Here is a 115,343-nt window from a genome sequence, read left to right as displayed (position 1 = left end):
TTCTCTTTAATTGCAGCGATTTCAGGAGCCAAAATCCGCGTTTTAGCCATAGAAACATACGATTTATATGTCAAAGGCAATAAGGCGGTTTTGATGATTAATACTAAGAGTATAATTAGTAATCCGTAATTAGATACGATACTCTCCAAAAAGTCAAATAAAGGAACGAATATGTATTTGGTGATTGGTAATAAAAAGTCATAACTCAACTTAACATTTTTCCCAAACGATGGGGCAACGGTTTTAATGATTGAATAATCATTAGGTCCAAAATAAAACTTGAAGGCTGATTTACCTTGAATCAAATCTTGCGTTGACGCGGTTAATTGGGCATCTAACGTTTTAATGTGTAAAGAATCGGTTAAGTTAGGTGTACTTGTTAGGTTAGCCTTTTTAATTTCAAATCCTTGTGGGATTAAACCTGTTAGGAAATACTTCTTTTTGAATGCAACCCATTGCGTTGATTTTGTCAAATTCTCTGCTTCAATGGAACCTGGATTTTCAGATAAATTATCAAATTCCTCATCTTCAGTGAGCAAGTAATTAATCGTAGCCTTGCGCTCTTCATTGATATCTTTCTCGTTTTGAACTAGGTTTTCCTTCCAATGAATTGAATATTCAGCGCCAGTGATTAGGCTAGCTGCGTCCTTAGCGTCTATTGTATATCCAAGTTCGAAGGTGTCATCCGCCAATGTATATGTTTGAGAGATTTTTTTGCCTGTCGGTAAAGTACTTGTGAAAATTACGTTCCCTTTGTTCTGTTGGACTTCATAGGCTAAAGCTGCCAATTTGATCTTCGAAGTACCAGTTGGGATTTCAATATCAAATTGATCTTTAGATGCATTAAACATGTAAAGGCCGTCAGTCTTGCCTGCATTATATACAGCGTAACTACGGTAATTCTTTAACTGTACGGATACAATTTTACCACCATAATTAGAAAGTGTTACGATCAGATTTTTATTTTCAAGTTTAACCAATTGCTCTTTTACTTGAATACTTGAATCGGATGTTACTGTTGCTTTAGTTTGAATAGCTGGTGATACTTTTGCTTTGGCAGGTTCCTCCTTTTTAGCAACAGTTTCTGTTTTTACAGGCTCGACTGGTGCAAAGAAATATTGATAGCCAAGTAACATGGCCATAATTAAGACGATACCTGATATTGAATTCTTATCCATAATCTATTTTGAATTTTTAATGAATGGAACTGCATGTTGGTACGCAGCCTTAATAAACTGCACAAAAATAGGAGAGGGAGCCTCTACCGTAGATTTGTACTCAGGGTGAAATTGAACACCCACAAAAAATGGATGATTCGGCAATTCCACAATTTCAACTAAATCAGCTTCTGGATTAATTCCGGATGTCACCATTCCTGCTTGGTGAAATTGAGCTAAATAGTCATTGTTAAACTCGTATCTATGGCGATGTCTCTCTTGAATGGATGTTTTACCATATATTTTATAAGCCATCGTGCCCTTTTCGATTTTACAAGAATAGGCACCTAAGCGCATGGTCCCACCTTTTTCCGACACGTCTTTTTGTGACTTCATTAAATCAATGACCGGATAAGGTGTTTCTGAATTCATTTCAAACGAATGTGCATCTGTTAATCCTACGACGTTACGCGCAAATTCAATGACGGCACATTGCATTCCTAAACAAATACCTAAGAATGGAATGTTATTCTCGCGTGCATATTTAACAGCATTAATTTTACCTAAAATACCTCTTTCTCCAAAGCCAGGAGCAACAAGAATTCCATCTAATCCAGTTAATGCTTCTGCTACGTCAACATCCTCCATCGTTTCAGACGATATCCATTTGACATTTACCTTAATTTCATTCGCTACGCCGGCATGTATAAATGCTTCAGCAATTGATTTATACGAATCTTTTAATTCAACGTATTTACCAATTAGGCCAACGGTAATTTCAAACTTTGGATTTTTCAACTTGTCTAAGAACTTAGTCCAAGCTGATAAATTACTGTCTTTATCGTTGTATATATCTAGTTTATAAAGTACACGACTGTCTAGGCGTTCTTGTTTCATCAACATAGGAACATCATAGATTGTTTCCGCATCTCTAGCCTCAATGACATCTTGCTCACTCACGTTACAAAAAAGGCCTATTTTCCTTTTCATTTCTTGTGGAAGTGGATGTTCTGTACGGCAAACAAGTATATCAGGTTGAATACCTGATTCAGATAATTGTTTTACGGAGTGTTGTGTTGGTTTTGTTTTTAATTCCCCAGCTGATGCTAAATAGGGAACTAATGTCAGGTGTATAAATAGTGTGTTTTTCTCTCCTAAATCCCATTTTAACTGACGTGCAGCTTCAATAAATGGTAAAGATTCAATATCACCCACGCAACCGCCAATTTCTGTAATGACTACATCGAATTTTCCTGTTTCACCTAAAATCAAAATATTACGCTTGATTTCATCCGTGATGTGTGGAACCACTTGAACGGTTTTGCCTAAATAATCGCCTCTGCGTTCTTTAGTGATCACATTGTGATAGACACGTCCTGTCGTAATGTTATTCGCCTGACTTGTTGGAGTATTTAAGAAACGTTCGTAATGCCCTAAATCTAGATCAGTTTCTGCTCCATCATTCGTTACATAACATTCCCCATGTTCATAAGGATTTAACGTTCCTGGATCAATGTTGATATATGGGTCGAATTTCTGAATGGTACAGGTTAATCCGCGAGCTTGTAGGAGTTTGGCAAGTGAAGAGGCGATGATGCCTTTTCCGAGTGAACTGGTTACGCCACCCGTAACGAAAATATACTTTGATTTTTTAATAGATCCCTTGCCAGACATTCGAATAATTCATTATTTGGTTACGGGAAACAAAGATAGGAATAATTACCACACCGAATTAATCCTATTTTTATTTTATCTTGCATTCGTCTCGAATTTTTGATTAATCTATGTCCATAAAACTCTTTTCTGCATCAGCGGGCTCTGGGAAAACATTCACACTAACCTTAGAGTATATTAAATTAGCGTTGAGAGAAGAGGATCGTCGCGGATATTTTCGCCGCATTTTAGCCGTTACGTTTACAATTAAAGCTGCTGAAGAAATGCGTTCCCGCATTATTGAGTTTTTACATGGTATTTCAAATCCGCAAACGCACAGTGATCAAGAGATTTTAGATTTAGTTTTTGCTGATTTTCAAAAAGAAGGAATGAATCTAACTCAGGCAGAAATTTCCAAGCGTGCGTTCGTTGCTCTTCAACAGATTTTACAAGACTACGGTTTATTTTCTGTGATGACGATCGATAGTTTTGTTCAACGACTGAGCTCAACCTTTATTGAGGAACTTAATTTACCAAGCCAATTTGAAGTTATCCTGGATTCTAATGGTTTGGTGGATCAGTTGATCGATCAATTGTTGGATAAAGTAAACCGACTAGGAGACCCAATTCTCACCGACTTATTAATTGATTTTGCGAAAGCAGAGGTTTCCGAAGGCCGGTCGTGGAATTTGTTGCGTAGTAATTTACATCAGTTTTTGCGTATCTGTTTAGATGAGTCATATCATCAAATTAAACCGCACATGGATGTGTTTTCCATGGATGATTTTAGGCAGATTGAAAGCCAAATTCGAAATCAAATTCGGTCGATCGAAGATCAATTAGTAGAAATTGCTCAAGAGTTTATTCGTTACATAGATCCACTTCAATTTCCAGATGATTATTTTAGTGGGGGACGTTATAGTTCAGTTCATTATTTTAGAAAATTTCTGTCGTCTAAAAAACCGAGTGATTTTGTATTCACTTCATTGAAAAAATCGTTAGAGTCTAATCAATGGGCTGCCAGTAAAATAGATAAAAAGTCTGCATCAGAAATTAATGATTTGGCTGATTCGTTGCAGTCAATTGGACTTTCATTTGTCGATATCTATGAGGCTAACTATAGAAGAAACTTACTCCTTGGTTGGATTGCACGTGATATTAAGAAAATAGCTTTGTTGGCCTCTATTTCAGAGGAACTAATTGAATATCAAAATGAAAATTCCGCTGTTTCCATTTCTGAGTTTTCAAAAAGATTGTATCAAGTGATTGCTAATGATCCGGTTCCATTTATTTATGAAAAATTGGGGGATCGATATACGCATATTTTGATTGATGAATTCCAAGATACCTCCATGCTACAGTGGCAAAATTTCATGCCTTTATTGGAGAATTCGGTATCATTAGGTCATCAGAACTTGTTAGTTGGCGACGCCAAACAATCCATCTATAAATTCAGAGGGGGTGAAGTTGGCCTTATTGCTTCCCTCGCCCAATCGGATAAATCTATTGTGCAATCTAAGCTTAACCAAGGCTCTTTTGATGAGGAGCGTTATGATTATTTGTTGGATGCTATCGATACAGAGAATTTAGCCTATAATTACCGAAGCGCTGCTGAAATTGTAAACTTCAATAATACATTTTTTAACTGGATTGCTGAACAAGAATATTATACGGTGCAATCAGATTTGATTAAACCAATTTATGGGGAATTGCTGACGCAAATTCCTCGCGTTAATGCCGACAAGTTTACGGGTTCAGTTGACTTAACCGTCATGCGAAAACCCAAATTAGATGCTGAGTCAAAAGATCTGGAGCAAATTTGGATGTTAGCGCAGGTTGTAAATCAGATTGAAGAGAATATGCGTTTAGGTTTTTCGTTTGCAGATATAGCTATTCTGACGCGAAAGAATAAACACGCTAGGTTCTTAGCTATTCAACTGAAGGAAAAGGGATATCCGGTAATTTCTTCCGATTCCTTATTAATTCATTATTCAAATCTGGTCAGTATTATCATTGCTTTTCTTAAGCTGAAAGCGAATCCCCAAAATGAATTTTTAGCGCTTGAATTATTATTTCAAACGCTAGCTTTAAAGAATGAAATAATCACGCCGGAACAGGTGGCCGATATTAAATTTGAAATGAAGCGTTCAGACTCAAACTTGGAGCAAGTATTCAAATTTGTGGATTGGCCAATTACCGTAGATGAATTTAATGAGTTTACCTTGATTCAAACAGTATATGCAGTTATTGATCATTTTGAACTCTTTAATCAGCAAGAAGGGGCAGAGTATTTGCTGAAATTACTAGATGTCATACAGGAATTTTTGATGACTAAATCGGAAGATTTGCATGAATTTCTAAATTATTATGAGGCAAATAAAGGGACAATGACCATTTCTAGTCCTGAAGGTTTTAATGCGATTACAATCACTAGTATTCATAAATCAAAGGGTTTAGAATATTCAGTTGTCATCGTACCTTTTGCTAATTGGACGCATCAAGCTAATCATGAGCGTATTTGGTATAACCTAGCTGATTCGAGCATTCCAGAATTGGAGTTGAATGATCATAAACTTTTATATACATACGGTAAGGTAGCGGCTAAAGAAATTGCAGATGTGAGTGAATTGAAAAGTCAAAGTGTAGAGGAGCAGCATAGTATTTTCTTGGATTCGCTCAACATGATGTATGTAGCTTTTACGCGTACCAAACAACGTCTACATATTTTGACCACATTGCCCGATGAAGATACTCCGCATCAAACGCAGCAAATGTATCGGGATTCGCTCGCAGAAATATTGGTTCAATTTGCTTTAAATACATCAGAAAAAGCCGATTCATTGCCTACTTATCTGGAAGGATTGTATAGTGAGCTAACAGATTATTATAAACTGACTGAGGCTGAACAGATTAAATATGTTTCCAAGTCTTTTGTACATCAGATTGACCGGAATGTGAATTTACAAGTTGAATTAGTTGCAGCACCCGAATTTAGATTGCAAGCTAAATCCGCAGATCTATATACGCAAAGTAAAGCGAAGCGGTCACAAGGTGAATATTTACATCATATTCTTGCTCAAATACGTGGGGTTCAATATTGGTCTGATAACCAAACAACCATTTTTCAATATTTGGATGATGATATAAGGATATTGGTCGATCAAGTTATGAACGATGCTTCGCTCGGGCAGTTATTTATAGATCATGAATTATTTTTTGTTGAACGAGATATCCTCAGTCCTGATGGTTCTATTTTTAGACCGGACCGTGTCATACGTAGAGAAGGCAAAAGTATCATTGTAGATTTTAAGACTGGTAAGCGTAAAGAGGAGCATCAAGAACAGATTGGTCGCTATAAAACTTTACTAGCCCAACTAGGACAAGAAGTAGGTCCTGCTGTTTTACTTTACTTAGATGATTTTACGACGGTTTATGTATAGGTTCATTGCCCTGGTTATAGTTGGTTTTTTGTTCGTGGGTTGTCAATCCATTCGTAATGTTCGTTCTTTCTTTGAATCTAATAGCTCGCTTGCAGGTCAATTTAATACCGATGAAATTGATGAATTAATTAAATCGGCCAAACGTTATCAAGGCGTTCCTTATGCAGGAGGTGGTTCAAATGAAAATGGAATGGATTGTTCTGGTTTGTTATTTCGTGTGTATGTAGATAACAACTACAGTATACCACGATCATCCGTTCAGCAAGCTCTTTTTGGTTTATCAATTCCTATGAACAAGATTCAGAAAGGAGATTGGTTATTTTTTCGCACCAATGGTTCTTCTAGTATTAATCATATTGGATTAGTGATTCAAGTAAATGGGGATCAAGATGTCCAATTCATGCATTCAAGTACGAGTAAAGGGGTACGCTCGGATCAATTATATGCGAATTATTGGTTCAAGGCATTCGATAAAGCGATTCGTCCCTTTAAAAATAATTCAAATTGATTGTTTGATTCTAGCGCTTGTTGGGTTATTTTTGCATTCTTTTTTAAATAAATCATGGGAAAAAAAGTAATAATTATTGGAGCTGGTGGCGTAGGAAATGTAGTGGCAAAGAAATGTGCCATGAATCCAGCATTTTTTTCTGAAGTAATTTTAGCTTCACGTACATTAAAAAAATGTGATGCGATTGCCGCCGAAGCAAAGCAGATTGGTTTGCCTACTGCCATCCAAACGCGACAAGTTGATGCTGATGACGTACCAGCTTTAGTTGACTTATTTACAAAAGAGAAGCCATTTATGGTTATCAATGTGGCTCTCCCATATCAGGATTTGACCATTATGGATGCTTGTTTAGCTACAGGTGTTCATTATATGGATACGGCTAATTATGAGCCGAAAGATGAAGCTAAATTTGAATATTCATGGCAATGGGCATATCAAGATCGCTTTAAAGAAGCTGGTTTGATGGCGTTGTTGGGTTGCGGTTTTGATCCAGGGGTGACGGGTGTTTATACGGCGTATGCCAACAAACATTATTTTGATGAAATGCATTACCTCGATATCATCGATTGTAACGCAGGGGATCATGGAAAGGCTTTTGCTACGAATTTTAATCCTGAAATTAATATTCGTGAAATTACTCAGAAAGGTAAGTATTGGGAAAATGGTGAATGGGTTGAAATTGAGGCGATGTCCATTCATAAGCCGATTTCTTATCCTAACATAGGCCCGAAGGAATCGTATTTGTTATATCACGAGGAGTTAGAATCATTGACCAAAAATTTCCCAACGCTTAAGCGGGCTCGTTTTTGGATGACTTTTGGGCAAGCTTATTTGACACATTTGGAAGTTTTACAAAATGTCGGAATGACATCCATTAAGCCAATTAAGTTTAACGGGATGGATATTGTGCCTTTAGAGTTCTTAAAGGCAGTGTTACCGGAGCCGGGTACCTTAGGAGAGAATTATTCAGGACAAACATCCATTGGTTGTCAGATCAAGGGTGTTAAAGATGGAAAGGATAGGACGTATTACGTCTATAATAATTGCCATCATGCGGATTGTTACCAGGAGGTTCAAGCTCAGGGAGTATCTTACACCACGGGTGTTCCAGCGATGATTGGTGCTTCATTAATGTGTGAGGGAACTTGGTTTAAACCGGGTGTATACAATGTGGAAGAGTTCAATCCTGATCCGTTTATGGAACTTTTAAATGTGCATGGTTTGCCATGGAATGAGGAGGTTAATGGTGAATTGCCTCATACATACTAATGATGGCTGTTCAATATCCTGCTATTCATTCTCCTGCCTATGTGCTTGAAGAATCTTTACTCATAAATAATTTGACATTGCTTCAGCGCGTACAGCAAGAAGCTAATGTGGATATAATTTGCGCCTTAAAAGGATTTTCATTCTATCATGTATTTCCTTTAATCCGACAATATTTAGCTGGAGCTACTGCGAGTTCATTAAACGAAGCTCGTTTAGCTTTCGAAGAAATGGGGGAGAAGTGTCATGCATACACTCCAGCTTATTTACCGAACGAGTTTGACGAATTTATGCAGTATGCCAGTCATATGACATTTAATTCGCTTAATCAAGTTGGCCAATTTGCCCTTAAAGCCAAGTCGAATGGCATTTCGTGTGGTATTCGTATTAATCCCGAATATGCGGAAGTAGAAACTGATATGTATAATCCATGTATCGCAGGATCCCGCTTAGGTATTCGTCGGGGTGATTTAGGCGATACGTTACCTGAGGGAATTGAAGGACTACATTCGCATACTTTGTGTGAGAATGATTCATTTGTACTTTCTAGAACACTAGATGTAATTGATGCCAAATTTGGCGATTTGTTGAATCAAGTAAAGTGGTTGAATTTAGGTGGTGGACATTTAATTACACGAGCTGATTACGATGTCGATCATTTAATTGAAACGTTAAAGAAGTTCAAAGCTAAGTATCCAAATTTAGATATTATTCTAGAACCAGGTTCAGCTGTGGGCTGGCAAACTGGTTTTCTTAAGTCCACTGTTCTCGATATAGTACATTCTGCTGGTATTGATGTAGCTATATTGGATGTTTCATTTGCGGCGCACATGCCAGACACGTTGGAAATGCCATATAAACCGCGTATTCGCTCGGCTTCGATGGAGCCTGTGGCGGGTAAACCTACGTACCGATTTGGTGGGATGACGTGTTTAGCTGGTGATTATTACGGCGATTATTCTTTTGAAGAGCCACTAAAAATTGGAGATGAAATCATTTTAGAAGATATGATTCATTATACCATGGTAAAAACGACTACATTTAATGGGGTTAATTTACCTGATATTGGTATGATTGATCGAACTGGAGAATATGTTCGATTCAAACATTTTGGATATGAATCTTTTAAGGATAGACTATAAAAAAAGGACTTCGAAATGAAGTCCTTTTTTGTGGAGAAGATCGGGCTCGAACCGACGACCTCTTGCATGCCATGCAAGCGCTCTAGCCAACTGAGCTACATCCCCATTTAAAAATTTACACGAACACCAATTCCACCTTGTAAATGAAAAAAGAATGGATTAGGGGCTATTTCCGTATAAAAACCAATTTCAGAAAAGAAAGATAAATTGGGTGCATCGATGGGGAAGTACTCGATTCCACCTACTGCTGTCGCGCCCATTGCCGAAGCTCTTTTGCTCGCAGCTAAATTATTACTCACACTATTAGCATACCAATCTCTAGAATTCAATTGTGGTCCGAAACCGTAGTACGTGTGTAGATCAGAATTTATAATCGTTGGGTGATGCCACAGATACAGCACATTGATAGAATAACCAATATTATTAAACGTTCCATCTTGGTACTTACGATCTGTACCCCACAAACCGCCATATGTACCAATATTCACCTCTAACGCATTAATTCCATTATCAGAATAACGTCTAGCCATAAAACCTCCTGGTTCCCCGATTCGGAATCCCGCCGCCCATTCTTGAAGTTGGCTATACGCAGGTGCCGTACAGCTAACAAAGAAGAATATGAAAGCTAGTTTTATGTGTTTGAATTTCATGCGTAAAAGCGCTTAATCTTATCTAATAATAGGTTATTCTCTTCGGTTGTACCAATTGTAATTCGAATTGAATCTTCACATAAAGTGACCGTGGACCTATTGCGTGTTATAATTTTTTGTTCTATTAAGTAATCAAATAATTCTTGAGCTTGCTCAAATTTCACCAGAATAAAGTTGGCGTTAGATTGGTAAATATGTTTAGTACCCGGCAAACTATTAAGTCCTGAAATTAAGTCTTTCTTAGCATTATTTAATGTTTCAATAGAGCTTTTTACAAATTCTTTGTTGGCCAAAGCTAGCTCAACTAGTTCTTGAGTCGCTCCGCTTATATTATAAGGTGGTTTGATTTTATTTAATAGTTGAATGATTTTTGGATTAGCATAGGCCATTCCAAGTCGTAATGATGCCAAACCATATGCTTTTGATAAGGTTTGCATGACTATTAAATTTGGGAATTTGGCTAATTCGGCAATGAAACTAGGTTCATCTGAAAAATCTATATAGGCTTCATCAACAATCACAAAGCCTGATGTGAACTTATCCAAAATAGTATAAATAGAATCTCTGTTCAATTTATTGCCTGTTGGGTTATTCGGAGAACAAATAAATATCAGTTTTGATTGTTCATTGATACGTGCACAAATTTCATCCACATTCAGTTGGTAATCAGCAGTTAAATTAACACGGATTATTGGTACGTTATTAACTGAAGCACTCACTTCGTACATGCCATACGTAGGAGGGCAAATAATAACATGATCTTTAGCTGGATTACATGTCATTCGGATCAATAAGTCAATAGCTTCATCGGATCCGTTCCCCAGAAATATTTGATCTAATGAACATTGTTTAATTTCAGTCAATTGTTCTTTGATATTCCATTGCATGGGATCTGGATATCTATTCCATGGAGCGATGTTTCCAGAACCTAACGCATTTTCGTTGGCATCTAAAAATACACCTTCCTTCCCTTTAAATTCATCTCGAGCGGAAGAATAAGGCTTTAAATTCCAAATATGAGGGAGTATAAATTTTTGATAATCCATCAGTCCATTCTAAATTTTACGGCATTTGCGTGAGCTTGTAGCGATTCAGCTTCTGCCATGATCACAATGCTTTTTCCTAATTTTTTAAGCCCTTCTTTGGTGATGGATTGTAATGTTATTTTTTTAACAAAACTATCCAAATTCACACCCGAGTAGGCATGTGCAAATCCGTTTGTGGGCAAGGTATGATTCGTTCCAGAAGCATAATCACCAGCTGCTTCAGGCGTATAATGACCTAGGAAGATGGAACCCGCATGTTGTATAGCATCTGCAAATTGCTCTGGGTTTTCACAAGCTAAGATAAGGTGTTCTGCTGCGTAGGTATTCAATATATCGATTGCTTCTTTTTCTTGATTGACTAAAATAAATTTAGAATAGTCAAGTGATTTTAGCGCATAGTCTTTACGCGGAAGTGTTTCCAATTGATTTTTAATCTCAGTAATAGTCTGAAGAATAATTTCTTCATCTGTGCTAATTAAAATGACTTGAGAGTCATTTCCATGTTCTGCTTGTGATAATAAATCGGCAGCTACATAAACAGGATTGGCACTAGAATCAGCAAAAATGGCTACTTCAGATGGTCCTGCAGGCATATCGATAGCGATTCCCATGCGATTAGCCTCCATTTTGGCAGCTGTTACATATTGATTGCCAGGGCCAAATATTTTATAAACAGGAGGGACAGAAGCTGTTCCGAGCGCTAAAGCTGCAATAGCTTGTGCTCCTCCTATTTTACACATTTTAGTAACACCACATAATTGAGCAGCAAAGAATAATGCTGGGTGCATACCTGGAGTACACAAAATTACTTCTTTGCAACCAACTATTTGAGCTGGTATGGCTAGCATAAGTATCGTCGAAAAAAGCGGTGCAGTTCCACCAGGAATGTAAATTCCAATTTTGTCGATGGGGGTAGATTTTTGCCAACAAACTACGCCTGGGCTCGTTTCGATGCGTTTTTCAACCAATACCTGCGACTTATGAAAAGCATAGATGTTAGCGTAAGCAACACGGATGGCTTCTTGTAATTCAGTATCAGTTTGTAGTGCGAGTTCACTTATTTCTGAATCGGAATAAGTGATTTCTGTAATATCTCGGTTTTCAAATTGTTTGGTATAGTCAATGAGCGCTTGATCACCATGTTGCTTAACCTGTGAATAAATAGCATCAATCAGAGAATCCATGGAGCGGGATTCAAGTGAAGGACGTTCACAAAGATCAGAATAAGTGGATGCAGCAGGAAACTTGATTATTTCAAACATATTATAAAATCATTTTTTCAATAGGTAACACAAGTATTCCCTCTGCACCTGCAGTACGAAGAGATTCTATGATTTCCCAAAAATCATTTTCTGAAATCACGGAGTGTAGTGAATACCATCCTTTTTCAGTTAACGGCATCACCGATGGTGATTTCATGCCGGGTAATAAGGCTGTTATCTTATCTAAATTATCTTCATGTGCGTTTAAGACAACATATTTTGCATTTTGTCCGCGTTGTACCGAGTCTATTCTAAACAATAATTTAGCTAAAATATCTTGTTTAGCTAAATCTAATGTATTGTTGGAAATTAATACTGCTTGGCTATTAAACACGGTTGCCACCTCCTTAAGTCCATTACTCAATAAAGTACCACCTGTAGACACGATATCACAAATGGCTTCTGCCAAACCAATACTTGGTGCTATTTCAACTGAACCTGAAATTTCATGGGTTGTTACTTGAATTCCTTGTTTGTCTAAAAATGCGTTGGTCAAGTTAGGGTAGGATGTAGCAATGTTTTTACCTTGAAAGTATTCTAACCCTGTATAAACTTCATTTCTGGGAATGGCTAAGGATAATCTACACTTAGAGAAGCCTAATTCTTTGACAATATCTACTTGACGTTTGTGCTCCATTAACACATTTTCGCCAATAACCCCTAAATCTGCAACGCCATCTTCCACATAGCCTGGAATATCGTCGTCTCTAAGAAATAAAAACTCAATAGGGAAATTGCTAGAAACAGTTTTTAATTTGGATCCGCCGGATTCAAATTTGATACCACATTCCTTAAATAACTTAAGCGATTCTTCACTTAAACGTCCAGATTTCTGAACAGCAATTCTTATTTTAGTTGGCTCCATGCGTACAATTTGCTTTAAATAATCAAGCCCCGAAATGATTCGAGGCTTGTCAATTTGAATGTTATAAGAACATTTTAATGGGATCCTCGAGATATTGTTTCAGTGTTAACAGGAACGCAGCTCCTGCAGCACCATCAGCAACACGATGATCACATGTTAAAGTTAACTTCATGATATTGGTTGCATAAAATTGTCCGTTTTTAACGCCAACGGTCTCTTTGATGCCACCTACTGCCAAAATACATGATTCAGGTGAGTTGATGATTGATGTAAACTGATCAATTCCGAACATGCCTAAGTTACTTACTGTGAAGGTATTACCTTCCCAATCCTTTGGCTGCAATTGCTTATTCTTCGCTTTTCCTCCTAATTCTTTTGCTTCTGCAGAAATCTGTGCGATAGATTTTTCATTTGCAAAGCGAATCACAGGAACCAATAATCCATCTTCAACTGCCACAGCCATACCGATATGTACATGCTTGTTGACACGAATGCGATCCTCCATCCAATACGAATTAATCTTAGGATGCTTTGTTAATGCTAGTGAGGTAGCTTTAATCACCATGTCATTAAATGAAATCTTAACTGGAAGTATCTCATTCATGCTGACACGCGCTTCAATAGCCTTATCCATATTGATTTCCATCGTCAGATAGAATTCTGGAGCGCTAAACTTCGATTCCGATAAGCGACGCGCAATAGTTTTGCGCATTTGGCTATTGGGAATATCTTCAAAACTTTCTACCCCTGATACAAATGTAGACATCGCTCCACCTGCACTTGGGTTATAATCTTCCACGTCATTTTTAGTAATGCGGCCACCTTCGCCAGTTCCTTTAAGCCAGGCTAAATTGTATCCTTTTTCTTTTGCTAAAGCGCGAGCTAAAGGAGAAGCTTTGATTGAATCTTCTGTGATTCTAGCTTGTGTTGTGTCTGGAGTAGTTGATTTAACCTCAGCAGTTTTAGTAGCCTCAGGTGCCTTTATAGCTACTGGAGCAGGAGCTGATGCTTGTACAACTTCAGGACCTGGAGCAGGTGCTGCTGATTCTGCAGCTAAAATTGGTCTAAAATCTGTCCCTGGCTCACCTACAATAGCAATAATACCATCTACGATAATTCCTTGGCCTTCTTTTGCACCAATATATAATAATGTACCGTCTTCGTAGTTTTCAAGTTCCATCGTTGCTTTGTCTGTTTCAACTTCAGCAATGATATCTCCACTTTTAACGACATCACCTTCTTTTTTTAACCATTTAGCAATCACACCCTCAATCATCGTATCGCTCATTTTAGGCATACGAACTGCTTTTGCTTTAATTCCACTAAGGTCAATGGCTGGTGCTGAAGCAACTGGTGCAGATGCTGCAGTAGGAGTGGCGGCTTGTGGTGCCTCAGCTACTGGAGCCGCTACGGTAGTAGAAGCTTGCAATAAAGATGAATAATCTTCACCTGGTGTACCCACAATGGCGATAATACCATCAACTGGTACTGCTTCGCCAGCTTTAATGCCTATATATAATAAAGTTCCGTCTTCGTAATTCTCTAATTCCATCGTTGCCTTATCAGTTTCAACTTCGGCAATGATGTCTCCGGACTTAATTACGTCACCTTCTTTTTTTAACCAATTTGCAATGACACCTTCTACCATGGTGTCACTCATCTTGGGCATTCTTATAACTTCAGCCATGCTTTTTATATTTCAGTTTCAAAAATACGCTTTAAACGCTTCTTTTTAAAACATTTTAGTAAAATATTTTACGTTAATCTAGTTTCAAAACGGCCATAAATGCTTCTTGTGGTATTTCAACATTACCTACTTGACGCATTCGTTTTTTACCTTTCTTTTGTTTTTCTAATAGTTTACGCTTACGCGAAATATCGCCACCATAACATTTAGCTAAGACATCCTTACGTAATGCCTTAACCGTTTCACGCGCTATAATTTTCTGGCCTATAGCCGCCTGTATAGCTATTTCAAATTGTTGGCGTGGTAATAACTCTCTTAATTTTTCACACAAACGCTTTCCCCAATCATACGCTTTGTCTCGATGAACAATGGCCGATAAAGCATCTACTTTTTCTCCATTCAACATGATATCAAGTTTGACCATGTAACCAGGTTCATAACCTTTGTATTCATAATCTAATGACGCATATCCTCTTGAAATTGTTTTCAAGCGATCGAAGAAATCAAATACAACCTCAGATAATGGCATGTCAAACGTCAATTCAACGCGATCTGTTGTCAAGTAAATTTGATTAATTAAGATTCCACGCTTATCCATACACAAGCTCATGATCACTCCAGTGTATTCAGATTTGGTAATGATTTGTGCTTTAATGTAAGGTTCTTCAATAACATTAATCAAATTGGGTTCAGGGAGTTCACTCGGAGCTGATACCCATTGTGTTTCACCAGCTGTTGTTTGTACCTTAAATTTAACCGAAGGCACGGTGGTAATAACAGTCATGTCAAATTCGCGTTCTAAACGCTCCTGCACAATTTCCATGTGCAACATGCCTAAAAAGCCGCAACGAAATCCAAAACCTAAGGCAGCTGATGTTTCTGGTTCCCAAACTAATGACGCATCATTGAGTTGGAGTTTTTCCATCGCATCACGTAAATCTTCAAATTCAGAAGTTTCTACCGGATAAATACCGGCAAATACCATGGGTTTTACCTCTTCGAATCCTTGAATAGCTGTGGTACATGGATTCGCGACTTGCGTAATGGTATCACCTACTTTTACTTCTTTGGCTTCTTTGATTCCTGAAATTAAATAACCCACATCTCCCGTTTTAATGATTGATTTTGGTTCTTGTTCCAAACCTAACGTGCCAATCTCATCAGCAAAATATTCCTTACCCGTATTAATGAACTTTACACGATCTCCTTTTTTAATTTCACCATTATATACACGGAAAATTACTTCAATTCCACGATAAGAATTAAAAGTTGAGTCAAAAATCAAGGCTTGTAATGGCTCGTTGGGTTCTCCTTTAGGAGCAGGAACTCTAGCGACAACGGCATCTAAGATTTCTTGTATACCAATACCTTCTTTTCCAGATGCATGTATAATATCTTCTTTTTTACATCCAATTAAGTCAATAATTTGGTCAGATACTTCATCTGGCATAGCTCCCGGTAAGTCGATTTTATTTAATACCGGGATGATTTCTAAATCATGATTGATAGCTAAATATAAATTTGATATGGTTTGTGCTTCAATGCCTTGAGATGCGTCAACGATCAAAAGGGCGCCTTCGCAAGCTGCAATTGACCGTGATACTTCATATGAAAAATCGACGTGACCTGGGGTATCAATTAGGTTGAATGTATAAATCTCGCCATCTTTTGGATATTGCATTTGAATGGCATGGGACTTAATGGTGATACCACGTTCACGCTCTAAATCCATGTCATCTAATAATTGGTTCATCATATCCCGTTTTTGAACGGTATTGGTAAACTCAATCAAACGATCAGCCAGGGTGCTTTTACCGTGATCAATGTGCGCAATGATGCAAAAATTCCGAATGTTTTTCATTTATGTATTTTACTACTAATTAGATTGGCTTTCACACGTTACGTATAGCCATATGTTATTCTCAAAAGGTATATTAATCGTATACCAACAAAGAATAAACTGTTTTTGAGGCTTGTGTAGATCTATTTGCTTAGAAACACTAACTTCATTTTACAAATATAGTTAAGCAGTGATTGCATATCTATATAAATGATGCAAATAGTAGGAGAGAGGTTTAAATAATATTTCTAAATACAAACTAGCTCAAAAAATAATACAAGTTTACCGCGACATGAGTGTTTCTATTTCATCGATGTCTATTGGAATATTTGCCATTAGATTAATCGGTGCACCATCGGTAATTAATAGATTGTTCTCAAGTCTAATACCAATTCCTTCCTCGCGTATGTAAATGCCTGGTTCACAGGTTAGTACCATACCAGGTTCAAATGGTTTGTATTTGTCCCATATATCATGCACATCTAATCCCAAATGATGGGCTACCCCATGCATAAAGTATTTCTTGAATATCGGATTGTTGGGATCTTGATTGTCAACGTCATTTTGGCTGAATAAACCTAAATTGATGAGTTCACCTTCCATGAATTTTTCAACTTGTTTTTGGTAATCAACCCAGTAAATACCTGGTCGCATTAAATCTGTTGCAAAGTTTAATACGGCTTGTACGGCTAAATACACTTGTCGTTGACGAGCAGAGAATTTTCCATTAACAGGGATTGTTCTTGTCATATCGGCATTATAGTTACCATAACTTGCTCCCACATCTAATAATATTAATTCTCCGTCTTGACAGATTCGTTCGTTTTCAATGTAGTGAAGCACGCATGCATTTGCTCCAGAGGCTATAATGGGTGTATAAGCAAATCCTCCACTTCGCATTTTAATAAACTCGTGTATAAATTCTGCTTCGATTTCGTTTTCCCAAACACCAGGTTTTGTAAATGCTAAAATTCGTCTAAATCCACTTTCGGTGATATCAATAGCTTGTTGTAGTGCTTTTATCTCTGCTGGCTCTTTCTTCATACGTAACGTATTTAGTATGGGAGCCAGGCGCCCGAACGTATGTAGCGGATATTTTACTTTAATCTCTTTTACTAAACGAGCATTTTGAGTTTCAACTAATGAACTATTGCGCATATGTTCATTATCGATCATAAAAATTGTTTCAGCTGAATATATAAGCGTTTTTAAAACTGCTTCAAAATTACTTGACCATTGAATATTTTTAATTCCACTAATTGCTGTGGCTTCTTCTTTGGTGTATTTATGGCCTTCCCAGATTGCAATTAATTCTGATGTCTCTCGAATAAAGGCTATTTCCTTTAAATGTGGCTCAGGAGCATCTGGATAAATTAATAATAGTGTTTCTTCTTGATCAAGTCCTGACAAATAAAATAAGTCAGTCTGTTGTTTAAAACCCATACTGCCATCAGCGTTTGTTGGCATAATATCATTTGAACTAATCAGTGCAATTGATTTAGGTGGAAGCTCTGCCACTAATTTAGCACGGTTTTTAACAAACAGATCGGAAGGGAATGGTTGGTAGCGCATCTTATTTTTTACACTGGTAAATTATTTCTTCTAATGGTAGGGCCATTCGTTTACTTTCGTCTAGTCCTAGTTTATCGATTAAGTTGAAGGGTATAACGGTAAACCCTGATTTCTCTAATTGGGTACCAAAATCACGTCCATATATACGTAAATGATCATCCTGTAAGAAATGAATCTCCCTTTCTTTTGGATCAGTAATGCTTGCATCTTCATACGTGGTTTCGAGATCATATCGTTGTGGACTTTGGCACAAGGCAAAACCATCTGGTTTTAGTACACGCCGAATTTCCTGCATACATCGAACATCATCACGCACATGCTCTAACACATGATTACAGAAAACCACATCAAACGAATTATCTTCAAATGGAATATTATGTAAGTCCATTTTAATTTTTGCTAATGGGGATTCAATATCAGCCGTAATATAATTGTCACCTAAATAGGTCTCAAAACGATCAATAAAACAATATTCCGGAGCCACATGAAGTACACGTGGATGGCTGGTATAAAATGAAGTTTCGTTTTTTAAGAATAAATGCATCAATCGATGCCGCTCTAAACTTAAACAGGAAGGACAAAGCGCATTTTCTCTAGGTTGCAACCGGCCGTAAGGTAAAAATTTAGCGAATTTATGGTCGCAGACAGGGCAGTATACTTTATTTCCAGACAGAAATAAACTGTATAATTTTAATAATCTATGCGCAAATAATTGGATAATTTTTCTTGGAATGTGACGAAGTACCCAGCTGATAATATATTTCATAAAACAAAAAAAAGGAAGGTACTGTCAGGCAATACCTTCCTGTAAGAATTTAAATTACATTTCACGTAACCAAATGTTACGGAAACTAACAGGATTGCCATGATCTTGTAAACTGATCGGACCTGCACCATGTACTGGATTTTTTGGTTGGCCGATGTATTCGGTAGTTCCTTGAATCTTCGTATGGTTTTGTACAACTACTCCGTTGTGAATGACAGTTACATAAGCAGGCGTTTCAATGCCTCCATTTACTGTAAATACAGGAGCGGTGTAAATGATGTCATATACATTCCACTCACCCATAGGACTTGTAGCATTAACTAAAGGAGCGGACTGCTTATAAATACTTCCAGCTTGACCATTTCGATAGCTACGATTATTGTATGAATTTAGTACTTGAACTTCGTACATGCCTTGCATGAAAATACCACTATTGCCTTTTCCTTGGCTTTTCAAGGTTTCTGGTTCGATTGGAGATTGCCATTCAATATGTAGCTGGTAGTTGGTGAATTTTTGCTTAGTAGAAATATGTCCAGCTCCTTTTACTACAGTCATTTTGCCATCTTCTACTTTCCATGCGGCAGGACCACCATCTTTAATTGATTCCCAATTATCTAGATTTTTACCATCAAACAACACAATGGCATCAGATGGAATTTTGCCCGGTGTTACTACCCGTACTTCTGGATCCCAATATTCCGTGTTTCCAGGTTTTGTTGGATTTGTAATTACATGCCGATGGTCTTGAGCAAAAGATGTACTACTTATGGCAATTCCTGCCAATGTCGCAAGTATAATTTTGATTTTCATAAAGTAGGATAGATTTAATTTGAACAAAAAAAAACCGGTATTAAATACCGGTTCCAATTTCAAGAATTATTTATTATTTAGCAAATGAAGCTTTGATAGCCTCAACATCTACTAATTTAATAATTGGTCTTTGTTTTAAGATTTTGATAGCCTCCACTTTATTGTTAGCTACTGCTTTATTTCTTCTGTCTTTTCTTTTTAGTCTAGTTACGGCCATGTCGATAATAATTTTGGTCTGCAAAAATAGGAATTATTGCGTATATATCAAATAATCTGTCTTGATTAATTAAATTTGTTTTATGAAAATAATACAGAAGCCCAATAATGCGAGAGGTACTAGAGATTTTGGTCCGAAAGAAATGGCCTTGCGGAATTATGTTTTTTCAATAATTAAAGGACATTTTGAGGCATTCGGCTTTCAAACAATTGAGACTCCAGCCATGGAGAATTTATCAGTTTTAACTGGGAAATATGGGGATGAGGGTGATCAGTTGTTGTTTAAAATTCTTAATTCAGGAGATTATTTAAGTAAGGTATCAGGCGATCCAATGAATTTGGGATCAAAGGCTTTACTTCCTCAAATATCAGAAAAAGGCCTTCGCTATGATTTAACTGTACCATTTGCACGATTTGTAGCTATGAATCGTAATGAGATAGCTTTTCCATTCAGACGCTCACAAATTCAGCCTGTTTGGCGCGCTGATCGTCCACAAAAAGGTCGTTATAGAGAATTTTATCAATGTGATGCTGATATTATTGGATCAGAATCTTTGGTGAATGAAGCAGAGTTAATCGCTTTGTTCCAATCTATCTTTCTAGGTTTAGGCCTAAAAGCAAACCTGATAATTAATTCGCGCAAAATTCTCACTGGTATAGTTGAGGCAGTAGGTGCCGCTGATTTATTTACCCCTTTTGCAGTTGCGATAGATAAGTTAGATAAAATCGGTTGGGATGCCGTAGCTATTGAATTAGAATCAAATGGTTTTGCTCCCTCTCAGATTGAATCATTGAAAAGGCTATTTCATTTTGAAGGTACTAATGATGAAAAAGTTCAGCTTTTAACTGATTTCTTGGCTGGAAATGCCATAGGCTTAGCAGGTCTTTCTGAAATCAAATCGGTTTTGTATTTGTCTTCTTTGAATGGATTTGATAATTCAAACGTATTTTTTGATTTTAAATTAGCTAGAGGATTAAGTTATTATACAGGTTTGATTTATGAGGGTAAAGCGTCCGATCTCCCATTCGGTTCGATTGTTGGCGGTGGCCGTTATGATAACCTGACTGAAGCATTTGGATTGCCGAATATGAGTGGGGTTGGTATTTCATTTGGTATCGAACGAATTATCGATGTCATGCGTGAGTTAAATTTGTTTCCTGATATTCAATTAAGTGCAAGTAAATTATTGTTGACCTATTTTGATGAACAAGGTCAGTCTGTTGCCATAAGAATTGCAAATGAATTACGTAAGGATAACTTAGCTATCGAAGTTTATCCTGATATAGCTAAAATCAAGAAGTCCTTTGAGTTCGCCGATAAAAAAGGCATTCCATTTGTGGGCGTGATAGGGGGGCAGGAAATAAAAGATGGGACGGTGACCCTAAAAGAAATGAAAAATGGAGAACAACGTGTGCTCTCCATTTCAGATTTAGTGCGAGCGCTTAACTAACGCCATGCTTTAAATTGATTGATTAATCCATTCGTAGAACTATCATGTGAGTGGATTTTTTCATTATTCTCTAATTCCGGTAAGATTGAATTAGCTAATTGCTTACCTAATTCTACACCCCATTGATCATAAGAAAATACATTCCAAATAACACCTTGTACAAAAATCTTGTGTTCGTACATGGCAATTAATGCTCCAAGGGTTTTCGGTGTTATTTGCTTAACCAATATTGAGTTAGTTGGCTTATTTCCCTCAAACACCTTAAATGGACTTAGTTTAGTTATTTCTCCTTCACTTTTACCGGCTTTTTTCAGTTCTTCTTCTACCACTTCTTTGGTTTTTCCATTCATCAAAGCTTCGGTTTGAGCAAAAAAGTTCGACATGAGAAGTGTATGGTGGTTGCCAATGTTGTTATGCGTAATGGCTGGGGCAATAAAATCTGCTGGAATTAATTGTGATCCCTGGTGAATTAATTGATAAAAAGCATGCTGTCCATTGGTACCAGGTTCGCCCCAAATAACGGGTCCAGTAGCATAATCTACCCGATTACCACTTCTATCTACTGTTTTGCCATTTGATTCCATATCACCTTGTTGGAAATACGCTGCAAATCTATGCATGTATTGGTCGTATGGTAAAATAGCATGTGTGGCAGCTCCAAAGAAATTTACATACCAAATACCTAATAAGGCTAATACAACGGGCATGTTTTTATCAAATGAGGCTGTTGCAAAATGCGTATCCATTTCGTTAGCACCTGCTAATAGAAGTTCAAAATTTTCAAAACCAATGGATAATGAAATGGATAATCCAATGGCCGACCAAAGTGAATAACGGCCACCTACCCAATCCCAAAACTCAAACATATTTGCAACATCTATCCCAAATTCACTGACTGCTTTAGCATTTGTTGATAAAGCCACAAAATGCTTAGATACAGCTTGTTCATCTTTTGCTAAATCTAAAAACCAGTTACGTGCAGAAAATGCATTGGCCATGGTTTCTTGTGTCGTAAATGTTTTTGAAGCGATAAGAAACAAGGTTGTTTCTGGATTCACCTTTTTTAAGGTTTCAGCGATGTGAGTTCCATCTACATTACTTACAAAATGAATGTTTAGGTGATTTTTGTATGGCCTTAGTGCTTCAGTTACCATGACGGGGCCTAAATCTGAACCTCCAATTCCAATGTTGACCACATCGGTAATATCTTTCCCGGTATAACCTTTCCAATCACCAGATATTATCTGATTTGTAAATTCTCTCATGTGAGATTTTACAGCTTGTATTTTGGGTATAATGTTTTCACCATCAACAAGAATGGAATGATTGGCTTTAGCACGCAAAGCTGTATGTAATACAGCACGATCTTCAGTTTGGTTAATTTTCGAACCAGAAAATTGAGCTTGAATAGCATCAGATAAATGGCATTCATTAGCTAGGTCGATTAAGTGGGCTAATGTAACTTCATCAATGATATTTTTGGAAAAATCCAATAAAATATCTTGGTCAATTATGTTGTATTTTGACTGCCTATTAGCATCTTTTTGAAACAAGCTAATTAGGTGTGTTTGTGATAGTCTTTGGCGATCTTGGAGTAAATCTTGATAAGCCTTAGTTTTAGAGAAGGCGATATTGGATAATGTCATTGAGTATACTTTTGGCTTTGTAATTTTCAAAAATACGATATTCCTTGTTATTATAAAAGGGGGATAAGTTGACCTTATACCCCTTTAACTGTATTATTTATTCCCTTTATAGGTATGGTTGAGGAGTTTTCCTTAAATACGGTTTAATGGATGTAAACCCTTTTGGAAATCGATTAATTGCCTCTTCATTCGATACAGCTGGAATAATGATTACGTCATCGCCATTATTCCAATCTGCTGGCGTAGCTACCTTATAATTAGCAGTTAACTGCAATGAATCTATCACGCGAAGAATTTCAGTGAAATTACGACCAGTAGAAGCGGGGTAGGTTAACGTTAATTTTATCTTTTTATCGGGTCCAATAATAAATACAGAACGTACAGTAGCTTTTTCAGAAGCATTTGGATGTATCATGTCGTAAAGTAAGGCAACTTTCTTTTCTGGATCTGCTATAATTGGAAAATCAACTTGTACAGAATTAACCTCTTCAATATCAGGTACCCATAGATTATGTGATGCTAAGTCATCCACTGAAATGGCAATAACTTTTACACCTCTTTTTTTGAAATCATCTGATAATAAGGCTGTTTTGCCTAATTCCGTTGTACAAACTGGAGTAAAATCAGCAGGATGACTAAATAACAAAACCCATGAGTCAGCTATCCATTCATGGAAGCTAATAGGGCCTTTAGTAGTATCTGCAGTAAAGTCTGGTGCGATATCGCCTAAGTGAATTGACATGATTGATTGATTGATTGGTTTATACTATTATTTCTATCTAATTTATAGACTTTATCCAAACAAAAAAAGCAATTCTAAAATAGAATTGCTTTTAACATTACACTTCATCAACAAACTAAAAACAAATTAATCAAAATGCTGTAGGAGAAGGATTCGAACCTCCAAGGTGTAGTTAGCCTCGACACAGAACTGATTTAGTGGTCAACCCATTATGCCGTGTTTATCCTAGAACCACCACCCCCGAGACAGGAGGGCACGTCTGCCAGTTTCATCACCCTACAGTGAAAAAATAACTACCTTTGTAATTATCGATATGCAAATATAGGCTAACGAATTAAATAATTCAAAATATTTTAAAAAAATTATAAGTTTGTTGGAAATTATATAACAAATTAGTCAATTCATTAAAAATATTACATGGAAAAGAAGATTGATTTAGATCCTTTAGATTATAAAATTCTTGAGATATTGGTGGCTAATGCTAATTTACCCTATACTGAAATAGGTCAGCGATTAGATGTTTCTGGTGGGACTGTGCATGTGCGCATGAAAAAAATGGAGTCTCTAGGTATTGTCAAAGGTGCTCAATTGTTAATTGACTATTCCAAAATTGGCTGGGATATATCTGCTTTTTTAGGTATTTATTTGGATAAAAGCTCATTATATGAAGATGTAGCCAAGCAATTAAAAGCTATTCCTGAAGTTGTTAATATTCATTATACCACAGGTATTTACAGTATTTTTGCTAAAATTATTTGTCGGGATACCCAACATTTACGTGAGGTGCTGCATGATAAAATTCAACGTGTTACTGGAATTCAGCGAACAGAAACGTTCATCTCCTTAGAAGAAAGTTTAATACGTAATACACCATTATTTTAGTTTATTTAGAGTAATTCTAAATAAACTATATTTTTCTTCATTTTCCTTTGTAATTTTGCAATTCAAAAATTAGTTCGAAATGGCAGAAAATCAAGACGATATTTTAGTAGAAGTTACAAATTCAGAATATAAATATGGATTTGAATCTCATTTTGATACAGATGAGGCTCCTATAGGGCTAGACGAATCTACGATACGTTTCATTTCAGATAAAAAGAATGAACCAGAGTGGATGTTTGAATGGAGATTAGCAGCCTTTAGACATTGGAAAACTCTTCAAGAGCCTACTTGGGCTAATCTTAACTATACGCCAGCAGAATATCAAGCATTAAAGTATTATTCCGCTCCTAAGCCTAAGAAAACAATTAATTCATTAGATGAAATTGATCCTGAATTGCTAGAGACATTTAAAAAATTAGGCATTTCATTAGACGAACAAAAACGTATTTCTGGAGTTGCTGTGGCTGTTGACGCTGTTATTGACTCCGTATCAGTAGCTACAACGTACAAGGAAACTTTAGCTGAGAAAGGAATTATTTTTTGTTCTATTTCTGAAGCTGTTAAAGAGCATCCTGAATTAGTTAAAAAGTATTTGGGTAGCGTTGTCCCTGTAAAAGATAACTTCTTTGCTGCTTTGAATGCCGCTGTATTTTCAGATGGCTCTTTCTGCTACATTCCTAAAGGCGTTCGTTGTCCTATGGAACTATCAACTTATTTTAGAATTAATGCAGCAGGTACAGGTCAATTTGAACGTACATTGATCATTGCTGATGAAGATTCTTATGTCAGTTATTTAGAAGGATGTACAGCTCCACAACGTGATGAAAATCAACTACATGCTGCTGTGGTAGAGATTTTTGTACACAAAGGTGCAGATGTTAAGTATTCGACAGTTCAAAACTGGTATCCGGGTGACAAAGAAGGTAAGGGTGGTATTTACAATTTTGTTACTAAGCGTGGAATTTGTGATGGAGCACATGCTAAATTGTCATGGACACAAGTTGAAACGGGTTCTGCAGTGACTTGGAAGTATCCATCTGTTGTACTAAAAGGTGATTATTCGATAGGAGAGTTTTATTCTGTGGCTGTTACAAATAATTATCAACAGGCAGACACGGGAACTAAAATGATACATTTGGGTAAGCATACAAAATCTCGAATTGTATCTAAAGGTATTTCTGCTGGTTTTTCTCAAAATTCATACCGTGGTCTAGTTCAAGTTTCACGAAAAGCGGAAAAGGCAAAGAATTTCTCTCAATGTGACTCATTATTACTAGGTGATAAATGTGGTGCTCATACGTTTCCGTATTTAGAGGTAAAAAACAATACGGCATCTGTTGAACATGAAGCTACCACCTCTAAAATTGGAGAAGACCAAATATTTTATTGTAATCAGCGTGGTTTATCGTCAGAAACGGCCGTTGCGTTAATTGTAAATGGATATGCTAAAGAGGTTTTAAATCAACTTCCAATGGAGTTTGCCGTGGAAGCTCAGAAGCTTTTAGCCGTTTCATTGGAGGGATCAGTTGGGTAATTTTATTCCACCTGTATGTATGGCCAAAATAGTTGAACCTTCAGGGAAGGCTTTCTTTGCAATCATATCATACAATCCATAAAACATTCTTCCTGTATAAATAGGTTCTATTTTGATTTGATGTTGTTCTTCAAAAGATTGGCAAAAATCATTAATTATGGGGGTTTCTTTCGCATATTTTCCCATGATATAGTCTGTTTTCCAGGTTATTCCCGAAGAGTTTAATTCTTCTTCGTGTTGTTGAATTTCAGCTAAGTTGTTTAAAGTCAATATGCCGATGACCGGTTTCTTCCAGTATTTATGAATACCTAAAGCGGTAGTACCTGTTCCTACCGCAGTAACGATATGACTGGGGTTGAAGTTTTCTAATTCACTGACTAAATTTTGTATTCCATTTATTCCAATTTCACTATATCCACCTTCTGGAATAAGTATCGAGTCTCTTTTTATGGGTGAAATTTTTTCTTTATAATCTTCTCGACTGATAAAATGTAATTCCATACCCCAGTTGAACATTTGTTCCAAAAAAGGATTACTTGATTTGTTCAACTCCTTACCACGAATAATACCCATAGTAGGTATTTTAAATTCATGGCCAATATAAGCTAAGGCATATAAATGATTTGAATAGGCACCGCCAAAACTTACCAAGGGTAATTGTGGGAATTCTTTCGCTAAACGAATATATTCTCTTAATTTGCGCCATTTATTACCCGATATTATGGGATGAATTAAATCATCCCTTTTAACAAATACGCGAACATTTGCTTCCTTAAATTGAGAAATATTTAATTCCTGAATAGGAGAGGGCAGTTGTAGTGTTTTACTTTCAAATAAATGTATGTCCATGGACCAAGAGGTAGATCAATTAGAATCTGAAGATGATTTATTTGAGCATTACAATTTTGTAGTTGACAAAGGTCAACAATTAATGAGAATTGATTTGTATTTATTATTGAAAATTTCGAATACAAGTCGTTCTAGAATTCAAACAGGAATATCTGCGGGTTCAGTTCGTGTCAATGGAAATTTGATTAAATCCAATTATAAGGTTAAGCCTTTTGATGCTATTTCTATATCATTTGCCCAACCGCCACGAGATACAGAGCTTATTCCTGAAGATTTACCAATCGATATACTATTTGAGGATAGTGACATCATCGTTGTGAATAAGGCTCCAGGTATGGTTGTTCATCCGGCTCATGGCAATTGGAGTGGTACTTTAGTTAATGGACTGCTTTTTCATTGTCAAAATTTACCAGGATCCAGTGATATTCGGCCTGGATTAGTTCATCGTATCGATAAAGATACTTCAGGTCTTTTGGTTGTAGCTAAATCAGAATTTGCTTTAACATTTATTGCTAAACAGTTTTTTGATCATACAATTGAGCGAACATATTTTGCTATACTTTGGGGTGTTCCCAAGGAGCTAAAAGGAACACTTCGTGGAAAAATTACGCGAAGTCCGAAGGACAGAAAAATAATGACCATTTTACCGGAAGATAGTGAAGAGGGAAAATTAGCTATTACTCATTATGAAGTAATTGAAACTTTTGGTTTCTGCTCATTTGTTAAGTTCAATTTAGAAACAGGAAGGACGCATCAGATTCGTGCGCATGCGCAATCTATTGGACATCCCTTACTATCTGATGCATCTTATGGAGGTGATAAAATTCGCTTTATGAGTACGATGGCTAACTTCAAGCAATTTGTGGATAATATGTTTAAGACATGCCCTAGGCAAGCGTTGCATGCATTTTCTTTAGGATTTGAACATCCTAAATCAAAGGATTGGGTTCAGTTTGAAAGTGAATTTCCTGAAGATTTTAGTCAATTATTAACCAAATTACGCAGTTTGAATTAACTATGATAACGATACGAAAAGCAGTTTCATCCGATGTGAATGATATACTCTTACTTGTAAATGAGTTAGCTTTATTTGAAAAAGCTCCCCAAGAAGTAACAGCGACTATTCAAGATTATTTATCCAATGGATTCCAAGATAATCCGTTGTTTGAATGTAATTTGGCATTTTTTGACGAAAAGCTTGCTGGTTTTTGTTTGTGGTATTTTAGATTTTCTACGTGGAAAGGCAAACGCTTATATGTAGAAGATTTATACATAAAAGAGGAATTCAGGGGACTTGGAATGGGAAAAGTATTATTGGATTTAGCCATTGAAGAGGCTAAAAAAAGCAATTGTTCAGGTTTAATGTGGCAAGTATTAGATTGGAATAAACCCGCTATTGAATTTTATAAGAAATATAATGCCAATTTAGATGGGGAGTGGATCAACGTTAACCTAAATATTAAATAGAGTTGCGATCAATGAAATAATATTCGTTTGAAAATCTCCCCTTTTCTTTATTCAAGATCATTTCTGCAGCCCGTTTACCCATTAAATAAAAGTCATTCGAAATTACTGAAATACCTTCTGAGATAATTTCTTTTAAAGGCGTATCATCATAGGAGATTACCCCAATTTCTTTTCCAAATTTCCATTCCTTCTTCGTACACCAATTGATCATTTTAATTAGATCAAATTCCCTAAAAACGATATAAGCGTGGTTCTTAGCTATATCATACTCCTCTTCTAGGTCGGGAATAATATCATAATTTATATGATGCTTTTCGCAAAACATGGTAAAGCCATTAATGATTCCTTGAGGCGTATATTGAAAACTCTTACTACTTAAAACTAAATTTAAACTGGAATACTTTTTTATCTTAAAAAGGCTCTCAGCTAAACCAAGAAACATATTTTGTTCAAAATTTTGATACAAAATAGAATAATCTGCTCCGAACTCTTTAACATCAATATCTAACACTAATAATTTCTCTTTCGGGATTTTAGCCAGAATTTTAGCCACACTTATGTTAAAATGAGGTAAGACGATATAATGATTAAACTTACCAATGTTATCATTAATTAATGATTCAAATAACTTGATATCATGATAGTGGAAGAAGAGCGCATGGGTAACATCTGGACCTAGATTATCTAATATACTATCTAAAAGAATTTCTTTGTAAGGCGTTAATGCATCCATTAATATAAATACATGCATGGCACTTCTTGTATCTGTACTGGAAACATAAAAGCCTTTTCCATGATGTGAAGTAATTAAACCACGTTCTCTTAGTTCATCATATGCTTTTGTAACTGTCATTCTTGCCATGCTGAATTCACTTGCTACGGCATTAATGGATGGCAACTGCTTGCCTCTTTCTAGTTCGCCTAAATCAATAGCATGTACGATACCATCAATTAACTGTTGGTATTTAGGCTTATTGCTATTTGGGTCAAACTGAATCATAATTCAATGTCTAATGTAAAACTATTTGTTTTTCTAGATCTTCTAATGTAGCTCCTTTGGTCTCCGGCATCCAGAACTTCACATAAATTAATTGGCAAACCATCATACATGCAAAAAATAAAAAGATATAGGTTTCGCCAAATAATGTTGTAAAAATAGGAAAGAAATTGGTGATTAATGCCGCTAGTATCCAATGAGTTAGCGACCCCCATGCCATTCCAGAAGCTCTGACTGAATTTGGGAATATTTCTGAAATAAACACCCAAATGACTGATCCTTGTCCGATAGCATGCGCAGCGATAAATGCAAAAATGTACACAGGCACTAATTCAAATGAACTGCTATAAAATGAATAAGCGATTAGTAATAATGATACGATGTATCCTATTGAACCGATATACATCAATACTTTCCTACCTACACGATCGATTAAATACCATCCAAATAGGGTAAAAATCAAGTTAGCCACACCAATTCCTGCAGATTGCAATAACGCACTAGATTTATCTAAATCAGCTTTTTCGAAAATTCTTGGTGCATAATACAGAACTGCATTAATCCCAGACAATTGATTAAAAAATGAAAAGAAAAAGGCCAATAATAAAGGCTTAAAGTATTTACTTGTGAAAATACGATCAACCTGATTAGAAGTGGATTTATTTGCCAATATTCGATTAATGGTCTCCCCTGCATCCGGATCTACCATGGAGAGTATTTTTTGTGCACCAACTCGATCATTTCGATTCAATAAAAGGTATGTTGGGCTTTCTGGTGTAAAAAGAATTAGAATAGAAAATAATAGACTTGGAAGTCCTACTATGGCCAACATATATCTCCAGTCATTTTCACCTATACCATTTAAACAGTAATTGGAAACATATGCTAATAATATTCCTAAAACAATATTAAGCTGAAATGAAATAACTAGTTTCCCACGATGTTTTGCTGGAGCAATTTCTGATATATAAATTGGGGCTACCACGGATGAGGCACCAATGCCAAGACCACCCAAAAAGCGAAAAATCATAAAACTATTTACATCATTCGCTAGTGCAGCACCAATGGAAGATATTAAAAAACTTAAACCTATCCATAGTAGTGTCTTCTTTCTGCCAAATTTGTCAGCTGGTATTCCACCGAAAGCTGCACCTAGCACAGTTCCATATAGCGCTGTTGCCATGGCAAAACCGTGTGTCCAATCATCTAATTTCCATAACTCTTTAATTGTACCTTCAACTCCTGAAATTACAGTCATATCCATGCCAAAGAGCATACCACCTAAACCAACAGTTATGGACCAAAAAAGTAAATGTTTATTCATATGTTTATTTTCCTGCAATTTTGATGATTAAAAATTAATATATATTGTAAAAAATAGACTATTTCTGCGCGTGTACTTTTGACGTATAGAATAACAAATGTTCTGGGGAGATATATTGTCTAAATTCTTGAACGATTTCACTAGAAACAGTTGATGATATCTCACTTTTGAATCCTTTGGGAGTCTTCCCAGTATACTTCTTAAATTCATTCGTAAAATGCGCAGAATCATAAAAACCTAGCATATCCGCTAGTTCATGGCTTTTAACATCTTTTTTCTGAGATATTTGAGACAAGGATTTATTAATGCGCTTAATCTGAATGTATTCTTTAGGAGTTATTCCAGTTACTTCAATAAACAGTCGCATAAGTGTCTTGTATGCTGAATCATTTAGTTGGCTAAATTCCTCTTCTTTATTCAAATAATCATTTAAACGGTCTAATTTTTCTTTGCGTTTTGGAACAAGTAAGTTGATTAGAAAATTTTGAAATTGATCGCATCTTTTTTCAAACGAATCAGCATGTATGATTTGTTCGATTACATCAGAATGAACAGGCAAAAAATCATTTAATAAAATGGTTGTATTGACTATTTGTTTAAATGAAGATCCAACAAAAGGGAACAATCCTCCAATCTTAAATTTAATTCCAAATATATGATTCCCTAGTGCGTGTTTGTAATAACTAGGAATCGTATGTAAGGCTTCTACAACATGTGTATTAATTTCTTCAAATTTTGCCGGGTCCTTTTGTGCTCTATAATATGGACTTCCTAACGTAAACGTAATATTTAGTTGATCTTCGGGGAAAATAGTTTCAATTTCATACGGAATATCTGATAGAGTGGAAACAGATTTTTCCCATAAATGATCTATGTAAGGCTCAAGTGACGCAATTGGTTTCTGATAATGAATAAACATATTATTTTGCCGAATTTGGTAATAATGTTTTTGCAATTAAACTACCTGTTAATCCTAATATAATTAATAAAATCAAAGCATTCTGTAAGCTAAATATATCCGCTAAATAACCAATGACTACCGGTCCAATTAAAAAACCAATATACGCTATCGTTGATACACCCGCGATTGCTATGGATGGTTGTATTTTTTCCTGTGTTCCAGCTATTGAATAGATTAATGGAACAATGGTAGAAATACCTAGACCCGCTATAAAACACCCTAAAATTTTAACGAATTCGAAAGGCGAGTTAATGGTAATGAAAATACCTAATGAGATTAATAATCCGTTTACTACTAAAATATTTTTTACATTGAATTTATTTGATAAATAGTCGCCCGCCAATCTGCCTACGACCATGGCACTGGCGAAGGATGTAAACCCGATAGTTTGTGGAAATATATGGGAAGTTATATTTTCTTTAAAGTATAATGTAATCCAATCAGCCATGGCTCCCTCACACAGCATGCCACAAAATGCAATCAATGCCAGTGTAATTAAATATTTGTCTAAACTCAATATATTTGAATTAGCATGATCATTTTGTGATCTTTCTTCATCTGGCAACAAGAAAAAATAGAAGGTTGGTATTAGAGCTAGATTGATTAATGCGATAGCCCAAAAATGTGTATTAAGTCCCATTTTAAATGTTACAGTTAAACTGCCTATTAGAGCTCCCAACATTAGACCAACTGAAAAAATAGCATGAAAGGATGACATTAATATTTTTGCAAGCTTCTTTTCAAGTGCGACCACTTGAGTATTCATGCTAATATTTAATATATCACCAGACATACCAAAAAGAAATAAACTCCCAAATAATTGGTAGGCATTTTGACTATATCCTAGTAAAGGTATAATGGCTATATACATGCAAACGGCCAGTAAACATATAATTTTGGAGTTATACTTCGCAATTAATATACCAGCTAAAGGTAATGAAACCAAGGAGCCAATTGGGAGTCCCATTAATACGGTTCCTAATGCAGCATCAGAAAGGTGTAATAATTGTTTAAAATCAGGTATTCTCGTTGCCCAACTAGCAAAATTAAATCCACACAATAAGAAAAGTATACCAATACCAACGCGTGACTTCACCATATATACACTAGAGTAATTTTATTTTAACATCAAACCAAGAGGATACGCGTTCATAAGAGGTTAAATGTAAATTATGTGGTGCGGAAAATAGGAGAGGTTTACCTGTAAATGTGACTAAATTCTTTTCATGATCATCAATGAGGTAGTCTGCCTTAATCATATGTTTATGTCCACAGAATACGATATTTTGCCAAGATATAAATGGAAAATACTTTTGTAACCAATCTATTTTTTCTTTTAACGAATTAGGAAATTCAGTAGCCGCGGAAACAACAAATATTTCATAGGAATCATTCAATGATTTTATAACATCATATGCATTTTCTTTTACCGGGATATCAACAAAAAATCCTGGTTCCCATAAAAAACTATTGTTCTTTAAGTATAGATCATAAAAACCTTGCTTTAGCGCAAGATCATTACTCATTAAATTTTCATAGGTGTAAGAACTATTTGTGATTCGATTAATGTTTTGGATAATTTTAAGAGTTGTATCTCCCATTACATCATCCATGTCAATGGCTATTCTTTTCATATATGACTTAAAATAAAAAACTCCTCAAATATGAGGAGTTTTTTACTAAAATGTAGACTTAATTTTACATCATTCCGCCCATGCCACCTCCTGGAGGGTGCGCATGTGGTGCTTCAGATGCAGGCTTGTCTGCAATAACACACTCAGTAGTTAATAATAAACCTGCAATAGATGCTGCATTCTCTAAAGCTAAACGAGTAACTTTAGTCGGGTCAATAATACCTGCTGCGATCATATTTTCGTATTTATCTTCACGTGCGTTATATCCGAAATCATCTTTTCCAGCCTTTACAGCATTAATTACTACGGAACCTTCACCACCAGCATTGGCAACAATAGTACGTAATGGAGATTCTACTGCTTGACGAATAATGTTGATACCAGTTGTTTGATCTTCATTCTCTCCCTTCAATCCTTCCAAAGAACTAATTGCACGAATCAAGGCTACACCTCCACCAGCAACGATACCTTCTTCTACTGCAGCACGTGTTGCGTGTAATGCATCATCAACACGATCCTTTTTCTCTTTCATTTCTACCTCTGTAGCTGCTCCAATATATAATATGGCAACTCCACCAGATAACTTAGCTAAACGCTCTTGAAGTTTCTCACGATCATAATCAGATGTCGTATTTTCAATTTGCGCTTTTATTTGATTTACGCGATTTGCAATATCATCAGAAGAGCCTACGCCATTGACAACCGTTGTATTGTCTTTGTCAATGATTATTTTCTCTGCTTGTCCTAAATATTCAATAGTCGCATTCTCCAATTTGAATCCTCTTTCCTCTGCGATTACTGTTCCACCAGTTAGTATAGCTATATCTTCTAGCATTGCTTTTCTGCGATCACCAAATCCTGGAGCTTTAACAGCAGCAACTTTTAGAGCACCACGGATTTTGTTAACAACTAAAGTTGCTAATGCTTCACCATCAACATCTTCGGAAATGATTAACAATGGACGTCCTGTTTGTGCAACTGCTTCTAAAACTGGAAGTAACTCTTTCATTGATGATACCTTCTTTTCAGAGATCAAAATAAAAGGTTTCTCTAATTCCACTTCCATCTTTTCTGTATTAGTAACAAAGTAGGGGCTAAGATAACCTCTATCGAATTGCATACCTTCTACTGTTTTTACTTCAGTTTCCGTACCACGCGCTTCTTCTACTGTAATAACACCTTCACGACCTACTTTATCCATAGCGTTTGAAATCATTGTACCAATTTCAAAATCGTTATTAGCAGAGATAGTTGCTACTTGAGCAATTTCATTAGATGTTGTAATAGGCCTAGATTGACCTTTAAGATTTGAAACAATTGCTTCAACAGCCTTTTCAATACCTTTCTTTAAATCCATAGGATTGGCACCAGCTGCAACGTTTTTAGATCCAATGGTATAAATTGCTTGCGTAAGTACTGTCGCAGTTGTTGTACCATCACCAGCTTGATCAGCTGTTTTTGAAGCTACTTCTTTAACTAATTGAGCTCCCATGTTCTCTACCGCATCTTCTAACTCAATCTCTTTAGCCACAGATACACCATCTTTCGTAATGGAAGGTGAACCAAACTTTTTATCAATAATAACATTTCTTCCTTTAGGTCCTAATGTTACTTTAACTGCATTTGCAAGGGTGTCAACCCCTCTTTTCATTTTTTCGCGCGCTTCGCTGTCGAAATATAATTCCTTTGCCATAGTATGTATATATGTGTATTCGGTTTAATTAATTATAAAACTGCAAAAATGTCAGACTCTCGCATGATCAAATAATCTTTTCCTTCAATAGTAATTTCAGTACCTGAATATTTGCCATATAAAACTTCATCACCAACTTTAACAGTGATAGGTTCATCTTTTTTACCATTACCAATAGCTACAACAATTCCCTTTTGTGGTTTTTCTTTTGCTGTATCAGGAATGATAATTCCAAAAGCTGTTTTCTCTTCAGCTGCAGCAGGTTCCACGATAACCCGATCTGCTAAGGGCTTAATAGTTAATTTTGACATGTTTGTATAAATTAAAAGATTAATAACATTTTTGTTTCTTTCTTTAAAAAGAAATGCGCGACATCATATACAATATGCATGCCACGCATGAATGACTGAAAATTTGTCAGTTTTATTATTTTGTTGCCGGAGCAGGAGCAGGAGCTGTTGGCAATGTTTTAGTTGAAGCTTTTTCTACATTAATCGATTGAATACCTTCTGTATTGCCAGAGGATAATGTGAAATTTGTCACTAATACTAATACAAGTATAGCAATTGAAAATCCCCAAGTTAGTTGTTCTACTAGGTCTCCAGTTTTTTGTACACCAAACATTTGAGTAGCACCCGATGATGAAAATTCACCACTAATTCCCCCGCCTTTTGGATTTTGAACCAAAATTAAGATGATAAGTAGGGCTGAAAACAAAACAATTAAAGAAATAAGTAAGGTGAACATATTTAATTCTGATTTAATAATTTAGACAATTCTGAAATTTGAGATGCAAAGTAAAGCCTTTTTTCAGGTTTAGACAACATTAATTTTGTGTATATATCAATCGCAAGTGAAATTTTACCTTGTTTTATTAATATGATGGCAAATGTCTCAGATATAGGTGGAGAAAATGGTATTTCTGATAAGTCATTAAATTCACTAACATCATCAGCAGATTTTTTTAGCCTAGTTAATGATGGTTGATTCGTTAAAAATTTTTCAATGATTTGGTTTTGGTCATCCAGGCGATTGGTAGATTCATTCAAGTTAACCTGGTATTGCTGTACAGGTGCATCTAAAATAGAAAAATAGTATTGAGACCTAAATGGTGATTGCAATGCAATTTTGCGTTGTTGCAAGGTTTCTTGTTTTAAATTCCAATTCAAAAGATAAAAGTATGGATAGCTAGATTCGCATTCTTTTATATTTGACTGAATCGATTCATTGGAACGATCGTATCGATTTAATAACAAATAAAGTTCTTGTGATTTCTTAGATTCCATATTACCAATCTCCTGCAATTTTGTTAAATAAATCCAAAATGATTTGATCTGTTAATTTTGGCAGCAAGGTTTTTTCAACTTGACTTAACGTTTGATTTTGAGGGAAATCTTGATAGAAAGAGAACTCTTGATCGAAATTCTTACTTTCATCTAACCGATTTGTTAACTGAAATTGAACGCGTAAGGTAAGTCTATTTAAGCCTGCTTTATCATCAGAAGTGGGTGCCTGTGGAGTTAAATCATATCCAACGATGGTCCCCTCAATTTGAAGATCGGGATTTTGATTCGTTATTTTTAATGTACTATTACGTTGAAAGTATTCTTTCAGACTTTCATTCATAGTTAGACTTAAATTACTGGGGCCACCAGCAGTTTCCATTCTTATGTTAGAAATTTGTATCGTTTTTAGGTCAGGTGAAAGACTGGCTCCTTTAAAACTATAGCAGGATACCAAACCTCCCAAGATTCCTAAAACTAAAATGTTTCTTATATTAAAAAGTAATACTTTCCAGGTCATATTGCTTTATTTTACGATATAGTGTTCTTTCGGATATCCCTAAATCTTTTGCTGCATACTTTCGTTTATTTCTGTTTTTCTTGAGCGCACGAATAATGATTTCTTTCTCTTGTTTCTCTAATGACAAAGTTACGTCTTGACTTGGTGTAATAATTTCTTCAAAATTAGACTCTTCAAATTCATTAATTGCCACTTCAGGTACTATGGAAATAGAGTTCTCAATTGGTGATAAATTTGAATTTGATGCTTGACCAATACTTTTTATAGAAGGCGAGGGAGAATAATTCACATCAGAAAACAAATCCATATTTTCATTAATGACATCAAAGGCATTTGTATTTCCAGTTTCAATTACTTTCAATAGGATTTTTTTCAATTCAGTTACATCCCTTTTTAAATCAAAAAGTATCTTATATAAAATTTCTCTTTCATTCATTCCTTCTGATTGACTAAAGCCATCGCCCCTAATGATAGTAGATTTCATTTTAGGCTCATTGAAATGAATATATTCTTGAAGTTTTTTGTCGTCTAATAATCGGTCGCCAACTTCCAATATCGAAATTTGTTCTGCCAAATTCTTCAACTGTCTTATGTTACCTGGGAAATGCTGTTTTTCTAATAAAATCTTGGCTTCATTCGTTAGTGAAATTGGCCTAACTCGATAAATTTCAGAAAAGTCAGTAGTAAATTTTCGAAACAATAGTTCTATATCTGCACCACGTTCACGAAGGGGAGGAACAAAAATAGGTACGGTACATAATCTGTAAAATAAATCTTCTCTAAATTTCCCTTTTTCAATCGCATCTTGAAGATTTAGGTTTGTAGCAGCAACAACACGCGTATTTGTTTTTTGAACCTTAGAAGAACCCACACGATAAAACTCCCCATTCTCTAAAACACGCAATAAGCGTGCTTGAGTACCTAAGGGCATTTCAGCAATCTCATCCAAAAAAATGGTACCACCATCTGTAACTTCAAAATATCCTTTTCTTGCTTCAATAGCACCTGTAAACGATCCCTTTTCATGACCAAATAATTCAGAATCAATGGTACCTTCGGGTATTGCACCACAATTTACAGCAATAAACTGACCGTGTTTCCGCTTGGATAAAGCATGTATGATTTTTGAAAAGGATTCTTTTCCTGATCCGCTTTCTCCCGTAATTAATACAGTCATGTCCGTGGCCGCTACTTGCTCTGCAATTGAAATAGCATGGATTAATGCAGGTGAATTTCCTATGATCCCAAATCTAGCCTTTATACTTGCAATATGTGAGTTATCCATATTTAGTCACTTAAATTAATTGTCCAAGTAAGGTACCTGTCGTGCAGGAAGTGATTTTCACATCTACGTAACTTCCTATAGTCTCTGAACCTTTTTTAAATACGACTACTTTGTTATTATCTGTCTTACCAAAATGATGTTGATCTGATTTCTTTGAATTCCCTTCAACGAGAACGCGCTGTATTTTACCAATCATTTGATCATTTCGTATACCTGAGTGCTTACGCTGAAGATCAATAATTTCTTGTAATCGTTTTGACTTAATATGATCAGGTACATCATCACGTAGTTTTTTGGCTGCTGGTGTCCCTGGTCTTTCTGAATAGGTAAACATGTAGCCAAAGTCAAATACAACGCTATCTAATAGGTCTAATGTGTCACGATGATCTTCGTCGGTTTCGGTACAAAAACCAGCAATGATATCATGTGATATACCACATTCAGGTCCAAGAATCTCACGAATGGCACTAATCCGATCTAAATACCATTCTCTAGAATATGTTCGATTCATTAATTCTAGGATGCGGTTACTTCCACTTTGTGCAGGTAAATGTATATTCTTGCAAATGTTCGGATATGCAGCCATGGCGTGCAAAACTTCGTTTGTGATGTCTTTAGGATGGGAGGTAGAAAAACGGATACGTAAGTCAGGATTAATTTGAGCTGTTAGTTGTATCAATTTATCAAAAGTGATGATCTCTTTTGTTGCTGGGTCAATCCATCGATAAGAATCTACATTCTGCCCTAAAAGATTAACTTCTCGGTATCCTTGTTCAAATAAATGTTCACATTCATTTAGAATGGAAGCCACATCTCTCGATCTTTCACGTCCTCTAGTAAATGGCACTACGCAAAATGAGCACATATTATCACATCCGCGCATGATACTAACAAACGCAGAAACACCATTAGTGTGTAAACGAACCGGCTCAATATCACCATATGTTTCCTCTTTGGAAAGGAATACATTTATAGCTTTTTGACCATTTTCTATTTGATCTAGTAAATTTGGGAGATCTCTATATGAATCAGGCCCTGCTACTAAATCAACCAGTTTTTCTTCTTCAATTAACTGCGTTTTTAAACGTTCCGCCATACAACCAAGAATACCAATGGTTACTTTAGGATTTTTTGTTTTAAGCGCTTTAAACGTCTGTAATCTATGCCTGATTTTCTGTTCAGCGTTTTCTCTTATGGCGCATGTATTTAACAGAATTGTATCAGCATCTTGTATGTTTGAGGTTGTTCCGTAACCTTTATTTATCAAAATAGAAGTTACTACTTCGGAGTCTGCGAAGTTCATTTGGCAACCATAACTTTCGATATATACTTTTCCTAAAAAGCCAGGTTCATTTGTCTCTGAAGATATACGAGGGACATCTAAGTTTTCTTCAATGGATTTGGCAATAATATTAAGCTCTTGCATGAAATAATACGAATATTCACTACAAATTTATGACATATTGTCAGTAATTGCTATTGGATTTTACCTGAATCTAGGAATATTACTTTATTTGATTGATTAGTCAGCTTTTCATTATGAGTTACCATGATTATTTGCTGATTATGATCCTCTTTAATTTTAAGGAATAAATCATATAATTCTTCTGCATTCTTATTATCTAGATTACCTGTCGGTTCATCTGCTAAAAGCAATGATGGTTCCGTAATTAATGCGCGTGCAACAGCTACCCTTTGTTGTTCTCCACCAGAAAGGTTTGAAGGAAATTTTTTAAGTATATGATTAATTCCTAATGTTCTTGAAATATCATTTAGCAAGTCCATTACTGTAGAGGATTGTTTATTATTTCTAAGATATATAGGCATTAATATATTTTCTTCAGCAGTAAATTCACTTAGTAAATTGTGGAATTGAAAGACAAAACCTAAATTTTTATTTCTAAAGATTTCAAGGTCTTTGCCATCTAGCCTGAGGTAAGATGATTCATTAAGTATAATTTCTCCTGAATTCGGTCTGTTAAGTAATCCAATAATTTGTAATAAGGTGCTTTTTCCAGACCCTGAGGGTCCTAGTATGGATACAAGTGATTTACTTTCTGCTGTAAATGAGATGTCTTCTAGAATTAATTGGGTTCCGTATGTTTTGGAAATATTTTTTAATTCTAACATTTTATTGGCTTATTCTATGAATATTAATTTGAAATACGAACTTTTTAAAAGTTTGGCAAATAAATAGTAATTTCACGAAATTAAAATTTTTACTAAATGAATATTCACGAATACCAAGCAAAAGAAATTCTCAAAGGCTACGGAGTACGAATTCAAGAGGGAATTGTTATTGATAAAATCGAAGATTCGGTTTCGGCAGCAGAAGCATTAAAAGCACAAACAGGAACTGGTTGGTTCGTAGTAAAGGCACAAATTCATGCGGGTGGTCGCGGTAAAGGAGGAGGAGTGAAGTTGGCAAAAAATTTAGATGAAGTAAAAGAGCGCGTATCTCAAATTCTAGGTATGCAATTGATTACGCATCAAACTGGTCCTGAAGGTAAAAAAGTAAATAAAGTATTAATCAGTGAAGATGTTTATTATCCCGGTGATTCTGAGCCGAAGGAATATTACATCTCTATTTTATTAGATCGGGGTCGTGCATGTAATGTTATCATGGCGTCTACAGAAGGTGGGATGGATATTGAGGAGGTAGCTGAGCACACGCCTGAAAAAATAATTAAAGAATGGATTGATCCACGTGTTGGTTTGCAAGATTTTCAAGCACGTAAAGTAGCTTTTCTTTTAGGATTAAGTGGTCTGGCTTTCAAAGAGATGGTTAAGTTTATCCAATCACTTTATCGTGCCTATGTAGAGACTGATTCTTCTATGTTCGAGATCAATCCAGTATTAAAAACGGCTGATGATAAAATTTTAGCGGTTGATGCAAAGGTTAATTTAGATGATAATGCATTATATCGTCACAAAGATTTAGCTGTATTACGCGATATTGAGGAAGAGGATCCATTAGAAGTAGAAGCATCAGAAAATGACCTAAATTATGTTAAACTTGACGGAAACGTAGGTTGCATGGTTAATGGGGCAGGTTTGGCGATGGCAACTATGGATATTATTAAATTATCTGGTGGAGATCCCGCTAACTTTTTAGATGTTGGGGGTGGAGCAAATGCCAAAACTGTTGAAGCAGGATTCCGTATTATTCTTCAAGATCCTAATGTAAAAGCTATTTTGATTAACATTTTTGGTGGTATCGTTCGTTGCGACCGTGTTGCTAATGGTGTTGTGGAAGCCTATAAAAACATTGGAGAAATCAATATTCCTATCATTGTTCGTTTACAAGGTACGAATGCTGAAGAAGGAGCGGCTATTATTAACAACTCTGGATTAAAAGTTTTCTCAGCTGTTTTATTAAAAGATGCAGCTAAATTAGTTTCAGAGGTATTAAAATAGTTTCCGATGAAAATAATTTGTGTTGGTAGAAATTACGTGGATCATATTAAGGAGTTATCTAATGATAAACCTACTGATCCTGTGATTTTTATCAAACCTGATACAGCTTTAATTGATAATTCTCAATCTTTTTATTATCCATCCTTTTCATCAGATGTACATTATGAACTAGAATTAGTGTACCGTGTAGGAAAAGTTGGAAAAAACATTGAGGCGAAGTTTGCTCACAAATATATTGATGCAATAGGATTAGGAATTGATTTTACGGCACGTGATGTTCAGAGTAAATTGAAAGAAAAAGGATTGCCTTGGGAAAAAGCAAAAGCATTTAATGGATCTGCATATGTTTCCAAGATGCGACCTATATCTGATTCAGATTTTTCAAATTCAATTGAATTTGAATTGTTTAAAAATCAGCAGTCTGTACAAAAAGGTAGTTCAGATTTAATGATTTGGAATATTTCTGAATTAATTGCTGATATCTCACAATACTTTACCTTGAAAACAGGTGATTATATTTTTACAGGAACACCTGCTGGAGTTGGACCTGTTCAAATAGGGGATACATTACAAGGTTTTTTACAAGGTGAAAATATATTTGAACTAGCAATAAAATGATATGGAATTAACTATTGGTTCTTCTGTACCTGTTTCCGAATTTGTTGATTCAACTGGTGTTAAACGTAGTTTAATTGGCAATAAGACAGTTTTATATTTTTATCCTAAGGATAATACACCGGGTTGTACATCACAGGCCTGCAATTTGAATGAAAATTTAGATTATTTAGCTTCAAAAGGATATCAAGTACTAGGAGCTAGTGTAGATTCCAATAAATCACACGATAAATTTATTGCGAAATTTCAGTTGAAATTCCCTTTAATATCAGATGAATCGCACGAAATTGTAGAAGCATTTGGTGTATGGGTAGAAAAATCAATGTACGGTAAAAGTTATATGGGGATAGCTCGTACGACTTTCCTTATTAATGAAAAGGGAATAATCACAGATATTATCACGAAAGTGGATACTAAAAATCACACAGAACAAATCCGCTGATCGAACAATTATGCAAACAACAGAATTACAAAAAATAGCATCTCAGGTTCGCCGAGATATTTTACGTCAGGTACACGGTTGCCAATCAGGTCACCCAGGTGGATCTTTAGGTTGTACAGATTTATTGGTTGAATTATTTTTTAATTCAATGAATCTAAAATCAAACGCAGCAGGTAAAGTTGAGTTTCAAATGAATGGACTAAATGAAGATGTATTCTTCCTTTCTAATGGTCATATTTCACCTGTACTTTATAGTGTTTTAGCTCGCCGAGGATATTTCCCGGTAAGTGAGTTAGCTTCCTTCCGTAAACTAAATACCCGCTTGCAAGGCCACCCTACGCCTCATGAACACTTAGAAGGTATTCGCATAGCTTCAGGTTCTTTGGGCCAAGGTCTAAGTGTTGCCATCGGTGTTGCTCAAGCTAAAAAATTGAATGGTGACAAATCTACTGTTTATTGCTTAATGGGTGATGGAGAGCAAAATGAAGGTCAAGTTTGGGAAGCTGCTATGTATGCTCCACACCATGGAGTGAATAATTTGATAGCATTTATTGATGAGAATGGCCAACAAATTGATGGGCCAACTGAAAAGGTTATGAATAACCTTGATTTAGAAGTAAAATATAAAGCATTTGGTTGGCAAGTATTACGAGTAGACGGTAATGATATGTCGGCCGTGACAGAAGCTATTAAGGCATCTAAAGCTCTTCTAGTAAATAATAAGCCCGTAATGGTCATTATGAAAACAGAAATGGGAGCGGGCGTTGATTTCATGATGCATAGTCACAAATGGCATGGTGTTGCTCCAAATGATGAGCAACTTGCAGCGGCGCTTGGGCAATTAGAAGAAACATTGGGAGATTATTAATTCATAGAAATGGCATTATTTACTTACGATACAAAAAAAGATACGCGTTCTGGCTTTGGAGCTGGAATGGAATACTTAAGTCTTAATAACCCTAAAGTTGTTGCTTTGTGCGCAGATTTGATTGGTTCTTTAAAACTTGAAGCTTTTATTAAAAATTCTCCTGAAAGATTTTTTCAGACGGGGATCGCAGAAGCTAATATGATTGGTTTGGCAGCGGGTCTTTCCATTGGTGGATATGTACCATTTGCGACAACTTTTGCCAACTTTGGTACGGGTCGAGTATATGATCAAATTCGTCAATCAGTCGCTTACTCAGGTAAAAATGTTAAAATAGCTTGTTCTCATGCGGGCTTAACATTAGGGGAGGACGGAGCTACCCATCAAATACTTGAAGATATTGGATTAATGAAAATGCTTCCAGGTATGGTCGTTATTAATCCTTGTGATTATAATCAAACTAAAGCGGCAACTATTGCTGTAGCTGAATATGAAGGCCCAGTTTATCTTCGTTTTGGTCGACCAGTAGTGCCAGTATTTACTCCTGAGAATCAGAAATTTGAAATTGGCAAGGCATTACATTTAATTGAAGGTTCTGATGTTAGTATTTTCGCGACGGGGCACCTTGTTTGGGAGGCTATTTTAGCAGCAGAAATATTATCAGAAAAAGGGATACACGCTGAAGTTATTAATATTCACACAATTAAACCTTTGGATGTGGCTGCTATTCATGCATCTGTAGCTAAAACGGGTTGTCTAGTTTCAGCCGAAGAGCATCAGTTGAACGGTGGTTTAGGGGATTCCATTGCACAGTATTTAGCATTAAACTTACCTACTCCACAAGAATTTGTGGGTGTTAATGATTCATTCGGAGAATCAGGTAAACCAGCTGATTTGATGGAAAAATATGGCTTAAATGCTCAAGCAATTGTTGACAAAGCAATTAAAGCAATTAGTAGAAAAAGAATATAATTAAAACGGATATCCAATTCCGATATTAAATTCTATAGGGTTTTCAATTGAACTAAATCCAATTTTGTTGAAAACCCATTTTTCATTATTGGGTAATGCGGGATTAATCATTTTGCTTGCTAGATCCAATCTAAGTAGAAAGAAGTCAAAATCCCATCTTAAACCAACACCTGTACCTACAGCAATTTCACTTAAGAAGGAATTGGCCCGCCAGATTCCGATTGAATTTTGGCCTGGATAGTCAATGTTCCAAATGTTTCCTGCATCAACAAACACTGCACCATTTAGTGCTCCTAACAACTGCATTATTCTAAATCTATATTCTATAGATGATTCAATCAAAATACTACCAGGTTGTTCAATTAAATTTGTTGTCGCATTATATGAACCTGGTCCTAATCTTCTTGGTTTCCAAGCTCTTATACTACTAGGGCCTCCAATAAAAAAATTCTTTTCATATGGCAATTGATAGTCATTTTCTTTGCCATAGACATAAGCTAAACCACCAATAAATTTAAATGCAAGTTGAGACTGTTTTTTAGCTCCTAAAAGTAAATAATTTCTATAATCTAGATTAAATCTCAAGTACCTATAAAATTGAATATCTTGATCACTTTGAAATAGATTTTCAATTATTCCAATACGTTTATTTGGAATAAAATTCAACGTAGTTCCACCTGACTCTAAGCCTAATATAAAACTTTTACCACTCACTAATTTATTGGAAGGAATAAATGATCTAAAGTTGTATTGAAACAATATGCTAGACACAAAACTTGGATTAAAACTTCGATACAGGTTATTCCCTCTTTCTCTAAGGCTTTCTAAATAGGTAACAAAACTAGTTGCTGTTTCTGTTTTAGGGTAGTTTGTGTTGATTATATTGACATCAAAGAGTGATAATTGGAAAAATTCTTTTTCAGATTTCCGCCACTGGTAACGCTGAAAGACTTTGAGATTAGATCTTAAATATTCAGGTCTATTTATATAGTCATAGCCAATTCCAAATTGAGTTTGTGACCCGATTAAGTTTGAGGTCCATTTAGTATATTTAACAGGCAAATAGAGCGTAGGTAGGTTAACAACTGCTGTGAAATTTAATTCTAAGTTTTTTCTTGTTTGATCCGTATTAATAAACCCAGTTTGGGCCTCAAAACCAATTCTGTTACTAAATTCTAGATTATCTAGTAATGAAAAAACACGTCTTATTTTAAATGTATTTGTAATAAAAGGTCCAGGAATTCCCCTAAATACACTTCCTCCTAATTCAGAAGTTATATTAAATCTATCATTTCGAATTAGCTCAATTGAGGGATGTACTCTAGTTGCACTTGTGTCGAATTTAATTGTAACGGATTTATATTGATCAGTTGAATAAATATTTTGAAGGCTCTGAGAAATTCTATTAGCGGAAAATAACTCATCTTCTTTAAATGTTACAATACGCTTTAACTGGTTTGAGGTTAATAATTTAGATATCCATTTTTCTTCTTTTTCATTTATTTCAAGTTGCAATTCATTGAAACGAATGGTTCCAATTCGGAAAAGTCTATCATACAATACGTTTGAACTCGATGTATTTAAATTAGGTATTTTATATGCTAAAGAAACAGATGTTAATGTTGAATCTTTTATATCATTAATTTTTATGCCTACTTGATCCACATTGAAATAGAAATATCCTTGATTTCGGAGCGTTTCCGAAATTTTTTGTTTTTCATTTTTAAGGATTGATGTCGAAAGGATTTCGTTTTTTTTTACTAGGCTTTCGCTAAACAAATAGGAATTTACGATTTTATTAAGTGCGGGATTATTGATAATTAGTGTGTCATCTTTAGTGAATAAACTAGGCCTTCCTTCAGAAATGATATATTGAATCTTTACATTTTGATTACTCAAAGTGTCAATTCTGTAATCAACATATGCATTAAGGTAGCCAATTGATTTATAATAATTCTTGATTTTCAATCCTTGTACTTGCACATAATTTGTGTCGAGGACGTCAGGAATGCGGCTAAATAATTGAAGATTAGATTGCTTACTATTTAAAGAATCTTTTTTCGATCTTTTTTGTGATAGATATCCATTTAATTTAATAAAAAGATAAGGGCGATTCGTATACTTAAGCGTACTAATATTTGATTTTAAATCTTCTATTTTTACATGTTTATTGCCCGCTATAGATATTTTCTGAATGGTATATCTCGGAAGTTCATACATTTGCAAACTCCTACATGAAACATGTAGCGATATAAATAAAAGAAAAGAAAAAAATCTGATAGTATCTTTCAAATGACGTTAACCAAAAAACAAATAAAGTTAATTAATTCCCTACATTCTAAAAAAGGTAGGTCAGAGAATCATTTATTTTTAGTAGAGGGAGAAAAAGGTTTATTGGAATTAGTTAAATCTTCATTCAAAATTCAATTTATAGTATTAAATGAGATTTATTCAAACCATGAAATAGTTCAAGATAATTCGGATTATTGTTTTTTTGCATCAGAAATAGAATTAAATAAGTATTCAACATTAGTCACAAATAATTTTGGATTGGCAGTGGTTGAAATGCCCAAACAATTAGAATTTCATAATCCTGTAGGTATAACAGTTATTTTAGACGGTATTCGTGACCCTGGAAATTTGGGTACTATTATTCGAATTTGTGACTGGTATGGAATTGGTTCAATTATTTTATCAAATGATTGTACTGATTTTTATAACCCAAAAGTAATAAGCGCATCTATGGGATCATTTTTGCGAATTAATCATTTGTATGTTGACTTAGTAAAATGGTTAAATCAATTTCCAAATGTTGCCAAGATAGGGGCATTGTTAAATGGTGATAGTTTACATACTTATACTTTTCCAAAAACTGGTTTTTTAGTATTGGGGAATGAATCAAATGGTATTAGTAAGCCGGTGGAAGATCTGATAAACGATCGAATTACCATTCCTAGTTTCGGAGGGGCAGAATCATTAAATGTAGGGATTTCTTGCGCAGTATTTTTAGATAATCTAAAAAGGCAATTCTAAGATTCTAGCTTATCTTTTTGAAGATATACTTCAATAATGTAATGCACTAGATACAGTACAGGTGTAAATAAAATAGCTATAAAAAATTTATATATGTAGTTGTTAAGTGATACATTCAACCATTGATTCAATGTCCAGTCACCAAAAACTACAAATGCTATTCCAATTACAATAAAACTATCCATTAATTGAGAAATCAATGTAGAGCCAGTTGCCCTCAACCAAATATGTCTGCTTCCTGTTTTTGACTTTATTTTTTCGAATATGTAAGCGTCAAATAATTGACTTACTAGAAATGCAGTTAATGATCCCAAAATAATACCTAGTCCTTGTCTAAATATCAATGTAAATGAATCATTTATATTTCCGTATTTAGAGTTTACCGAAACCCAGAAGTCGGCCGGAACTAACAATGTAGCGATGTAAATGATAATAAATGAATATAAGACGAAAAGGGCAGTAGTGTATGAAATAAACTTAACACCTTTTTTTCCGAAATAGTCATTAATTATGTCGGAGGTAATAAATACAATAGGCCAATTTAACGCCCCAGCTGTTTGATTAAGACTCCATGATTCGCCCCAAAAAGTTTTAATATTTAAAGGATTGAAACCTAAAGACTTTTCAATGCTAACTATTTTGACGCCAATTATTTCAGCTATGATAGCATTAGTCAAAAATATGCCAAACAATACGATAAACAATTTCTGTTTCCTTGAAAATTGATTAAATATCATTTACGGTGATTATTGAAGTGATTCGCAATCTTGTCTAATGCAATTGTAAGTTGTTCTACATGTTGGAGGAACACTATTCTAAAGTGATCTTTTCTAGTAAAGTTAAATCCTTGGCCTCCTACAACTAATATTTTCTGTTCTTCCAATAAAGACATAACAAAATCATTATCATCTTTAAAAGTAAAAGAGTCTAAATCAAACTTTGGGAATAGATACAATGCTCCTTTGGGCTTAACACAACTTACACCTGAAATGGAATTGAGTTTTTCATAAGCTAAATTCATTTGTTTAGCTAAGCGACCATCCTGCGAGACCAAATCATTAATAGATTGATATCCACCTAAGGCCGTTTGTATGCCTAACTGAGTGATTACATTAGCACATAATCTAGTACTAAATAAAAAATTCAAGCCTTCAATATATGATTTTGCTTTATGTTTTGCCCCTGTTAAAATCATCCAACCTCCTCTAAATCCTGCTGCGCGATAATTTTTGGACAAACCTCCCATCGTTACGATTAGTATATCTTCGCTCAATCCAGCCGCAGAATGATGTTTAACTGAATCATAGATAATTTTATCATATATTTCATCTGAAAAAAGTATCAATTGATGCTTTTCAGCAATACGTACTATTTTCTCTACAATTTCTTTAGTGTAAACAGCCCCTGTGGGGTTATTGGGATTAATTAAAACTATAGCCTTCGTTTTTGAAGTAATTTTACTTTCAATGTCCTCGATATCTGGATTCCAATCATTAGCTTCATCACACAAATAATGAATTGCTTTACCTCCTTGTAAGCCTACAACCGTTGTCCATAATGGATAATCAGGCGACGGAATCAATACTTCGTCATCTAAATTCAAAAGCGCCGTCATGACTAAAGTAATCAATTCACTTACTCCATTTCCAATATAAACATCTTCAATCAAACTGTTTTTAACGCCTTGATTTTGATAGTATTGCATTACCGCTTTTCTAGCTGCAAATAAACCTCGAGAATCAACATAGCCTTGCGCATTTCTGATATTTACAATAATATCATGAATGATTTCATCTGGGGTCTCAAATCCAAATGCAGCTGGATTGCCAATATTTAAAGAAGTGATTTTATATCCTTGATTTTGCAAAACCAAAGCTTTTTCATAGACAGGTCCACGAATTTCATACTTTAAATTATCTAATCGCTTACTTTTATATATATCCATATGATAAAAATACTAGAAATGTAAAATTACTAATTTACTTTTGATTGTTTATTCCTTAAGGATGCATTTAAATCAAGTTGTTTTTATTGGTGTTTTGGCTTTGTCTTTGCTTCTGTTTAATCTTTTTCAGAAGTATTATAATATCTATAAAATGAATTATCGAATTTCTAATTTGATAATACTAAAACTTTTATTGAGAATGATTCTTGTCGTTATTTTGACACTGACTTTATACCATGAATATACTATTGATGAGAATGCTAATAAATGGGGTGGGAAAAAATTAGTTTTTCTAATTCCCAAGTCAACTATAAATGAGCTAAGTGAAGATTTACGAATTCAAATCAATGAGATCACAAACTCAGATTATTTTAATAAAATTGGTTTAGCTAGATTAAGTGATGATAAATTTCACGTTATGAAAGTTATTCCTAGTACCTCAAAGGATGTTTTTTTTACTTTATTAAGTTCGCCTAATTTAGAATTAACCGTTAATGACCTGAATTATTCGGATGATTTAAATTTCCAAGTCAATGAGTATTATGACCTCTCATCAAATGAATTCTTAAGATCAAAATCCATTATTCCGACTAATAATTCAAACTTAATTTCTAGCCTATATAATAACCCTGCTATAAAATTTTATTTGTTAATTTTGTCAATTGTTCTCGTATCATTTGATTTAGTCATCAAGGTTAAAACGATTAAACTTTAGTTTGTTCTCAACACTTTTATATATTGCCATTTTAGCCTATCAGAATGTTTATTCTGTGTCTAGTGATGATTATAATGCTAGAGTAATGGACATTAATAATTTACTTTTTTCCAAAAAATATGAGTTAGGAGTAAATTCAATTAAAAAGTTGCAGCAAAATACACTCTTCACAAATGATGAGTTAGAGAATAGACTTCAATTATTAAGTATAAAGTCTAATCGTATTTCAGACAACGGCATTTCAAAAATTGATTATTTAAGTACGGATGTACATGATTTGATTAATGTTTCTATTCTTCTTAGCAAAAATCAAAAAAATGAAATGGCTCAAAGTTTACTTAAAACAGCTATTGCAAATAAGCCTAATGCAGATAGCATAATCATTTATTATGAACTTATAAGTTCGCATAACACCTTGCAAAGTAGAATTTATAAAAATTCATTAAATATGCGAGTTAGTCAATGGAATGCGAACGAAGCTTTGCAACTTTTAGATTTAATGAAAAAAAACGAAAAACTTCTTCTATAAATTAAATGATAAATAATAAAATAGAATTCCCCAATCAAACTGATTTCTATCAAGGAAAAGTACGTGATGTTTATTCTTTTGGAGAGCACTTGCTAATGATTGCTTCTGATAGAATATCCGCGTTCGATGTCGTTTTACCTCGATTAATACCCTTTAAAGGTCAAGTTTTAAATCAATTAGCTGAGCATTTTTTAAAGGCAACAGCAGATATTGTACCTAACTGGTTAATTGCTACACCCGCACCAAATGCATCATTTGGATTAAAATGTCATGCAATACCAATTGAAATGGTGGTTAGAGGTTATTTGGTTGGTCATTTATGGAGAGAGTATAAAGCCGGAAAGAGATCGGTATGTGGAGTAAGTTTGCCGGATGGTTTAAAGGAAAATCAAAAATTGCCTAATCCAATTATTACACCAACAACCAAAGCTAGTGAAGGACATGATGAGGATATTTCTATTCAAGAAATAATTCAAAAAGGTATATTGAGTGAAGAAATTTTAGTTGAACTATGTAGAATATCGTTAGCACTATTTGACAGAGGTCAAGAAATGGCCAATTCTAAAGATTTAATTTTAGTCGATACCAAGTATGAGTTTGGCATTCATAATGAAAAAATAATGCTCATGGATGAAATACATACTCCTGATTCATCCAGATATTTTTATAAAAGTTCGTATGACGACTTGTTTAAATTGGGTCAACCGCAGAAACAGTTGTCTAAAGAGTTTGTAAGAGAATGGTTAATTTCAAATAACTTTCAAGGAAAAGAGAATCAACAGGTTCCGGCTATTTCTGATGAGTTTGTAATTCAAATTTCTGAACGATATATATTATTATATGAAGAAATTACCGGCAAAAAATTCATTAAAGAAGATTTAAGCAAAGATTTAGTTAATAATATTTACCAACAAATTTCCCATTATATTTAAAATGCAAGTAAAAGATTATCAATTAGAACAAAATGAAAGCTACGCTATAATTGATTGGCTTTCTACAGAGTTATTACAATCTAATGCAGAGGAATTAGAACTAGCTGTTAGGTTGTTGTTCAAAAAGGAGTATTCTAATATTATTTTAAATGCTTCAAATTTAACTATCATTGATGGGTATGGGGTTGCTGCTATAAGGAAGGCGACTAAAATTTGCACGAACGAATTGGGATTATTTGTTGTGGTTTCTAAGTCAGACATGATAGTTGAACGATTAGATCAAGCTAAAATTGAAGATTTGACTATTATGAACACTGTTCAAGAAGGAATAGATGCTATTTATTTGAATGATTTAGAAAATGATTTCGAAGATGAATCAGACGCAAATACCGACGAATACGGAATTGATGGATCAGATTTAGGTGAAGATTATTAACTGTATAGGACAATTTAAAGAAAATCTATTTTTGTTTCCTTATTTTGCAATATTCAATATATTATTTTGTTAAATTAGATTTTAGCCAAATATATTTTTAGTTAAATTTGATTTGTCTGGTTAAACCTATAAGTCTTAACCTAGAGATAGTCTCTCCACTAATTATATTATTTTTATAATTTCTAATTTGAAAAATTATATTTCATTATGAATAGCAATTCCGAAAAGGGTCTATACAGAAAAGAATTTGAACATGATGCATGCGGTATTGGTTTTGTAGCCAGCATGAAAGGGATAAAGTCTCACCGAATTGTTCAAGATTCCATTAAGATGCTTATTCGAATGGATCATCGTGGTGCTTGTGGTTGTGATCCTAATTCAGGAGATGGTGCAGGTGTTTTAGTACAACTTCCTCATGAATTCTTTTTAGAAGAAACTAGTGCTTTGGGGTTCTCTCTGCCTTCCCTAGGAAACTATGGAGTAGGTATGGTGTTTTTTCCCAAAGATGAAACTCTTATCAAAGAGTGTAAAGAAGTGGTAGAACGTAAATCTAAGAAATTAGGTTTGCGTATTTTAGGCTACAGGATTGTTCCTGTAGATAATTCTGAGATATCTGGTGCTGAATCAGGTAATGCAGAACCTTCAATACAACAGTTATTTATAGAAAGGCCAGCTGATTGTCAAACTGACATTGATTTTGAAAGAAAATTGTACGTATTCAGACAATATGTTTCAAAGTTATTGAATGAGACTATTCCTGGTTTAGATAATAAATTTTATTTTGCGTCCTTGTCTTGTCGTACCATTATATATAAAGGTATGTTGACAACTATGCAGGTGCCTGGTTATTTTCTTGATTTATTTCAAGAGAATTTCACATCAGCATTAGCAATAGTTCACTCTCGTTTTTCTACAAATACGTTCCCTGAGTGGAGATTAGCCCAACCGTTCCGTTTCATTGCTCACAATGGAGAAATTAATACGGTAAAGGGTAATTCGTCTTGGATGCAAGCACAATCGGCTTTATTCTCAAGTAAGTATTTTACTCCTGAGGAGTTAGATATGATTCTGCCAGTTTGTAGCCTTGGGCAATCTGATTCTGCAATATTAGACAATGCGATCGAGCTACTCTATCTAACAGGTCGCTCATTACCTCATGTCATGATGATGCTTATTCCTGAAGCATGGGATGGCAATGAGAGTATGAAGCGATACAAAAAAGATTTTTATGAGTACCATGCAGCCATGATGGAGCCTTGGGATGGTCCTGCCAGCATTTCATTTACAGATGGCAAGATGATTGGAGCTACTTTGGATAGAAATGGTTTACGTCCATCTCGTTATTGGGTTACTTCCGACGACCATGTCATTATGGCATCAGAAGCGGGTGTGCTAGATTTAGATCCTGCGACGATTGTTTCTAAAGGACGTTTACAGCCTGGTAAAATGTTCGTTGTGGATATGGAACAAGGTCGGATCATTCCTGATGAAGAATTGAAGGAGACAATTTGTCAACAACAACCATATGGTGAATGGCTTTTAAATAATAAGATTCGCGTAGAGGATCTTCCAGAGGCGGGTTCTGAATACAGACAACCGAAGGCCATTGAATTAGTATCTCGTCAGCAAATTTTTGGATTTACAACAGAAGATATCCGTATTGTATTAGCTCAAATGGCTGAAACAGGGAAGGAGGCTTTAGGTTCCATGGGTATTGATACTCCATTAGCTGTATTATCCGAAAAGGCACAACATCTATCCTCATATTTCAAACAACTTTTTGCCCAAGTAACCAATCCTCCTATCGATCCAATAAGAGAGCGTATGGTTATGTCTCTTTTGTCTGATATTGGTGGCTTATCTAATCTATTAGAAGAAAGTCCAACCCATTGTAGGCAAATTGAGATCCAACAACCGGTATTACGTAACAAAGAAGTAGAAAAAATTCGTTGGATTGATCACGAGAATTTCCAAACAAAGTCAATTCATATGACATTCCGTGCTTCTGATGAGGCCGGTGTCTTGAAGAAAGCCTTAGATAGAATAAATCAATATGCCGAAGATGCGGTTGATGACGGCTATTCTATTATTTTGTTAACAGACCGCGGTATTGATAGCTCACACGCTCCAATACCGTCTTTATTAGCTTTAGCATCTGTTCATAATCACTTGAATAGAACGAAAAAAAGAGCCAAAGTAGGTATAATTATTGAAGCAGGCGATGTGTGGGAAACCCATCATTTTGCGACATTAATTGGTTATGGTGCTAGTGCAATAAATCCTTATATGGCCTTTGAGACAATCAAAGCGATGAAAGATCAAGGATTTGTTAACAAAGATTTGAGCTACGATAAATTAGAATATAATTATATTAAAGCTGTCAATGGAGAATTATTGAAGATATTCTCTAAAATGGGAATTTCAACTTTGCAATCTTATCAGGGTGCACAAATCTTTGAGATTTTAGGAATTGGAAAAGAGGTAGTAGATACATATTTCACAGGTTCCATTTCGCGTATCGGAGGTATTGATTTAGATACGATTGCTAAAGAAGCTTTGATAAAACACACTTCAGGCTACCAAATGCGCAAGCAAGAATCTCCTAAATTAGAAGTTGGCGGTATCTACCAGTGGAAGCAAAGAGGAGAAGAACATTTGTTTAATCCGGAGACGATCCATTTGCTCCAGCAGGCTACAAAAAAGAATGACTATAGTGTATATAAGAAATATGCACAATTAATTGACGAACAAAGTAAAAAATCAATTACCCTAAGGGGCTTATTGAAGCTAAAATCTACTCAGTCAATTTCAATTGATGAAGTAGAGCCTATTGAAAATATATTGGCTCGTTTTGCTACCGGTGCGATGTCGTTTGGTTCCATTTCTTACGAAGCACATACTACATTAGCTATTGCGATGAACCGTATTGGTGGTAAATCAAATACGGGAGAAGGAGGAGAAGATCCTATACGCTTTAACAAGTTAGCGAACGGTGATTCAATGAACTCAGCTATAAAGCAAGTAGCTTCAGGACGTTTTGGTGTTACGGCGCATTATTTAACGAATGCCACTGAGCTTCAAATTAAAATGGCGCAAGGGGCAAAACCTGGTGAAGGTGGTCAATTACCTGGTCATAAAGTAGACGATTGGATTGGTAAAACACGTCATAGTACACCAGGAGTAGGTTTAATTTCACCTCCACCGCACCATGATATCTATTCGATTGAAGATTTAGCTCAATTAATTTTTGACTTAAAAAATGCGAATAGAGCGGCTAGAATATCGGTTAAATTAGTTTCCGAAGCAGGCGTGGGGACAATTGCTGCCGGTGTAGCGAAAGCACATGCGGATCATATTTTGATTGCTGGTTATGATGGCGGTACTGGAGCATCTCCTTTATCATCTATTCGTCACGCGGGTTTACCTTGGGAACTTGGTTTAGCGGAAACGCACCAAACTTTAGTAAAGAATAAATTGCGTGGTCGTGTAACGATTCAGGCAGATGGTCAGATCAAAACGGGTAAGGATATCGCAGTAGCAGCATTATTAGGAGCGGAAGAATTTGGTGTTGCCACAGCTGCCTTAGTAACTGCAGGTTGTATAATGATGCGGAAGTGTCATTTAAATACTTGTCCAGTAGGTGTTGCCACACAAAATCCAGAATTAAGAGCTTTGTATACAGGTCAAGCCGATCATGTGGTTAACTTATTTCACTTCTTAGCTCAAGAATTACGCGAGATCATGGCAGAATTAGGCTTCCGTAAATTAGAGGAGATGGTGGGACGTGTTGATCTGTTAGAAATGAAGGATCTTTCAAGTCATTGGAAATTCAAAAACCTAGACCTGAGTCCTATTTTGGCCCCAGCTGTCCTAACTGAGGGTGTGGCAGTATTCAAATCGGAAGAACAAGATCATGGATTAGCGGATCAATTGGATTGGCAGTTATTAAATATAGCACAACCTGCAATTGATAATGGTCAAAAAGTGTACAGTGAATTAGATATAATCAATGTCAATCGTTCAGTGGGAACTATTATTTCCAACGAAATAACGAAGAAGTATGCTGAGAAAGGTCTACCAGTTGATACGATTCATATCAAATTTAAAGGTACTGCAGGTCAATCTTTTGGTGCATTTGCGGTAAAAGGTATCAAATTTGAGATTGAAGGGGATTCTAATGACTATATAGGAAAAGGTTTATGTGGTGCTACCTTGGTAGCTTACCCATCTCCATTGGCTACATTCAAAGCATCTGAAAACTCTATTGTAGGTAATGTTTCATTCTATGGAGCTACTTCTGGTGAAGCTTATTTAGCAGGTATGGCAGGCGAACGCTTCTGTGTTAGAAACTCAGGTGCTAAAGTAGTAGTAGAAGGCATTGGAGATCATGGTTGCGAATACATGACGGGTGGTTTAGTGATCATTTTAGGAAATACGGGTCGAAACTTCGGTGCAGGAATGTCAGGAGGAGTGGCTTATATTTTAGATGAACAAAATACGTTTGATGCCAAGGTAAATCGCGAAATGGTAGAGATAACCGAATTAACGCCAGAAGATAAAAATATCATATTGATGTATCTTGAAAAACACATTGAGTTGACTGGGTCTGTAAAAGGGAAACAAGTCTTTGATAATTTCAATGCCTTAGCTAGTCAGTTCAAGAAGGTATTACCAGTTGATTATAAGAATGCACTTAATTCTCGGAATTTAAGCATCTCAGAAGTGTTATCTGACAAGGACAAAGTATATCAAGACATTAAAGTAGATTTAAAATAATAGAGCATGGGTAAGCCTACAGGATTTTTGGAAATTGACCGCAAATTAGCTCCTAAAAGAGCCGTATCTGAGCGCGTTAATGATTACAAAGAAATTGAGTTATTAAATACTCCTGAAGAAACGGTTGCTCAAGCAAGTCGTTGTATGGATTGTGGTACACCATTCTGTCACCATGGCTGTCCATTAGGAAACATCATTCCAGAATTCAATGATGCAGTCTATGAACAAAATTGGAAATATGCTTACGATATTCTAAGTACAACCAACAATTTCCCTGAATTTACGGGTCGAATTTGTCCTGCACCTTGTGAGTCGTCTTGTGTATTAGGAATTAATAAACCAGCTGTAGCCATAGAATTAATTGAGAAATCGATTATTGAAAAGGCTTTTTCGGAGGGTTGGGTAATTCCGTTTATACCTAAAACTCGTACTGGTTATAAAGTAGCTGTTATTGGCTCGGGGCCAGCTGGTTTAGCAGCAGCGGCTCAATTAAATAAGGCAGGACACTTAGTTACTGTCTATGAACGCGCAGATCAAATTGGTGGTTTATTGCGTTATGGTATTCCTGACTTTAAATTAGACAAAACCGTAGTTACTCGTCGCGTAGAGGTAATGAAGTTAGAAGGAATAACGTTTATTACGAATGCGAATATCGGATCGTCAGAAAAACTGTCTCATTTAACTAATAACTTCGATGCAGTTTTAGTGGCAACAGGCAGTACGACTCCTCGGTTTATTTCGGCTAAAGGTAATGATGCTGTTGGTATTTTTCCTGCTATGGAATTTTTGTCGCAGCAAAATAAACGAAATGCATCCATTTCCTTAGAAGTAAACCACAGAGGGGAGCCATATGTTAACAAAGATATCAAAGCAACTGGCAAACATGTAGTGATTATTGGTGGTGGAGATACGGGTTCTGACTGTGTTGGAACATCAAATCGTCATAAAGCAGCTTCTATTACGCAAATTGAAGTTATGCCTAAACCACCTGTCGATAGAGCATCTAATACACCATGGCCTAATTGGCCTAACATGTTACGCACCTCCACTTCACATGATGAAGGAGTTGAGCGCTTATGGTCTATATCTTTACAGGAATTTGTAAAGAATGAGAAGGGAGAGTTAGAAGCTTTAATCATAGGAGACATTGTTTATAACATGAATGATGGGAAAATGGAGCAAGAAGTCATTAATATGAGAAAAATTCCTTGTGATTTAGCGTTGATTGCTGCAGGATTTTTACATACGGATCATGGAAGCTTATTCGAACAATTAATAACATTGGGGGTGAAGTCAGATGAACGAGGAAATTTAATAGCTGATTCGACTTATCAATCTGATAATGAGAAAGTTTTCATTGCTGGGGATGCTAGACGTGGTCAATCTTTAGTCGTGTGGGCAATATCTGAAGGTAGAGAAGCAGCTAGAAATATTGATTTGTATTTAATGGGTAAGACGAGTTTAGAAGGTAAAACTGTATCTAGTTTTGATGTTATGGTGAAATAATTTTCCCCATATATTTCTAATACTAAATATATTTACTACATTTGTGCTCTCTTAAATGCTAGGAGAGATGCCTGAGAGGCCGAAAGGACATGTTTGCTAAACATGCGTACTGGTAACGGTACCGAGGGTTCGAATCCCTCTCTCTCCGCAGTCAATTTTCGGGGTGTAGCGTAGCCCGGTATCGCGCTTGGTTTGGGACCAAGAGGTCGTAGGTTCGAATCCTGCCACCCCGACAAAAGTCAATTTATGAGGAAGTGTTTTACACCAATTATAAATTGGCTTTTTATTTTATTTTAGGTTCCGTAGCTCAGCTGGATAGAGCAACTGCCTTCTAAGCAGTAGGTCTTTGGTTCGAATCCAAACGGAATCACTAATTAGTAGTTTTTACATTTCATGTAACAGTTATTTATTTTACTAATTTGCTAGGGAGAAAATTAACTTTACTCAAGAATTCTTTCGGAATCCTACTTCTTTGGATTTTACCACCATTTATATATTTTTTGAAAGCTTATGTCGGCTTAGGTGGCGGTTCACTGTTTACTGGCATAGTTTATAGTTTTGGAATTTTATTATTATTATCTCCAATACATCCTAAAATAGGATTTAAACCAAACTTGTTATTGCTGCAAGTAGGGGCTGTATTCTTTTGCCAAGCTCTTTTATATTTTTTTATCTACAATATGGAAGGGCGATCCTTTGCTGTTGATAGTATCAATTTTTTCCTACTTATTTCTTTCTTCTTTTTTTTACTTCGGGTTGATAATGAGGTTCAAAAATTTTTACCCAATCTCATCTTATTAACCACTTTCATCACTAGTCTTGCTTTATTGTATTCCATTTATACAAATCCGGAATTTGTTCTTGGGGCAAGGGCTACGGTGCAATACAAAAGTAATTCAGGAGAATTTACTGGAAATCCGCATGTGTACAGCAGAAATGGACTGGCAGGTTTTATAATTTCGACTTTACTTATTTTTTTAAATGGTAAAGTAAAAGAAAGTAGAGATAATCTATTTCTTAGGCTTTTAGCGCATATAAATTTACTTGTAAGTATTTTGGTGATTATCCTCACTCAAACAAGAGCCACAATTTTATCTTTAGGAATAGTTTTAGTTTTATTGTTGATTTACGTATTAAAATGGAGAGATATTTATACTAATATCAAAAGCTATATAATAGCTTATTATGGTGTATTATCATTAATCCTCTTTTATTTCGAAGCAAAATTCAATCTTTGGAAACTTGTATCAGGTTATTATAATTCATTTCAAAATTTGTTTTTTAAAGCTGTAAATACGGGTTTAAGTTTAGGTAAATCTAGCGACTTTGACGAATCAGCGATGGGCAGGGTAGTAAATATCAACTTCTTTTTTAGTTTATGGAAAAATGATCCTTGGGGGTTTGTTTTAGGACACGGATATAAGAAAAGATATATTGACATACCGGTTTTAGAGTCATTTATTAATTTCGGAATAATTGGATTGATAACCTTCGTTACATTTAATTTATTAATATTAAATTTCAGTATTAGAGCACTTCGTTCGCAGAATATATTTCAAGTATTTATAGGGTTGTTTTATATCCATACATTGATTGCAATATTTGTGGCAGGTCGTCCTGTGGATTTTTCTTTTTGGGTAAGCTATATTGTAATTATTCGATTCCTAGGTATTGAATTAAAACAAAACAAGTTGGTATGAGAGTTTTAATTTTACATAACCAACTTTGGACACAATATAAATCTGTAGTATTTCAAGGTATTTATGATGAATTTAATAAAACTGGAGACGAATTATTAGTTCTTCAAACATCAATTTGTGAAAAAAGTAGATTAAATATTTTAGATTTTAATGCTGCTAATTTCAAATACACCTATCCTTATATACTTTTAAACAATTCTAGTTTAGAAGATTCAAATCCCTTTCGTACAGCGTTTCTATGGATATATTATGCGATAAAGTTCAGGCCTAATGTTATCAATTTAACGGGTTACTCTGAACTTGGGACAATTTTTGTACTTATTTATTCAAAGTTATTTAATGTAAAAACGTTAATGACAAATGAATCAATTCATTCAAATAGACTTCATAACCAAACTATTTCAAAAAGAATAATTAAGTCTTTTAAAAAACTATTAATTCAACTTACTAATGGTTTTTTATCATATGGCATCAAATCAAATGATTATTTATTTAGATTTAGTATTTCGAAACGACGTATTTTGTCTTTTTTGAATTCATTTGATAGATCAAAATTTCATTCTGAAAGTATAGAAATAAACTTAGAAGAAACACCCTATTTATTATTTGTAGGTAGACTTTCGGAAGAAAAGAATTTAATTAGTTTAATTGAATTAGCCCGTATGTTTGTCGTGGATAATTTAAATTATAAAATAAAAATTATAGGTGAGGGTGATGAATATAATAAATTAAACAGCCTTATTAAAAGCGAATATTTGCCGATTGAATTAGAAGGCGCTAAAAATTGGAATCAACTTGGAGAAATTTATAAATCTGCTGCAGCATTCATTTTACCTTCTTTAAATGAAACATGGGGTATGGTTGCAAATGAAGCTTTAGAAATGGGAATTCCTGTTATTTGTTCTAGCGCGTGTGGATGTGCAGATGATTTAGTAATAAATGAGATGAACGGTTTAGTTTTAAACGATTTTAATTTTAATGATCAATCAAATTCTCAATCGTATAATCGTTTGAAAGGTTACATACTTAAAAATTCATCCTCATCTAATGCAAGTGTGATTATCAATAAAAAAATAGCATCAATTTACGATGAAGCTAAACTAATTGATGAATTTATAATTGCATTTAGAAAAATAGCTTAAATGAAACGAATCCTACATTTATGTAATTATACATGGGAAACTGGGGGCCCACCAAGTGTGATATTTTCTCATTCAAAAGTTCAGTTAGAATACGATTATGAACAACATATTTATTCTACACCAATTTCAAACCAAACAATCTATCCTCTTAACAAAAATCAACGCTTATTTATATTTAAAAGATCATTTTTAACTAAATTCTTAGCTGATTTTTCATGGCAATTACTTTTTTGTTTCATTAAAAACAGAAATAGTTATGAATATATTAATTCGCACGGTCTATGGAATTTTGGTTCAATTTTACCATTCTTAATACCTAATAAGTCAAAGAAAATTGTCACGCTACATGGCTTTTTAGATGATTATCTAATTAAAAGGTTAGGTTATTCAAAGAAGATATTTTGGTTTTTCTTACAAAAGTGGTGTTTGTTTAGAGCAGACTGTATACATGTAATTAGTAAAAATGAAGAGTTATTTATTAAATCAAACTTTCCATCCTTATCTTCAAAAATTGAATATATACCCAATGGAATATCAATAATAGAAATTGACAAAAAAGTTAATCCAGAATTTAAAGAGAAAATAGATAGTTATATAAATTCATCTGAAGTAGTATTTTTATATTTAGGAAGATTGAATAAAAAGAAAGGATTGGATTTATTGTTGCCAGCATTTATTGAGTTCCAAAGAAATAATTCAAGTTCAACATTACTTCTTGTAGGACCGGATGATGGCTACAAAGTAGAATTGGAAATTTCAATTAAAGAAAGCAAAAATTCAAGTGCGAATATTCACATACTTGATAAAGTAAAAGATGCGGAAAAGGTATATCTATTAAAAAAATGCCATGTATTTATTCTTCCTTCATATTCAGAAGGTTTTTCAATTGCTGCCTTAGAAGCTATTGCTTATGGAATTCCTGGAATTTATAGTAACACTATAGGGTTTTCTGAAGATATAATCACTTATCAAGCTGGCTTAATATGTGATTTAAATAAAGAATCTATCACAAATCTAATGATGTTACTTAGCAGGAATAAAGTCCTTCATGAATCTATAAAAAAGAATGGACAACTATTATTCAATGAAAAATATCGTACAGAGATTGTTGCTAAACAATTTATTGATAAAGTACTGAATTAAGAAATGATTACAAACCTCTCCATAATTGTTTTAACATATAATGAAGAAATTCATATAGCGCGTCTGCTTGATAATTTACTGAAGTTAACATCAAAAATATACGTCGTTGATTCATATTCAACTGATGCTACAATTTCAATATTAGAATCTAATAATATACTCTACAGCCAGAATAAATTCATTAATCATTCAAAGCAAATAAATTATGCTATAGAAACGAATCCCTTTGAAACAACTTGGACTTTGAGAATAGATGCTGATGAACTTATATCTGATAAGTTGATATCCGAATTAGCACATACACTCAATATTTACTCGAATAGTAATGTAAATGGCTTTTATCTGCAAAGAAAAGTTGTATTTATGAGCAGACAACTACATTATGGCAATTTAAATCCTATGTGGTTGTTACGCGTATGGCGAACTGGAGAAGGTTTTTGCAACGAAAAATGGATGGACGAAAAAATCGTATTAAAACATCCTAATACGAAGCAATTAAAGGAAATATTCTTTGATCATAATTTGAATAGCTTAACATGGTGGACGAATAAACATAATTTATACTCCAATAGGGAAGCAATAGAAATACTTAAGGAAAAGTATTTAAAAAATCAAAGCATAAAAGAAAAAGCATCAAATCGGGATTTGTTATTATTTAAATTGAAAAGTATTTATAATATGTTCCCAATGTTTATAAGGCCTATTTTGTTATTTTTATATTCCTTTATACTTAGGTTAGGCTTTTTAGATGGAAAACAAGGTGTAATTTGGAATGTATTACAAGTTTTCTGGTATAGGTATTTAGTGGATTGTAAGGTGTTTGAAATTGAACGAGTTCATAATTTTGATTCACAAAAAATAGTTGATTATTTGATGCAATTAGATGAATAAGGTAGACTTTTCACGTTATAATCACGTGTTGTTTGTAGGATATAGTTTAAAAATAAAATACGCTTTGTGGCTATTCGTATCTAATATATTCTTCCTTACAAATATTCCTTATCCCAATAGATTAAAGGTCTTGATATTAAAAATTTTTGGTGCTAAAATAGGAGATGTAGCCATAATCAAACCTTGGGTTAAAATTAAATTTCCTTGGAATCTATCACTTGGTAATCACGTTTGGCTAGGTGAATCCTGTTGGATTGATAATATTTCATCTATTCATATCGGAAGTCATGTATGTATTTCCCAAGGAGCAATCCTCATTACAGGAAATCATGATTATACAAAATCAGATTTTTCACTAATTTCCAATGAGATTAAAGTTGATGATGGAGTGTGGATAGGAGCAAAGTCAGTAGTTACTGGCGGAGTACATATTCATACACATGCTGTTTTAAGTGCATTGTCATTAACAAGTAAGGATTTAGAATCATATGCTATTTATCAAGGAAACCCCGCAGTGAAAGTTAAATCACGTTCAATTACTGATGTTCATATATGAAAGATTACATAATGCTATTTCAAAATAAAGAGTTTCAAATATTCTCTTCTTTAATTATTTCATTAATTATATCAGTAGCCTCTATTCCAGTAATTATTAATATTTCTAAGTTAAAAGATTTAATGGCTGAGATTGAACTAAGAAGCTCACATGAGACATTGACACCAACTTTAGGAGGTGTTGCTATTTTCGCTGCCACATTAATAAGTTATTTTATTTGGGATAATCCGTATGAAGGACATGAAATTCATTTAGCTGTTGCTGATTTAATTATTCTATTTTTTTTGGGGATTAAAGATGATATATTAATTCTTTCTCCTAAAAAGAAATTATTGATTCAAATTGCAGCATCAATGCTGCTAATTACACTTGGTGATTTGCGTATTAATTCATTATACGGTTTACTAGGCATCAATAATATACCTTACTTTATAAGTATTCTATTTACCACATTTATCTTTATTTCACTTATAAATGCTATTAATCTTCTGGATGGTATTGATGGTTTAGCGGGAACAGTAGGAGTGATGGCCTCCTTGTGTTTTGGCTATTTATTTTACTCTTTGAGTCTATTTGCGCATGCAACATTAGCATTCTCTTTAGCGGGTTCCTTGATTGGATTCTTACGCTATAATTGGTCTATTAAAAATAAAATATTCATGGGAGATACAGGTTCGCTCATAGTAGGATTTTTATTGTCCTTTTTTGCCGTCAAATACATCGTTTTAAACAGTACATATTTATACAATCCTCAATTAGGAAATGATGCTCCTATTCTTGCGATGCTTATTTTAATTTTGCCATTGTTTGACACATTGAGAATGTTTATTATTCGACTATTGTCCAAGAAATCACCATTCGAAGGAGATAGAAATCATTTACACCATATAGTTATTGACCAAGGTATTTCACACATGGCTGCAACAGCGTGGTTAGTTGGATGTAACTGTATATTATTAACTGCCTATTTCTACTTTAAACCTAGTTTTTCAAATTTAGAATTTATTGCTACAACCTTAGTTTTATTTGGAATTTACTGCATTTTGGCGTTCGTATTAGGCAAAAGGATTCAAGATAAGGATCGGCTAAAATTTACTAAAATTGATAAAATAAAAAGGTTACAAATAGTAGATGAGAAAAAGATTAAGGAACAATTGACTTCAAAAGAACTTCCCAATGATTAAATTCATTTGATAAATTAAATTTCAAAGGGAAATTGATCAAAGATTCTCTAGTGTCAGTATTAATTTTTTCTTCAATATAATGATCAATTGAAGAAGAAATGTCGTTTACATCAAACGAATTAATGATTAGTCCATTCGAATTATCAATAAATAAAGAAGGACCACCTGAATTTAACGCTATAACGGGTATTCCTAAATAAAGAGCTTCCATCATGGCAAGACCAAGAGATTCTTCTCTAGAAGAAGAAAAATACACATCTGCGTTATTGATTTCAGTATAATAATGAAATTGTGTAGTCGGGGTAATAAATTCAACATTTGAAAGTCCTGATTTTTCGAGAATTTGCTTAATCCAAACACTATATCCAGTTTTAGAATAATGGCCTAACCAAATAAATTTAAAGTTCTTTTCTTTAAACTGTTTAGCAACCTCAATAAACAAATCTGTTCCTTTTCTATCAGATATAGATCCTGAACATACAACTCTAATTTCTTGTCTCTTATTCTTTCTATTTAAATTTAGACCATCTATGTATTCCGTGTCAATAGCTGAATTTACGATTTCAATTCGCCCATGGTAACCTTTTGAAATTTGGTCATAAACTAACTGAGAACAAGATATTACAACATCGGATTGTAATACATTAATAAAATCATCATCTGACAAATATGAATAATTCGAAGACAATTCATGAATATGACAAACCGTAGTAACAGTATATGGTTTAGCATATTTAAGAACAAAAGTAGGCGATAAACTATTTACATACCAGATAGAATATTGTCCTTTCTCCTGAATTTCAGATAATTGTCTAGCTAATAAATCTTGACCGAAATAGTGTTGAACTTTATCAAATAGGTTATATTTTTCTTTTAATTGATAATAATTGATATGTTTAGGTAATTCACTGATTAATTGTCCTAATTCACCTACCACTACAAGACCTATTTGAAATTGATTAGGATCTAGCCTACAAATTAGATTAAATAATACGACTTCAGCGCCTGTTCTATTTAAGTTATTTGTAAAAAATAGAATTTTAATTTTTGACATTGAAAAATCAATATATGGCGTTTAGAAAAAATAGATTACACTAATCAGTCAAAATTACTAATTTTATAGTGATATACTAAATATGTTTAGATGAGCGAAATTTCAGAGTTAAGAAAAGATATTGATACTATAGATGATGCGATACTTGATTTGTTAAGTAAACGCATGGAAATAGTTAATCAAATCGGGATAATAAAAAGAGAGTCCAACAGCTTGATTTATCATCCTGATCGTGAAAAAGAAATTATTGATCGCTTAATAAATAGAAATAAAGGAAAATTAAGTGCATCAGCAATTGAAGCAATATTTCTAGAGGTTTTTGGAGTTTCAAGGAATCTTGAGTTACCTGAATTAATTTCATATTTAGGGCCAGAAGGTAGCTTCACACATCAAGCTGCAGAGTCAAGGTTTGGAGCTGTAGCAGACTACATTTCACTGCCAAGCATTAAATCAATATTTGATTCCGTAGAAACAGGACGTGCAAAATATGGAATTGTACCGATTGAGAATAATCAAGAAGGTATGGTTAAAGAAACTATGGATTTATTGTACGAAAGAAACCTTTTCATTATTTCGGAAATAATTATACCAGTTAATTTTTGCCTAGCCACCAAAGAGCAATCATTACAAAGCATTAATCAAATATTTTCTAAAGATATAGCATTCAATCAATGCCAAGGTTTCTTAAACGACTATTTTGGTTCTAAATCAAATGATTTTTTTGTCCAAGTTGATTCAACCTCGAAAGCTGCCAAACTAGCTAATGATACAAAGTCAACAGCTGCGCTATGTTCTCATATTGCGGCCAAAATATATGGATTACCCATATTATTTGATAATATCCAAGACAATGATTCAAATCAAACCAGATTCGTTATTTTATCTAAAGTAGAAAACCTCAAAAAAACAGGTAAAGATAAAACGAGTTTCGCAGTGAAATTAAAAGATGATCATAAGCCAGGAACATTACTTAAGTTATTACAAGAATTCGAAGAAGAAAAAATAAACTTATTGAAAATTGAATCTAGACCACAAAAGGATACGAATGAATTTAAATTTTGGTTTTTTATAGATGTGGAGGGCAATAAATTAGATCAAAACATTGAACATTTAATCGAAACTAAAAAAGAAGAAATTACATTTTTAGGTAGTTATATGAATCTGTGTTAAATAGTTTAATGCATATGCTTTATCTATTTGTATTTGATTCTTTAAATCAGTAATTGATTCAAATTTTTGTTCAGATCTAATTCGTTGAATAAATTCAGTAATTATAGTGCAATCATATATATCTAAATCAAAATCTAACAAATAAGTCTCTATTGATACCGAAAAAGAATTTGAAACTGTTGGCCTAATCCCAATATTTGTTAATCCAATTTTCGATATCATTCTTCCTGAAATCTCTAAAGTTGAATATGTTAAATAAACACCGTTAGCAGGTATTACTTTATTAATTTTAGTAGTATCATAATTGGCAGTTGGAAATCCAATAGTTCTCCCCAGCGCATTACCGTGAACAATAGTAGAATTAATAGTATATCTGTACCCTAAATATTCATTTGCTAACTTAACATTACCTTCCTGTAAAAGGAATTTAACCCGGCTACTACTAACAACATCATCTTCAATCAACTTTTCATTTACAATAATTGAATTAATGCTATTCTTAAATTCTGTATCAATGAATTTTGGGGATCCTTCTCTATTTTTTCCAAAGTGATTATCATAGCCAAAAACTAAAGACTTACAATTCAGTTTGTCTAAAAGAATAGATTTAACAAATTCCCTCGCTGACAAATCGGCCATTTGTTTATCAAATGGCAAAATGATTAGTATATCTAATTTAGTCTTTTCAATCTGATTAATTTTATCCTCAATGGATAATAGAGCTCGATTAGGATTATTAGGATAAAAATAATCAGATGGATGATTTGAAAAAGTAATTAATACAGATTGTTGATTATGATTATTTGCAATATGACAACACGTTTCAATAACTTTTTGATGACCCAAATGAACACCATCAAACATACCAATAGTTACTACTGAACCATTAATATTTTCATCTATTTCAAAGTCTTCTAGACTAAAGTACTTCTTCATAGATTAATGGGTTAAAATTCATTACATCTTGTGAGTTTGTTAAACAATAATCACCAATTTGAGTTCTAATTAACTTTTTTAGATAGGCTCCAGATTCTAAACTAATACCTAGGTCTCTAACTAAACTACGAATATATGTGCCTTTAGAACAAACAACTTCAAACGTGACAAGTGGAAAACTAGCTGCATCTATTTTAAAATCATAAATAAAAGCATCCCTAATTTTAATATCTATGTCAGTTTCACTTACGCCAGAACGGGCATAGTTATATAGTCTTTTGCCATCTAATTTAATTGCCGAGTAAATTGGAGGCACTTGACGAATTTCACCTATAAAATGATTCGAAATTCTTTCTTCGATCATCTCTTTAGTTATATGATCAAAGGGAAAATGCCCATCAAATTCTGTTTCTAAATCAATGGAAGGAGTAGTTTTTCCAAAGACCAATTCCCCGGTGTATGTTTTAGGTAAATTTTGAAAATATTCTATTTTCTTCGTGTGTTTGCCAACACAGATAATAAGGAGACCCGTAGCCAAAGGATCTAAAGTTCCGGCATGACCAATTTTTTTAAACTTACCTAAGTTCTTCAATTTTCTAACTACGTCAAAAGAAGTCCACGTAGCAGGCTTGTCAACTAAATAAAATTGGTTTTCTATTCGTTCTAATTCCACAATAAATAAAAACCAAAGATTATGCCTATAGCAATTCTATAGTAACCAAAATATTTAAATCCGTAATTTTTAACCAGATTAACCATAAACTTAATGGAAAATAGGGCAAAGATAAATGATATAATAAAAGCTACTAGCAGGTAAATACCATTTGTACCAACCGTAAACTCACCAATATTATCACGGTAATCTAAAACCTTTTTAGCACAAGCCCCAAGTATGGTAGGAATTCCTAGTAGAAAAGAAAATTCAATTGCGTCACGATGTTTAAAACCTACTATTCTACCACCGATAATAGATGCGCCAGATCTGGAAACACCTGGAATCATAGCTAAACATTGATATAATCCGATCTTAAATGCCTGATTTATAGACATATTTTCTATCGAACTAGGATTTTCTTCATTATCAACAATCCATTTATCAATATTAATCAATACATAACCACCAATTATCCAACTTATACAAATAAACCAATATCCTTGAAAAAGAGACTCTAAAAAATCATCTAATAATACTCCAAAGACAACAGCAGGAATAAATGAAATAATTATATACTTATATATCAATAAGGATGAAGTTAAACGATTAAAATATAATATAGGTACAGCAGAAATGGCACCAAGCTGAATAAAAATTGTAAAAAAATTCAAAAAAGGGGAGGGATGAACGTCCAATAAAAGTTCACCTACGATTAAGTGAGCTGTTGATGAAATTGGTAAAAATTCGGTTAAACCTTCTATAAATCCTAGAATAATGGTCTGGAAAAAATCAATCATTTTTACGCTTATTAAACAAAGAAAAAATTGGTATAAAGACGCCCAATAAAACAAAAATTGGACCTAATGTTAAACCTAAAAATCCGAATCCAAAAGGTTCTTTATCTAAAGTCATAATAAAAAAACCTGCAATCATGGAAAGTATACCAATTAGCAAAATTTTTATATCTGCGGAATTGAGTGGTAAATTATGTTTGTTGTTTGGTGACATATTAAATTAAATTAATGTGTGATGTTTTCAAATATTTATTAACCGCAATTATTGTACTGATTAAACAGAATAAAACACAAAAAATAATATTAGCACTAAATAATTGTATTTGGTTAGAGATTTCAAGATAAATACTCTGAATTTCAGGAATCTGCATTGTAACAAAATATAGTAAAATATTAATCAAAAGGTATCCTATTATACTCCCAATTACACCTATTAGTAATGCATTTAAAATATATGGTTTTAGAATAAATCCATTTGTTGAACCCAATAATTGCATCGATTTAATCAATAAACGATTAGCGTGTATATTGAGTCTCACATAGTTTGACAATTGCAAATAGATCCAAAAAATCAATAACAAACTTAAAATAGAGATAATACTGGTTATGACTTTAATTTTAGGGGATAATGTTAATAGAAAATTAGTTGGATAACTTACATCGAAAACTCCATTTATAGATTTAAATTTAGTTACTAATTGATTCAATTTGAGATTTGATTTAACTGAATCTTGGATACCTAGAATTACTAAATTCTTGAATGGATTAACATCTCCCAATAATTCTTCATAATTCTCATGTGAAGAAGCTAAAAATTCTCTAGCTGTCTTTTCTTTTGATACAAATTGCACATCCTTACTATTGACATAGTTACTACGCTTCATTAATAAAATTGTTGCTTTAATTTCATTAATTGTTAACGAATCATCTAAATATACATAGATATTCATTTGTTTTTTTAAATGATCTCCCCAGTAGTTTGCACCAGTTAACAAAACAAAAAATAGTCCAATAATAAATGACAAACCCGAAATGGAGGCAATCATCATTGAGTTAATAGAAGTAGATTTAATCGTATTATTTTTCATTTCTTAGCATTCAATTGTTCAATTTTGTCACGTAAGCTTGCTGCTACTTCATAATTTTCATCTGCAAGTGCCTTTTTTAATTCCATTTCTAAGTCACTTTTTGAGATTACGATGTCAACATCAGAAATTGAGCCTGATTCACTTATCTCACTCGAATTAATACAAATAGAATCAAAAAGGCTAGTTGGAATTCTTATTTCTTTATTTAATCTAATCGCTAATGCTATCGCATCCGATGGCCTAGCATCAACGACAATATGCTTATCATCATTTAATAAATTTAACTCAGCAAAAAATACTCCGTCATTAAATCTAGTAATCTCAACAAAATCAAGTGAAACATCGATTAAACTAAATACATTGATAAATAAATCATGCATTAAAGGTCTTTTGATAGAAATACCTTCAAGAATAATTGAAATAGATTGTGCCTCCTGGTTTCCTATAACAATAGGAAAAGATAAATTAGTTGAATGGGTACTCTCTAAAATTAGGACGAATGAACTTGCTCCAATGGAGCTTGGAGTAATGGCTTTAATTTTTAAGATATGATATGCAGGCAAACGATTTAGAAAATAATTGTAAATATACCAAATGAAGCCCTATATTTATCTATTTCTTAGTTTATTTATAAGCCTTGGCACTATTTCAAACACATCACCAACAATTCCGTAATCAGCATTATTGAAGAAAGGCGCCTCTTTATCATTATTAATTACTACAATAGTTTTGGAAGAATTAACCCCTGCTAAATGCTGAATAGCTCCGGAAATTCCACATGCAATATAAATATTGGGGGATATCTTAACACCAGTTTGCCCCACATGCTCATGATGCGGTCTCCAATCAAGATCAGATACTGGCTTCGAACATGCTGTGGCAGCATTTAATAAGGAAGCTAATTCTTCGATCATATCCCAATTATTAGGATCTTTTAGACCCCTACCAGCACCAACAACAATTTCTGCATCGTTCAAAGAAATTTCATTCTCAACTTTATCTATTGATTTAACTGTGTAATTTGATTTTGGAATTGGTAATATATCTGGAGTAATTGCTATTTCGTTTAACTTTTCTTGCGGTGATGTAGCTAACTTTAAGTTATTTGTCACTATATAAAAACAAGAATTTAAAGAGCCTATATATTGAGCAATTGCTTTATTATTAAACACACTAGTGGTATAACAATATTGATCACCAGTCATTTCAAAATCAAGAATTTGAGACTTAACTGTCGATTTTAATGAAATTGCTAATTGAGGAATCAAATTGTCTATCAATAGAGATTTAATAGCAAAACCCACTTTAATTTTTCTCTTAGAAAGATCATTTGATAAAATAGCCACTAATTCATTATCTGTGATTGACACAGATGAATTAAGATCGACTAAAACTAATTCAGTATTAATATCCGCTGATAAAAAATATTCTTTACTCTTTTTAAATGTATATAAGGTAATTTGATCAAAATTTAATTGAATTACTTTCGAAAGTAAATTAGATGACTTCTTGGACAATCGACCATTTTTGAAATCAACAAACAATGCTACGTTATTCATAATTTATGCATTAAATAAAATGTCAATTAATTCTTCTGGATTGTTTGAATCAATGAATATGCCTTTTCGCTTAGACTCATTAAGTTCTACCTTCACCAACTTGTCACCCTCATAATTACCAGCAGGGATAATTAAAATTTCTTTAGCCCTTGCTGACATTATGCCTCGCATATTTGGAATTTTCCACTCTGCTATGGGCTCTTGACATCCTAATACAACGGGAAAATGGGTAGTAATTGAAGCTTTACCTTCTATAGTTTCCACTTCAATTTCAATGTTATCTTCAGAAACATTCAATTTTTGAACTGGACTGAAAACAGGCATACCTAGATTGGATGCCACTAGGGCAGGAACTAGTGCATTGCCGTAATCAATTGTTTCTTTACCCATTAAAATCAAATCAAATGGATTATCACGTAAAAAATTAGATATCAAATCTGAAACTTGAATCGAATCTATTGGTTCTGTATCAATACGTATGGCACGATCAGCGCCCAATGCCAAACACTTTCTAATTAATGGTTCAGAATCTACATTTCCAACATGTAAAACAACTACCTCTGCATTGTGCGAATCTTTAAGCTCTATAGCGCGTGATAAAGCATAGTCATCATAAGGGCCTACGATATAAGTTAAACCACTCAAATTAAAATTCTTATTATCACTTAATGTTATCTTTGAAGTGGTGTCAGGAACACATGAAATACAAACTAATATTTTCATAATTGCAATTTTGTTATGCAAGCATACTAAATTGTTTTAACAAATTAAAATGAACAGAAAAGAATTTATAGAAAATGAAATTAAGTTAGAACCACAAAATCCAATGAATTACTATTTATTGGCATTAGAATACCGAAAACTAGCTAATCATATTGAATTTGAAAATACTCTAGAATTGCTCTTAGATAGATTCAATAACTATCTTCCCACTTATTATATGTATGCAGAATACCTTTATTCGAATAATCAAAATGAGAAAGCAGACAAAATAGCTATAAAAGGGATAGAACTTACTTTAATTACCAAGAATACAAAAATGTTGAATGAATTAAAGCAATTAATTGAAATAAATAGCTGAACTTAAGCTAATAATGTCTCCTCAATGTCTTTTTCTATAATTAGATTCTCAATTATAAACTTTTGTCTCTCTGGGGTATTTTTACCCATATAATAATTTAAAAGTTGAGGAATTGTGAAATCTTTTTCTAAAATCACAGGTTCTAACTTAATATTTTCTCCAATAAATGTCCCGAATTCTTCAGGCGAAATTTCGCCGAGTCCTTTAAATCGAGTAATCTCTGGCTTGGGACCTAATTTTTCAATTGCATTTCTTCGCTCTTCATCTGAATAACAATATATAGTTTCCTTTTTATTCCTAACCCTAAATAAAGGAGTTTCTAAAATATATAGATGACCATTTCGAACTAAATCTGGAAAAAATTGAAGAAAAAATGTTAAAATAAGTAAACGAATATGCATTCCATCGACATCTGCATCGGTAGCAATAACAATTTTATTATATCTGAGACTATCTAATGAATCTTCAATATCTAAAGCATGCTGAAGAAGGTTAAATTCCTCGTTTTCATAAACTATTTTTTTGGTCAGTCCATAACTATTAAGTGGCTTACCCCTTAGGCTAAATACTGCTTGGGTCTGAACATCTCTAGATTTTGTAATACTACCACTTGCTGAATCACCCTCAGTTATAAAAAGAACAGTCTCATGTTTTGAATCTGCTTTTTCATCTGATAAATGAATACGACAATCACGTAATTTCTTATTATGTAAATTCGCCTTCTTTGCACGTTCATTAGCGAGCTTTTTTATACCTGCAATGTCCTTACGTTCCCTTTCAGATTGTAGAATACGCTTTAAAATAGCATCTGCACTAGCTGGATTTTTATGCAAAAAATTATCTAACTCGGTTTTAACAAAATCTCCAATAAACGTCCTGATTGATGGAGAAGATGAATCGGGTGCAATATTAGTTGAACCTAATTTTGTTTTTGTTTGTGATTCAAAAACAGGCTCTTGCACACGAATAGCTATGGCACCAACAATACTAGCTCGGACGTCTGAAGGATCAAATTCCTTTTTAAAAAATTCTCTAACAGTTTTAACTAATGCTTCTCTAAAAGCTGCTAAATGAGTACCGCCTTGAGTTGTGTTTTGGCCATTTACAAAAGAGTAATATTCTTCTCCGTACTGATTATTGTGTGTAATCGCCATCTCGATGTCATTACCTTTAAGATGAATGATAGGATAACGATTTTCTTCTTGATTAGTCTTTTTCGAAAGAAGGTCAAACAAACCATTTTCGGAAAAATACTTTTGACCATTGAAGTTAATTGTCAAACCGGCATTCAAATAAGCATAATTCCAAAATAACGAATCTAAGTATTGAGGGATAAAGTGGTAATTCTTGAAAACAGTATTATCTGGCTCAAAACAAATATATGTTCCACTTTTAGAGTTTGTCGTTTCAAAATCAACAGATTGCTTAACTAATTCACCCTTACTGAATTCTGCCCACTTCGTTTGTCCATCGCGATAAGATTGCACTTTAAAATAACTTGAAAGCGCATTAGTTGCTTTCGTACCCACACCATTCAACCCTACAGATTTTTGGAATGCTCCTGAATCATATTTACCACCGGTATTAATTTTTGAAACACAATCAATAACCTTACCTAAAGGAATACCGCGACCAAAATCACGAACTTCAACTTTGTGATCTGAAATCTTGACATCTATATGTTTGCCATTTCCCATCATGTGTTCATCTATTGAATTATCCATGATTTCTTTTACCAGTACATAAATGCCATCATCAACAGACGAACCGTCACCTAATTTACCTATATACATACCTGGTCGAAGCCTTATGTGCTCCTTCCAATCTAATGATCTAATACTATCATCATTATATACAGGGATTGAATTTTCCATAATTAAATAACGTTCAAAACATAAAATATAACATATGTTACAAGCATATTCTGCATGCAAAGATTTTCATAAAGTTAAGGAATGCTCCGCTTTTTTTCGTTATTTCGCATCTTAATATCATGATAATTTATAAAAACATGGCGCTTAGAAAATTATACTTAGCAATAGTAATAATCATTATAAGTTTACAGGTAGAAGCTCAGATGTTACCAATGACTGGAATTCCAAGTCAATTATTAATGCGCTCTAATAATTCTTCAAACAATATGGTTCCCCAGGGAACTAGTAATAGTTCTAAAAGAAGTGTCACTTACAGCACTCAACAAAAAAAGTTAAGAGATAGCCTGATTACAAATAGAACAAATTTAGATTTAACTGAAGAAATCGATACGGCAATTGTTAATTTAAGAAAGAAAATTTTCGGTTTTTCTATTTTTAATAATAAAATAGGAGTTTTTGAACCGAATCTAAAAATTGCAACTCCTATTAATTATATAGTAGGTCCGGAGGACGAGCTAATTGTTGACATAAATGGCTATTCTGAAGAACACTACAATTTAATTGTAAGTCCGGATGGTTATGTAAAGATCAATAGAATCGGAAATGTTTTTGTAGCAGGCTTAACTATAGAACAAGCAAAAACTAAAATAATAAACAGGCTATCTCAAATTTTTATTGGACTTAAACAAGGCGCAACTAATTCAACTCCTAATTCTTTAACTGCTAGTGTAACCTTAGGCAATATACGTACCATTGGAGTGACTGTTCAAGGGGAGGTGATGTTTCCAGGTACATACTCTGTACCATCTCTGGCAAGAATAATGAATGTTTTATATTTAGCTGGAGGACCCACTGAAAATGGAACTTTTAGAGAAATACAATTAATTAGAAATAGAAAGTTAGTAGGAAAGGTAGACTTATATGACTTTTTAACATCAGGCATTCAACGAAATGATATGATACTACAAGATCAGGATATCATAAAAGTTGGTGTTTATAAATCAAGGATAGAAGTAAAAGGTAAAATTAAGCGTCCAGCTTTATTTGAAGTATTACCCAATGAAAACTTAGAATATGTCTTATCAAATTTTGCAGGGGGATTTACAGAAGATGCGTATAAAGAATTAGTTAAAGTAACAAGATATACGAGTCGTGACAGAAAATTAATTGATATTAATGCAGAAATATATAATTCATTTTATCCTCAATCAGGTGATTTAATTCAAATCGAATCAATAGACAAAGACAGATTTGAAAATAAAATCACGGTGATTGGAGAGGTATTCCGTCCGGGTGATTTTGCCTTAGATGGCAATGAGTCGGTATTGAAAGTTATAAATCGTGCCGGTGGTTTAAAAGAAGATGCCTTTTTAGATCGGGTACTAATTGAGAGAATTAATGACGATTTGTCAAGAACAAATCTTTCTGTAAACCTCAAAGATATTTTGAGAGATAAATCAAAAGATGTTGTGTTGAGACGCGAAGATAAAATTTCAATTTTCTCAATATTAGATTTGCGCGAAAAATATACGGTTACTATTCACGGCGAAATTAATATTGTTAAGAAAGTAAATAAATCGAAGGATCCAGATAAAAACATTTCTAAAGCGGGAGTTAAATTTTCTAATGAAAATTCACAAGGAAATAACCAAAGCAATACTAACAAACTACAAATTAAAAGCAATAATCAATCACCAGAGGCAGATAATTTAGAAGAAGAAGACAATATTAATATTGATACTGAGATTGCAAATGAATTGAAATCTGATAACATAAGTAACTCCTTAATCAATAGACAAGTTAAACTTACCTTGCCATATGTAGAGAATATGACAGTAGAAGATTTAATTTTAAAAGCAGGAGGATTAAGGGAATCTGCTGCTACAGGGTTCGTAGAAATTGTGCGTCGGAAGAAAAATATTGGACTAGACAGCCCTAACTTAATTAATTCTCAAATAGCTGAAATTGTAAGATTCGGTATTAGTAAAAATCTTCAGTTAGACGTTACGGCTTCATCATACAAGCTAATGCCATTTGATGAGGTTTTCATACGAACCTCTCCAAATTATGAGCTGCAACAGTTCGTAACCATGCAGGGACAATTAGTTTTCCCTGGAGTTTATGGATTAGAAAAAAAGGACGAAAGATTATCTGAACTTGTCGCTAGAGCAGGTGGTTTAAACAACCAAGCATATCCTCAAGGTGCCAAATTAATTCGAAAAAATGTTCTTACTGAATCAGAGAAAACTCGAAAAAAAGAACAGTTGAATCAAATACAAGATAACTTCAATGGAGTAGTAATTAAAAACGATGAATCCATTACAAAAAATACTGAATTGATTGGCATTAATCTTTTGGCAGCAATAAATAATCCAGGTGGGGAAGAAGATTTGTTTTTAAACGAAGGTGATATTATTGATATACCTAGACAACCTCAGACGGTTAAGGTTACAGGGGAAGTCTTATATCCTAATAGTGTAAAATATAATGAGGGTAAATCATTTAAAGATTTTATATCAGAAGCAGGAGGATTTACATCCAATTCAGCAAGAAAGAGAGCTTATGTTTTGTATTCAAATGGCTCAGTTAAAAGAGCAAGAACATTTCTATTTATTAGATATTTCCCTAAGATAGAAAGAGGGGCAGAAATTATTGTTCCTAGAAACATTAAAAATGCAAATTCGGCTCAACAAGTTTTTCAGTTAGTTTCTGTACTAACAGGTACTGTTACTAGTGTAATTGGAATTATTACACTTATCAAAGCAACGGCAAATTAATTATGGAATTACAGCAAGATCAATTTTCATTTAAGCGTCTTATTTTAAAATGCCTTTTGGTTATTCCTTATGTTAAGGAAAATAAAAAAGTATTATCTATTGGAGCTTTTATAGGTTTATTAGTTGGAGGTGGGTATGAATACTATAAAGTACAAGATGTAAACTTTAAAACTGAAATCGTATTTGTTGTTGATGGTGATAGTGGAGGTAATGCCGGTGGTTTATTGGAATTAGCAAATTCTTTTGGAATAGGTGGAGGAATGGGAAGTAATGCATCTTTATTTAGCGGTGAAAATTTTAAAGAGTTATTAAAGACAAAGTCTATATTCAGAAAAGCCTTGCTAACTAAAATTCGCTATGGTAAGAAGGAAGGAATCTTTGCCAATATATTTTTAGAAAAGTCAAGAATAGGAGAGTTTGAATGGAAAAATCGTCCGGAAGATTTCTACAACCATCGTTTCAAAACATCGGATATAAATAAATTATCTGCTCAAGATAGAAATATACTTGATGCGTTGTATGATTTTCTTAAAGGTCAGACGGTTATAATAAATGATAACCCTAAGTCTACATTTCAAACACTTACAGTTGAAACTAGAGATGATACTTTATCCTATATCTGGGCTAAATTATATCTTAAGACAGTTACTAATTTTTACATAGACACTAAAACTAAAAAGTCTCAGGAGTTATTAGTATTGATGGATAAAAGAGTTGATTCTTTGCGATCTGCATTATATTATACTCAAGGTAAATTGGCAAACTATAATGATCAGAACCAACAAATCATTTTTCAAAGAGCTAGAATAATTGCAGAAAGATTGCAATTATCTTCACAACAGCTTCAAGGTATGTATCTGGAGTCCGTTAGAAATTATGATAATCTTAAGTTTTCTTTAGCCAAAGAAACACCCTTATTTACAATTATATCAGAACCTGAAATTAGTACTGTTGGTATACGGCATTTTTATGGTCCTATTACTTTAATTGGTATAATTTTGGGTGTTTTCCTAAGTAGTTTTGTGCTTAATGTAGTTAGGATATACAAAGAAATGATGTCTAAATAGATTCATGAATAAAATAATATCCAAGTTTAAGGAAATAAGTCAGGATTATGAGCTCTTAGTTATTTTAGCTAAACGTGATATTTCTGTTAGATACAAACAAACAATTTTAGGTGTAGCTTGGGCTGTTATACGACCTATGGCCACGATGCTTGTTTTTTTATTTGCATTTAAAAATGTAGCTAATATTAAGGATTTCTCAGGCTACCCAATTCAATTAGTGATATTTTCAGGAATACTATTTTGGAATTACTTTGCCAATGGATTTCAATCAATAAGTCAGTCGATTTTAATAAATGGCAATCTTATTTCAAAAGTCTATTTTCCTAGATTGATTATTTGTATTTCTAGCCTAGCGGTAACATTAGTTGATTTTTTAGTTGGTCTATTCGTTTACATCATTTTACTTTTGGGGTTACACCAACCGATACCAGAAACAATTATTTTTTTACCATTAGCATTAATAATTACTACCATATTTAGTTTAGGTCTTGGTTTAATTTTTGCCTCATTTGCTGTAAAATTCAGAGATTTATTGCAGGCAATACCTTTGATAGTACAATATGGTTTTTTTATTACGCCAATTGTATATACGTCAAATGAATTTATCACCAAATCTTGGTTTCCTTTTTATTCATTTTTAAATCCTTTAGCTTCTTTTGTAGAATTATTCAGATTCTGTCTCATATCAAATTACTCCCTATTTTCTTTTCAATATTTTATTATTGCAGGATTTACTAGTTTGATAATATTAATCATTGGACTTTGGATATTTGATATTCGGGAAGACTCATTCGTTGACCACTTGTAAAATGAATATAATTGAGGTTGAATCAGTTTCAAAAAAATATAAATTAGCCACACAAAATGAGGCTAAATCACTTAGGAATGGATTTACAGAATTTTTTAAATCTACTCCAAAAGAAGAATTTTGGGCTGTAGACGACATATCCTTTTCATTAAAAAGAGGAGATAAGCTCGGGATTATAGGTAATAATGGTGCGGGTAAATCTACTTTGTTAAAAATATTAAGTCGGATAACTAAACCTACAAAAGGACATATTGATGTAAGAGGTAAGGTAGCTAGTCTTTTAGAAGTAGGTACAGGATTTCATCCAGAATTAACCGGAAGAGAAAATATATTCCTCAATGGTGCGATATTAGGCATGTCTAAAGCAGAAATCTCATCTCAATTTGATCAGATCGTTGAATTTGCTGGAAATCAAATAGCCCAGTTTTTAGACACTCCTGTAAAACGTTATTCATCTGGAATGTATGTTCGTTTGGGTTTCGCTATTTCTGCTCATTTAAATCCTGAAATACTAATTGTTGATGAAGTTTTGGCTGTTGGTGACGCGGATTTTCAAAAGAAATCTCTTGGTAAAATGAAAGAGGTTGCAGCCAATGATCGTACCATTCTATTCGTTAGTCATAATTTGACTGCAGTTGCTAATTTATGTAATAAAACTTTACATTTAGAAAAAGGTAAGGTAAAGCAATTTGGAGAAACTGGCGAAGTAATCAATAATTATATGGCTAATATGCAGCAAAATGTATATGAGCAGCATTTTAATGATTTCGCAAACGCCCCAGGTAATGATATTGTTAGATTAAAATCATGTACTCTTGTACCCAAATTGTTTGAAAGCCAAACGTATATGGATGTCAGAAATTCTTTTTCTCTAAATATAGAATTTTGGAATACTCTGGCTAATCAAAATTTAAATATCAGTTTGCATGTTTATGCAAGTACAGGTGAATGTATTTTTAATCTTAGTACACCAGTAAGACAATGTCAAATAGGTGTTATTCAAGCTAAAACTGAAATTCCTGCAAATTTCATGAATGATGGAAGTTATTTAATTTCCTTTATGGTTGTGAAAGACAAGTCAATTGTATTGCACAATTTTGAAGAAGTGTTCAATTTCGAGATTGCTGATCATCGAGTAGATACGACATGGTATGGCAAATGGCCAGGTTATGTTCGACCTAATTTTGATTTCCCAATCGCTCAAATTTCTAATTCAATTTAAATATGCTTCATGTAACTAAATCATTTCTTCCTGATTTAAAAGAATATGTCGCATATTTAGAAAAAATATGGTCTTCTAATCATCTAACAAATGATGGGCCTTTATTACTTGAACTAGAAAAGAAGTTAGCTGAATTTTTAGAAGTAGAACATCTTATTTTTACTGGAAATGGTACCATTGCCTTGCAGTTGGCATTAAAAGCGTATAACATCACAGGGGACGTGATTACTACACCATTTTCCTATTGCGCAACTACAAATTCATTACTTTGGGAAAATTGCAATCCGATTTTCGCTGATATTGACCCCGTTTCATTAACAGTTGAAAGTTCTCAAATTGCTTCAAAGTTAACATCGTCAACTAAAGCCATATTGACAACACATGTTTACGGTAATGCTGGTGATTTAGAATTACAGGAAGAATTAGCTAGATATGCAGGAATTGCATTGATTTATGATGGAGCCCATGCCTTTGGTGTGAATTATAAAGGAAATTCAATTTTCTCATATGGCGATATAACTACATGTAGTTTTCATGCGACTAAAATTTTTCACACTGTTGAAGGGGGGGCTGTTATTGTTAAGGATGCCAAAATCGCTAATAAAGTTCGTGAACTAAGAAGTTTTGGGCATAAAGGCGACGTTTATTTATCAGCAGGAATAAATGGCAAAAATTCTGAATTTCATGCAGCTATGGGCTTAGTTAATCTAACTCATTTCGAAGAAATCAAATCACATCGCCAACATGCTTGTGAATTATATGATTCTAAATTATGTAATCAATTACAGAGGATTCAATGGAATGCTGATCTTAAACGAAATTATAGTTATTATCCGATCGTCTTAGCTTCAGAAAATGATCTTAATCAAATTGTTGAAAATTTAATAAATGAAAATGTTACACCTAGAAGGTACTTCTATCCCTCTTTAAATACATTACCTTTTGTTAATGCCCCATCTTGTCCAGTTTCAGAAGATATTTCTAAGCGCATTTTATGCTTACCACTTTCTGCTACTATATCCAATGAGGAGATAATTAAAGTAGTCGATATTATTAATTCTTATTACTCCTAAATCTTATGTATTTCATAGTATTCATCACTTTTGTATTACTATGTATTAAAATAGCCTCTAAGATTTCTAGTAAAATTTTTGAGGAAATATTTATCATTGGCTATATACTATATAGTGCAAGTATTATACTTTCGGGGTATATATTATCAGAACTAAATATTTGGAACAGCACTATATCATGGTCAATAGTGCCTTTTCTTGTTATCATTGGTTTTCTTCAATTATTCTCAAATTCAATTTTTCAAGCTGAGCGGCTAAATGCTTCTTCATTCAAAATAACTGGTAGAGCTATACAAAAATTCCATGAGGTCTATAAGTCGTCAACAAAAACTGAAAGACTAGCCTTTGCCATCTTATTAGTTTCATTTATTTTAATTCATTTGATACAACTATCTATTACTTTCTATTCACCACCAAATGAATGGGATAGTATGACGGGGCATTTAAATCGGATTCTATACTTCTTACAAAATGGATCATTTAAACACTTTATAGGTACTAATTGGAATATTGATACATATCCTAAAGCTTTCTCGTCAATACAAGCTTATCCATTTTTAATGTCTAATTGGAATGAGCATTTCTTTAAGCTACCCAATATGTCGGCATATTGGATTCTATTTATAGGAACATATGGTATATTAAAAAGATTATCTGTACCCTTTATTATTCGGGTATTCTGTGCTTCAATGGTATTATTCGTACCTATTGCCATTATACAATCAACATCAACAGATACAGATATCGTATTAGCAGCTTATTTAGTATCCTATGTATATTTTCTATTTAGCTTTAAACAATCGCAGCAAACACTATATTTATATCTAGCCGCTATTGCTTTTTCTATAGCATTAAGTCACAAAATCACTTTCGTTTTTTCATTTACGCCATTGTGTATTCTATTAGTCTACATAGTAAGAAACATGACTTTTTTATCTTGGAAATATAGTTTAAAACACTTTTTATTAGCCCATATATTTTTCATTTTAATAATTACGTTACCAACTGGCTATATCAGTAATTTAAACTATTATGGGCACCCCATTGGCCCAACAACTGCTACCCAACATCAATCGATCGAAAGAGCTGGTAATTTTAAAAATTTGTTAGCTCATGGTAGCCGGAACTTTATTCGATACAATTTAGATTTAATTAATTTAGATGGTTTGCGAAATATTGGTGTTGTTGAAAATTTTCAAAAGTCATTAAAACCAGCTTTAAAGCGAATAGATGAAAAATTAAAAATTGGCCTGGAACAAGAGACATCATTTACCATTATTCCATTTTCGTTTAATCGACGATTCGAATTTTACAATGGCACACCTATTTATGGAGTTATATTTATCATTTTAATTATTCCTTCTATTATAGTCTTATTCTTAAGAAGAAGTAAAAGCGTTTACTACTTCTTTATTGCAGCATTTCTATTACATATGCTAGCTCTTTCATTTACTGCACCATATGATCCCTGGAAAGGAAGATATATGTTAAGTTCTTTCGTGTTTGTTATTCCAATTTTAGGAAACTGGTTAAATCAAAACTCACTGTTTCAGAACAATAGATTAGGTAAAATTTATTTAATTGTTTCTTCGATATTAATTTCATTTACAGGTTTAAGCACCATAATTTTTCATAAAAGAGCATTACCATTTGGAGCATACAATAAGCCGTCGATTTTTAAAATTTCTCGAATGGAAGCATTAACCATTTCTAGGCCTGATATTTATCAAGCATATGCTAAATACGACTCTATTGTACCATTAAATGCCACAGTTGCATTAGCAACAATTAATGATGATTATGAATATCCATTGTGGGGTCCTCATTTTTCAAGAAGATTGATACCAATCAACCCATTTGAACAAGGACTGCAGAAAATACCTTTGAAGGCTGATTATTTATTTTTTGCTAAATCAGTAATTAAGCCAATAGCAGGGGACATCCGCTTAGGTACTAATACCCATATAAAAGAAGGTGTAATCGTACCAGGAGAAGATTACTACATTCGTAAATTGAGGTGAGTCTGTATTAAATGACTAATGGTTGTTTCAAATTACTGACGGTTCTCAAAATCATTTAGTTTCTGATAAATTGCACCTGAAATGAATATAAAGGAAAATATTGCAGAAGGCTTAAGGTCAATTAAAGGTAATTTGTTAAGAACGATCTTAACAGCTTTAATAATTTCATTGGGGATCACATCATTAGTTGGTATACTAACAGCTATAGATGGTATACAAAGTTCCGTAGATAATTCATTCTCTGGCTTAGGGGCAAATTCCTTTGACATTCGAAATAGACCAGCAAATCAAATAAGACGGGAGGGACAAAAAGAGAAAAGATTCAAGAATATAGATTATAGACAAGCCTCTAGATATAAAATACTTTTCGCACCGAAAGGTAAGGTTTCATTAAAAACCAATGTGTCAAATAATGCTATCGCCAAATATTTATCTAAAAAAACTAATCCAAATACTCGCTTAATAGGAATAGACGACAACTTTATAGAATTAAAAGGTTATAAGGTTGGTGGCGGAAGAAATTTTTCAACCAATGAATTCACTAATGCAGTAAATGTCTGTTTGTTAGGTGTTGATGTTATTAACCAACTTTTTGAAAAAAAGAATCCTATAAATCAAGAAATTTTAGTGAATGGCATAAGACTCAAAGTCATTGGTATTCTTGCTAAAAAAGGAAATATGATGGGTGGAGGTGATGACCGAGTTGTCATGGTACCTTTAGAGACAGGTCGTAAAATGGCTGTAGGTCGTAATTTGACATTTGATATCACAACATCTTCAACTAAGGTAGAAAACCTAGATAATTTCATGGAAGAGGCGAGGGGCGTCATGCGCAAAGTGCGAATGGATCCAATTACATCAGAGGATTCATTTTCTTTAGATAGATCTGATTCTATTGCTAAAAGTTTCGAAAGTATTACTTCTAGTTTACAATTAGGTGGTTTTGTGATTGGATTTATTACATTACTAGGAGCATCAATTGCCTTAATGAATATTATGATGGTTTCAGTTTCTGAAAGAACTAGAGAAATTGGAATTAGAAAATCTTTGGGAGCAACCCCTTTTAGAATTTTACAACAGTTTTTAATAGAAGCTATTGTTATTTGTTTGATTGGAGGAATAGGGGGAATCATATTAGCTATTCCCATCGGAAACTTAATTGCACAAGGAATAAGTTCAGGAGCTGCAAGTTTTATTATTCCTTGGTTATGGATGACAGTAGGAATAATTATTTGCGTTTTAGTTGGCTTATTTTCAGGAATTTACCCTGCATTTAAAGCTTCTAAATTAGATCCTGTGGACGCCTTACGATACGAATAAATCAATTATAATTTAATAAGGACTTGATTTAGATTTGAATTTGCCCTACTTTTACAGAGCAATTAGGCCAATTGGTTTGATTTAATTGCCCAGATGGCGGAATTGGTAGACGCGCTGGTCTCAAACACCCGTGGGTGCAAGCCCGTGCCGGTTCGACTCCGGCTCTGGGTACAAGCCTCTCAAGAAATTGAGAGGCTTTGCCTTTTTAGAGCTTTTGGGTAATTGATTCCTTCCAATACGAATAAGCATCTAAAGTTTTTGATAACAATTCTACTTTGGGTTCATAGGTATTTATTCGTTTAATATTAGAAACTGCCTCTTTAGCAGAATGATAATAGCCTAAACCAAATCCAGAACCGAGAGCAGCTCCAAAGGAACCATCAGACTCCAATAAATCTACAGATACATTTGAAGCATTGACTAAAGTAGATGTAAAAACATCACTTAAATACATATTGGCATAACCAGCTTTCAGTTTATTCGCTTTTATTCCTGTTGCGTTTAACATTTCGATACCATAAGCCATAGAAAATGCAATTCCCTCTTGGGCAGCACGAATCAAATCAGCTTTACTATGTTGGTTGAAATCTAAGTTATCAAAACTCGCACCAATATTTCTGTTTTGAAAAATACGCTCTGCTCCATTACCAAAAGGCAAACAAACAAGTCCACGAGAACCGACAGGTGATTGACTCGCTAAATTATTCATTTGATTATAAGACAAATCTGAAGCTATATTTTGACGGACCCAACGATTAAGAATTCCGGTACCATTAATACACATTAAAACTCCAACACGTGTTTTATCTTTGGTATGTGTAACATGGGCAAACGAATTAACACGATTCATTTGATCAAAAGTTAGCGAATCACTTACTCCATAAACTACTCCAGAGGTCCCAGCAGTAGTAGCAATTTCACCAGGCTCCAAAACTCCCAATGAAAAAGCATTGTTTGGCTGATCCCCTGCCTTATATGTGACTTGAACTTGGTGATTTAAACCAAGTTCCTTAGCAACATTAACTGCTATGATTCCATGATTTGAAAATACAGGTTGAACATCAGGTATCATACTTGAATCAAAACCAAAATAATCCATTAATGGAATTGAAAGATCATTAGCTTTAAAATCCCAAAATATCCCCTCAGACAACGCTGAATTTGTTGTAGTAAATACATTCGTTAATCGTCCAGCAATGAAATCACCCGGTAACATGGCTAAATGTATCTTTTCGTAAATTTCTGGTTGGTTAATTTTAACCCAAGCTAATTTTGATGCTGTAAAATTACCCGGCGAATTCAACAGGTTGTTTTCACAATACGATTTCCCAATTCCTGCATAAGCCTCACTTCCAATTTCAATTGAACGAGAATCACACCAAATAATTGATGGCCTCAATACTTGGTATTCTTTATCAATTACAACCAATCCATGCATTTGATATGAAATACCAATAGAAACAATATCCTTAGGATTATACGATTTAGAAAAGTTAGCTTTTAATATAGCTTGTTTAACACAAGTCCACCAATGTTCTGGATCTTGTTCAGCAAAACCAGGTTCAGGTGCTGATATTTCATTTTCTATTTCAGGGTATGAAGTAGAATAAATTAATTGTTGGTTTGCTGCGTCAACAACACTAACTTTAATCGACGATGTACCTACATCAACGCCACACAAAAGCATAATTTTCAGTTTAGATGTTACAAATAATCATACCAAGTTACCAAGTTAATCCTCATTTTAATCTGTCTCTAGTGAAAATTGAGATCAATAAAGGTGAAATTTTTTCATTAATTGGTAAAAGTGGTTCAGGTAAAAGCACAGTCGCAAAAATTGCTGTTGGTCTAAATCTATCGAATGACTCATCTATCAAGTCAAATGGCTTCGAAGTAAATAATAACTCAGAAAGATTGATTCCTCAATTTATAGTAGCGGGTTATGTTCCACAATCACTTCATTTAAAACCGCATCATACCGTTGAGGATTATTTAAATTTTCTATTTCAAAAAGAAACTGAGCTTAATAAAACCAAATTAGTCAAATTGTATATTAAGATGTTTCATATTCAACATCTATTAAAATCAAAGATTCAAATGTTATCTGGAGGGGAAAAACAAAAAATAGCCTTGATTGAAGCAGTAAGTAAACCAATTGAATATTTGATTCTTGATGAGCCATTTAGTCAATTGGATACAGAACAAAAAATGGAATTTTCAACTATTTTACAACAATTAATTGAAAGCAGGCAAATCCCATGTTTATTGATTAGCCATGATTTAAGTGATATTATTCGCTTAAGTCAAAAGATTGGAATCATGGAAAAGGGGAAACTAATCTTTCAAGGGAATAGGACTAAATTTTGGAATTCAAAAAATAAAATAGCTCTAAGATTGAAAGATGCCATGATCTCATGGAAACAAGCAACGGATTATTGGATTAATAACCAGCATACGATTTAAGTTGGCTTGCATTCATAGACGTCTTAGCCACTAACTCTTCCAAGGAAATTTGATATAAATCTGCCAATTTTTGTGCTATAATAGGAATATAACTTGGACTATTGGGCTTACCGCGAAAAGGTACAGGGGTGAGGTAGGGGCTATCAGTTTCTAAAACAATATGATCCAATGAAATATTTTTGATATCCTGAAATAAAGTTGAATTTTTATACGTAATAACACCGCCTATACCTAATTTAAATCCTAAGCCGACCAATATTTCAGCTTCACGAGCGTCACCTGAAAAACAATGAATAATCCCTCTCAAATCAACATACTCTGGTTTTTTCAATATTCTAATTAAATCTGCATAGGCTTTTCTACAATGCACATCTATCCAAATTTTATGTTCTAATGCCCAGTGGCATTGCATTTCAAAGGCAATAATTTGTTCCGCTTTAAATGTAGTATCCCAGTAATAATCAAGACCAATTTCACCTATTGCCAATACTTTCTGTGTATCTAAAATGTTCTTGAGATTTTCTAATTCAATCAAATAGTTCTCTTTAACATAAGTTGGGTGTAAGCCGATCATCGGCAAGGCAAAATCAGGATATTTTTTTGATACAATAATTAAGTCTTTCCAGGACTCAGAATCACAGTTTGGCATCCATACTTCTTGAACACCATTTGCACGAATTTCAGCTATATGAGCATCTATGTCATTTAAAAAATGTGCGTCATATAAATGGGCATGCGTATCGATCATAATGCTTTCAATAAATATTTTTCTCTTTTACAGAATTCGAGTAATTCCGGTAATACCACTCGTAATCGTGGAAACGCTTTAACACTATCATGAAAGACTAAAATACAACCAGGTTTAATTGACTGCTTCGCCGACCGTAATATATCACTAGGAGATAAATCCTTATTATAATCTCCAGATAAATATGTCCACATATATACGGGCTCCAGTTGACTGATTTGGTGATAAATGTAATTAGTTATTCTTCCATATGGTGGACGAAAACCTACAGAATTAACACCAAAACTATGAATTACATCTAGGCAACTTTGGTAATCATGCATGTAAGATTGATGTTTATACTTCCAAGCATTCGCATGATTCATGGTATGATTTCCGATACTATGGCCTTTATCAATAATTACTTGAACGAGCTCAGGATGCGCCAACATATTTTTTCCAATACAAAAAAAAGTAGCTTTGAATGAGTAAGTATCTAAACAATCCAACACAAAATTGGTAATTTCAGGTGTAGGACCATCGTCAAAAGTAAAATATACCTCGCGAGAATCATCTTTAGTCTGATATTGCCACGTTAATTTAGGCAAGACCTTTCGAATTATAGCAGGGATTTGATGAATGAACATACGCGAAATTATCATGCAAAATACAAACCTTAGTGCAGAAAAAATAATATTAGGCATTGACCCTGGTACTCGGTATTTAGGTTATGGTCTGATAAGAACGCACAAAGATAAAGTTACCATTTTGCAGTATGGTGTCCTTAATCTAACTAAGTACACTACTCAGGGCGCCAAGTTTCTAAAAATACATGAACGCGTTTTGCATCTATTAGAAGAATTTATGCCAGACGAAATAGCGATTGAATCGCCATTTTTTGGCAAAAATGTACAATCAATGTTAAAATTAGGACGTGTTCAAGGTATGGTCATGTCGCTTTCATATTCTAAACAAATTCCCATAACAGAATACGAACCTAAAAAAGTGAAACAATCAGTTACCGGAAATGGAAATGCATCCAAAGAACAAGTTTCCAAGATGGTTGAAATTATTAGCGGTATCAAACTAGAAAGTAAACTACATGATGCTACCGATGCACTGGGCATTGCTATTTGCCACCACTTTCATTCGAAGAATTTAACTTCATCTGTTAAAGGTACGCAGAAGGGTTGGGGCGCTTTTGTCAATGAAAATCCTGATCGAATTAAATAGAATTATATTGATTTAATAATTCATCTATACTTTCACACGGAGACAAACAACGATCTCCAATGCAAAGCAAAAATGCATGTGACTGATCTACAATAGGTACCCACGTAACACGTAATTGAGGCAATTCATTTTTTGCATAATTACTTGGATTATATTTCACCAAAGCTTGCGGATTTTCCATCCATTCAGAATATACTCTAAGCCAGTTGGCATGATAAAGTGGATTGGCTGCTGCTTGTTCAAGAACAGCGGCCAACATATCTTTTGCTCGTAAAGTATATGTGACATCGTTTAACAAAATACCAGACCAAAAGAATAATTCACAAAGCATTGAATTAGAAGCTGGTATGACCGAGTCAGTTATCTCGTACTTATTAGAAATCAATGCTGCGTTCAAATTAGATTGAAAACTAAATAAATAATTCATTTGGTCATGATTTTGGTATACCCCATTAACTATTTTTCGTAGTTTTTCTAAATAAATTACTTTAGCCGTTTCATTATACAAATGAATTAAAAACAATCCATAAGAACCATAATCATCTAAAAATGCATAAATCGGTTGATTTGAATATGAGATTTGATGTAATAATAGATTGTTTTTTATATCCCAAAAGCCAATCATTGATTCCTCTAATGCAATAGCATTTTCTAAGAATTTGTGATTATTCAAACCTTTACTCGCCTGAACTAAACCAGATCCTAACATGGCGTTCCATGCCAATAATAATTTTGTATCCGTTTGTGGCCTAATTCGTTTAGCCCTAACAGTTGCCAATGTTTGTAGTTCCTTCTCATAAACTACATTCAAAACCGAATGATTCTTGAATAATATATTTTTATTTTCTTCCCAATTACCATTACGCTTGATTTGAAAAGCTTGATAGAAAGGAGCATGCTTTTCATAGGGTATAATAGAATTTAATTCTTCAAATTCCCATACATAAAATTGTCCTTCAATGCCTTCACTATCAGCATCTAGCGATGCGAAATACAAACCAGAACTATCCCTTAATTCACGATTTAAAAAATGAATTGTTGAATTAACTACTTCTTCAAATAGTGGATTTGATGTTCTTTGAAATGCTTTTGAATAGACATAAACTAATTGTGCATTATCATACAACATCTTTTCAAAATGAGGGCAGAACCATTCAGAATCAACTGAATAACGAGAAAAACCACCACCCACCTGATCATAAATACCTCCTTGAGCCATTTTTTCTAGTTGTCTTTCCGAATGTATATATACATCAAAATTAGTGTCTAATTTTTCAGGGAATGACTCAATAAATAAGGTTAATGAGGGGAGGGGGAACTTGGGAGCTTTTTGAATACCCCCAAAGATAGGGTCTAAATACTTACTTATTTTTGCCAGAACCTCAGGAATAATTGGTGTTAATTCATTCAATTCAACTGGATATAAACCAATGGATTTATCTTCTAAATTGGCGGCAAATCCATCAGCTGATTGCTGTAACTCATCTTTGTGATTTTGAAAAGCGGATTGAATAGAGTTTAACAATTGAAGCCAATTTGACTTAGGAAAATAGGTGCCACCATAAAAAGGTTTTTGGTCTGGCATTAAAAATACGTTCAATGGCCAGCCTCCAGAAACACCCATTTGATGCAACGCATCCATGTAAATATGATCAATATCAGGTCGTTCTTCACGATCTACTTTAATACAAACAAAATGTTCGTTCATTAGATCAGCCACTTGTTGATTTTCAAATGACTCATGCTCCATGACGTGACACCAATGACATGCTGCATAACCAATACTTAATATAATTGGTTTATCTAGTCTAATCGCTAAATCTAATGCTTCATTTCCCCACGGTAACCAATGAACCGGGTTATCTTTATGTTGCAATAAATAAGGACTTACTTGGTTTTGTAATTGATTCATCACGTAGATTAAAATAGATTAGTACTTTTGTGCAAACATTATTTATGCCTGAATATAAATCATTTATTCTAAATCCTGAAACGGCACATTCCCCAGAATTGCTTCACCAATTTTTATTGGCTGAAGTAGGAGCAAAGCTATTAAATTCATGTCAGTATCGTATTGAAAAAAAATCTATTGATGCGCGTAGCCGTCAATTAAAAGCTAATGTAAAAATTGGATTTTATCCAATGGAGCATGATTTTTCATTTGATTTATACTCACGTCAAGTAAGAAATAAACTGAAATCAAATGCACCTTCCGTACTAATCATAGGTAGTGGACCGGCTGGATTGTTCGCCGCATTAACTTTAATTAAATCAGGAATCAAACCGATTGTAATTGAACGGGGAAATAATGTACGTGATAGAAGAAGAGATTTAGCTGCAATCAACAAACATAATGTGGTTAATTCCGAAAGCAATTATTGCTTTGGAGAAGGTGGCGCTGGGACGTATTCTGATGGTAAACTTTATACACGTAGTACGAAGAGGGGGGATATAGACGCTGTATTAGAAACATTTGTAGCTTATGGGGCCAATAAGAATATACTTTATGAAGCGCATCCCCACATCGGAACAAACAAACTTCCAGGAATCATCTCTGCCATGCGAGAAGCAATTATCGAATCTGGCGGCGAAGTCCATTTCAAAGAAAAAGTAGTTGACATATTGATCGATAATTTTAAGGTAAAGGGAATAGTCACTGCAAGTGGTAAAGAATTTCAGGCTAACCAACTAATCTTAGCCACGGGTCATTCCGCCAGAGATATTTTCCAGCATCTAGTTGACAAAAATATTAAAGTTGAACAAAAACCCTTCGCAATGGGAGTGCGTATTGAACATACGCAATCATTAATTGACACATGTCAATATAAGTTAACTTCTCGTCCAGAATATTTACCCCCTGCTTCATTTAGTTTAGTAACTCAAACCAAGTATCATGGTATTCAACGAGGTGTCTTTTCATTTTGCATGTGTCCGGGTGGTTTTATAGTACCTTCCGCGACCGCACAAAATCAGGTTGTAGTCAATGGTATGTCACCATCACGACGAGATTCAAAATATGCGAATTCAGGCATTGTTGTCAGTATCGCACCAGAGGATTACAAAGATTACCGAGATTATGGTGAGTTGGCAGGAATGTACTTACAAGAACAACTAGAACAAAAGGCAAACGAATTAGCTGGAGGAACCCAACAAGCAATTTCTCAATTAACTGGAGACTTTATTAAAGGAAAAGCCAGCCAAACTACAAATCAAACATCGTATATACCGGGATTGATTCCGGGGGATATACGATCATTTTTGCCTGATTTTATTGCTGAACCGCTCGCACTAGGTTTACAAGATTTTGATCGAAAAATAAAGGGCTTTAGTAGTAATTTAGGCCAATTGATTGGCCTGGAAAGTAGAACTTCATCCCCTGTAAAAATACCTCGTGACCCCATAACTTTAGAACACCCCGAAATATTTGGATTCTATCCATGTGGTGAAGGTGCAGGCTATGCAGGAGGAATTATGTCTGCTGCAATAGATGGAATAAGATGTGCTGAAGCCATCCAAATTAAGCTAAAACATGCATAATCGATTTGAAAAAGTTTTAGGATTGATAAATCAAATTCCCGATGCTACTAGTATAAAGGAAAATGCAAAACTAGCCTCTGTCGTAATTTTGCATTTAAATGATCAAGAATTAGGCAACAGGATTTTATTTATCAAACGCTCACAATATGATGGGCATCATAGTGAACAAATGGCTTTTCCAGGAGGAAAGAAAGATCATTCAGATCCGGATCTTCTTTACACTGCGCAGCGAGAAGTTAAAGAAGAATTAGGAATTGATATTGATACATCTGAGCTAAAATCATTAAATCCACATTGGATACCAATTTCAAATTATTGGATACAACCTTATTATATTGAAATAGATAAAAAGCTAGATTTTACTATTAATAAAAGAGAAATAAATCGTATTTTTGAAATACCTGTATCCTTTTTCAAGGACCCAGACCAATTAAATTTTCATGAAATTCATTATAATGGTGAGCCAGTTGATTCACCGCGATATGCTTATGAAGGTGAAGATATTTGGGGTGCAACAGCATTAATCATTTACCAGTACATTAAATTAATTGATTATAAATTAACATGAGCGAACAAATAGAAGGCGAATTACAGAATCAAATTGCCGTAGCAGGAATGTATGAAAATTGGTTCTTAGAATATGCCTCTTATGTTATTCTTGAACGAGCGGTACCCGCAGTTGGTGATGGTTTAAAGCCAGTACAAAGACGTATACTTCATGCATTAAAAGAAATGGATGATGGTAGGTTCAATAAAGTTGCCAATGTTATTGGGCAAACCATGCAGTACCATCCACATGGTGATGCTTCCATCAATGACGCATTAGTTAATCTAGGTCAAAAAGAATTATTATTCGACTGCCAAGGTAACTGGGGAGATAATCGTACAGGGGATAGTGCAGCGGCAGCTCGTTATATCGAGGTTAGACTTTCAAAATTTGCGAATGAAGTTGTATTTAACGCGCAAACAACAAATTGGCAGTTGTCGTATGATGGTCGAAAAAAAGAGCCAATCACACTCCCAATAAAATTTCCATTATTATTAGCTCAAGGTGTAGAAGGAATTGCTGTTGGTTTAGCGACCAAAATTATGCCTCACAATTTCTGTGAAATATTACAGGCTTCCATTGATTTATTGAATAATAAAAAGGTAGAATTATTGCCTGACTTCCAGTTTGGTGGATTGATGGATGCATCAAATTACAACGATGGATTACGTGGAGGAAGAATACGTGTCAGAGCGCGCATAGAAGAATTTGACAAGAAGACATTAATCATTAAAGAAATACCTTATACAACTACCACGACTTCCTTGATCGACTCAATCATTAAAGCGAATGACACAGGGAAGATTAAGATTAAAAAGGTTATTGATAATACAGCTAAGGATGTTGAAATCCAAGTTCAATTAGCACCAGGAATTTCTCCAGATGTAACGATTGATGCACTTTATGCATTTACTGATTGTGAAGTTTCCATTTCACCCAATGCCTGTGTTATTGTTGAAGATAAACCTCATTTCATCGGTATAGCTGAAATATTAAAAGTTAGTACTGCACAAACAGTTGACCTACTTAAACAAGAACTAGAAATTCGTAAAAACGAATTAATGGAGCGCTTGTTATTTAGCTCCTTAGAAAAAATATTTATTGAAAATCGGATTTACCGTCAAATTGAAGAATGTGAAACATTTGAATTAGTCATTGAAACAGTTGACAAAGGATTAGATCCATTTAAGAAGGACTTTTACCGTGAAATAACGGAAGAGGATATATTGCGCCTACTTGAAATTAGAATCAAAAGGATCTCAAAATTCGACAGTTTCAAGGCTGATGAATTAATGAAGCGCCTTCTTGAAGAATTAGCGGAAGTAGAAGATAACCTTGCTAATTTGGTTAGATATGCAATTAATTACTTCAAAAACTTGCTTCAGAAATATGGTAAGGGGAGAGAACGTAAGACAGAAATTCAAAGTTTCAATACGATTTCGGCTACTGTGGTAGCAGCTGCTAATCAAAAACTTTATGTAAATAGAGCTGACGGTTTCATTGGATACGGCCTCAAGAAAGATGAATACGTAATGGATTGCTCGGATATAGACGACATTATTGTATTCAGACAAAACGGTACTTGTGTTGTTACAAAAATTCAAGAAAAAGTATTTGTTGGCAAAGATGTACTCTACGTTTCCGTATTTAAAAAGAATGATGATCGTAAGGTATATAACCTAGTTTATGCCGACGGTAAATCTGGAGTTTCTTATGTGAAAAGATTCAAAGTTACATCAGTTACGCGCGATCGCGAATATCGGGTAGTTGGCGCTGATGCTAAGTCTAAAATAACTTATTTTTCTGCCAATGAAAATGGTGAGGCTGAAGTAATCAGCATCAGCTTAACGGCTAATTGTACTGCTAAAATCAAACAATTTGATTACGATTTTGCCAAATTGGCCATCAAAGGAAGAGAGTCGCTAGGAAACGTATTAACTAAGTATCCGGTAAGAAAAATTATACAAAAAAGTGCTGGAGTTTCTACTTTGGGCGGTGTAGATATTTGGTATGACCCTACTATTGGTCGTTTGAACAGAGACCAACATGGTGACTACATTGGTAATTTCCAACCGACAGACTTAATACTAAGTATTTACAAGTCAGGCAATTACGAGCTAACAAATTTTGAATTGACAAATCGCTATCCAGCAGAAGAAATTCTCTATTTAAAGTTATTCAATCCCAATGGGATAATTTCAGCTGTATATTTTGATGGTGCCAATAAGTCCCATTTTATAAAGCGGTTTAAGATAGAAACGTCAACAATTGACAAAAAATTCCTATTTATCTCTGATCATAAAGCATCTAATTTATTAGCAGCTTCTGATAATTATTCACCAAATGTTCAAATCAAACATAAGCCAGACGGGAAAACCAATGAAATTTTGCTTGTTCCAATTGATGAACTGGTAGAAGTAAGAGGATGGAAAGCAATCGGAAGTAAATTGAGTTATACTAAATTAGTTGACATAGAATTTATTGAAACAGAGGCACAATCACCTGAACCGGTAGCTATTCCAATTGTAGAAAAGGCGGCAGCAATAGATCCAGAATCTACTATTGAGGAAATTATAGAGGAAGAACCGGATTCTGATACAATTATTGAATCGGAACCCACTGCAACTGTTGATGTTGAAGATATTCCACTAACCATAAAAGGGGAAATTCTTAAGAATGAAATCGAGGATATTCCGTTGGAAATTAAAAACTATTCAACAGATGCGATACCCAAAGAAGCAAATAAAGGTGAACAGTTAGGTTTGTTTTAATTTAAAACCATGAACATGAATAATCCCAAAGTATTACGTGCCTGGGCTTTTTATGATTGGGCTAATTCAGTTCATTCGCTAACAATTACCTCAGCAATTTTTCCAATTTACTTTCCAATTGCTGCAGTTATGGCAAATAATTCAAAGGAGATCAATTTCTTTGGATTAGAACTGGTCAATACAGCCGTATTTTCATATACCATTTCAGCTGCGTTTCTAATATTGGCAATCTTAATGCCGCTATTATCTGGTATTGCCGACTACCAAGGCACGCGTAAGGGTTTTATGAAATTCTTTTGTTACCTAGGCTCCATAAGCTGCATGATGCTTTTTTTCTTTGAAAAAGGCAACTACTACATTGGAACCTTTGGATTCCTTTTTTCAATTATTGGTTGGGGTGGAAGTATGGTTTTTTACAATTCCTTTTTACCGCAAATCGCAACTCCTGATCGATTTGATGAATTAAGCGCGCGTGGATTTACGTACGGTTACATTGGCAGTGTTATTCTACTACTGCAAAATTTATCTATGGTTCTAATGCCTCAATGGTATGGCAATATATCTGGAGATTTAGCCTCTAGAATATCTTTTCTTAGTGTAGGGCTGTGGTGGTTCGTATTTTCACAAATACCATTTCATTATTTACCAACAAGTAATTCCAATACTAAGAAAGAGAGTTTTTGGCTAGGTGGTTGGAAAGAATTATCCCACGTTTATGCTGAAATAAAACAAAATGAAACAATACGTTCCTTTTTGTCTAGTTTCTTTTTATTTAACCTTGGTGCTCAAACAGTCATGTATTTAGGAGCCTTATTTGGTTCTGAAGAATTACATTTGCCAACGGATGCATTAATAATAACCATCTTACTTATTCAATTAATTGCCATACCTGGCGCTTATTTTTGTGCGAAACTGTCATCAAAAATTGGGAACATTCAAGGGTTATTTTTAATTGTTTGCGTTTGGATATTAATCTGTGGTTTTGCCTATACCGTGAAGAACCAAATGAACTTTTATCTACTTGCCAGTGGCATTGGTTTCGTCATGGGAGGAATTCAATCCATGAGCCGAGCAACATTTGCTAAGTTATGCCCAGCAGGAGAGAAAGACACAGCCTCATATTTTAGTTTTTATGATGTCTGTGACCGCCTATCCACAGTATTAGGAACTTTTATTTTTGGTTTAATAATTCAATTAACTGGAAATATGCGTAATGGTATTTTGGTACTAGGTGTTGTATTTATGCTAAGCCTCTATTTCCTTGTTAAAATAATCAGATCAAAATCTAATTCGCTTATATTGGGATAATTGAACGGTTATTTGCAGATTTCCATGAGATAGGAATATGACCCAGAATCTCTAATTGCAAAGCTTTAATAATCGCTTTTCTAGAATATGATTTAGCATGAACTAGCGATACTTCTCGAACTGGAATGGGAGAGGGCAAGTTGTGAACCTTTTCTTTCAATTTGTTATCTATATAATCTAAAAACATCTGTGGAATTATCGTTTGGCCAAATCCTAAATCGGCCAATCGAACTATCGTTTCTAAACTACCAGTTTGATACGTTAAATTTGCGCCCATGTGTGAGCCGGCCTTTATATTACAAATTGAATTGACTTGATTACTTAAACAATGTCCTTCTTCTAATAACCATAATTTAGCAGGATCTAATTCAGATTTAAGTTTTGATCCATCATCTTCCCACACATTGGAATAAAGAAATAGTTCCTCATAATATAGGGGCAACTCGACAAGATCACTTTGAAGTGGAGTAACCAAAATTCCAATATCTAATTTGCCTGAAGCAAGATCACGCTTAATGTTTTCTGTTGTCGTTTCAGAAATACTAATATCTAAATCAGGATGCTTAATTTGAAAATCAGCTAAAAATTTAGGCATTAAATAAGGTGCAATAGTTGGTATTACACCTATAGCCAAATGACCATTAACGGAATTAGACCACTCTTTCGTCAAAGAGAGAATAGATTTACTTTCAGCTAGAATAATTCGAGCTTTACTAATTATATCTAACGCTTCAACAGTAGGCTCTAGAGGTTTGGCTCGCCTATTAAACAAAGTCAAATTTAACTCATCCTCCAGTTTTTGTACTTGCATACTTAAACTAGGTTGTGAAACACAACAAAAGTCAGCTGCTTTTGAAAAACTTTTAAGATCAGCAAGAGCAACAATATACTCTAGTTGCGTAATAGTCATATTATAATTTTTACTTATACAAATATAAAAAATATAGATTTGATTGATATTATTAGAACCTGCATATTTGCACCATTATTTTAAGAAACATATAAACAAACATAAAAATGGCAAATTACATGCTAGGCTTAGGAAGCCAATTCCCTACATTTTCAAAAACTGCAGTTGTTTCTTTAGAGCAAGGAAAAGAATTCGCGACCATTACTTCTGAAGATCACAAAAAAGACGGAAAGTGGTTAGTCATGTTCTGGTGGCCAAAAGATTTTACTTTTGTATGCCCTACAGAAATTGCTGAGTTCAATCGTCGTGCTGGTGATTTTACTGATCGTGATGCTTCGTTAATCGGTGCTTCTACAGATTCAGAATTCGTTCATGCTGCGTGGAGAAGAGATCACGATGATTTACGTGGACTAAAATTCCCTATGTTAGCTGATACTTCAAAAAGCTTAGCTGAAGAATTAGGAATCTTAACAGAAGGCGAGAAGGTAGCATACCGTGTAACTTATATCGCTGACCAAGATGGTATTATTCGTTGGGCTTCTGCCAATGATTTATCAGTTGGACGTAATGTAGACGAAGTATTGCGCGTTTTAGATGCTTTACAAACTGACGAGCTTTGCCCATGTAATTGGAAAGCTGGAGACGCTACATTGTAATCATTCTTTTAGCCCCAGGATCACCTGGGGCTATTTAATTCAACAACCATGAGTGAGACAAAAGACAACTTATTGGCAGAGATAAATATCCCTGCTACAGAATCTTTCGCACTTTTAGATGCGTTAGATGCGGCTGATCACCGTTATATTAAAGATCTTAAGATAAATGTTTCAAATGCATTACGTGCACAAACATTAAATGAGAAGGAAGCTATCTTGTTGGCGCTTGCTGTTTCTGTTAATCAAAAACACGAAAGAACAATTAGTTCCTTAACGGAATTGGCTACGAGTAAAGGTGCGTCGGAAGCAGAAATCAATGAAATTCATGCGTTAGTTTCTTTACTTAATGCGAATAATATTTTCTACCGATTTAAGCATTTTGTAGATAAGGAGTATTATAATACAGCCCCAGCTGGAATTCGCATGTCTATTATGATGAATCCTGTTTTAGGAAAGGAATTTTTCGAATTAGCGAGCTTAACTGTTTCAGCGATAAATGGATGTGAAATGTGTGTGAAATCACATGAAGTTTCAGTGAAAAATCACGGAGCTACAGAAGCAAGAATTTTAGATGCGATTCGATTAACGGCTATCATTAAAAGCTTAATCGTATTGTTATAGTTCGTACCTAATTATTATAAAAAAGGCTAATTCGGATAGAATTAGCCTTTTTTAATTTCACTTACTAAGTTATTGAGTTGAAGACGGAATTTGGTTAATTCCTTAAAAGATTGCCAACAAACCTTTAGCAATTTCATATGCCGAATCGAAACTTCACCTGTTTCGCGTTCTTTATGTAAAACAGGAATATTAAACAGTTTTTGACCTGATTTCTTTGCTAAAACAGACAAAAATATATTAGGGGCAAATGGTGTCTGATGAGGTAAAGCATTTAATAACTTATTTAAAAAAGAAGTCCGAATTAATCTAAAAGGAATGTTGGCATCATGTATATAAGTTCCATAAATGAACAACAATGAATATTTCAAAATTCGAGTAATCAGGAGTCGAAACGGGTCATCGTTGCGAACCTCGCGGAAACCTAACACAAAATCCGACTCATTTCGTTTATCCCAGAAATTTTTAAAATCACTTGGCACAAATTGATCATCCGAATCTGTTTGGAATACAAAATTTGGGTTCATTTGAACAGCCATTTGATAGCCATTGAAAATTGCATTTCCGTGGCCACCATTTAATTGATGTTTAGCAATCAAATTAGGATATTGATCTGTTAATTCATCCAGAATAACTCCCGTTTTATCCCGAGAACCATCGTTAATCACTAGCAATTTAAATTGATCCTTAGGTATCACTTCAGCAATTCCATTAATCCAATGAGGTACCACTTCATGAATACATGCTTCCTCATTATAGGCTGGAATTACAATAACCAATTCTAAAGGACTTTCCATTAAATACGATTTTTAAAACGATTGATAGGCTTTTCAATAAAAAACCAAGAAAAACTAGCTAGGATTATCACGATAATCACACTCAAAACAAACTTTATAAGAATAAAATTAGGCAATTCTACATTAAGATTTGGCAGGAATGTAGCTAAATAGCCAATAATAGTATTTCCCTTTTCATGATAATAATTATACACTACATTATGATACAGGTATATACCATAGGAAATCTGACCAATATATGAAACCCATGAAAACGTTAAAAAACGACCTAGCATCCAGGATCTCGATCCGATTGCTTGGGCAATTAAAAAGAACGAAAACAAACCGGCAAAAAATCGTTCGAATACAATTGCCCATATGTTATCATGTGTATTAATTGATACATGGCTTAAATAAAGTATCCCAACAAAGGCCAATAGACTTATTGGCAGAAAATAGCTTCTTGAAACAAGGTTTACAAATTGTTCATTTTTGTAATGATACAAATAAGCTAAAATACCCCCTAAACCAAACGAATCAATGGCAGCCAAAGGATTCACATACGATATCATCCAAAATGATTCTTTGACTTCATGTGAAGCCAAAAGAAAAAAACTAAGTCGACTGCCTATTCCTATCAATAGCATCCAAATCAACAATCTAGGATATTTTGCTGCTGAAATAAAGAATATAAAATAAGGGAAAAATAAATAATACTGCTCTTCTACAGCCAAAGACCATAAATGATCCCAAACACCCATCCAGCGATTATGAAGAATAATGTAGAAATTAGGTGTGTAGCTGATTAACCAACCAGCGATTTCAGAAAAATTTGACAAGGAAAAAATGCCGCCAACGGCTAAGAGCAGGAAATAGATAGGAAAAATACGTAAAGACCTACGGTATATAAATCGCACCATTTTGACAATAGGCGAGGAGTGATGAGCCCGACAACTATCCGCATTCTCAAAAAGAATTCGTGTAATCAAAAAGCCACTTAATACAAAGAACATGACCACCCCCAAATGACCAAAAAATGAAAATGGATTAATCGGTATAAGCCAGTGATCAATTAATACAAGAAACACTGCAATGAAACGAATCCCATTCAACTGTTCAAAATATACGGGCTTACTTGAAATCATTCGTTAAAAAATAATGTAAATTCAACACGTCTGTTCAGTCGACGCTTATCCTCCAATACACTAGAAGAAACCGGTTTCGTTCCACCCCAACCTTTAGTTTGAATGCGCGAACTTTCTATTCCTTTAGAAATTAGATACTCTTTAACTTTAATAGCTCTGTCAACAGACAATTGTAAATTTTCATTCCAATCACCCTGCAAATCTGTATGACCTTCAATCAAGATATGATAAACAGGATTATCTTGTAAAATTAAGACAATTCCATCTAAAGCTTCAAATGATTCTTTTTGTATGTCAGCTTTACTTTGGGCAAAATTCAAGGTTGGTAATTTGAATTGTTTGTTAATCTCTAATGGCATCAATGAAATGATACGATTTAATTCCATGTACTTAGATTCCTTCCGAAAATCAAATTGTTCTCTTTTAGCTAAATAACCTTTTGATTTAACCTCAACGACAAAAGGCTTTTTGGTTGGCCACATAAATGAAAAATCTCCTAAATAAGGATCATATTCAACCGCCATGGTGTCAGAACTAATCGTTGACCTAACAACAATCTTGGCATTCATAGGATTTTTAGAGGTTGCGTCAACTACCTTACCGGCAAACTGTACCAAAGTCTGAGGTTTTACCTTTTCTGGAATTTTAATCCGATAAATATCCTCAGCCCCCATTGAATTCTCCACCGAACTAAAATAGGCATAATCACCTTGCGCTGAGACAGAAAAATAACCATCCCATTGGTTGGTATTTACTACAGGTCCTACATTTTCTGGTATCGACCAATTCAACCAAGTATCATCTAATCTACGGGTTAAAAAAATGTCATTATTCCCATAGCCAACGTGCCCACTGGAAGAAAAATACATAGTCACTCCATCAGGTGCAATAAAAGGTGTAGACTCTGATTCACCTGAATTAACATTGGGACCAATATTTTTAGGCTCCGTCCACGTATCATCTGACTTTAAAAATGACACATAAATATCTTTTCCACCATAGGAATCTTTAGTCTCTGTAGTCATCAACAGAATTTTACCATTCGGCGCTAAAGTATATTCAGAATATTCTGATTTATTTTTAAAATTTTGGATTCTAATTGGCTTAGGGAAACTCCAGTCTCCTGTTCGTAACTTAAAGGATAAAGAAACTCCTTTTTCCATTTGACCATCCTTGCCATAGACATTATTTAATAACATGGTTTTACCATTGGGCGAAATGCCACAAACGGCATTATTCTCCTCATTATTTATGGGGGCAGGGAATAAACTAGCTTTCATCCATTTCTTATCATCTCCCAGCTGGGACACCCAAATATCCTGATTTTTTGCGCTACCTAAATTTTCAGGGTGCTTCCAACGCGTAAAATAGAGTGATTTTCCATCCGGACTGACTACAGGACATATTTCATTAAACTTGGAATTAATTGCGAGCCCTAAATTTTCCTTAACTAAGGAAGCATTGGGGTCTTTTTCTAAAGCTATACTAGCTTCAATAGGCTTATCATCATCCGAAATAGCTATGGCATCAATTTGACTAAATCCTTTAACCCGTTCCGAATTCAAGGTAATTTTAATCGATTTAACTTTAAATGGAGTTAATGCATTTAGCTTAATTCGAGTAATCTGACCATTCGCCTGTGCATAACTGGGTGGCAATTCTCTTAATAGGTAAAGCTTATTATTTTCATCAAAAGCTTCAATTCGCGTTAAAGATCCCGCTCCAAAATTCTCAAAAACAACAACTTGTTTAATCTGTTTTACCGTATCAAAAGAGACAATTAAGTATTCTCCTGAAGGGCTATCTGGAGTCAAAGACTGCCAAGCGCTGGGTGTATTTCCAAACTTAGGGTATTTACTTGGCCTACCTAACGCATGAATTGCTCGATATTCCTTTCCCAACAATTGATCGGTATACTCACTTGAAAATGCAATAATTTTACTTGCCCATTGAACAGATTGCCCGTGGGAAATAAAATTCGCAAACATAATTACGCCAATAAAGAGTACTTTCCGAAGCCTCATATAGCCTAATCCGCCAAATGGAGTAATTGAGAAATAGTTTCTTGTGGATTAGCAGATGAAAAAACAAAACTTCCAGCTACAAGTACATTGGCCCCAGCTTCAATTAATGACTCAGCATTATTTAAAGCAACACCGCCATCAACCTCTAAATAAATAGAACGGCCAGTTAACTGAATCATAGATTTCGCTTCGCGGACTTTATTCACAGCATGAGAAATGAATTTTTGTCCACCAAACCCAGGATTTACAGACATAATTAAGACAAGATCAATGTCATTAATTACATCTTTTAATAATGAAACAGGTGTACCTGGATTAATCGCAATACCCGCCAGACAACCCAGATCTTTAATCTCTTGAATAGTGCGGTGAATATGAGGACATGCTTCCAAATGTACCGTGATCATATTTGCACCCGAGTCTGCAAATTGCTTCAAGAATCTTTCCGGTTTTTCAATCATTAAATGAACATCCAAAAACTTAGAGGTATGTTTCTTAATTGCCTGAAGTACAGGAAAACCAAATGAAATATTAGGAACAAAAACACCATCCATAACATCGATATGAATCCATTCCGCTTTAGATGCGTTCAGCATCATAGTTTCTTTTTGTAAGTTGGCAAAATCTGCTGCCAATACCGAAGGTGCTATAATCAGTTTGTCCATAATACAAAGGTATGAAATTTATTTACTAAGGTTTATTTCTCCCACGAAACGAGTTAACTTTGCCACATTAAATTAAGGCTATGGATATTCAGTCGCGCATGCAGGAATTGGTCGTACGCATAAACCAATATAATGAAGCCTACTATCAAAATAACGAGAGTTTAATTTCGGATCAGGCATTTGATGAATTAATGCATGAACTCCAGCAATTAGAACTTCAAAATCCTCTTTTTGCTCTTCCAGATAGCCCAACTCAACGCGTGGGCGGAACCATCACCAAAGCATTCAAATCCGTTATACATCAGTTTCCAATGTTATCCTTGGGAAATACATATAATGAGGAAGATTTACGAGATTTTGATGAGCGAATTAAAAAGACATTGGGTGATGAACCCTATGAATATATATGTGAGTTAAAATTTGATGGAGTAGCCTTATCGTTTTGGTACGAAAATGGACGCTTAATTAAAGGCGTGACACGTGGAGATGGGACAAGAGGGGATGATATCACGGAAAATGTTAAAACAATCCGTCGTATTCCACTCACTGTAAATTCAGAAAAATTCCCAAAAATATTCGAAGTTCGTGGGGAAGGATTTATGCCAATTAGTTCCTTTGAAAAAATTAATGAGGAAAAAGTTGCAAAAGGTGATGCTCCCTTAGCTAATCCTAGAAATGCCGCTTCAGGCACATTCAAAATGCAAGACTCAGCTGAAGTGGCACGGCGAAACATGGATTGCTTTATATATTCTTTTGTAGGAAATGAAATACCATTTCAAACGCATGAGGAAGGGTTAAATTTAATGAGCCAACAAGGTTTTCCGGTATCGCCAACATGGCGAAAATGCGCTTCGGTTGATGAAATACTCGCTTACATCCATGAATGGGATGAAAAACGAAATGATTTACCCTTGAATACAGATGGTATTGTCATAAAAATTAATGATTTAGGCCAACAAGAACGCTTAGGATACACAGCCAAATCACCTCGTTGGGCCATTTCATTTAAATATCCATCCGAGATTGCCCAAACCAAAATAGAAAGCTTGTCGTATCAAGTAGGACGCACTGGAAACATTACTCCCGTGGCAAATTTGCATCCAGTATATCTAGCAGGAACAGTCATTAAACGGGCTTCGGTTCATAATGCCAATGAGATCCAACGCTTAGATCTACATGAAGGAGATAGTGTATTTATCGAAAAGGGTGGTGAAATCATCCCGAAAATCACTGGTGTTGATTTAACTAAAAGAAGCAACGGTGCCATCCCTTTCAACTTTCCAACGCATTGCCCCGAATGTCACGGGGAATTAGTGCGATTACCTGGTGAAGCAAATCATTATTGTGTTAATGAAACAGCATGTCCTCCTCAGATTAAAGGGAAAATTGAACATTTCATTCAACGTAAAGCATTAAACATTGAAAACATTGGTGTTGAAACGATTGATTTATTATATGAAAAAGGTATTATAAAAAACGCTGCAGATTTATATGCATTAAGTGAACTGAGCTTTTGGGGTTTAGAAGGATTTCAACAAAAATCAATTGCTAACATTTTACAATCAATCGAAAAGTCTAAGCAAATTCCATTTAGGCAAGTATTATTTGGATTAGGCATTCGACATGTGGGAGCCACCATTGCTGAAAAATTGGTACTTGCATTTCATAGTCTAGATAACCTAGCAGCCGCAAATTATGACGAACTCATTGCCATACCTGAAATTGGAGATCGCATCGCGATTAGCATCTTAGATTATTTTAATAATCCAATGAATCTAGCGATCATATCAAAATTACGTGAAGCAAAGATTCAATTAGCGGAAGATCTCCAAGAAATAGTCCTAGAAGGGGAGTCCTTAGTCGGAAAAAGTTTCGTAATTTCGGGAGTCTTTGAAAACTTTGAAAGAGAAGAATTAAAAGCCAAAATAATAGCAAATGGCGGTAAAGTAGTATCAAGTATTTCGTCCAAACTAGATTATTTAGTTGCCGGAAATAACATGGGACCCGCTAAGCTTGAAAAAGCTAATCAACTGAATATTAAAATTTTAAGCGAAGAAGAATTTTTAGCTCTTCTTTCATAATGTATGCAATCTAATCAATTACCTAAATTTCATGGTGTTGCACCTGCACTCGTAACACCGATGTTAGCAAATCGTTCCATCGATTGGAATGGTTTAAAGAATCTTATCAATCATGTTAGTCAAGGTGGTGTTGATTACCTTGTCGTTCAAGGTACTACAGGGGAATCCGCTACAACTACGGCTGATGAAAAGAAAAAGATTGTAGCGACCATCCAAGAGAGTAATTCCAGAAATTTGCCCATCGTATACGGTTTAGGCGGTAACAACACAGAAAGTTTAATCAACCAAATTAAATCAACCGATTTCGAAGGTATAGATGCTATACTTTCAGTTTGCCCTTATTACAATAAGCCAAGTGCTCGCGGCGTTATTGCACATTATCAAGCAATTGCTGATGCGTGTCCAGTTCCTGTAATCATGTATAATATTCCAGGCAGAACAGGAATTAATATGTCGGCAGAAACCGTATTAACATTGGCTGAACATAAAAATATCATTGGAATAAAAGAAGCTTCATGTATCATTGAACAATGCATGGAAATAGCTTTTCATAAACCTAAAGACTTTCTTTTAATTTCAGGCGATGATGTTCAGGCCGTTCCCATCATATCCATCGGAGGTGTAGGTGTTATGTCTGTTATTGCTAACGCATTTCCAGCACAATTCACGGCAATGATTCACGAAGCTTTGGCGGGAAATTTTGCCACGGCTGCAAAAGCATTAAAAGGATTTTTAACGATTGATCCATTCTTGTATGAAGAAGGCAATCCAGTGGGCGTAAAGAAGATTTTAGCCTTACAAAATATAATGCAAGACCAAGTGCGTATGCCTTTGGCATCAGCATCTGAGGGATTAGGAGAGAAATTAGCCCAAATTATTAAACAAGAAAACTTAAAAAACTAATGTTCGTACACATTGTAAACTTTTGGTTAAAAAAAGGATTATCTAAAGAAGATATTCAAAAATTCGAGGCAGGAGTAAGTTCTTTAGCTGAAGTAGATACGGTAGACGTATTCAGTGTTGGAAAACCTGCAAAAACGGACCGACCAGTCATTGATCGTTCCTATGATTACTGTCTGTTAACTACATTTGAAACAGAAGCTGGACACGATGTATATCAAACACATCCCATTCATTTGAAATTTATCGAAGATTGTGCATCACTTTGGGACAAAGTACTTATATATGATTCAGAATCCATCTAAGTGGGCCTTAGGCCTTCTGCTAATTACGGGGATATCATGCTCCAAGCACATACAACCAAACACATATTACAGTCCTGACTTTAAAAATGGGGGCGTCGAAAGACATGATGGATTAGGATTTGAAATACCAGTAAAGTATGCCATCGATGTCGTTTACTTCAATGAAACACCAAAACAATCCTATGAACTCATCGAATCTATTTCTATTTCTGATGAAGTTCCTTTAACTGTTAACCAAACGCAAAACGATAAAATGCTTTATCGTGGCGTCCATCAAAACAAGAAAAAAGAGATCTTAGAAAAAATGGTCTCTAAAGCAGAAGAACTTGGTGCTTCCGCTTTAATTGACGTCAAATATTCCGTTTACAGCACAAAAGATGCCAATGGATATCAGTTTACTGGTAAAGCGGTTCGTTACGTTGTGAAATAATTCGCAAGACTTCAAAATTCGAAATCAATACTTGACCTCGGGCATCCAAGAATTTCACTTGGATGCTTTTTGTTTTGCGCTCGCGAAAAGTCAATATGCGTTTATTTCCAATCGTCTGCCCATTTATTTCTTCCGCATGGCCTGCCACATCTGTTAGTTTAACCGAAAACCGTTTAACTCTTTGGCCTAACGAAATAGGCTCTTGTAAAACAATGGCATTCACAATGACTGAATTTTGAGGGGTAAATGTAATTGTGGGCATGGTATCTTTTGCGTCAGCCGCCCAAAATGAACGTTTATTCACATCGCGCACAAACGAAATAGGATGCCCATTTACACGAGAAGAAGCCGTAATTTCATCTGACGATTTAATCAAATTAATCAAACTTCGATCACGTACCTGTTTAAAACCAATCATAGACGCCGAGTCATTGGGATGAATTAATCCGCGTGTGTCTACGGGAATATTTAGTAGTAAATTGGCATTACGACCCACAGAAGCCACATAAATCTTCATTAATGAATCCGGGCTTTTAACTTTATCGTCTTGTTCAGGATGGTAATACCAACCTGGACGAATACTAACATCCACCTCAGGAGCAACCCAATGTTTTCCATTTTCTTGTCCTTGACGATAATCATCAAATTTTGGATAGCCCGGATAAATTTCTTCCCGATTCAGCGGTGACCACATCGTTTCATAAGCATATCCTCGTTCGTTACCTACCCAACGAATATCTGGGCCACTGTCTGAAAACTGAACTGCCTGAGGTTGATACGTAGTAACCATAGAATGGAATAATGGCCAATCATACACTTGCTTCTTTCCATTTGGACCTTCTCCGTTAGCACCATCATACCAAAATTCGAAAATGGGACCATATTGAGTTAGCAATTCCTTCTGCATATTGGCATAAACCTGATTATAGGAATCCGTACCGTAATCAGGATGGAATCGATCCCATGGTGAAAGATAAATACCAAGTTTTAACCCATGACGTTTACATGCATCAGCTAATTCCCTAACAACATCACCCTTACCATTTTTCCAAGGAGATTTAACAACCGAATGGCTTGTATATTTTGACGGGTATAAAGAAAACCCATCATGATGCTTTGCTGTTAAAATCAAACCTTTCATACCCGCAGCACGCGCAATTCGTGCCCATTGATTACAGTTAAGTTGGGTTGGATTAAACAGTTTCGGATCTTCTTTTCCTTCTCCCCATTCCACATTCGTGAACGTATTCATATTGAAATGAATAAATCCATAATACTCTAATTCCTGCCAAGCCAATTGCTTAGCTGACGGAATAGGGTACACTGGCTTGATTTGTTGGCCATATATACGACCTGCAGAAAGCATTAAAACAAGAAAAAGAATCCGCTTAGTTACCATGATATAAAATTGAATTTTCGAATAAAACCATTGATTGATTGGGAATAGCTCTGAATAACGGATTAAAACCAAACCATATATAACGACCAGAACCCATCGAATAACTGGCCATCAGTAAGCTGTTTGAAACTTTAGATTTAACCTTGCTTCCCATAAATCCAAAATAGTTTGGCTTTTCATTTGTTTGAAGAATCGCTTTCCATTTTACATTCGGCTTGACCAATCGTTCTGCCTGATTAATAAGCAATAGGGAGGCTTGATTTACTCGAAAACCCAATGGATGTGTTTTCTCAACCTGAACTTCCAATAAATTACCCGTTAGTGTCTTCGAAATTTCATGTCGTTCAGCATCTTCGTATGCCACTTGAACTTCTGTTGAATCCGTTAAGTCTTTCTCTTTTAACACTAAATCTTTACCTATCAAACTACCCGAATTCTCAAAAAGAATTACTTGTCCACCCTTACGCACATAATCATCCAGTAACGTTTGTTGCGATTTTGACAAATCAATCGACTTAGAATTGGGGAAAATAAGATGTGAATAGGCCGATAAGTTTGCCTTGAATACCTGATACATTGGAATAAAACTTGGATTCAATTGCATTTGCTTGGTCAAATAATATGCCAATTCCCCTTGTTGGTTTACATCAAAAGATCCATCCACCACAACAGCAACATGACTTGGTTTCAGATGAATAAAATGCTCAGATCCTAAATCAGCTCCTTCTTGAGAACGATATGAATTTATCCCAAACAATGACACTTGAGCGCTAGAAGCTAATTGATTTAAGCGTTCCCAAGTACCACGTTTCTTTAAAACCCAAAGGTGTCCAGGTTCAAAAGTCTGACCTTCAAAACCCACTTTTTTATCATTAAAAACAACTAAATAACCAGCCTTTAGTAATGAGTTTACAAAAACAGAACTTTGAGATGAAGGCTTGAAGACATAAGCTAAATGATTTTCTTGGAACTGATTCTCGACGAAGCGCGATTCGCTGTAGGCAGTTGAAGAAACTTTTTCTTTTAGGCCATAAGCGCGTATTCCATGAATTTGAAATAAATTCCAAGCCGTAATATCATACGTTAATGAATCCTCTAAAACAGGTGTTGGATCTAATAAAGCTTGAATCATAGGTGCTGCCGATTGGTAGGCAGATATTAATAGATCGCCCGCAGATGCCTTTATGGGTACATTTTTTTGTTCCTGATAGGAGAACGCATTAGCCTGAAAGTCTTTATCTACTTGACCCACGCGAACACGATTTCGATTCAATAAGCGAAGCAACTCGGAAGATTTAACGACTTCAGATTTAGGGATCAAATAACTTTTATATACGTTGGACGGATTAGTACGTGCATTCGTATGATTCTGATAAAAGGAATTTTTGACAGACTCACTATTAGTTAAGGACCAACCCACTAAGTTCACAGCTAATTGACGATGATGATTTACTCGGTCCATGAATCGAATCGTATCAGCATTAGATTTTTGAGCCTGTAATCCACCTCGAATTCCACCTTGTTCCAGCGTCATACCTAATGCTCCATTTAATACTGGATAGGTATCGCCATAACCAGGATAAAACAAATCATACACCTCGGACGTGAAATATGGCCATTTTTGTTGGTCGAATAGCTGGGCAAATGATTTGCCAACACTCAATTGCAATTCCTTCGTGGTTGACGAAATAAAGTTCAAATAAGGTTTAGCAGCAGGAGGGAAGTAATAGGAATGCTGGTAACTCTGCTCATGAAAATCTGCATGAACCATAGGTAACCAGGACTGAAAAATTGACATGCGTTGCTGTGTTTCAATTTGTGTTTGCCAAACCCAATCACGGTTTAAGTCAAATGAGAAATGATTATGCCGACCAGATACACTTCCCTCAAAATGTTCTTGATCGTTGGGATCCGCATTTCCGCCTAAGGTAAAATTACGGCGATTATATTGCGTCACATACGCATCACGTCCATCAGGATTTATACATGGGTCCATAAGGACGACGAAATCTTTCGTTGAATTGTTCAATAATCCACCATCTTTAACTAAATCATAAATAGCTCCTAAAGCAGCTTCAGATCCTGCTGCTTCATTTCCGTGCACATTAAAAGATAAGTTGATGATAACTGGCAAATCGCTTGACGGTGACTTTAGTCCTTGGATAACTTGTTGGTGCTGCTCCTTAATCGCCCCTAATTTCCCTCTCAACTCCTGTTTGGTAATAATCAACATCCCTAATTCGCGATGTTCATTTGTTTGACCGTATGAAACCCATTCCGCTATGGCAGGTTTCTGCGCTGCCACATACTTACAATAATTAACTAATTGATAATGATAGGTAAAGCGGGACCCTAGTGGATAGCCTAAAAATTCATCCGGACTTTTTAGTTGGCCCAACGCACAAAACGTAGTAATAGAGAATAAGCAGATCAGTAAAAATTTCATCATATTTAGTTCGCTGAAAAAATTAAAATTAAAGAAAAAAGAAGGTAAATTGAAAGAACTTTTGACTTTCAACTAAAACAATTCTTTATGGCGTTACCACAATCAGCTAACGAATCAATTCAGGTAGAATCGACTGAGAAGTCGAATTACACCATTCCACTCATATTAGTTACCAGTTTATTCTTTTTGTGGGGATTAGCTAATAGCCTTAACGGAACATTAGTCAAGCAATTTCAAACTGCCTTAGACTTACAACGCTGGCAGGCAAACATCGTAGAAACAGCCTTTTATGCAGGATATTTTGTCATGGCATTACCTGCTGGTGTCGTGATGCGTAAGTATGGATATAAGATGGGTATATTATTCGGATTGATCCTATATGCAGCAGGTGCCTTTTTGTTTTACCCGGCAGCTGATGTTCGTTCCTATTCCTTTTTTCTAGTGGCTTTATTTATGATTGCAAGTGGAATTGCATTTTTAGAAACGGCTGCTAATCTTTACGTAACGGTTTTAGGAGATCCCGCAAAAGGTGATTATCGTTTAAATTTTGCTCAATCATTTAATGGAATAAGTATCATATTAGGACCTGTCATAGGCGGGTTATTTATCTTTTCAGAGAAAGAGTATAGCGCAGAAGTATTAGCGACAATGCCCATAGCTGAATCCGAGGCCATTCGTGCTGCACATGCTGCTTCCGTACAAACTCCTTATTTATTGGTGGGGTGTGTTGTCAGTTTTGTTGCCATTTTATTTGCATTTACCAAAATGCCTGAATTAAAATCAGCAGAACAAAAAGAATCAAAAGTGACGATCAGTGACTTATTAAAACATAAGCATCTAGTATTAGGCATCATTGCTCAGTTTTTAAATGTAGGCGCTCAGGTAACACTTTGGGGCAATTTCGTTGACCTAAAAATTGATTATGCCCCAGAAACCAATTTATGGATTGTTGAGAAAATTTATCAGACTACCTCAGAGATGTCGGCAACGCAAATGGCTAGTTTTCATGCTTCTTTTGCATTCATCTTGTTCTTATTGGGTCGTTTTTTAGGCACCTTCCTGATGGGAAAATTTAAATCAAACCAAATTCTAGGTATTTATGCGATCGGTGCAGTGGCATCACTCATAATTGCCATGATGGGTGGCGGTATCATGGCGGTAGTAGCATTAATGATGGTTTATTTTTGTCAATCTATTATGTTTCCAACCATCTTTGCCTTGTCTTGTAAAAATCTAGGAGAGGGTTCGAAATTAGCTTCTTCATTAATTATTATGTCGATCGTGGGCGGATCCATTTTACCTCCAGTAGCTGCATCTTTATTTAAGATCAATACGAATATGGCATTGGCAATACCTATGTTATGTTTTAGTTATATCGTCTATTTTGCTTACCGTGGATCCAGAATTTCTACACATGAATAGATATATTTTAATCTTAGATTTGGTAGATGAAGAATCTTCCATCAAGCAATATGAAGCGTATCATGAATTGATTCCAAAAGAAATCGATCAAAGTATACGTCAATCAGGAATTACATCGATGGAAATATACCGCTATGCGAATCGATTGGTCATGGAAATGATTACTGATGATTCGTTTAGCTTTGAAGCAAAAGCTAAAGCAGATCAAGAAAATGAAGCAGTGCAAGCTTGGGAGAATTTAATGAATCAATTCCAACAACGAATTCCCGGATCGAAACCCACGGAAAAATGGGTGTTAACCAAACGCATTTTTAGTTTAAATTAATTTTATGTCTCGTACTTTTTTACAAATAAATCCATCTGACAATTTACTCGTTGCCCTACAAGACCTTAAAGCAGGTACTGTTATTGAGCATGAAGGAAACAAAATAACTTTACAAGATGACATTGCAGCCAAACACAAGTTTACGACAGAAGCAATAAGTACACATGGGAATGCCTATATGTATGGTGTTTTAGTTGGTCATGCAAGCCAAGATATCCCCAAAGGTGGATTAATTCATACGTTTAATCTTCATCATGCCTCACAAGATTTTGAAGGAAAGTTAAAAGACTATACTTGGTCTAGTCCGGATGTTAGTAAATTCAAAAACAGAACATTTAATGGATACCACCGCGCGGATGGACAAGTAGGGACACAGAATTATTGGTTGGTCATTCCTTTAGTTTTCTGTGAAAACAGAAACATTGAATTACTAAAGAATGCATTCATTCAAGGATTAGGCTTTCAGAAAAATGATTCCGTGACTGAGCAGGTCATTCATTTACGTAAGCAATTTGAAGCAGGGAAGGCCTTAGCCTTAGGCTCTAGCTCAAATGAAGCTATTATTGCCAAAAGCACACTATTTCCCAATGTGGATGGTATTAAATTCTTAACACATGAAAGTGGGTGTGGCGAAAACAAAGATGATTCCGAAAACCTATGTGCCTTATTAGCTGGATATTGTGTTAATCCCAATGTAGGCGGGATTACTATATTAAGTTTAGGTTGCCAGCACTCACAAATTGCCGTTTTCAAACAAAAATTAGCCGAAAAAGACCCGAAATTCAATAAGCCATTGCACATCTTTGAACAACAGCAAGATGAAGGTAGTGGAGTTGAAAATTTACTAAATGAGGTTGTATTAAAAACGTTTGAAGGCTTAATTGAAATCAATCAAATGGACCGCAAACCTGCGCCATTATCTGCTTTACGCTTAGGGGTTAAATGTGGCGGATCCGATGGTTTTTCAGGAATATCGGCTAATCCGGCGATTGGACATACGGCCGACTTGCTTGTGGGACTAGGCGGAACAGTCATGATTGCCGAATTTCCAGAGTTATGCGGCGTAGAACAGGAACTACAAAATCGTTCTGTAACGGCAGAGGTAGCAGATAATTTTGGTAAAATGATGCGAGAATATGCCAAACGTGCCGCAGCAGTAGGAGCAGGCTTCGACATGAATCCTTCTCCAGGAAACATTAAAGATGGATT

103 protein-coding genes and 5 tRNA genes (2 of these 108 only partly in view) are annotated in these 115,343 nt (G+C 34.5%); 55 read left to right on the top strand and 53 right to left on the bottom strand.

All coding sequences use genetic code 11. The features are described from left to right. Together yidC and U0R10_RS04270 are read right to left on the bottom strand one after the other, a co-directional pair. Positions 1-1,178 carry the 5' portion of a membrane protein insertase YidC gene (gene yidC / locus U0R10_RS04275; RefSeq protein WP_377982711.1) on the bottom strand. Its footprint begins 637 nt before the window's first position, so 1,178 of the gene's 1,815 nt are visible here — the first part of the coding sequence; it begins with the start codon at positions 1,176-1,178; its stop codon lies beyond the left edge, outside the window. Positions 1,179-1,181: 3 nt separating this feature from the next. Continuing rightward, entirely contained in the window at positions 1,182-2,831 is a 1,650-nt protein-coding gene (locus tag U0R10_RS04270; protein ID WP_377982710.1) for a CTP synthase, read from the bottom strand. Positions 2,832-2,941: 110 nt separating this feature from the next. Between U0R10_RS04270 and U0R10_RS04265 the strand changes: the two genes are divergently transcribed. The 4 genes from U0R10_RS04265 to nspC are packed head-to-tail and all read left to right on the top strand — an operon-like array spanning position 2,942 to position 9,166. Then, positions 2,942-6,250, top strand: coding sequence for a UvrD-helicase domain-containing protein (locus U0R10_RS04265; RefSeq protein ID WP_377982709.1), 3,309 nt, complete (start codon positions 2,942-2,944; stop codon positions 6,248-6,250). After that, the gene (locus U0R10_RS04260; protein ID WP_377982708.1) at positions 6,243-6,758 is read left to right on the top strand and encodes a C40 family peptidase; all 516 of its coding nucleotides are present in this window, start codon (positions 6,243-6,245) and stop codon (positions 6,756-6,758) included. Before U0R10_RS04265 ends, U0R10_RS04260 begins: the two co-directional genes overlap by 8 nt. Before the next feature lie 54 nt (positions 6,759-6,812). Further along, positions 6,813-8,027 carry a saccharopine dehydrogenase family protein gene (locus tag U0R10_RS04255; protein WP_377982707.1) on the top strand — a complete coding sequence of 405 codons (1,215 nt, stop codon included), beginning with the start codon at positions 6,813-6,815 and terminating at the stop codon, positions 8,025-8,027. 2 nt (positions 8,028-8,029) lie between these two features. Next, positions 8,030-9,166, top strand: coding sequence for a carboxynorspermidine decarboxylase (nspC, locus tag U0R10_RS04250; protein ID WP_377983010.1), 1,137 nt, complete (start codon positions 8,030-8,032; stop codon positions 9,164-9,166). A gap of 31 nt (positions 9,167-9,197) precedes the next feature. Here nspC and U0R10_RS04245 read toward each other — a convergent pair. The 11 genes from U0R10_RS04245 to U0R10_RS04195 all read right to left on the bottom strand — a co-directional run bounded on the left by U0R10_RS04245 (position 9,198) and on the right by U0R10_RS04195 (position 19,881). Then, a tRNA-Ala gene (locus U0R10_RS04245) sits at positions 9,198-9,271 on the bottom strand. A gap of 2 nt (positions 9,272-9,273) precedes the next feature. Then, the gene (locus U0R10_RS04240) at positions 9,274-9,816 is read right to left on the bottom strand and encodes a hypothetical protein (RefSeq protein ID WP_377982706.1); all 543 of its coding nucleotides are present in this window, start codon (positions 9,814-9,816) and stop codon (positions 9,274-9,276) included. After that, positions 9,813-10,862 (bottom strand): histidinol-phosphate transaminase, encoded by a 1,050-nt coding sequence (gene hisC / locus U0R10_RS04235; protein WP_377982705.1) that lies wholly within the window; start codon positions 10,860-10,862, stop codon positions 9,813-9,815. The genes U0R10_RS04240 and hisC overlap by 4 nt, the downstream gene beginning before the upstream one ends. Next, on the bottom strand, positions 10,862-12,124 hold the full coding sequence (gene hisD, locus U0R10_RS04230; protein WP_377982704.1) for a histidinol dehydrogenase: 1,263 nt from the start codon (positions 12,122-12,124) through the stop codon (positions 10,862-10,864). The genes hisC and hisD overlap by 1 nt, the downstream gene beginning before the upstream one ends. A 1-nt stretch (position 12,125) precedes the next feature. Beyond that, positions 12,126-12,989, bottom strand: a complete 864-nt coding sequence (gene hisG / locus U0R10_RS04225) for an ATP phosphoribosyltransferase (protein WP_377982703.1) — start codon at positions 12,987-12,989, stop codon at positions 12,126-12,128. 61 nt (positions 12,990-13,050) lie between these two features. Further along, positions 13,051-14,676 (bottom strand): 2-oxo acid dehydrogenase subunit E2, encoded by a 1,626-nt coding sequence (locus U0R10_RS04220; RefSeq protein WP_377982702.1) that lies wholly within the window; start codon positions 14,674-14,676, stop codon positions 13,051-13,053. 73 nt (positions 14,677-14,749) lie between these two features. Further along, positions 14,750-16,537, bottom strand: coding sequence for a translation elongation factor 4 (lepA, locus tag U0R10_RS04215; RefSeq protein ID WP_377982701.1), 1,788 nt, complete (start codon positions 16,535-16,537; stop codon positions 14,750-14,752). A 261-nt stretch (positions 16,538-16,798) separates the two neighbouring features. Then, positions 16,799-18,088 carry an aminopeptidase P family protein gene (locus tag U0R10_RS04210; protein WP_377982700.1) on the bottom strand — a complete coding sequence of 430 codons (1,290 nt, stop codon included), beginning with the start codon at positions 18,086-18,088 and terminating at the stop codon, positions 16,799-16,801. Position 18,089: 1 nt separating this feature from the next. Continuing rightward, positions 18,090-18,854: a class I SAM-dependent methyltransferase gene (locus tag U0R10_RS04205; protein WP_377982699.1), complete on the bottom strand. Its 765-nt coding sequence runs from the start codon at positions 18,852-18,854 to the stop codon at positions 18,090-18,092. A gap of 54 nt (positions 18,855-18,908) precedes the next feature. Continuing rightward, the gene (locus U0R10_RS04200) at positions 18,909-19,664 is read right to left on the bottom strand and encodes a 3-keto-disaccharide hydrolase (RefSeq protein WP_377982698.1); all 756 of its coding nucleotides are present in this window, start codon (positions 19,662-19,664) and stop codon (positions 18,909-18,911) included. 73 nt (positions 19,665-19,737) lie between these two features. Next, a complete protein-coding gene (locus U0R10_RS04195) occupies positions 19,738-19,881 on the bottom strand; it encodes a hypothetical protein (RefSeq protein WP_315575503.1) in 144 nt (47 codons plus the stop codon). A gap of 82 nt (positions 19,882-19,963) precedes the next feature. Here U0R10_RS04195 and hisS point away from each other — a divergent pair, with 82 nt between their 5' ends. After that, on the top strand, positions 19,964-21,331 hold the full coding sequence (gene hisS, locus U0R10_RS04190; RefSeq protein ID WP_377982697.1) for a histidine--tRNA ligase: 1,368 nt from the start codon (positions 19,964-19,966) through the stop codon (positions 21,329-21,331). Here hisS and pgi read toward each other — a convergent pair. Further along, the gene (gene pgi / locus U0R10_RS04185) at positions 21,328-22,977 is read right to left on the bottom strand and encodes a glucose-6-phosphate isomerase (RefSeq protein WP_377982696.1); all 1,650 of its coding nucleotides are present in this window, start codon (positions 22,975-22,977) and stop codon (positions 21,328-21,330) included. The genes hisS and pgi overlap by 4 nt on opposite strands. Positions 22,978-23,083: 106 nt before the next feature. Then, positions 23,084-23,719 carry a peroxiredoxin gene (locus U0R10_RS04180; protein ID WP_377982695.1) on the bottom strand — a complete coding sequence of 212 codons (636 nt, stop codon included), beginning with the start codon at positions 23,717-23,719 and terminating at the stop codon, positions 23,084-23,086. A gap of 417 nt (positions 23,720-24,136) precedes the next feature. Between U0R10_RS04180 and U0R10_RS04175 the strand changes: the two genes are divergently transcribed. Next, entirely contained in the window at positions 24,137-24,601 is a 465-nt protein-coding gene (locus tag U0R10_RS04175; RefSeq protein ID WP_377982694.1) for an Lrp/AsnC ligand binding domain-containing protein, read from the top strand. Positions 24,602-24,680: 79 nt separating this feature from the next. Next, entirely contained in the window at positions 24,681-26,135 is a 1,455-nt protein-coding gene (gene sufB, locus U0R10_RS04170) for a Fe-S cluster assembly protein SufB (protein ID WP_377982693.1), read from the top strand. On the opposite strand, the gene U0R10_RS04165 is transcribed toward sufB, so the two are convergent. Further along, the gene (locus U0R10_RS04165; protein ID WP_377982692.1) at positions 26,124-26,984 is read right to left on the bottom strand and encodes a 1-aminocyclopropane-1-carboxylate deaminase/D-cysteine desulfhydrase; all 861 of its coding nucleotides are present in this window, start codon (positions 26,982-26,984) and stop codon (positions 26,124-26,126) included. The genes sufB and U0R10_RS04165 overlap by 12 nt on opposite strands. Between U0R10_RS04165 and U0R10_RS04160 the strand changes: the two genes are divergently transcribed. Continuing rightward, on the top strand, positions 26,983-27,999 hold the full coding sequence (locus U0R10_RS04160; protein ID WP_377982691.1) for an RluA family pseudouridine synthase: 1,017 nt from the start codon (positions 26,983-26,985) through the stop codon (positions 27,997-27,999). The genes U0R10_RS04165 and U0R10_RS04160 overlap by 2 nt on opposite strands. A 2-nt stretch (positions 28,000-28,001) precedes the next feature. Then, positions 28,002-28,451 (top strand): GNAT family N-acetyltransferase, encoded by a 450-nt coding sequence (locus tag U0R10_RS04155; protein WP_377982690.1) that lies wholly within the window; start codon positions 28,002-28,004, stop codon positions 28,449-28,451. On the opposite strand, the gene U0R10_RS04150 is transcribed toward U0R10_RS04155, so the two are convergent. The 13 genes from U0R10_RS04150 to U0R10_RS04090 form a co-directional block, all read right to left on the bottom strand. Continuing rightward, positions 28,444-29,451 carry a GntR family transcriptional regulator gene (locus U0R10_RS04150; RefSeq protein WP_377982689.1) on the bottom strand — a complete coding sequence of 336 codons (1,008 nt, stop codon included), beginning with the start codon at positions 29,449-29,451 and terminating at the stop codon, positions 28,444-28,446. The genes U0R10_RS04155 and U0R10_RS04150 overlap by 8 nt on opposite strands. A gap of 10 nt (positions 29,452-29,461) precedes the next feature. Next, on the bottom strand, positions 29,462-30,772 hold the full coding sequence (locus U0R10_RS04145) for a sugar porter family MFS transporter (RefSeq protein ID WP_377982688.1): 1,311 nt from the start codon (positions 30,770-30,772) through the stop codon (positions 29,462-29,464). A 58-nt stretch (positions 30,773-30,830) separates the two neighbouring features. Next, positions 30,831-31,691, bottom strand: coding sequence for a helix-turn-helix domain-containing protein (locus tag U0R10_RS04140; RefSeq protein ID WP_377982687.1), 861 nt, complete (start codon positions 31,689-31,691; stop codon positions 30,831-30,833). Position 31,692: 1 nt separating this feature from the next. After that, positions 31,693-32,832, bottom strand: coding sequence for an MFS transporter (locus U0R10_RS04135; RefSeq protein ID WP_377982686.1), 1,140 nt, complete (start codon positions 32,830-32,832; stop codon positions 31,693-31,695). 7 nt (positions 32,833-32,839) lie between these two features. Continuing rightward, positions 32,840-33,367, bottom strand: a complete 528-nt coding sequence (locus tag U0R10_RS04130) for a 5' nucleotidase, NT5C type (RefSeq protein WP_377982685.1) — start codon at positions 33,365-33,367, stop codon at positions 32,840-32,842. A gap of 64 nt (positions 33,368-33,431) precedes the next feature. After that, positions 33,432-35,060: a chaperonin GroEL gene (groL, locus tag U0R10_RS04125; protein WP_377982684.1), complete on the bottom strand. Its 1,629-nt coding sequence runs from the start codon at positions 35,058-35,060 to the stop codon at positions 33,432-33,434. Between the two features lie 32 nt (positions 35,061-35,092). Next, positions 35,093-35,371 carry a co-chaperone GroES gene (locus tag U0R10_RS04120; RefSeq protein ID WP_377982683.1) on the bottom strand — a complete coding sequence of 93 codons (279 nt, stop codon included), beginning with the start codon at positions 35,369-35,371 and terminating at the stop codon, positions 35,093-35,095. Between the two features lie 115 nt (positions 35,372-35,486). Next, a complete protein-coding gene (gene secG / locus U0R10_RS04115; protein ID WP_377982682.1) occupies positions 35,487-35,807 on the bottom strand; it encodes a preprotein translocase subunit SecG in 321 nt (106 codons plus the stop codon). Between the two features lie 2 nt (positions 35,808-35,809). Next, complete coding sequence (locus U0R10_RS04110) at positions 35,810-36,346, bottom strand: hypothetical protein (protein WP_377982681.1); 537 nt, start codon at positions 36,344-36,346, stop codon at positions 35,810-35,812. 1 nt (position 36,347) lies between these two features. Further along, positions 36,348-36,863 (bottom strand): LptE family protein, encoded by a 516-nt coding sequence (locus U0R10_RS04105; protein ID WP_377982680.1) that lies wholly within the window; start codon positions 36,861-36,863, stop codon positions 36,348-36,350. Beyond that, positions 36,838-38,148 (bottom strand): sigma-54 interaction domain-containing protein, encoded by a 1,311-nt coding sequence (locus U0R10_RS04100; protein ID WP_377982679.1) that lies wholly within the window; start codon positions 38,146-38,148, stop codon positions 36,838-36,840. The genes U0R10_RS04105 and U0R10_RS04100 overlap by 26 nt, the downstream gene beginning before the upstream one ends. 10 nt (positions 38,149-38,158) lie before the next feature. Further along, complete coding sequence (gene miaB / locus U0R10_RS04095; protein ID WP_377982678.1) at positions 38,159-39,574, bottom strand: tRNA (N6-isopentenyl adenosine(37)-C2)-methylthiotransferase MiaB; 1,416 nt, start codon at positions 39,572-39,574, stop codon at positions 38,159-38,161. Between the two features lie 50 nt (positions 39,575-39,624). After that, on the bottom strand, positions 39,625-40,278 hold the full coding sequence (locus U0R10_RS04090; protein WP_377982677.1) for an ABC transporter ATP-binding protein: 654 nt from the start codon (positions 40,276-40,278) through the stop codon (positions 39,625-39,627). 96 nt (positions 40,279-40,374) lie between these two features. Between U0R10_RS04090 and sucC the strand changes: the two genes are divergently transcribed. From sucC to U0R10_RS04065, 5 genes are read left to right on the top strand one after another with little or no spacing between them, the layout of a single operon-like run. After that, entirely contained in the window at positions 40,375-41,565 is a 1,191-nt protein-coding gene (gene sucC / locus U0R10_RS04085) for an ADP-forming succinate--CoA ligase subunit beta (protein ID WP_377982676.1), read from the top strand. 6 nt (positions 41,566-41,571) lie between these two features. Continuing rightward, positions 41,572-42,183 (top strand): fumarylacetoacetate hydrolase family protein, encoded by a 612-nt coding sequence (locus tag U0R10_RS04080; protein ID WP_377982675.1) that lies wholly within the window; start codon positions 41,572-41,574, stop codon positions 42,181-42,183. A 1-nt stretch (position 42,184) separates the two neighbouring features. Beyond that, positions 42,185-42,622: a peroxiredoxin gene (locus U0R10_RS04075; protein ID WP_377982674.1), complete on the top strand. Its 438-nt coding sequence runs from the start codon at positions 42,185-42,187 to the stop codon at positions 42,620-42,622. Between the two features lie 10 nt (positions 42,623-42,632). Beyond that, a complete protein-coding gene (locus tag U0R10_RS04070) occupies positions 42,633-43,490 on the top strand; it encodes a transketolase (protein ID WP_377982673.1) in 858 nt (285 codons plus the stop codon). Between the two features lie 9 nt (positions 43,491-43,499). After that, positions 43,500-44,459: a transketolase family protein gene (locus U0R10_RS04065; protein WP_377982672.1), complete on the top strand. Its 960-nt coding sequence runs from the start codon at positions 43,500-43,502 to the stop codon at positions 44,457-44,459. On the opposite strand, the gene U0R10_RS04060 is transcribed toward U0R10_RS04065, so the two are convergent. Next, a complete protein-coding gene (locus tag U0R10_RS04060; protein ID WP_377982671.1) occupies positions 44,460-46,679 on the bottom strand; it encodes a BamA/TamA family outer membrane protein in 2,220 nt (739 codons plus the stop codon). 72 nt (positions 46,680-46,751) lie between these two features. Here U0R10_RS04060 and U0R10_RS04055 point away from each other — a divergent pair, with 72 nt between their 5' ends. Further along, the gene (locus U0R10_RS04055) at positions 46,752-47,492 is read left to right on the top strand and encodes an RNA methyltransferase (protein ID WP_377982670.1); all 741 of its coding nucleotides are present in this window, start codon (positions 46,752-46,754) and stop codon (positions 47,490-47,492) included. On the opposite strand, the gene U0R10_RS04050 is transcribed toward U0R10_RS04055, so the two are convergent. Continuing rightward, the gene (locus U0R10_RS04050; protein WP_377982669.1) at positions 47,489-48,229 is read right to left on the bottom strand and encodes a queuosine precursor transporter; all 741 of its coding nucleotides are present in this window, start codon (positions 48,227-48,229) and stop codon (positions 47,489-47,491) included. The genes U0R10_RS04055 and U0R10_RS04050 overlap by 4 nt on opposite strands. Next, positions 48,226-49,437, bottom strand: coding sequence for a pyridoxal phosphate-dependent aminotransferase (locus tag U0R10_RS04045; RefSeq protein WP_377982668.1), 1,212 nt, complete (start codon positions 49,435-49,437; stop codon positions 48,226-48,228). The genes U0R10_RS04050 and U0R10_RS04045 overlap by 4 nt, the downstream gene beginning before the upstream one ends. A gap of 61 nt (positions 49,438-49,498) precedes the next feature. Here U0R10_RS04045 and U0R10_RS04040 point away from each other — a divergent pair, with 61 nt between their 5' ends. The 15 genes from U0R10_RS04040 (at position 49,499) to U0R10_RS03970 (ending at position 64,947) form a co-directional block, all read left to right on the top strand. Then, positions 49,499-50,152: a hypothetical protein gene (locus U0R10_RS04040; RefSeq protein ID WP_377982667.1), complete on the top strand. Its 654-nt coding sequence runs from the start codon at positions 49,499-49,501 to the stop codon at positions 50,150-50,152. A gap of 1 nt (position 50,153) precedes the next feature. After that, positions 50,154-50,681 carry a hypothetical protein gene (locus U0R10_RS04035; protein WP_377982666.1) on the top strand — a complete coding sequence of 176 codons (528 nt, stop codon included), beginning with the start codon at positions 50,154-50,156 and terminating at the stop codon, positions 50,679-50,681. A gap of 5 nt (positions 50,682-50,686) precedes the next feature. Beyond that, the gene (locus U0R10_RS04030; protein ID WP_377982665.1) at positions 50,687-51,613 is read left to right on the top strand and encodes a phosphoribosylaminoimidazolesuccinocarboxamide synthase; all 927 of its coding nucleotides are present in this window, start codon (positions 50,687-50,689) and stop codon (positions 51,611-51,613) included. A 1-nt stretch (position 51,614) separates the two neighbouring features. Continuing rightward, on the top strand, positions 51,615-52,049 hold the full coding sequence (locus tag U0R10_RS04025; protein WP_377982664.1) for an STAS domain-containing protein: 435 nt from the start codon (positions 51,615-51,617) through the stop codon (positions 52,047-52,049). 207 nt (positions 52,050-52,256) lie between these two features. Then, positions 52,257-56,825: a glutamate synthase large subunit gene (gene gltB, locus U0R10_RS04020; protein ID WP_377982663.1), complete on the top strand. Its 4,569-nt coding sequence runs from the start codon at positions 52,257-52,259 to the stop codon at positions 56,823-56,825. A gap of 6 nt (positions 56,826-56,831) precedes the next feature. Next, a complete protein-coding gene (locus tag U0R10_RS04015; protein ID WP_377982662.1) occupies positions 56,832-58,331 on the top strand; it encodes a glutamate synthase subunit beta in 1,500 nt (499 codons plus the stop codon). Between the two features lie 61 nt (positions 58,332-58,392). After that, positions 58,393-58,479: transfer RNA gene (locus U0R10_RS04010), tRNA-Ser, on the top strand. Positions 58,480-58,490: 11 nt separating this feature from the next. Beyond that, positions 58,491-58,564, top strand: a tRNA-Pro gene (locus tag U0R10_RS04005). A 63-nt stretch (positions 58,565-58,627) separates the two neighbouring features. Continuing rightward, positions 58,628-58,701: transfer RNA gene (locus U0R10_RS04000), tRNA-Arg, on the top strand. A 130-nt stretch (positions 58,702-58,831) separates the two neighbouring features. After that, positions 58,832-60,031: a hypothetical protein gene (locus U0R10_RS03995; protein WP_377982661.1), complete on the top strand. Its 1,200-nt coding sequence runs from the start codon at positions 58,832-58,834 to the stop codon at positions 60,029-60,031. After that, complete coding sequence (locus U0R10_RS03990; RefSeq protein ID WP_377982660.1) at positions 60,028-61,173, top strand: glycosyltransferase family 4 protein; 1,146 nt, start codon at positions 60,028-60,030, stop codon at positions 61,171-61,173. The genes U0R10_RS03995 and U0R10_RS03990 overlap by 4 nt, the downstream gene beginning before the upstream one ends. Beyond that, positions 61,174-62,316 (top strand): glycosyltransferase family 4 protein, encoded by a 1,143-nt coding sequence (locus U0R10_RS03985; protein WP_377982659.1) that lies wholly within the window; start codon positions 61,174-61,176, stop codon positions 62,314-62,316. 3 nt (positions 62,317-62,319) lie between these two features. Next, a complete protein-coding gene (locus U0R10_RS03980; protein ID WP_377982658.1) occupies positions 62,320-63,207 on the top strand; it encodes a glycosyltransferase family 2 protein in 888 nt (295 codons plus the stop codon). After that, a complete protein-coding gene (locus U0R10_RS03975; RefSeq protein ID WP_377982657.1) occupies positions 63,200-63,763 on the top strand; it encodes a WcaF family extracellular polysaccharide biosynthesis acetyltransferase in 564 nt (187 codons plus the stop codon). Before U0R10_RS03980 ends, U0R10_RS03975 begins: the two co-directional genes overlap by 8 nt. Further along, positions 63,760-64,947: an MraY family glycosyltransferase gene (locus tag U0R10_RS03970; RefSeq protein WP_377982656.1), complete on the top strand. Its 1,188-nt coding sequence runs from the start codon at positions 63,760-63,762 to the stop codon at positions 64,945-64,947. Before U0R10_RS03975 ends, U0R10_RS03970 begins: the two co-directional genes overlap by 4 nt. Here U0R10_RS03970 and U0R10_RS03965 read toward each other — a convergent pair. Further along, complete coding sequence (locus U0R10_RS03965) at positions 64,907-66,001, bottom strand: glycosyltransferase family 4 protein (protein WP_377982655.1); 1,095 nt, start codon at positions 65,999-66,001, stop codon at positions 64,907-64,909. The genes U0R10_RS03970 and U0R10_RS03965 overlap by 41 nt on opposite strands. 90 nt (positions 66,002-66,091) lie before the next feature. Between U0R10_RS03965 and pheA the strand changes: the two genes are divergently transcribed. Beyond that, entirely contained in the window at positions 66,092-67,171 is a 1,080-nt protein-coding gene (gene pheA / locus U0R10_RS03960) for a prephenate dehydratase (protein ID WP_377982654.1), read from the top strand. On the opposite strand, the gene U0R10_RS03955 is transcribed toward pheA, so the two are convergent. The 8 genes from U0R10_RS03955 to U0R10_RS03920 are packed head-to-tail and all read right to left on the bottom strand — an operon-like array spanning position 67,145 to position 72,926. After that, positions 67,145-68,107, bottom strand: a complete 963-nt coding sequence (locus U0R10_RS03955; RefSeq protein ID WP_377982653.1) for a bifunctional riboflavin kinase/FAD synthetase — start codon at positions 68,105-68,107, stop codon at positions 67,145-67,147. The two genes, pheA and U0R10_RS03955, sit on opposite strands and share 27 nt — an antisense overlap. Next, positions 68,091-68,780, bottom strand: coding sequence for a tRNA pseudouridine(55) synthase TruB (truB, locus tag U0R10_RS03950; protein WP_377982652.1), 690 nt, complete (start codon positions 68,778-68,780; stop codon positions 68,091-68,093). Before truB ends, U0R10_RS03955 begins: the two co-directional genes overlap by 17 nt. Further along, positions 68,771-69,559 (bottom strand): undecaprenyl-diphosphate phosphatase, encoded by a 789-nt coding sequence (locus U0R10_RS03945; RefSeq protein WP_377982651.1) that lies wholly within the window; start codon positions 69,557-69,559, stop codon positions 68,771-68,773. Before U0R10_RS03945 ends, truB begins: the two co-directional genes overlap by 10 nt. Beyond that, complete coding sequence (locus U0R10_RS03940; RefSeq protein ID WP_377982650.1) at positions 69,552-69,770, bottom strand: DUF3098 domain-containing protein; 219 nt, start codon at positions 69,768-69,770, stop codon at positions 69,552-69,554. The genes U0R10_RS03945 and U0R10_RS03940 overlap by 8 nt, the downstream gene beginning before the upstream one ends. Before the next feature lies 1 nt (position 69,771). Then, positions 69,772-70,644: a cell division protein FtsX gene (locus U0R10_RS03935; protein WP_377982649.1), complete on the bottom strand. Its 873-nt coding sequence runs from the start codon at positions 70,642-70,644 to the stop codon at positions 69,772-69,774. Beyond that, positions 70,641-71,207 (bottom strand): bifunctional nuclease family protein, encoded by a 567-nt coding sequence (locus tag U0R10_RS03930; RefSeq protein WP_377982648.1) that lies wholly within the window; start codon positions 71,205-71,207, stop codon positions 70,641-70,643. Before U0R10_RS03930 ends, U0R10_RS03935 begins: the two co-directional genes overlap by 4 nt. A gap of 45 nt (positions 71,208-71,252) precedes the next feature. Further along, the gene (locus U0R10_RS03925; protein WP_377982647.1) at positions 71,253-72,203 is read right to left on the bottom strand and encodes an electron transfer flavoprotein subunit alpha/FixB family protein; all 951 of its coding nucleotides are present in this window, start codon (positions 72,201-72,203) and stop codon (positions 71,253-71,255) included. A 3-nt stretch (positions 72,204-72,206) separates the two neighbouring features. Then, positions 72,207-72,926 (bottom strand): electron transfer flavoprotein subunit beta/FixA family protein, encoded by a 720-nt coding sequence (locus tag U0R10_RS03920; protein ID WP_377982646.1) that lies wholly within the window; start codon positions 72,924-72,926, stop codon positions 72,207-72,209. Positions 72,927-72,975: 49 nt separating this feature from the next. Here U0R10_RS03920 and U0R10_RS03915 point away from each other — a divergent pair, with 49 nt between their 5' ends. Next, a complete protein-coding gene (locus U0R10_RS03915) occupies positions 72,976-73,284 on the top strand; it encodes a tetratricopeptide repeat protein (RefSeq protein WP_377982645.1) in 309 nt (102 codons plus the stop codon). Positions 73,285-73,286: 2 nt separating this feature from the next. On the opposite strand, the gene U0R10_RS03910 is transcribed toward U0R10_RS03915, so the two are convergent. Then, entirely contained in the window at positions 73,287-75,158 is a 1,872-nt protein-coding gene (locus U0R10_RS03910; RefSeq protein ID WP_377982644.1) for a DNA topoisomerase IV subunit B, read from the bottom strand. 137 nt (positions 75,159-75,295) lie between these two features. Here U0R10_RS03910 and U0R10_RS03905 point away from each other — a divergent pair, with 137 nt between their 5' ends. From U0R10_RS03905 to U0R10_RS03870, 8 genes are all read left to right on the top strand, one after another. Next, positions 75,296-77,935 carry an SLBB domain-containing protein gene (locus U0R10_RS03905; protein WP_377982643.1) on the top strand — a complete coding sequence of 880 codons (2,640 nt, stop codon included), beginning with the start codon at positions 75,296-75,298 and terminating at the stop codon, positions 77,933-77,935. 2 nt (positions 77,936-77,937) lie between these two features. Beyond that, positions 77,938-79,002 carry a hypothetical protein gene (locus U0R10_RS03900; protein WP_377982642.1) on the top strand — a complete coding sequence of 355 codons (1,065 nt, stop codon included), beginning with the start codon at positions 77,938-77,940 and terminating at the stop codon, positions 79,000-79,002. Between the two features lie 4 nt (positions 79,003-79,006). Further along, complete coding sequence (locus tag U0R10_RS03895) at positions 79,007-79,810, top strand: ABC transporter permease (protein ID WP_377982641.1); 804 nt, start codon at positions 79,007-79,009, stop codon at positions 79,808-79,810. Between the two features lies 1 nt (position 79,811). Beyond that, positions 79,812-81,032 (top strand): ABC transporter ATP-binding protein, encoded by a 1,221-nt coding sequence (locus U0R10_RS03890; protein WP_377982640.1) that lies wholly within the window; start codon positions 79,812-79,814, stop codon positions 81,030-81,032. A 2-nt stretch (positions 81,033-81,034) separates the two neighbouring features. Beyond that, positions 81,035-82,105 carry a DegT/DnrJ/EryC1/StrS family aminotransferase gene (locus tag U0R10_RS03885; protein ID WP_377982639.1) on the top strand — a complete coding sequence of 357 codons (1,071 nt, stop codon included), beginning with the start codon at positions 81,035-81,037 and terminating at the stop codon, positions 82,103-82,105. 5 nt (positions 82,106-82,110) lie between these two features. After that, complete coding sequence (locus U0R10_RS03880; protein WP_377982638.1) at positions 82,111-84,126, top strand: phospholipid carrier-dependent glycosyltransferase; 2,016 nt, start codon at positions 82,111-82,113, stop codon at positions 84,124-84,126. A gap of 81 nt (positions 84,127-84,207) precedes the next feature. Next, positions 84,208-85,446: an ABC transporter permease gene (locus U0R10_RS03875; protein WP_377982637.1), complete on the top strand. Its 1,239-nt coding sequence runs from the start codon at positions 84,208-84,210 to the stop codon at positions 85,444-85,446. Between the two features lie 87 nt (positions 85,447-85,533). Beyond that, positions 85,534-85,617: transfer RNA gene (locus U0R10_RS03870), tRNA-Leu, on the top strand. Positions 85,618-85,651: 34 nt separating this feature from the next. On the opposite strand, the gene U0R10_RS03865 is transcribed toward U0R10_RS03870, so the two are convergent. Further along, complete coding sequence (locus U0R10_RS03865; RefSeq protein WP_377982636.1) at positions 85,652-87,133, bottom strand: xylulokinase; 1,482 nt, start codon at positions 87,131-87,133, stop codon at positions 85,652-85,654. A 71-nt stretch (positions 87,134-87,204) separates the two neighbouring features. Here U0R10_RS03865 and U0R10_RS03860 point away from each other — a divergent pair, with 71 nt between their 5' ends. Next, a complete protein-coding gene (locus U0R10_RS03860; RefSeq protein WP_377982635.1) occupies positions 87,205-87,909 on the top strand; it encodes an ATP-binding cassette domain-containing protein in 705 nt (234 codons plus the stop codon). On the opposite strand, the gene U0R10_RS03855 is transcribed toward U0R10_RS03860, so the two are convergent. Both U0R10_RS03855 and U0R10_RS03850 read right to left on the bottom strand, forming a co-directional pair. Continuing rightward, positions 87,887-88,657 carry a TatD family hydrolase gene (locus U0R10_RS03855; RefSeq protein ID WP_377982634.1) on the bottom strand — a complete coding sequence of 257 codons (771 nt, stop codon included), beginning with the start codon at positions 88,655-88,657 and terminating at the stop codon, positions 87,887-87,889. The genes U0R10_RS03860 and U0R10_RS03855 overlap by 23 nt on opposite strands. Then, positions 88,654-89,283 carry a polysaccharide deacetylase family protein gene (locus tag U0R10_RS03850; RefSeq protein ID WP_377982633.1) on the bottom strand — a complete coding sequence of 210 codons (630 nt, stop codon included), beginning with the start codon at positions 89,281-89,283 and terminating at the stop codon, positions 88,654-88,656. Before U0R10_RS03850 ends, U0R10_RS03855 begins: the two co-directional genes overlap by 4 nt. On the opposite strand from U0R10_RS03850, the gene ruvC reads away from it, so the two are divergent. Then, a complete protein-coding gene (ruvC, locus tag U0R10_RS03845; protein ID WP_377982632.1) occupies positions 89,276-89,869 on the top strand; it encodes a crossover junction endodeoxyribonuclease RuvC in 594 nt (197 codons plus the stop codon). The two genes, U0R10_RS03850 and ruvC, sit on opposite strands and share 8 nt — an antisense overlap. Here ruvC and U0R10_RS03840 read toward each other — a convergent pair. Next, positions 89,862-91,781, bottom strand: a complete 1,920-nt coding sequence (locus U0R10_RS03840) for a thioredoxin domain-containing protein (RefSeq protein WP_377982631.1) — start codon at positions 91,779-91,781, stop codon at positions 89,862-89,864. The two genes, ruvC and U0R10_RS03840, sit on opposite strands and share 8 nt — an antisense overlap. Positions 91,782-91,825: 44 nt before the next feature. Here U0R10_RS03840 and U0R10_RS03835 point away from each other — a divergent pair, with 44 nt between their 5' ends. The 4 genes from U0R10_RS03835 to U0R10_RS03820 are packed head-to-tail and all read left to right on the top strand — an operon-like array spanning position 91,826 to position 98,032. After that, positions 91,826-93,406 carry an NAD(P)/FAD-dependent oxidoreductase gene (locus U0R10_RS03835; protein ID WP_377982630.1) on the top strand — a complete coding sequence of 527 codons (1,581 nt, stop codon included), beginning with the start codon at positions 91,826-91,828 and terminating at the stop codon, positions 93,404-93,406. After that, on the top strand, positions 93,399-93,974 hold the full coding sequence (locus tag U0R10_RS03830) for an NUDIX hydrolase (RefSeq protein ID WP_377982629.1): 576 nt from the start codon (positions 93,399-93,401) through the stop codon (positions 93,972-93,974). Before U0R10_RS03835 ends, U0R10_RS03830 begins: the two co-directional genes overlap by 8 nt. Next, positions 93,971-96,724 (top strand): DNA gyrase/topoisomerase IV subunit A, encoded by a 2,754-nt coding sequence (locus U0R10_RS03825; protein WP_377982628.1) that lies wholly within the window; start codon positions 93,971-93,973, stop codon positions 96,722-96,724. Before U0R10_RS03830 ends, U0R10_RS03825 begins: the two co-directional genes overlap by 4 nt. A gap of 15 nt (positions 96,725-96,739) precedes the next feature. Beyond that, positions 96,740-98,032 carry an MFS transporter gene (locus U0R10_RS03820; RefSeq protein WP_377982627.1) on the top strand — a complete coding sequence of 431 codons (1,293 nt, stop codon included), beginning with the start codon at positions 96,740-96,742 and terminating at the stop codon, positions 98,030-98,032. On the opposite strand, the gene U0R10_RS03815 is transcribed toward U0R10_RS03820, so the two are convergent. Next, on the bottom strand, positions 98,019-98,942 hold the full coding sequence (locus tag U0R10_RS03815; protein WP_377982626.1) for a hydrogen peroxide-inducible genes activator: 924 nt from the start codon (positions 98,940-98,942) through the stop codon (positions 98,019-98,021). The genes U0R10_RS03820 and U0R10_RS03815 overlap by 14 nt on opposite strands. Positions 98,943-99,049: 107 nt before the next feature. On the opposite strand from U0R10_RS03815, the gene U0R10_RS03810 reads away from it, so the two are divergent. Together U0R10_RS03810 and U0R10_RS03805 are read left to right on the top strand one after the other, a co-directional pair. Next, a complete protein-coding gene (locus U0R10_RS03810; protein WP_377982625.1) occupies positions 99,050-99,598 on the top strand; it encodes a peroxiredoxin in 549 nt (182 codons plus the stop codon). 48 nt (positions 99,599-99,646) lie between these two features. Continuing rightward, positions 99,647-100,219: a carboxymuconolactone decarboxylase family protein gene (locus U0R10_RS03805; RefSeq protein WP_377982624.1), complete on the top strand. Its 573-nt coding sequence runs from the start codon at positions 99,647-99,649 to the stop codon at positions 100,217-100,219. Positions 100,220-100,260: 41 nt separating this feature from the next. On the opposite strand, the gene U0R10_RS03800 is transcribed toward U0R10_RS03805, so the two are convergent. The 4 genes from U0R10_RS03800 to rpe are packed head-to-tail and all read right to left on the bottom strand — an operon-like array spanning position 100,261 to position 104,826. Further along, positions 100,261-101,013, bottom strand: coding sequence for a glycosyltransferase family 2 protein (locus tag U0R10_RS03800; protein ID WP_377982623.1), 753 nt, complete (start codon positions 101,011-101,013; stop codon positions 100,261-100,263). Continuing rightward, on the bottom strand, positions 101,013-102,137 hold the full coding sequence (locus U0R10_RS03795; RefSeq protein ID WP_377982621.1) for an acyltransferase family protein: 1,125 nt from the start codon (positions 102,135-102,137) through the stop codon (positions 101,013-101,015). Before U0R10_RS03795 ends, U0R10_RS03800 begins: the two co-directional genes overlap by 1 nt. Then, entirely contained in the window at positions 102,134-104,125 is a 1,992-nt protein-coding gene (locus tag U0R10_RS03790; protein ID WP_377982619.1) for an OmpA family protein, read from the bottom strand. Before U0R10_RS03790 ends, U0R10_RS03795 begins: the two co-directional genes overlap by 4 nt. A gap of 41 nt (positions 104,126-104,166) precedes the next feature. Beyond that, a complete protein-coding gene (rpe, locus tag U0R10_RS03785) occupies positions 104,167-104,826 on the bottom strand; it encodes a ribulose-phosphate 3-epimerase (RefSeq protein ID WP_377982617.1) in 660 nt (219 codons plus the stop codon). Between the two features lie 98 nt (positions 104,827-104,924). Here rpe and ligA point away from each other — a divergent pair, with 98 nt between their 5' ends. Genes ligA through U0R10_RS03765 form a run of 4 tightly spaced genes read left to right on the top strand, consistent with a single transcriptional unit; the run spans position 104,925 to position 108,542 of the window. Next, positions 104,925-106,907, top strand: a complete 1,983-nt coding sequence (ligA, locus tag U0R10_RS03780; protein ID WP_377982615.1) for an NAD-dependent DNA ligase LigA — start codon at positions 104,925-104,927, stop codon at positions 106,905-106,907. A gap of 3 nt (positions 106,908-106,910) precedes the next feature. Further along, positions 106,911-107,810: a 4-hydroxy-tetrahydrodipicolinate synthase gene (gene dapA, locus U0R10_RS03775; RefSeq protein ID WP_377982613.1), complete on the top strand. Its 900-nt coding sequence runs from the start codon at positions 106,911-106,913 to the stop codon at positions 107,808-107,810. Further along, entirely contained in the window at positions 107,810-108,112 is a 303-nt protein-coding gene (locus tag U0R10_RS03770; RefSeq protein WP_377982611.1) for a Dabb family protein, read from the top strand. The genes dapA and U0R10_RS03770 overlap by 1 nt, the downstream gene beginning before the upstream one ends. Further along, the gene (locus tag U0R10_RS03765; protein ID WP_377982610.1) at positions 108,093-108,542 is read left to right on the top strand and encodes a hypothetical protein; all 450 of its coding nucleotides are present in this window, start codon (positions 108,093-108,095) and stop codon (positions 108,540-108,542) included. The genes U0R10_RS03770 and U0R10_RS03765 overlap by 20 nt, the downstream gene beginning before the upstream one ends. On the opposite strand, the gene U0R10_RS03760 is transcribed toward U0R10_RS03765, so the two are convergent. Both U0R10_RS03760 and U0R10_RS03755 read right to left on the bottom strand, forming a co-directional pair. Continuing rightward, the gene (locus U0R10_RS03760) at positions 108,508-109,941 is read right to left on the bottom strand and encodes an alpha-L-fucosidase (protein WP_377982608.1); all 1,434 of its coding nucleotides are present in this window, start codon (positions 109,939-109,941) and stop codon (positions 108,508-108,510) included. The genes U0R10_RS03765 and U0R10_RS03760 overlap by 35 nt on opposite strands. Further along, positions 109,931-112,390: a M14 family zinc carboxypeptidase gene (locus U0R10_RS03755; RefSeq protein WP_377982606.1), complete on the bottom strand. Its 2,460-nt coding sequence runs from the start codon at positions 112,388-112,390 to the stop codon at positions 109,931-109,933. Before U0R10_RS03755 ends, U0R10_RS03760 begins: the two co-directional genes overlap by 11 nt. Positions 112,391-112,474: 84 nt before the next feature. Here U0R10_RS03755 and fucP point away from each other — a divergent pair, with 84 nt between their 5' ends. The 3 genes in view from fucP to U0R10_RS03740 are tightly spaced (at most 4 nt apart) and all read left to right on the top strand, a layout consistent with a single transcriptional unit that may run on beyond the window. Then, positions 112,475-113,809 carry an L-fucose:H+ symporter permease gene (fucP, locus tag U0R10_RS03750; RefSeq protein ID WP_377982604.1) on the top strand — a complete coding sequence of 445 codons (1,335 nt, stop codon included), beginning with the start codon at positions 112,475-112,477 and terminating at the stop codon, positions 113,807-113,809. After that, a complete protein-coding gene (locus U0R10_RS03745) occupies positions 113,802-114,134 on the top strand; it encodes an L-rhamnose mutarotase (protein ID WP_377982602.1) in 333 nt (110 codons plus the stop codon). Before fucP ends, U0R10_RS03745 begins: the two co-directional genes overlap by 8 nt. A gap of 4 nt (positions 114,135-114,138) precedes the next feature. Continuing rightward, positions 114,139-115,343: the 5' portion of a UxaA family hydrolase gene (locus U0R10_RS03740; RefSeq protein ID WP_377982600.1), read on the top strand. Its footprint extends 442 nt past the window's final position; only the first 1,205 of its 1,647 coding nucleotides appear in the window; it begins with the start codon at positions 114,139-114,141; its stop codon lies off the right edge, out of view.

The sequence above is a fragment of the Aquirufa avitistagni genome (assembly GCF_042715545.1).
In the GTDB taxonomy this organism is placed as follows: Bacteria; Bacteroidota; Bacteroidia; order Cytophagales; family Spirosomataceae; genus Aquirufa; species Aquirufa avitistagni.
Note: the sequence above shows the minus strand (reverse complement) of the source record. Positions and strands in the feature narration are given on the sequence as shown.

Bases quoted from the DNA above. Each gene is read 5' to 3' on its own strand.
- U0R10_RS04270 (WP_377982710.1), bottom strand. From the start codon at position 2,831: ATGTCTGGCAAGGGATCTATTAAAAAATCAAAGTATATTTTCGTTACG.
- U0R10_RS04265 (WP_377982709.1), top strand. From the start codon at position 2,942: ATGTCCATAAAACTCTTTTCTGCATCAGCGGGCTCTGGGAAAACATTC.
- U0R10_RS04260 (WP_377982708.1), top strand. From the start codon at position 6,243: ATGTATAGGTTCATTGCCCTGGTTATAGTTGGTTTTTTGTTCGTGGGT.
- U0R10_RS04255 (WP_377982707.1), top strand. From the start codon at position 6,813: ATGGGAAAAAAAGTAATAATTATTGGAGCTGGTGGCGTAGGAAATGTA.
- nspC (WP_377983010.1), top strand. From the start codon at position 8,030: ATGGCTGTTCAATATCCTGCTATTCATTCTCCTGCCTATGTGCTTGAA.
- U0R10_RS04240 (WP_377982706.1), bottom strand. From the start codon at position 9,816: ATGAAATTCAAACACATAAAACTAGCTTTCATATTCTTCTTTGTTAGC.
- hisC (WP_377982705.1), bottom strand. From the start codon at position 10,862: ATGGATTATCAAAAATTTATACTCCCTCATATTTGGAATTTAAAGCCT.
- hisD (WP_377982704.1), bottom strand. From the start codon at position 12,124: ATGTTTGAAATAATCAAGTTTCCTGCTGCATCCACTTATTCTGATCTT.
- hisG (WP_377982703.1), bottom strand. From the start codon at position 12,989: ATGGAGCCAACTAAAATAAGAATTGCTGTTCAGAAATCTGGACGTTTA.
- U0R10_RS04220 (WP_377982702.1), bottom strand. From the start codon at position 14,676: ATGGCTGAAGTTATAAGAATGCCCAAGATGAGTGACACCATGGTAGAA.
- lepA (WP_377982701.1), bottom strand. From the start codon at position 16,537: ATGAAAAACATTCGGAATTTTTGCATCATTGCGCACATTGATCACGGT.
- U0R10_RS04210 (WP_377982700.1), bottom strand. From the start codon at position 18,088: ATGCGCTACCAACCATTCCCTTCCGATCTGTTTGTTAAAAACCGTGCT.
- U0R10_RS04205 (WP_377982699.1), bottom strand. From the start codon at position 18,854: ATGAAATATATTATCAGCTGGGTACTTCGTCACATTCCAAGAAAAATT.
- U0R10_RS04200 (WP_377982698.1), bottom strand. From the start codon at position 19,664: ATGAAAATCAAAATTATACTTGCGACATTGGCAGGAATTGCCATAAGT.
- U0R10_RS04195 (WP_315575503.1), bottom strand. From the start codon at position 19,881: ATGGCCGTAACTAGACTAAAAAGAAAAGACAGAAGAAATAAAGCAGTA.
- hisS (WP_377982697.1), top strand. From the start codon at position 19,964: ATGAAAATAATACAGAAGCCCAATAATGCGAGAGGTACTAGAGATTTT.
- pgi (WP_377982696.1), bottom strand. From the start codon at position 22,977: ATGACATTATCCAATATCGCCTTCTCTAAAACTAAGGCTTATCAAGAT.
- U0R10_RS04180 (WP_377982695.1), bottom strand. From the start codon at position 23,719: ATGTCAATTCACTTAGGCGATATCGCACCAGACTTTACTGCAGATACT.
- U0R10_RS04175 (WP_377982694.1), top strand. From the start codon at position 24,137: ATGGAAAAGAAGATTGATTTAGATCCTTTAGATTATAAAATTCTTGAG.
- sufB (WP_377982693.1), top strand. From the start codon at position 24,681: ATGGCAGAAAATCAAGACGATATTTTAGTAGAAGTTACAAATTCAGAA.
- U0R10_RS04160 (WP_377982691.1), top strand. From the start codon at position 26,983: ATGGACCAAGAGGTAGATCAATTAGAATCTGAAGATGATTTATTTGAG.
- U0R10_RS04165 (WP_377982692.1), bottom strand. From the start codon at position 26,984: ATGGACATACATTTATTTGAAAGTAAAACACTACAACTGCCCTCTCCT.
- U0R10_RS04155 (WP_377982690.1), top strand. From the start codon at position 28,002: ATGATAACGATACGAAAAGCAGTTTCATCCGATGTGAATGATATACTC.
- U0R10_RS04150 (WP_377982689.1), bottom strand. From the start codon at position 29,451: ATGATTCAGTTTGACCCAAATAGCAATAAGCCTAAATACCAACAGTTA.
- U0R10_RS04145 (WP_377982688.1), bottom strand. From the start codon at position 30,772: ATGAATAAACATTTACTTTTTTGGTCCATAACTGTTGGTTTAGGTGGT.
- U0R10_RS04140 (WP_377982687.1), bottom strand. From the start codon at position 31,691: ATGTTTATTCATTATCAGAAACCAATTGCGTCACTTGAGCCTTACATA.
- U0R10_RS04135 (WP_377982686.1), bottom strand. From the start codon at position 32,832: ATGGTGAAGTCACGCGTTGGTATTGGTATACTTTTCTTATTGTGTGGA.
- U0R10_RS04130 (WP_377982685.1), bottom strand. From the start codon at position 33,367: ATGAAAAGAATAGCCATTGACATGGATGATGTAATGGGAGATACAACT.
- groL (WP_377982684.1), bottom strand. From the start codon at position 35,060: ATGGCAAAGGAATTATATTTCGACAGCGAAGCGCGCGAAAAAATGAAA.
- U0R10_RS04120 (WP_377982683.1), bottom strand. From the start codon at position 35,371: ATGTCAAAATTAACTATTAAGCCCTTAGCAGATCGGGTTATCGTGGAA.
- secG (WP_377982682.1), bottom strand. From the start codon at position 35,807: ATGTTCACCTTACTTATTTCTTTAATTGTTTTGTTTTCAGCCCTACTT.
- U0R10_RS04110 (WP_377982681.1), bottom strand. From the start codon at position 36,346: ATGGAATCTAAGAAATCACAAGAACTTTATTTGTTATTAAATCGATAC.
- U0R10_RS04105 (WP_377982680.1), bottom strand. From the start codon at position 36,863: ATGACCTGGAAAGTATTACTTTTTAATATAAGAAACATTTTAGTTTTA.
- U0R10_RS04100 (WP_377982679.1), bottom strand. From the start codon at position 38,148: ATGGATAACTCACATATTGCAAGTATAAAGGCTAGATTTGGGATCATA.
- miaB (WP_377982678.1), bottom strand. From the start codon at position 39,574: ATGCAAGAGCTTAATATTATTGCCAAATCCATTGAAGAAAACTTAGAT.
- U0R10_RS04090 (WP_377982677.1), bottom strand. From the start codon at position 40,278: ATGTTAGAATTAAAAAATATTTCCAAAACATACGGAACCCAATTAATT.
- sucC (WP_377982676.1), top strand. From the start codon at position 40,375: ATGAATATTCACGAATACCAAGCAAAAGAAATTCTCAAAGGCTACGGA.
- U0R10_RS04080 (WP_377982675.1), top strand. From the start codon at position 41,572: ATGAAAATAATTTGTGTTGGTAGAAATTACGTGGATCATATTAAGGAG.
- U0R10_RS04075 (WP_377982674.1), top strand. From the start codon at position 42,185: ATGGAATTAACTATTGGTTCTTCTGTACCTGTTTCCGAATTTGTTGAT.
- U0R10_RS04070 (WP_377982673.1), top strand. From the start codon at position 42,633: ATGCAAACAACAGAATTACAAAAAATAGCATCTCAGGTTCGCCGAGAT.
- U0R10_RS04065 (WP_377982672.1), top strand. From the start codon at position 43,500: ATGGCATTATTTACTTACGATACAAAAAAAGATACGCGTTCTGGCTTT.
- U0R10_RS04060 (WP_377982671.1), bottom strand. From the start codon at position 46,679: ATGTATGAACTTCCGAGATATACCATTCAGAAAATATCTATAGCGGGC.
- U0R10_RS04055 (WP_377982670.1), top strand. From the start codon at position 46,752: ATGACGTTAACCAAAAAACAAATAAAGTTAATTAATTCCCTACATTCT.
- U0R10_RS04050 (WP_377982669.1), bottom strand. From the start codon at position 48,229: ATGATATTTAATCAATTTTCAAGGAAACAGAAATTGTTTATCGTATTG.
- U0R10_RS04045 (WP_377982668.1), bottom strand. From the start codon at position 49,437: ATGGATATATATAAAAGTAAGCGATTAGATAATTTAAAGTATGAAATT.
- U0R10_RS04040 (WP_377982667.1), top strand. From the start codon at position 49,499: ATGCATTTAAATCAAGTTGTTTTTATTGGTGTTTTGGCTTTGTCTTTG.
- U0R10_RS04030 (WP_377982665.1), top strand. From the start codon at position 50,687: ATGATAAATAATAAAATAGAATTCCCCAATCAAACTGATTTCTATCAA.
- U0R10_RS04025 (WP_377982664.1), top strand. From the start codon at position 51,615: ATGCAAGTAAAAGATTATCAATTAGAACAAAATGAAAGCTACGCTATA.
- gltB (WP_377982663.1), top strand. From the start codon at position 52,257: ATGAATAGCAATTCCGAAAAGGGTCTATACAGAAAAGAATTTGAACAT.
- U0R10_RS04015 (WP_377982662.1), top strand. From the start codon at position 56,832: ATGGGTAAGCCTACAGGATTTTTGGAAATTGACCGCAAATTAGCTCCT.
- U0R10_RS03990 (WP_377982660.1), top strand. From the start codon at position 60,028: ATGAGAGTTTTAATTTTACATAACCAACTTTGGACACAATATAAATCT.
- U0R10_RS03985 (WP_377982659.1), top strand. From the start codon at position 61,174: ATGAAACGAATCCTACATTTATGTAATTATACATGGGAAACTGGGGGC.
- U0R10_RS03980 (WP_377982658.1), top strand. From the start codon at position 62,320: ATGATTACAAACCTCTCCATAATTGTTTTAACATATAATGAAGAAATT.
- U0R10_RS03975 (WP_377982657.1), top strand. From the start codon at position 63,200: ATGAATAAGGTAGACTTTTCACGTTATAATCACGTGTTGTTTGTAGGA.
- U0R10_RS03970 (WP_377982656.1), top strand. From the start codon at position 63,760: ATGAAAGATTACATAATGCTATTTCAAAATAAAGAGTTTCAAATATTC.
- U0R10_RS03965 (WP_377982655.1), bottom strand. From the start codon at position 66,001: ATGTCAAAAATTAAAATTCTATTTTTTACAAATAACTTAAATAGAACA.
- pheA (WP_377982654.1), top strand. From the start codon at position 66,092: ATGAGCGAAATTTCAGAGTTAAGAAAAGATATTGATACTATAGATGAT.
- U0R10_RS03955 (WP_377982653.1), bottom strand. From the start codon at position 68,107: ATGAAGAAGTACTTTAGTCTAGAAGACTTTGAAATAGATGAAAATATT.
- U0R10_RS03945 (WP_377982651.1), bottom strand. From the start codon at position 69,559: ATGATTGATTTTTTCCAGACCATTATTCTAGGATTTATAGAAGGTTTA.
- U0R10_RS03940 (WP_377982650.1), bottom strand. From the start codon at position 69,770: ATGTCACCAAACAACAAACATAATTTACCACTCAATTCCGCAGATATA.
- U0R10_RS03935 (WP_377982649.1), bottom strand. From the start codon at position 70,644: ATGAAAAATAATACGATTAAATCTACTTCTATTAACTCAATGATGATT.
- U0R10_RS03925 (WP_377982647.1), bottom strand. From the start codon at position 72,203: ATGAATAACGTAGCATTGTTTGTTGATTTCAAAAATGGTCGATTGTCC.
- U0R10_RS03920 (WP_377982646.1), bottom strand. From the start codon at position 72,926: ATGAAAATATTAGTTTGTATTTCATGTGTTCCTGACACCACTTCAAAG.
- U0R10_RS03915 (WP_377982645.1), top strand. From the start codon at position 72,976: ATGAACAGAAAAGAATTTATAGAAAATGAAATTAAGTTAGAACCACAA.
- U0R10_RS03910 (WP_377982644.1), bottom strand. From the start codon at position 75,158: ATGGAAAATTCAATCCCTGTATATAATGATGATAGTATTAGATCATTA.
- U0R10_RS03905 (WP_377982643.1), top strand. From the start codon at position 75,296: ATGGCGCTTAGAAAATTATACTTAGCAATAGTAATAATCATTATAAGT.
- U0R10_RS03900 (WP_377982642.1), top strand. From the start codon at position 77,938: ATGGAATTACAGCAAGATCAATTTTCATTTAAGCGTCTTATTTTAAAA.
- U0R10_RS03895 (WP_377982641.1), top strand. From the start codon at position 79,007: ATGAATAAAATAATATCCAAGTTTAAGGAAATAAGTCAGGATTATGAG.
- U0R10_RS03890 (WP_377982640.1), top strand. From the start codon at position 79,812: ATGAATATAATTGAGGTTGAATCAGTTTCAAAAAAATATAAATTAGCC.
- U0R10_RS03885 (WP_377982639.1), top strand. From the start codon at position 81,035: ATGCTTCATGTAACTAAATCATTTCTTCCTGATTTAAAAGAATATGTC.
- U0R10_RS03880 (WP_377982638.1), top strand. From the start codon at position 82,111: ATGTATTTCATAGTATTCATCACTTTTGTATTACTATGTATTAAAATA.
- U0R10_RS03875 (WP_377982637.1), top strand. From the start codon at position 84,208: ATGAATATAAAGGAAAATATTGCAGAAGGCTTAAGGTCAATTAAAGGT.
- U0R10_RS03865 (WP_377982636.1), bottom strand. From the start codon at position 87,133: ATGCTTTTGTGTGGCGTTGATGTAGGTACATCGTCGATTAAAGTTAGT.
- U0R10_RS03855 (WP_377982634.1), bottom strand. From the start codon at position 88,657: ATGATCGATACGCATGCCCATTTATATGACGCACATTTTTTAAATGAC.
- ruvC (WP_377982632.1), top strand. From the start codon at position 89,276: ATGAACATACGCGAAATTATCATGCAAAATACAAACCTTAGTGCAGAA.
- U0R10_RS03850 (WP_377982633.1), bottom strand. From the start codon at position 89,283: ATGTTCATTCATCAAATCCCTGCTATAATTCGAAAGGTCTTGCCTAAA.
- U0R10_RS03840 (WP_377982631.1), bottom strand. From the start codon at position 91,781: ATGAATCAATTACAAAACCAAGTAAGTCCTTATTTATTGCAACATAAA.
- U0R10_RS03835 (WP_377982630.1), top strand. From the start codon at position 91,826: ATGCCTGAATATAAATCATTTATTCTAAATCCTGAAACGGCACATTCC.
- U0R10_RS03830 (WP_377982629.1), top strand. From the start codon at position 93,399: ATGCATAATCGATTTGAAAAAGTTTTAGGATTGATAAATCAAATTCCC.
- U0R10_RS03825 (WP_377982628.1), top strand. From the start codon at position 93,971: ATGAGCGAACAAATAGAAGGCGAATTACAGAATCAAATTGCCGTAGCA.
- U0R10_RS03820 (WP_377982627.1), top strand. From the start codon at position 96,740: ATGAATAATCCCAAAGTATTACGTGCCTGGGCTTTTTATGATTGGGCT.
- U0R10_RS03815 (WP_377982626.1), bottom strand. From the start codon at position 98,942: ATGACTATTACGCAACTAGAGTATATTGTTGCTCTTGCTGATCTTAAA.
- U0R10_RS03810 (WP_377982625.1), top strand. From the start codon at position 99,050: ATGGCAAATTACATGCTAGGCTTAGGAAGCCAATTCCCTACATTTTCA.
- U0R10_RS03805 (WP_377982624.1), top strand. From the start codon at position 99,647: ATGAGTGAGACAAAAGACAACTTATTGGCAGAGATAAATATCCCTGCT.
- U0R10_RS03800 (WP_377982623.1), bottom strand. From the start codon at position 101,013: ATGGAAAGTCCTTTAGAATTGGTTATTGTAATTCCAGCCTATAATGAG.
- U0R10_RS03795 (WP_377982621.1), bottom strand. From the start codon at position 102,137: ATGATTTCAAGTAAGCCCGTATATTTTGAACAGTTGAATGGGATTCGT.
- U0R10_RS03790 (WP_377982619.1), bottom strand. From the start codon at position 104,125: ATGTTTGCGAATTTTATTTCCCACGGGCAATCTGTTCAATGGGCAAGT.
- rpe (WP_377982617.1), bottom strand. From the start codon at position 104,826: ATGGACAAACTGATTATAGCACCTTCGGTATTGGCAGCAGATTTTGCC.
- ligA (WP_377982615.1), top strand. From the start codon at position 104,925: ATGCAGGAATTGGTCGTACGCATAAACCAATATAATGAAGCCTACTAT.
- dapA (WP_377982613.1), top strand. From the start codon at position 106,911: ATGCAATCTAATCAATTACCTAAATTTCATGGTGTTGCACCTGCACTC.
- U0R10_RS03770 (WP_377982611.1), top strand. From the start codon at position 107,810: ATGTTCGTACACATTGTAAACTTTTGGTTAAAAAAAGGATTATCTAAA.
- U0R10_RS03765 (WP_377982610.1), top strand. From the start codon at position 108,093: ATGATTCAGAATCCATCTAAGTGGGCCTTAGGCCTTCTGCTAATTACG.
- U0R10_RS03760 (WP_377982608.1), bottom strand. From the start codon at position 109,941: ATGGTAACTAAGCGGATTCTTTTTCTTGTTTTAATGCTTTCTGCAGGT.
- U0R10_RS03755 (WP_377982606.1), bottom strand. From the start codon at position 112,390: ATGATGAAATTTTTACTGATCTGCTTATTCTCTATTACTACGTTTTGT.
- fucP (WP_377982604.1), top strand. From the start codon at position 112,475: ATGGCGTTACCACAATCAGCTAACGAATCAATTCAGGTAGAATCGACT.
- U0R10_RS03745 (WP_377982602.1), top strand. From the start codon at position 113,802: ATGAATAGATATATTTTAATCTTAGATTTGGTAGATGAAGAATCTTCC.